The sequence below is a fragment of the Tateyamaria sp. genome (assembly GCF_039940735.1).
Lineage (GTDB): Bacteria > Pseudomonadota > Alphaproteobacteria > Rhodobacterales > Rhodobacteraceae > Tateyamaria.
In genome coordinates this window covers 1-115,343 of record NZ_JBDVGB010000016.1, presented here as the reverse complement: position 1 = coordinate 115,343, position 115,343 = coordinate 1, and the positions used below count along the sequence as shown (strand labels likewise).

Annotated in this window: 107 protein-coding genes and 5 tRNA genes (1 of these 112 running past the window's edge); 55 read left to right on the top strand and 57 right to left on the bottom strand. The window is 56.0% G+C overall.

Annotated features, from left to right (window positions below; translation table 11 throughout):
• Together ABJF76_RS03415 and ABJF76_RS03410 are read right to left on the bottom strand one after the other, a co-directional pair.
• Positions 1-1,054, bottom strand: the 5' end (the start) of a protein-coding gene (locus ABJF76_RS03415; RefSeq protein WP_413822507.1) for a cadherin-like domain-containing protein. The gene continues 6,281 nt to the left of window position 1, outside the view; the window shows 1,054 of its 7,335 coding nt (coding positions 1-1,054); it begins with the start codon at positions 1,052-1,054; the stop codon falls past the left edge of the window.
• Between the two features lie 942 nt (positions 1,055-1,996).
• Positions 1,997-2,082 (bottom strand) — tRNA-Leu (locus ABJF76_RS03410).
• 142 nt (positions 2,083-2,224) lie between these two features.
• Between ABJF76_RS03410 and ABJF76_RS03405 the strand changes: the two genes are divergently transcribed.
• Together ABJF76_RS03405 and ABJF76_RS03400 are read left to right on the top strand one after the other, a co-directional pair.
• Positions 2,225-2,842 carry an exopolysaccharide biosynthesis protein gene (locus ABJF76_RS03405; RefSeq protein ID WP_413820540.1) on the top strand — a complete coding sequence of 206 codons (618 nt, stop codon included), beginning with the start codon at positions 2,225-2,227 and terminating at the stop codon, positions 2,840-2,842.
• Positions 2,839-3,300, top strand: a complete 462-nt coding sequence (locus ABJF76_RS03400; RefSeq protein ID WP_413820541.1) for a disulfide bond formation protein B — start codon at positions 2,839-2,841, stop codon at positions 3,298-3,300. The genes ABJF76_RS03405 and ABJF76_RS03400 overlap by 4 nt, the downstream gene beginning before the upstream one ends.
• A gap of 13 nt (positions 3,301-3,313) precedes the next feature.
• Here ABJF76_RS03400 and ABJF76_RS03395 read toward each other — a convergent pair whose 3' ends face one another.
• Entirely contained in the window at positions 3,314-3,739 is a 426-nt protein-coding gene (locus ABJF76_RS03395) for an Lrp/AsnC family transcriptional regulator (RefSeq protein WP_413820542.1), read from the bottom strand.
• Between the two features lie 106 nt (positions 3,740-3,845).
• On the opposite strand from ABJF76_RS03395, the gene rocF reads away from it, so the two are divergent.
• Positions 3,846-4,769, top strand: coding sequence for an arginase (rocF, locus tag ABJF76_RS03390; protein ID WP_413820543.1), 924 nt, complete (start codon positions 3,846-3,848; stop codon positions 4,767-4,769).
• A 23-nt stretch (positions 4,770-4,792) separates the two neighbouring features.
• Complete coding sequence (locus ABJF76_RS03385) at positions 4,793-5,845, top strand: ornithine cyclodeaminase (RefSeq protein ID WP_413820544.1); 1,053 nt, start codon at positions 4,793-4,795, stop codon at positions 5,843-5,845.
• 115 nt (positions 5,846-5,960) lie between these two features.
• Here the strand turns inward: ABJF76_RS03385 and dksA are convergent, their stop codons facing one another.
• Positions 5,961-6,383: an RNA polymerase-binding protein DksA gene (gene dksA, locus ABJF76_RS03380; RefSeq protein WP_413820545.1), complete on the bottom strand. Its 423-nt coding sequence runs from the start codon at positions 6,381-6,383 to the stop codon at positions 5,961-5,963.
• 184 nt (positions 6,384-6,567) lie between these two features.
• Between dksA and ABJF76_RS03375 the strand changes: the two genes are divergently transcribed.
• The 7 genes from ABJF76_RS03375 (at position 6,568) to ABJF76_RS03345 (ending at position 12,775) form a co-directional block, all read left to right on the top strand.
• Entirely contained in the window at positions 6,568-7,407 is an 840-nt protein-coding gene (locus ABJF76_RS03375; protein ID WP_413820546.1) for an AAA family ATPase, read from the top strand.
• 234 nt (positions 7,408-7,641) lie between these two features.
• Complete coding sequence (locus ABJF76_RS03370; protein ID WP_413820547.1) at positions 7,642-8,100, top strand: N-acetyltransferase family protein; 459 nt, start codon at positions 7,642-7,644, stop codon at positions 8,098-8,100.
• 2 nt (positions 8,101-8,102) lie between these two features.
• A complete protein-coding gene (locus ABJF76_RS03365) occupies positions 8,103-9,461 on the top strand; it encodes a DUF2927 domain-containing protein (protein WP_413820548.1) in 1,359 nt (452 codons plus the stop codon).
• A 34-nt stretch (positions 9,462-9,495) separates the two neighbouring features.
• A complete protein-coding gene (locus tag ABJF76_RS03360; RefSeq protein WP_413820549.1) occupies positions 9,496-9,666 on the top strand; it encodes an apolipoprotein acyltransferase in 171 nt (56 codons plus the stop codon).
• 5 nt (positions 9,667-9,671) lie between these two features.
• Positions 9,672-10,859, top strand: coding sequence for a vWA domain-containing protein (locus ABJF76_RS03355; RefSeq protein WP_413820550.1), 1,188 nt, complete (start codon positions 9,672-9,674; stop codon positions 10,857-10,859).
• Between the two features lie 39 nt (positions 10,860-10,898).
• Entirely contained in the window at positions 10,899-12,062 is a 1,164-nt protein-coding gene (locus ABJF76_RS03350) for a cytochrome P450 (RefSeq protein ID WP_413820551.1), read from the top strand.
• Positions 12,063-12,085: 23 nt separating this feature from the next.
• On the top strand, positions 12,086-12,775 hold the full coding sequence (locus tag ABJF76_RS03345) for a M48 family metalloprotease (protein WP_413820552.1): 690 nt from the start codon (positions 12,086-12,088) through the stop codon (positions 12,773-12,775).
• Here ABJF76_RS03345 and ABJF76_RS03340 read toward each other — a convergent pair.
• The 4 genes from ABJF76_RS03340 to ABJF76_RS03325 form a co-directional block, all read right to left on the bottom strand.
• Complete coding sequence (locus ABJF76_RS03340; RefSeq protein ID WP_413820553.1) at positions 12,772-13,320, bottom strand: RSP_2648 family PIN domain-containing protein; 549 nt, start codon at positions 13,318-13,320, stop codon at positions 12,772-12,774. The two genes, ABJF76_RS03345 and ABJF76_RS03340, sit on opposite strands and share 4 nt — an antisense overlap.
• A gap of 30 nt (positions 13,321-13,350) precedes the next feature.
• Positions 13,351-14,565, bottom strand: coding sequence for an RSP_2647 family RNA methyltransferase (locus ABJF76_RS03335; RefSeq protein WP_413820554.1), 1,215 nt, complete (start codon positions 14,563-14,565; stop codon positions 13,351-13,353).
• Positions 14,566-14,651: 86 nt separating this feature from the next.
• Entirely contained in the window at positions 14,652-14,930 is a 279-nt protein-coding gene (locus tag ABJF76_RS03330) for a hypothetical protein (RefSeq protein ID WP_413820555.1), read from the bottom strand.
• Positions 14,927-17,686, bottom strand: coding sequence for a glutamine-synthetase adenylyltransferase (locus tag ABJF76_RS03325; RefSeq protein WP_413820556.1), 2,760 nt, complete (start codon positions 17,684-17,686; stop codon positions 14,927-14,929). Before ABJF76_RS03325 ends, ABJF76_RS03330 begins: the two co-directional genes overlap by 4 nt.
• A gap of 77 nt (positions 17,687-17,763) precedes the next feature.
• Between ABJF76_RS03325 and ABJF76_RS03320 the strand changes: the two genes are divergently transcribed.
• The 4 genes from ABJF76_RS03320 to ABJF76_RS03305 all read left to right on the top strand — a co-directional run bounded on the left by ABJF76_RS03320 (position 17,764) and on the right by ABJF76_RS03305 (position 20,158).
• Positions 17,764-18,231, top strand: a complete 468-nt coding sequence (locus ABJF76_RS03320) for a YbaK/EbsC family protein (protein ID WP_413820557.1) — start codon at positions 17,764-17,766, stop codon at positions 18,229-18,231.
• 132 nt (positions 18,232-18,363) lie between these two features.
• Entirely contained in the window at positions 18,364-18,771 is a 408-nt protein-coding gene (locus ABJF76_RS03315; protein WP_413820558.1) for a DUF2852 domain-containing protein, read from the top strand.
• A 54-nt stretch (positions 18,772-18,825) separates the two neighbouring features.
• Positions 18,826-19,260, top strand: coding sequence for an RDD family protein (locus ABJF76_RS03310; protein WP_413820559.1), 435 nt, complete (start codon positions 18,826-18,828; stop codon positions 19,258-19,260).
• 67 nt (positions 19,261-19,327) lie between these two features.
• Entirely contained in the window at positions 19,328-20,158 is an 831-nt protein-coding gene (locus ABJF76_RS03305) for an arginyltransferase (RefSeq protein ID WP_413820560.1), read from the top strand.
• A 130-nt stretch (positions 20,159-20,288) separates the two neighbouring features.
• On the opposite strand, the gene ABJF76_RS03300 is transcribed toward ABJF76_RS03305, so the two are convergent.
• From ABJF76_RS03300 to ABJF76_RS03290, 3 genes are all read right to left on the bottom strand, one after another.
• Positions 20,289-22,643: a TRAP transporter large permease gene (locus ABJF76_RS03300; protein ID WP_413820561.1), complete on the bottom strand. Its 2,355-nt coding sequence runs from the start codon at positions 22,641-22,643 to the stop codon at positions 20,289-20,291.
• A 74-nt stretch (positions 22,644-22,717) separates the two neighbouring features.
• Positions 22,718-23,674, bottom strand: coding sequence for a TRAP transporter small permease subunit (locus ABJF76_RS03295; protein ID WP_413820562.1), 957 nt, complete (start codon positions 23,672-23,674; stop codon positions 22,718-22,720).
• Between the two features lie 116 nt (positions 23,675-23,790).
• Complete coding sequence (locus ABJF76_RS03290; RefSeq protein WP_413820563.1) at positions 23,791-24,876, bottom strand: TRAP transporter substrate-binding protein; 1,086 nt, start codon at positions 24,874-24,876, stop codon at positions 23,791-23,793.
• A 251-nt stretch (positions 24,877-25,127) separates the two neighbouring features.
• Here ABJF76_RS03290 and ABJF76_RS03285 point away from each other — a divergent pair, with 251 nt between their 5' ends.
• The 5 genes from ABJF76_RS03285 (at position 25,128) to ilvN (ending at position 31,209) form a co-directional block, all read left to right on the top strand.
• Positions 25,128-26,558: a cache domain-containing protein gene (locus ABJF76_RS03285; protein ID WP_413820564.1), complete on the top strand. Its 1,431-nt coding sequence runs from the start codon at positions 25,128-25,130 to the stop codon at positions 26,556-26,558.
• Entirely contained in the window at positions 26,555-27,244 is a 690-nt protein-coding gene (locus ABJF76_RS03280; RefSeq protein WP_413820565.1) for a response regulator transcription factor, read from the top strand. The genes ABJF76_RS03285 and ABJF76_RS03280 overlap by 4 nt, the downstream gene beginning before the upstream one ends.
• Positions 27,245-27,292: 48 nt before the next feature.
• The gene (locus ABJF76_RS03275) at positions 27,293-28,039 is read left to right on the top strand and encodes a methyl-accepting chemotaxis protein (RefSeq protein WP_413820566.1); all 747 of its coding nucleotides are present in this window, start codon (positions 27,293-27,295) and stop codon (positions 28,037-28,039) included.
• 323 nt (positions 28,040-28,362) lie between these two features.
• Positions 28,363-30,114, top strand: a complete 1,752-nt coding sequence (locus ABJF76_RS03270; RefSeq protein WP_413820567.1) for an acetolactate synthase 3 large subunit — start codon at positions 28,363-28,365, stop codon at positions 30,112-30,114.
• 534 nt (positions 30,115-30,648) lie between these two features.
• The gene (ilvN, locus tag ABJF76_RS03265) at positions 30,649-31,209 is read left to right on the top strand and encodes an acetolactate synthase small subunit (RefSeq protein ID WP_413820568.1); all 561 of its coding nucleotides are present in this window, start codon (positions 30,649-30,651) and stop codon (positions 31,207-31,209) included.
• 40 nt (positions 31,210-31,249) lie between these two features.
• Here the strand turns inward: ilvN and ABJF76_RS03260 are convergent, their stop codons facing one another.
• Complete coding sequence (locus ABJF76_RS03260) at positions 31,250-32,047, bottom strand: helix-turn-helix domain-containing protein (protein WP_413820569.1); 798 nt, start codon at positions 32,045-32,047, stop codon at positions 31,250-31,252.
• 228 nt (positions 32,048-32,275) lie between these two features.
• Between ABJF76_RS03260 and ABJF76_RS03255 the strand changes: the two genes are divergently transcribed.
• From ABJF76_RS03255 to ABJF76_RS03245, 3 genes are all read left to right on the top strand, one after another.
• Positions 32,276-32,632, top strand: coding sequence for a hypothetical protein (locus ABJF76_RS03255; RefSeq protein ID WP_413820570.1), 357 nt, complete (start codon positions 32,276-32,278; stop codon positions 32,630-32,632).
• Between the two features lie 194 nt (positions 32,633-32,826).
• On the top strand, positions 32,827-33,981 hold the full coding sequence (locus ABJF76_RS03250; RefSeq protein WP_413820571.1) for an aromatic ring-hydroxylating oxygenase subunit alpha: 1,155 nt from the start codon (positions 32,827-32,829) through the stop codon (positions 33,979-33,981).
• Entirely contained in the window at positions 33,978-34,196 is a 219-nt protein-coding gene (locus ABJF76_RS03245; protein ID WP_413820572.1) for a hypothetical protein, read from the top strand. Before ABJF76_RS03250 ends, ABJF76_RS03245 begins: the two co-directional genes overlap by 4 nt.
• A gap of 2 nt (positions 34,197-34,198) precedes the next feature.
• On the opposite strand, the gene ABJF76_RS03240 is transcribed toward ABJF76_RS03245, so the two are convergent.
• From ABJF76_RS03240 to ABJF76_RS03220, 5 genes are all read right to left on the bottom strand, one after another.
• Positions 34,199-35,605 (bottom strand): amidase, encoded by a 1,407-nt coding sequence (locus tag ABJF76_RS03240; RefSeq protein WP_413820573.1) that lies wholly within the window; start codon positions 35,603-35,605, stop codon positions 34,199-34,201.
• A gap of 23 nt (positions 35,606-35,628) precedes the next feature.
• On the bottom strand, positions 35,629-36,753 hold the full coding sequence (gene prfB / locus ABJF76_RS03235) for a peptide chain release factor 2 (protein WP_413820574.1): 1,125 nt from the start codon (positions 36,751-36,753) through the stop codon (positions 35,629-35,631).
• Between the two features lie 140 nt (positions 36,754-36,893).
• Complete coding sequence (locus tag ABJF76_RS03230; RefSeq protein ID WP_413820575.1) at positions 36,894-39,404, bottom strand: penicillin-binding protein 1A; 2,511 nt, start codon at positions 39,402-39,404, stop codon at positions 36,894-36,896.
• Positions 39,405-39,514: 110 nt separating this feature from the next.
• The gene (locus ABJF76_RS03225) at positions 39,515-40,723 is read right to left on the bottom strand and encodes an N-acetylmuramoyl-L-alanine amidase (RefSeq protein WP_413820576.1); all 1,209 of its coding nucleotides are present in this window, start codon (positions 40,721-40,723) and stop codon (positions 39,515-39,517) included.
• A gap of 65 nt (positions 40,724-40,788) precedes the next feature.
• Positions 40,789-41,931 carry a pyridoxal phosphate-dependent aminotransferase gene (locus ABJF76_RS03220; RefSeq protein WP_413820577.1) on the bottom strand — a complete coding sequence of 381 codons (1,143 nt, stop codon included), beginning with the start codon at positions 41,929-41,931 and terminating at the stop codon, positions 40,789-40,791.
• 21 nt (positions 41,932-41,952) lie between these two features.
• Here ABJF76_RS03220 and ABJF76_RS03215 point away from each other — a divergent pair, with 21 nt between their 5' ends.
• Positions 41,953-43,293 carry a M48 family metalloprotease gene (locus ABJF76_RS03215; RefSeq protein ID WP_413820578.1) on the top strand — a complete coding sequence of 447 codons (1,341 nt, stop codon included), beginning with the start codon at positions 41,953-41,955 and terminating at the stop codon, positions 43,291-43,293.
• A gap of 4 nt (positions 43,294-43,297) precedes the next feature.
• Complete coding sequence (locus ABJF76_RS03210; RefSeq protein ID WP_413820579.1) at positions 43,298-44,044, top strand: DsbA family protein; 747 nt, start codon at positions 43,298-43,300, stop codon at positions 44,042-44,044.
• Positions 44,045-44,142: 98 nt separating this feature from the next.
• On the opposite strand, the gene ispG is transcribed toward ABJF76_RS03210, so the two are convergent.
• The 3 genes from ispG to hemA form a co-directional block, all read right to left on the bottom strand.
• Positions 44,143-45,276, bottom strand: a complete 1,134-nt coding sequence (ispG, locus tag ABJF76_RS03205; protein ID WP_413820580.1) for a flavodoxin-dependent (E)-4-hydroxy-3-methylbut-2-enyl-diphosphate synthase — start codon at positions 45,274-45,276, stop codon at positions 44,143-44,145.
• A gap of 87 nt (positions 45,277-45,363) precedes the next feature.
• Positions 45,364-46,563, bottom strand: coding sequence for a helix-turn-helix domain-containing protein (locus tag ABJF76_RS03200; RefSeq protein ID WP_413820581.1), 1,200 nt, complete (start codon positions 46,561-46,563; stop codon positions 45,364-45,366).
• A 113-nt stretch (positions 46,564-46,676) separates the two neighbouring features.
• A complete protein-coding gene (gene hemA / locus ABJF76_RS03195) occupies positions 46,677-47,900 on the bottom strand; it encodes a 5-aminolevulinate synthase (RefSeq protein WP_413820582.1) in 1,224 nt (407 codons plus the stop codon).
• A gap of 232 nt (positions 47,901-48,132) precedes the next feature.
• On the opposite strand from hemA, the gene ABJF76_RS03190 reads away from it, so the two are divergent.
• Both ABJF76_RS03190 and ABJF76_RS03185 read left to right on the top strand, forming a co-directional pair.
• Positions 48,133-49,503, top strand: a complete 1,371-nt coding sequence (locus tag ABJF76_RS03190; protein ID WP_413820583.1) for a M20/M25/M40 family metallo-hydrolase — start codon at positions 48,133-48,135, stop codon at positions 49,501-49,503.
• A 93-nt stretch (positions 49,504-49,596) separates the two neighbouring features.
• Complete coding sequence (locus tag ABJF76_RS03185) at positions 49,597-50,448, top strand: alpha/beta fold hydrolase (RefSeq protein WP_413820584.1); 852 nt, start codon at positions 49,597-49,599, stop codon at positions 50,446-50,448.
• A gap of 47 nt (positions 50,449-50,495) precedes the next feature.
• Here the strand turns inward: ABJF76_RS03185 and ABJF76_RS03180 are convergent, their stop codons facing one another.
• Entirely contained in the window at positions 50,496-51,368 is an 873-nt protein-coding gene (locus tag ABJF76_RS03180) for a hypothetical protein (RefSeq protein ID WP_413820585.1), read from the bottom strand.
• Positions 51,369-51,457: 89 nt separating this feature from the next.
• Here ABJF76_RS03180 and ABJF76_RS03175 point away from each other — a divergent pair, with 89 nt between their 5' ends.
• Complete coding sequence (locus ABJF76_RS03175; protein ID WP_413822506.1) at positions 51,458-52,210, top strand: hypothetical protein; 753 nt, start codon at positions 51,458-51,460, stop codon at positions 52,208-52,210.
• Between the two features lie 107 nt (positions 52,211-52,317).
• Here ABJF76_RS03175 and ABJF76_RS03170 read toward each other — a convergent pair.
• From ABJF76_RS03170 to ABJF76_RS03145, 6 genes are all read right to left on the bottom strand, one after another.
• A tRNA-Asp gene (locus tag ABJF76_RS03170) sits at positions 52,318-52,394 on the bottom strand.
• A 231-nt stretch (positions 52,395-52,625) separates the two neighbouring features.
• A complete protein-coding gene (locus ABJF76_RS03165; protein ID WP_413820587.1) occupies positions 52,626-53,018 on the bottom strand; it encodes a carboxymuconolactone decarboxylase family protein in 393 nt (130 codons plus the stop codon).
• 198 nt (positions 53,019-53,216) lie between these two features.
• Positions 53,217-53,293 (bottom strand) — tRNA-Asp (locus ABJF76_RS03160).
• Positions 53,294-53,536: 243 nt separating this feature from the next.
• Positions 53,537-54,475 (bottom strand): pirin family protein, encoded by a 939-nt coding sequence (locus ABJF76_RS03155; RefSeq protein ID WP_413820588.1) that lies wholly within the window; start codon positions 54,473-54,475, stop codon positions 53,537-53,539.
• A gap of 108 nt (positions 54,476-54,583) precedes the next feature.
• Complete coding sequence (locus ABJF76_RS03150; protein WP_413820589.1) at positions 54,584-55,459, bottom strand: GNAT family N-acetyltransferase; 876 nt, start codon at positions 55,457-55,459, stop codon at positions 54,584-54,586.
• Positions 55,460-55,575: 116 nt separating this feature from the next.
• Positions 55,576-56,160 (bottom strand): HNH endonuclease, encoded by a 585-nt coding sequence (locus ABJF76_RS03145; protein ID WP_413820753.1) that lies wholly within the window; start codon positions 56,158-56,160, stop codon positions 55,576-55,578.
• 313 nt (positions 56,161-56,473) lie between these two features.
• On the opposite strand from ABJF76_RS03145, the gene ABJF76_RS03140 reads away from it, so the two are divergent.
• Positions 56,474-57,169, top strand: coding sequence for a hypothetical protein (locus ABJF76_RS03140; RefSeq protein WP_413820590.1), 696 nt, complete (start codon positions 56,474-56,476; stop codon positions 57,167-57,169).
• 35 nt (positions 57,170-57,204) lie between these two features.
• Here the strand turns inward: ABJF76_RS03140 and ABJF76_RS03135 are convergent, their stop codons facing one another.
• From ABJF76_RS03135 to ABJF76_RS03120, 4 genes are all read right to left on the bottom strand, one after another.
• The gene (locus ABJF76_RS03135) at positions 57,205-57,810 is read right to left on the bottom strand and encodes a hypothetical protein (RefSeq protein ID WP_413820591.1); all 606 of its coding nucleotides are present in this window, start codon (positions 57,808-57,810) and stop codon (positions 57,205-57,207) included.
• 4 nt (positions 57,811-57,814) lie between these two features.
• A complete protein-coding gene (locus tag ABJF76_RS03130; protein ID WP_413820592.1) occupies positions 57,815-58,480 on the bottom strand; it encodes an alpha/beta hydrolase in 666 nt (221 codons plus the stop codon).
• 190 nt (positions 58,481-58,670) lie between these two features.
• A complete protein-coding gene (locus ABJF76_RS03125; RefSeq protein ID WP_413820754.1) occupies positions 58,671-59,300 on the bottom strand; it encodes a DNA-3-methyladenine glycosylase family protein in 630 nt (209 codons plus the stop codon).
• Positions 59,297-59,989, bottom strand: a complete 693-nt coding sequence (locus ABJF76_RS03120; protein WP_413820593.1) for a precorrin-6A/cobalt-precorrin-6A reductase — start codon at positions 59,987-59,989, stop codon at positions 59,297-59,299. The genes ABJF76_RS03125 and ABJF76_RS03120 overlap by 4 nt, the downstream gene beginning before the upstream one ends.
• Positions 59,990-60,089: 100 nt before the next feature.
• Here ABJF76_RS03120 and ABJF76_RS03115 point away from each other — a divergent pair, with 100 nt between their 5' ends.
• Positions 60,090-61,304 (top strand): MFS transporter, encoded by a 1,215-nt coding sequence (locus ABJF76_RS03115; protein ID WP_413820594.1) that lies wholly within the window; start codon positions 60,090-60,092, stop codon positions 61,302-61,304.
• Here the strand turns inward: ABJF76_RS03115 and ABJF76_RS03110 are convergent.
• The 3 genes from ABJF76_RS03110 to cysS form a co-directional block, all read right to left on the bottom strand.
• On the bottom strand, positions 61,301-62,068 hold the full coding sequence (locus ABJF76_RS03110; RefSeq protein WP_413820595.1) for a squalene/phytoene synthase family protein: 768 nt from the start codon (positions 62,066-62,068) through the stop codon (positions 61,301-61,303). The genes ABJF76_RS03115 and ABJF76_RS03110 overlap by 4 nt on opposite strands.
• A gap of 45 nt (positions 62,069-62,113) precedes the next feature.
• On the bottom strand, positions 62,114-63,730 hold the full coding sequence (gene cimA, locus ABJF76_RS03105; RefSeq protein ID WP_413820755.1) for a citramalate synthase: 1,617 nt from the start codon (positions 63,728-63,730) through the stop codon (positions 62,114-62,116).
• A 91-nt stretch (positions 63,731-63,821) separates the two neighbouring features.
• Positions 63,822-65,270: a cysteine--tRNA ligase gene (cysS, locus tag ABJF76_RS03100; RefSeq protein WP_413820596.1), complete on the bottom strand. Its 1,449-nt coding sequence runs from the start codon at positions 65,268-65,270 to the stop codon at positions 63,822-63,824.
• Positions 65,271-65,473: 203 nt separating this feature from the next.
• Here cysS and ABJF76_RS03095 point away from each other — a divergent pair, with 203 nt between their 5' ends.
• From ABJF76_RS03095 to ABJF76_RS03085, 3 genes are all read left to right on the top strand, one after another.
• Positions 65,474-65,830: an MmcQ/YjbR family DNA-binding protein gene (locus tag ABJF76_RS03095; protein WP_413820597.1), complete on the top strand. Its 357-nt coding sequence runs from the start codon at positions 65,474-65,476 to the stop codon at positions 65,828-65,830.
• Between the two features lie 123 nt (positions 65,831-65,953).
• On the top strand, positions 65,954-67,135 hold the full coding sequence (locus tag ABJF76_RS03090; protein ID WP_413820598.1) for a pyridoxal phosphate-dependent aminotransferase: 1,182 nt from the start codon (positions 65,954-65,956) through the stop codon (positions 67,133-67,135).
• Positions 67,136-67,429: 294 nt separating this feature from the next.
• Positions 67,430-68,980: a trimethylamine methyltransferase family protein gene (locus tag ABJF76_RS03085; RefSeq protein WP_413820599.1), complete on the top strand. Its 1,551-nt coding sequence runs from the start codon at positions 67,430-67,432 to the stop codon at positions 68,978-68,980.
• A gap of 123 nt (positions 68,981-69,103) precedes the next feature.
• Here ABJF76_RS03085 and ABJF76_RS03080 read toward each other — a convergent pair whose 3' ends face one another.
• Complete coding sequence (locus ABJF76_RS03080; RefSeq protein WP_413820600.1) at positions 69,104-69,343, bottom strand: hypothetical protein; 240 nt, start codon at positions 69,341-69,343, stop codon at positions 69,104-69,106.
• 227 nt (positions 69,344-69,570) lie between these two features.
• Between ABJF76_RS03080 and ABJF76_RS03075 the strand changes: the two genes are divergently transcribed.
• From ABJF76_RS03075 to ABJF76_RS03065, 3 genes are all read left to right on the top strand, one after another.
• Entirely contained in the window at positions 69,571-70,047 is a 477-nt protein-coding gene (locus tag ABJF76_RS03075) for an RNA polymerase sigma factor (RefSeq protein WP_413820601.1), read from the top strand.
• Positions 70,048-70,263: 216 nt separating this feature from the next.
• Complete coding sequence (locus ABJF76_RS03070) at positions 70,264-71,649, top strand: DUF3179 domain-containing (seleno)protein (protein ID WP_413820602.1); 1,386 nt, start codon at positions 70,264-70,266, stop codon at positions 71,647-71,649.
• Between the two features lie 338 nt (positions 71,650-71,987).
• The gene (locus tag ABJF76_RS03065) at positions 71,988-72,830 is read left to right on the top strand and encodes a hypothetical protein (RefSeq protein WP_413820603.1); all 843 of its coding nucleotides are present in this window, start codon (positions 71,988-71,990) and stop codon (positions 72,828-72,830) included.
• A gap of 605 nt (positions 72,831-73,435) precedes the next feature.
• Here the strand turns inward: ABJF76_RS03065 and ABJF76_RS03060 are convergent.
• Positions 73,436-77,104, bottom strand: coding sequence for a vitamin B12-dependent ribonucleotide reductase (locus tag ABJF76_RS03060; RefSeq protein ID WP_413820604.1), 3,669 nt, complete (start codon positions 77,102-77,104; stop codon positions 73,436-73,438).
• Between the two features lie 543 nt (positions 77,105-77,647).
• On the opposite strand from ABJF76_RS03060, the gene ABJF76_RS03055 reads away from it, so the two are divergent.
• Positions 77,648-78,109, top strand: a complete 462-nt coding sequence (locus ABJF76_RS03055; RefSeq protein WP_413820605.1) for a hypothetical protein — start codon at positions 77,648-77,650, stop codon at positions 78,107-78,109.
• Between the two features lie 277 nt (positions 78,110-78,386).
• On the opposite strand, the gene ABJF76_RS03050 is transcribed toward ABJF76_RS03055, so the two are convergent.
• From ABJF76_RS03050 to ABJF76_RS03035, 4 genes are all read right to left on the bottom strand, one after another.
• Positions 78,387-78,462: transfer RNA gene (locus ABJF76_RS03050), tRNA-Val, on the bottom strand.
• A 42-nt stretch (positions 78,463-78,504) separates the two neighbouring features.
• Positions 78,505-79,062 (bottom strand): histidine phosphatase family protein, encoded by a 558-nt coding sequence (locus ABJF76_RS03045; RefSeq protein WP_413820606.1) that lies wholly within the window; start codon positions 79,060-79,062, stop codon positions 78,505-78,507.
• Positions 79,063-79,238: 176 nt separating this feature from the next.
• Positions 79,239-79,313 (bottom strand) — tRNA-Val (locus ABJF76_RS03040).
• 57 nt (positions 79,314-79,370) lie between these two features.
• Positions 79,371-79,823 (bottom strand): HU family DNA-binding protein, encoded by a 453-nt coding sequence (locus ABJF76_RS03035; RefSeq protein ID WP_413820607.1) that lies wholly within the window; start codon positions 79,821-79,823, stop codon positions 79,371-79,373.
• Between the two features lie 205 nt (positions 79,824-80,028).
• Here ABJF76_RS03035 and ABJF76_RS03030 point away from each other — a divergent pair, with 205 nt between their 5' ends.
• The gene (locus ABJF76_RS03030) at positions 80,029-80,475 is read left to right on the top strand and encodes a tail fiber domain-containing protein (RefSeq protein ID WP_413820608.1); all 447 of its coding nucleotides are present in this window, start codon (positions 80,029-80,031) and stop codon (positions 80,473-80,475) included.
• Positions 80,476-80,551: 76 nt separating this feature from the next.
• Here the strand turns inward: ABJF76_RS03030 and lon are convergent, their stop codons facing one another.
• A complete protein-coding gene (lon, locus tag ABJF76_RS03025; protein ID WP_413820609.1) occupies positions 80,552-82,963 on the bottom strand; it encodes an endopeptidase La in 2,412 nt (803 codons plus the stop codon).
• Between the two features lie 473 nt (positions 82,964-83,436).
• Between lon and ABJF76_RS03020 the strand changes: the two genes are divergently transcribed.
• Together ABJF76_RS03020 and ABJF76_RS03015 are read left to right on the top strand one after the other, a co-directional pair.
• Positions 83,437-83,580 (top strand): hypothetical protein, encoded by a 144-nt coding sequence (locus ABJF76_RS03020; protein ID WP_413820610.1) that lies wholly within the window; start codon positions 83,437-83,439, stop codon positions 83,578-83,580.
• A gap of 48 nt (positions 83,581-83,628) precedes the next feature.
• A complete protein-coding gene (locus ABJF76_RS03015) occupies positions 83,629-85,818 on the top strand; it encodes a glycosyltransferase family 2 protein (protein ID WP_413820611.1) in 2,190 nt (729 codons plus the stop codon).
• A 210-nt stretch (positions 85,819-86,028) separates the two neighbouring features.
• Here ABJF76_RS03015 and tgt read toward each other — a convergent pair whose 3' ends face one another.
• On the bottom strand, positions 86,029-87,156 hold the full coding sequence (gene tgt / locus ABJF76_RS03010) for a tRNA guanosine(34) transglycosylase Tgt (protein ID WP_413820612.1): 1,128 nt from the start codon (positions 87,154-87,156) through the stop codon (positions 86,029-86,031).
• A gap of 114 nt (positions 87,157-87,270) precedes the next feature.
• Between tgt and ABJF76_RS03005 the strand changes: the two genes are divergently transcribed.
• Positions 87,271-88,122, top strand: coding sequence for an endonuclease/exonuclease/phosphatase family protein (locus ABJF76_RS03005; RefSeq protein WP_413820613.1), 852 nt, complete (start codon positions 87,271-87,273; stop codon positions 88,120-88,122).
• Between the two features lie 211 nt (positions 88,123-88,333).
• Here ABJF76_RS03005 and ABJF76_RS03000 read toward each other — a convergent pair whose 3' ends face one another.
• Entirely contained in the window at positions 88,334-89,005 is a 672-nt protein-coding gene (locus tag ABJF76_RS03000; RefSeq protein WP_413820614.1) for a hypothetical protein, read from the bottom strand.
• 126 nt (positions 89,006-89,131) lie between these two features.
• Between ABJF76_RS03000 and ABJF76_RS02995 the strand changes: the two genes are divergently transcribed.
• Positions 89,132-89,494 (top strand): SUF system Fe-S cluster assembly protein, encoded by a 363-nt coding sequence (locus tag ABJF76_RS02995; protein WP_413820756.1) that lies wholly within the window; start codon positions 89,132-89,134, stop codon positions 89,492-89,494.
• Between the two features lie 41 nt (positions 89,495-89,535).
• Here ABJF76_RS02995 and ABJF76_RS02990 read toward each other — a convergent pair whose 3' ends face one another.
• A complete protein-coding gene (locus tag ABJF76_RS02990) occupies positions 89,536-89,682 on the bottom strand; it encodes a hypothetical protein (protein ID WP_413820615.1) in 147 nt (48 codons plus the stop codon).
• Positions 89,683-89,730: 48 nt separating this feature from the next.
• On the opposite strand from ABJF76_RS02990, the gene ABJF76_RS02985 reads away from it, so the two are divergent.
• From ABJF76_RS02985 to ABJF76_RS02975, 3 genes are read left to right on the top strand one after another with little or no spacing between them, the layout of a single operon-like run.
• Positions 89,731-90,636 carry a LysR family transcriptional regulator gene (locus ABJF76_RS02985; RefSeq protein ID WP_413820616.1) on the top strand — a complete coding sequence of 302 codons (906 nt, stop codon included), beginning with the start codon at positions 89,731-89,733 and terminating at the stop codon, positions 90,634-90,636.
• 15 nt (positions 90,637-90,651) lie between these two features.
• Positions 90,652-91,032 carry a HesB/IscA family protein gene (locus tag ABJF76_RS02980; RefSeq protein ID WP_413820617.1) on the top strand — a complete coding sequence of 127 codons (381 nt, stop codon included), beginning with the start codon at positions 90,652-90,654 and terminating at the stop codon, positions 91,030-91,032.
• 1 nt (position 91,033) lies between these two features.
• Positions 91,034-91,357 carry a TfoX/Sxy family protein gene (locus ABJF76_RS02975; protein ID WP_413820618.1) on the top strand — a complete coding sequence of 108 codons (324 nt, stop codon included), beginning with the start codon at positions 91,034-91,036 and terminating at the stop codon, positions 91,355-91,357.
• 3 nt (positions 91,358-91,360) lie between these two features.
• Here the strand turns inward: ABJF76_RS02975 and ABJF76_RS02970 are convergent, their stop codons facing one another.
• Both ABJF76_RS02970 and ABJF76_RS02965 read right to left on the bottom strand, forming a co-directional pair.
• On the bottom strand, positions 91,361-91,993 hold the full coding sequence (locus ABJF76_RS02970) for an HD domain-containing protein (RefSeq protein ID WP_413820619.1): 633 nt from the start codon (positions 91,991-91,993) through the stop codon (positions 91,361-91,363).
• On the bottom strand, positions 91,990-92,892 hold the full coding sequence (locus tag ABJF76_RS02965) for an isopenicillin N synthase family dioxygenase (protein ID WP_413820620.1): 903 nt from the start codon (positions 92,890-92,892) through the stop codon (positions 91,990-91,992). The genes ABJF76_RS02970 and ABJF76_RS02965 overlap by 4 nt, the downstream gene beginning before the upstream one ends.
• A 91-nt stretch (positions 92,893-92,983) precedes the next feature.
• Here ABJF76_RS02965 and tpiA point away from each other — a divergent pair, with 91 nt between their 5' ends.
• Positions 92,984-93,730 (top strand): triose-phosphate isomerase, encoded by a 747-nt coding sequence (gene tpiA / locus ABJF76_RS02960; protein ID WP_413820621.1) that lies wholly within the window; start codon positions 92,984-92,986, stop codon positions 93,728-93,730.
• An 87-nt stretch (positions 93,731-93,817) separates the two neighbouring features.
• On the opposite strand, the gene ABJF76_RS02955 is transcribed toward tpiA, so the two are convergent.
• The 5 genes from ABJF76_RS02955 to ABJF76_RS02935 all read right to left on the bottom strand — a co-directional run bounded on the left by ABJF76_RS02955 (position 93,818) and on the right by ABJF76_RS02935 (position 100,163).
• Positions 93,818-95,194 (bottom strand): TRAP transporter large permease, encoded by a 1,377-nt coding sequence (locus ABJF76_RS02955; RefSeq protein ID WP_413820622.1) that lies wholly within the window; start codon positions 95,192-95,194, stop codon positions 93,818-93,820.
• A gap of 3 nt (positions 95,195-95,197) precedes the next feature.
• Positions 95,198-95,878 carry a TRAP transporter small permease gene (locus tag ABJF76_RS02950; protein WP_413820623.1) on the bottom strand — a complete coding sequence of 227 codons (681 nt, stop codon included), beginning with the start codon at positions 95,876-95,878 and terminating at the stop codon, positions 95,198-95,200.
• Between the two features lie 75 nt (positions 95,879-95,953).
• On the bottom strand, positions 95,954-96,955 hold the full coding sequence (locus tag ABJF76_RS02945; RefSeq protein WP_413820624.1) for a DctP family TRAP transporter solute-binding subunit: 1,002 nt from the start codon (positions 96,953-96,955) through the stop codon (positions 95,954-95,956).
• A gap of 248 nt (positions 96,956-97,203) precedes the next feature.
• Complete coding sequence (locus ABJF76_RS02940) at positions 97,204-98,433, bottom strand: sigma-54-dependent transcriptional regulator (RefSeq protein WP_413820625.1); 1,230 nt, start codon at positions 98,431-98,433, stop codon at positions 97,204-97,206.
• Complete coding sequence (locus ABJF76_RS02935; RefSeq protein WP_413820757.1) at positions 98,430-100,163, bottom strand: sensor histidine kinase; 1,734 nt, start codon at positions 100,161-100,163, stop codon at positions 98,430-98,432. Before ABJF76_RS02935 ends, ABJF76_RS02940 begins: the two co-directional genes overlap by 4 nt.
• 64 nt (positions 100,164-100,227) lie before the next feature.
• Between ABJF76_RS02935 and ABJF76_RS02930 the strand changes: the two genes are divergently transcribed.
• On the top strand, positions 100,228-101,400 hold the full coding sequence (locus tag ABJF76_RS02930; protein ID WP_413820626.1) for a cytochrome P450: 1,173 nt from the start codon (positions 100,228-100,230) through the stop codon (positions 101,398-101,400).
• A 79-nt stretch (positions 101,401-101,479) separates the two neighbouring features.
• Here ABJF76_RS02930 and ABJF76_RS02925 read toward each other — a convergent pair whose 3' ends face one another.
• Entirely contained in the window at positions 101,480-101,947 is a 468-nt protein-coding gene (locus ABJF76_RS02925; RefSeq protein WP_413820627.1) for an Lrp/AsnC family transcriptional regulator, read from the bottom strand.
• Positions 101,948-102,093: 146 nt separating this feature from the next.
• Between ABJF76_RS02925 and cysG the strand changes: the two genes are divergently transcribed.
• The 6 genes from cysG (at position 102,094) to ABJF76_RS02895 (ending at position 107,578) form a co-directional block, all read left to right on the top strand.
• Positions 102,094-103,500, top strand: coding sequence for a siroheme synthase CysG (gene cysG / locus ABJF76_RS02920; RefSeq protein ID WP_413820628.1), 1,407 nt, complete (start codon positions 102,094-102,096; stop codon positions 103,498-103,500).
• Entirely contained in the window at positions 103,501-103,800 is a 300-nt protein-coding gene (locus ABJF76_RS02915; protein WP_413820629.1) for a DUF2849 domain-containing protein, read from the top strand.
• The gene (locus tag ABJF76_RS02910; protein WP_413820630.1) at positions 103,800-105,464 is read left to right on the top strand and encodes a nitrite/sulfite reductase; all 1,665 of its coding nucleotides are present in this window, start codon (positions 103,800-103,802) and stop codon (positions 105,462-105,464) included. Before ABJF76_RS02915 ends, ABJF76_RS02910 begins: the two co-directional genes overlap by 1 nt.
• A gap of 27 nt (positions 105,465-105,491) precedes the next feature.
• The gene (locus tag ABJF76_RS02905; RefSeq protein ID WP_413820631.1) at positions 105,492-106,223 is read left to right on the top strand and encodes a phosphoadenylyl-sulfate reductase; all 732 of its coding nucleotides are present in this window, start codon (positions 105,492-105,494) and stop codon (positions 106,221-106,223) included.
• Positions 106,220-106,630, top strand: a complete 411-nt coding sequence (locus tag ABJF76_RS02900; RefSeq protein WP_413820632.1) for a DUF934 domain-containing protein — start codon at positions 106,220-106,222, stop codon at positions 106,628-106,630. Before ABJF76_RS02905 ends, ABJF76_RS02900 begins: the two co-directional genes overlap by 4 nt.
• Positions 106,631-106,726: 96 nt before the next feature.
• Complete coding sequence (locus tag ABJF76_RS02895) at positions 106,727-107,578, top strand: ferredoxin--NADP reductase (RefSeq protein WP_413820633.1); 852 nt, start codon at positions 106,727-106,729, stop codon at positions 107,576-107,578.
• Between the two features lie 129 nt (positions 107,579-107,707).
• Here the strand turns inward: ABJF76_RS02895 and ABJF76_RS02890 are convergent, their stop codons facing one another.
• Entirely contained in the window at positions 107,708-108,871 is a 1,164-nt protein-coding gene (locus ABJF76_RS02890; protein ID WP_413820634.1) for a hypothetical protein, read from the bottom strand.
• A 207-nt stretch (positions 108,872-109,078) separates the two neighbouring features.
• Between ABJF76_RS02890 and infC the strand changes: the two genes are divergently transcribed.
• On the top strand, positions 109,079-109,630 hold the full coding sequence (gene infC / locus ABJF76_RS02885) for a translation initiation factor IF-3 (protein WP_413820758.1): 552 nt from the start codon (positions 109,079-109,081) through the stop codon (positions 109,628-109,630).
• Between the two features lie 71 nt (positions 109,631-109,701).
• Positions 109,702-110,451, top strand: coding sequence for an SDR family NAD(P)-dependent oxidoreductase (locus tag ABJF76_RS02880; protein ID WP_413820635.1), 750 nt, complete (start codon positions 109,702-109,704; stop codon positions 110,449-110,451).
• Between the two features lie 289 nt (positions 110,452-110,740).
• Here the strand turns inward: ABJF76_RS02880 and ABJF76_RS02875 are convergent, their stop codons facing one another.
• From ABJF76_RS02875 to ABJF76_RS02860, 4 genes are all read right to left on the bottom strand, one after another.
• Positions 110,741-111,040 (bottom strand): hypothetical protein, encoded by a 300-nt coding sequence (locus tag ABJF76_RS02875; RefSeq protein WP_413820636.1) that lies wholly within the window; start codon positions 111,038-111,040, stop codon positions 110,741-110,743.
• A gap of 97 nt (positions 111,041-111,137) precedes the next feature.
• Positions 111,138-111,788 (bottom strand): hypothetical protein, encoded by a 651-nt coding sequence (locus ABJF76_RS02870; protein WP_413820637.1) that lies wholly within the window; start codon positions 111,786-111,788, stop codon positions 111,138-111,140.
• A 200-nt stretch (positions 111,789-111,988) separates the two neighbouring features.
• Positions 111,989-112,777, bottom strand: a complete 789-nt coding sequence (locus tag ABJF76_RS02865; RefSeq protein ID WP_413820638.1) for an FAD binding domain-containing protein — start codon at positions 112,775-112,777, stop codon at positions 111,989-111,991.
• Between the two features lie 144 nt (positions 112,778-112,921).
• On the bottom strand, positions 112,922-115,282 hold the full coding sequence (locus ABJF76_RS02860) for a xanthine dehydrogenase family protein molybdopterin-binding subunit (RefSeq protein WP_413820639.1): 2,361 nt from the start codon (positions 115,280-115,282) through the stop codon (positions 112,922-112,924).
• Positions 115,283-115,343 lie beyond the last annotated feature (61 nt).

Here is a 115,343-nt window from a genome sequence, read left to right as displayed (position 1 = left end):
CGTTGATGCGGAAAGATACGTCTTCCACTTCGTCCGAGAATTCGAATCTGTATTCAGTTGAGTTGTCCTCGCCCTGCAAACGGTTTCGGAGCGAGCTGTCGTCGTCAGCTACGCCGCCACCTGTATCGATGCCTGACACATTCACTTCGTTATCAGACAAAGTGGTGGTCGATGCGGCCGATTGGTTCACCAAAGTAAAGCTGACGTCCACCGATCCGGTGTCTAGCGTGAACGAACTTAGGTTGTCGCCGTCGTTAAAACCAGAATCTTCCCAGCTGAACACTTCGCGCGTGGTCGTGCCAGCATTAGGACCAGTATAATTGCTGTCGCCAAAGATCACGTCATCCCCAGCGCCACCTTCAACGCTGTCATCACCGGTGCCAGCAAAAACTTCGTCATTACCCGCGCCAGAGAGGATTGTATCATCGCCACCCAACGCGTCGACGATATCGTCATTAACACCTTCGCCAGGCAAAATCTGGTCGTTGGCGTCAATACGGTCGCCATCTGGATCGTCGACAAAACCTGCATCGATCACGTCGTCCGAGTTGTCGCCTTCGACCACGCCATCCAACTCAACGGCGGGTGTGAAAGACAGGTTATCGATAGCGCCGGAACCGCCAAGAAGGACCTCAAAGCTGCCAACGTTATCCACATCGAAATCAACGTTGCGTTGGCCGTTGTTACCAACACCATGTACGTCAACAGTTTTGATCAAATTGCCGTCTGTATCGTAGAACGTGACCCACGCGCTTTCCTCGATGTCGAGGAAGGTAAGGCTGTTCACTGTAGAGGCCGTATCGAACTCAAAGCGCAGGATGCCACCATTTGCTTCGTCGTCGGGGTCATTGCTGTCGCCGTCTTCGGAAATGATCAAAACATTGCCAAGATTGCTGGTCGCAAGATCGTTGTCACCGCCCGTTGGGTTGGCTGTGTCAAAAATCATGGCTTGGTTCGACCCGCCAATTGCGGAAATCGTAACGCCGTCAGCCGAAAATTCGCTGTCTACGACGGTGCCACGGGCGAGATCATTGAAGTCAATTAATTTTGTCATGGGTTTATGCTCCTAGGCTTTGTTGCGCGCGGCGCGCAACGCGGCCGGAAAAGGTAAATGATGTTGAAGAAATGCGGCGGCTAAGGCCTGCTCTAGGTCCGCTTTGAACGGACCTCATGTGGTGCATTTTTACGTGTGCGAACATTCGCATTTATGTCTCCAACTCTGACTACTCGTAACCCATACAACAAAGCGACGTTTTTCGGTTCTCGGCGACCGACACATCACATGCTCAAAGAAGGGAAGACGAATGTCACCATCGGGCAGAGTATCGGAACGATCCGAACTCTATCCAAAACGGTCGCATTGCATAGCAATACGGCGAACACACTTCTTCCGTACCTATCGGCACGTTTTGTGCGGTCGCCCCCGTGACCTAACAAACATCGCCCCCCAGTTGGGCAAGACTGTACATAAGGATAGGAATGGCGCAAAAAAAGCAAAAAATATCCAAAAAACTCCGTGATCGGGGCTTGAAATCGGAAAATTGGCATCAGAGAACTGAACAATGTGCAACCGTTAGTGGCATAAAGCCGCCGACTTAAAAGGCCTCGATCGGCAGAGCTTCGCAAATTTTACGTAAGTACAAGGACTTGGCGGACTTTCCAGCTTTCGCAGCATTCAACGCACGGTTTCTAATCAAGAAACATTAATCCGTGGGGGAATTATGCCTCGTCTTCCCCCTAATTGCCGTTTTTTTTACACGGCGCGTAAACAATAGGGCTGGTACGTTTGGATTAGGCATAAATTCGCGCATTACATGCCTCAATTATCGAATCGATTCGGCAGTCATTCGATTCGACTAACAATAGAAACGTCACGTCACCGGTCCTAGAGTTTCTAGTCGTCGCCTTGGATTTCGTCGGCGGAAGACCGCAAACCATACAGGGATGCGAACGTTCAAATTTTTGAACGCTGCTATCCGCTGCATGTGATTGAGGCTGGTACCCAAGGCCGGACTCGAACCGGCACGCCCGCAAAGGCGGGGGATTTTGAATCCCCTGCGTCTACCATTCCGCCACTTGGGCCTCGGCTTCCTCCTACACTGGGATTTTGGGATGGGCAAGCGGCTGTCGCACTCTGAATGAGAATTTTTCCATGTCTCTTTGGCGACGCACTGGAACGCCTTGTTGGGATTTGATACCCGTCACTTAGATTTCAGGAGAACTCATGCCTATGGCACCGCTTATGCAGGACGTCGCGATCTCGGATCGGCTTGCACAATTGGCGTCGGACGCTGATGGTGACGCCGTGACGTTGGCCTGGATTTTGACGCAACTGCACGAGCGCGCGTTTGGTCTATTCCTGCTCATTCTTGCGCTGCCCTGCTGTATTCCATTCCTTTATGGTCTGCCGCAGATCGTTGCGCTGCCTCTGATGTTTGTGTCGGCGCAGATCGCACTTGGGCGGCGTACCCCTTGGTTGCCGCGCAAACTCAAAACACGAACTGTTTCAGTTCAAGGTCTTACCAGCCTGTCGGACCGATCCCGCCCTTGGTTAAAGCGGATCGAAGCCGTCAGCCGCCCGCGGCTGTCAGCTTTGACGCATGCCCCTTTGGACAAGATTGTGGGCATTGCCTTAGTGATCTTCAGCGCTTCGATCTTGGTGCCATTGCCCGGCACAAACACAGTACCCGGTTTCGCCGTTGTCGTCATTGCCATGGGCCTTTTGCAGCGCGACGGTTTGTTGGTCCTGTTGGGCGCCATCTTGGGCACAGTATGGATTGGAACACTTATTTTTGCGGGCGCCACTTTGGTCAGCCTAATCAAGACTTGGATCGGCCTATGACACTGACACGCCAAAATCTCATTGCGATTGCCACATTGGGGTCCGCCCTGCTTTTGGGGGGGGCGTTTGTGTTTCAGACGTTGGGGTATGCGCCTTGCAAAATGTGCATCTGGCAACGCTATCCGCACGCCATTGCCATCGTGATTGGCGTCATCGCGTATGCTGTGCCACTACGCGCGCTGGCATTGCTGGGCGCAATGGCTGCGCTGGCGACGGCTGCAATCGGTGGTTTTCACGTGGGTGTGGAACAAGGCTGGTGGCAAGGGCCGACCAGTTGTTCGTCTGCGCCTGTCGACACGATGGACCCGAACGCATTGTTCGAACAGATCATGACGGCGCCACTGGTCCGTTGCAATGAAATCGCATGGCAATTGATGGGGCTTAGCATGGCGGGATGGAATATGGTAATTTCGCTGTGTCTGGCCGGGCTTTGGCTGGCCGCATTTCGCGCGCGTTAAAATTTTACGCGAGTCAAACTGACTTGCGCGCCGACAACAAAAGAGACGTCTCGCTGGATGTCACCCCATCCAAACGACGGATCGCGAACAGCACCTCGTCAAAGGTTTCCAACGTCTCGGTGCCGATTTCGGCAATCACATCCCAACGCCCGTTGGTCGAATGGAGCGCACGCACAGCACTCATTCCGTTCAATTGACGCAGGATCCGTTCGGTTCCGCGCCCTTCAATCGCGATCATCATCAGCCCACGCACCGGATCGCCCAACATATCTTCGCGCAACACAACGCTAAAGCCAACGATGTCGCCACGCTGTTGCAGCTTTTCCATGCGCGCACGCACCGTTGTGCGTGACAACCCAAGCAGCAGTGACAGATCAGACAGCGACGCACGCGCATTGTGCCGCAAAGCAGAGATCAAGCGACTATCCGTTTCGTCCATCTATAGCTCCATTTTGCGCACAATAAAATCATAATGGTCAATGTTGCCCCTATCATAATACACAAAATGCGCAACTATATGTGTAAAATCGCGGAAGGAGAAGAACATGACCCCCAAAACAATCCAATTGATCGGCGTTCCCATGGACAGTGGCAAACGCAGACAAGGGTGCTTGATGGGCCCCGACGCATACCGCACCGCTGGATTGGCTGATGCGTTACGCGATCTTGGACACCACGTCACCGACGCGGGCAATGTGCAACCCGAAGGTTATGACGCCACACCGCATCCTCATCTTTATGCACACGGCGAAACGATCGCTTGGACGCGCGCATTGACCAAAACTGCCGAAGCCGCCTGCGCCACCTCACTCCCGATATTCATGGGCGGCGATCACGCTTTGGCGCTTGGTACAGTGCATGGCGCTGCCGCGCACGCAAATGCTGTGGGGCGCCCATTGTTTGTGCTTTGGCTTGATGCACACACAGATTACCACACGCCGCAAACCACCGATTCCGGCAACCTGCATGGCACACCTATGGGTTTTCTTACGGGACGTGCTGGGTTTGATGGCTTTCCGAATGTTCCGCACCCAATCCCGCACGCACAGATCGCGATGTTCGGTCTGCGCTCTGTCGATGCACAAGAACGCGCAGCCCTGCAAAATACGGACGTCACATATATAGACATGCGCCATATCGACGAACATGGGATTGCCAAACCTCTGTCGGACTTTTTGGCGCGCGCTTCAAAGGCCAACGCGCTTTTACACGTGTCACTGGATGTGGATTTTCTTGATCCGTCCGTCGCCCCCGCTGTCGGCACCACCGTACCCGGCGGCGCCACAATCCGCGAAGGTCATCTGGTCATGGAAATGATCTGCGACAGCGGCCTTCTTAGCTCGCTTGATCTCGTCGAACTCAACCCCTTTCTGGATGAACGCGGACGCACAGCCCAAGCGATGGTTGATCTGACCGCCTCAGGTTTTGGGCGGCGGGTCTTTGACCGCCCTACCCGCGCCTATTCTTAACTCTCTGTTTTAAGGTTTCACCGATGTCTCACACCACACCATCAAACAAAGCGCTCGTGCCCTTCGTTTCTGTTGATCACATGATGCAACTCATCCACGCGGTCGGCGTGCCGGATATGTTGCGCGAATTGGCACACTATATAGAGGCCGATTTCAAACGCTGGGACGCATTCGACAAAACCCCGCGCGTCGCCAACCACTCCGAAACAGGGGTGATCGAACTTATGCCAACTTCTGACGGCGAAACCTATGGTTTTAAATATGTGAACGGGCATCCCAAAAACATGTCTGAAGGGTTACAAACCGTGACCGCTTTTGGGCTGCTAGCCGATGTGGGGACCGGATATCCGGTTCTGCTTAGCGAAATGACGTTGCTGACCGCGCTGCGCACTGCGGCGACCTCTGCACTGGTGGCGCGCAATCTGGCACCAAAAGGCGCGACAACGATGGCAATGATCGGAAATGGGGCACAATCCGAATTCCAAAGCCTCGCCATGATGGCAATTGCCGGCATCACCCACGTGCGTCTGTTTGATATTGATCCCGCGGCAACTGTCAAATGCGCCCAAAACCTTGCTAACACAGGGCTGGTCGTCACGTCATGTGACACCCCACAAGAGGCCATCGAAGGATCGCAGATCCTAACCACCTGCACCGCAGACAAGGCCTATGCCACGATTCTGACGGACAACATGGTTGGCGCTGGCGTGCACATCAATGCCATCGGGGGCGATTGCCCCGGCAAGACAGAAATCGCGCCCGCTATTTTGCAACGCGGCGACATCTTTGTGGAATACCCGCCCCAAACTCGGATCGAAGGCGACATCCAACAACTCGACCCCGACCACCCGGTCACCGAAATCTGGGAAGTCCTGGCAGGAAAAACACCGGGACGCACAAGCGACAAACAGATCACCATCTTTGACAGTGTCGGATTTGCGATCGAAGACTTTTCGGCCCTGCGGCTTGTACGCGACAAAATCGAAGGAACCGATTTCTTTCATCCGCTGGATCTGCTGGCAGACCCGGATGATCCGCGTGATCTGTTCGGAATGACGATGCGCGCAAAACCGTAAGGGTTGGTGGGTGGGCGTATTTGCCAAAGGCAAACAGACCAATCCACCAATAAAAAACGGCGCACGAAAAAGGTGCGCCGTTAATCTGTCGTGATTGACCTTGGCTTAGGTCAAATCAATCGTCGCGGTGCACTTTCTCGCGACGCTCATGTTTTTCTTGCGCCTCAAGGCTCATGGTCGCAATTGGACGCGCATCCAAACGCTTCAAAGAAATCGGTTCGCCTGTGACAGAGCAATAGCCAAACTCGCCTTCATCAATACGGCGCATCGCCGCGTCAATCTTGGACACAAGTTTGCGCTGACGGTCACGGGTGCGCAATTCCAACGCCCGGTCCGTCTCCTCAGAGGCGCGATCCGTCACATCAGGAATGTTACGCGTGCCGTCTTGCAGGCTTTCGATGGTGTCTTTGCTTCCAGCCAGCAGTTCAGAACGCCACGCCAGCAATTTGCGGCGGAAATACTCAACCTGCCGCTCGTTCATGAACGGTTCACTTTCAGCAGGACGATAATCGTCCGGCAGGAATGTTTCCTGTTTCATATGTTTCCCCTCAACTCGACTGACTTCGGCCATATTGCGGTCCCCTGAGGCTTCCGGTTACTGCCTCAGTCAGCTCCCTGCGCCAGCGTCTAACGAAGGCCGGACAGATTGTCACTACCCATTCCCGTCGCAAATTGGGTAAAAGCCTCGTGATGAACAAACTTGCGTAACAAGGTGAACTCACATGAAATTCCAAGGCACTGACGCTTATGTCGCCACCGACGATCTGACCATCGCGGTGAATGCTGCTGTCACGCTTGAACGCCCCTTGCTTGTCAAAGGAGAGCCAGGCACCGGCAAAACCGAGCTTGCCAAACAGGTGTCCCGCTCCCTTGGGATGCGCCTTATTGAATGGAATATCAAATCCACCACCCGCGCCCAGCAAGGCCTTTACGAATACGACGCCGTGTCGCGTTTGCGCGACAGCCAATTGGGCGAAGACCGCGTACATGACGTGTCCAACTACATCAAAAAGGGCAAACTGTGGGAAGCATTTGAAGCCGACGAAAAGGTTGTTTTGCTCATCGACGAGATCGACAAAGCCGACATTGAATTCCCAAATGACTTGCTGCAAGAGCTCGATAAGATGGAATTCTTTGTCTACGAAACCGGCGAAACGATCAAATCACGCCACCGCCCGGTGATCATCATCACCTCTAATAATGAAAAAGAACTGCCAGACGCGTTCCTACGCCGCTGTTTTTTCCACTACATCCAATTTCCAGACATGGAGACGATGAAACAAATCGTCGCCGTCCACCATCCCGACATTAAACAGGCCTTGTTGACCACAGCCCTGACCCAATTCTTTGAAATCCGCGACCAACAAGGGCTTAAAAAGAAACCCTCGACCTCCGAAGTGCTGGATTGGTTGAAATTGTTGTTGGCCGAAGATCTAAGCGCCGAAGACCTAAAGTCAGATGGCGCAAACAGCCTGCCCAAATTGCACGGGGCGCTTCTGAAGAATGAACAAGACGTGCATTTGTTCGAACGCCTTGCCTTTATGGCGCGCGGCAAACGTTAGACCCGTGCCCACATATTAAGCGTTTTCGCCGCGGTTGAACCAACTGCGGCGATACATCCGCTTCCTGCCATTATGACGCGGGTCATTTTAGTCACAGCCACCATTTGCCTACCCCAACCAAGGCAACCCAGAGATAAAAAGTCTTTCTTTTGCCTAGAATGCTTCGTAACTTAGCCGCGATGAGAGGTGAAAACACCCGCATCCAATATGCTAAAAGGCAGGCAGGCAGTATCAATGACCAGTTCAGACGCACTTTCAGTGCGCCCTCTATCTTTGATGGATCGCTCTCAGTGGGGCGATCTCTGGGCGGCGTACCTCGCGTTTTATCAAACATCGCGCCCAAAAACCATTTTTGACACGCTTTTCGAGCGTTTGATGGGGAACGACCCGCAGGACTTTAACTGTTTGGTCGCTGAGCGTGGCGGCAAACTGGTCGGTCTCACCCATTTTCTGTTCCACCGTCATGGCTGGCGCGTCGAAAACGTCTGCTATCTGCAAGACCTTTACGCCGACCCCTCTGTGCGCGGTCAGGGTGTTGGTCGTAAACTGATATCCGCCGTCTACGAAGCAGCTGACGCGGCAAAAGCGCCATCTGTCTATTGGATGACACAAGATTCCAATGCTGAGGCGCGCAAACTTTATGACCGTATCGGCACATTAACCCCCTTCATCAAATACGAGCGGGGGACATGAGTATGCGCCGCTTCGTTTTGCCCCTTGTGTTGTTACTGAATGCCTGTGTGCCTGTCACACCCGGTGACACGCCAACCCGTGCGCTGCCCAACAATACCGATTTGCCACCGATCAAGTCCTTTGGCGCGCCGCACCCCAGCGCGCCCTTCCGGTCCAACAACGATCTGGCCCTGGATTTCATTGAGCTTGGGTTCCAGTTAGAATCAGGACGCGAATTGCCCGTTTTGACACGTTTCGAAGGCCCGATCTCGGTCCGCGTCACCGGGGCTCCGCCCGCATCGCTTGGCACCGACCTGCGCCGTCTTATGCACCGACTGCGCAACGAGGCTGGGATCGACATTTACGAAGCCGCCCCCGGCAACGCGCCCAACATCACCATTCAGGCCGTAAGCCGCGCGCAGATCCGCAAGGCCCTGCCCCACGCCGCCTGTTTCGTTGTGCCCAACATCACAGATATTTCGGAATATAAACCAAATCGCCGCACTGTGCGCACCAGCTGGACGCACCTACGTACTCGTAAACAACTGGCGATCTTCCTGCCCAATGACGCAAGCCCTCAAGAGGTGCGCGATTGCCTGCACGAAGAGCTGGCCCAAGCTCTTGGCCCTCTTAATGACCTTTATCGCCTGCCCGATAGCGTCTTTAACGACGACAACGTGCACACGGTTTTGACCGGCTTTGATATGCTGATCCTCAAGGCCTATTATTCGCCTGAACTGCGATCAGGCATGACACGCGGTCAAGTGGCCGCCAAACTGCCCACGATCCTGTCCCGCATCAATCCACGCGGCGAACACCTTCAGGCACAATTCGCCACCCGCACGCCCCGCGCCTGGAGCGATGCTGTCCAAACGGCCCTTGGCCCTGGCGCAAAACCGGCCGCACGCCGTGCCGCCGCCGCCAAAGCGCTCGATATCTCGCGCGCCATGGGCTGGAAAGATCACCGCCGCGCTTTTGCGCATTATGCCAATGGCCGCCTGCTTTTGGCCTCTGATCCACAAGCCGCACAAAGCCATTTCCGTGCAGCGGACCAATATTACGCCGCCACACGCGGTGCCAGCCTGCACCGCGCCTACGTCGCCACCCAACTGGCCGCCTATGCAATCACGCGTGGCGATGGTGACAAAGCCATGGTCCTTCTCGCCCCTCATATCGATCAGGCCGCGCGCAACGAAAATGCCGCGCTGTTATCGACCCTGCTTTTGCTGCGCGCCGAAGCGCTTGATCTGCAAGGTCGCTCGGCCGAAGCACGCACCGTTAGACTGGACAGTTTAGGTTGGGCACGCTACGGATTTGGTCCGGACTGGGCGGTACGGGCCAAGCTGCGCGAAATCTCTTCGCTGAACCCTTTGAAAGGGTGAACTTCCCGCCCCAAGTGATTGAGAGGCAAGGGAAATGATCGTCATCGTAGCTGCCATTATTGGCGCATTTGTCGGTGGGTTCACCGCACGCAAGCGGAACGGGAACAAGCTGGACATCGCCCAATATGCCGCGGGCTACGGGTTGGCCTTTATCATCGTGGGCATGATCGCGACTGTGATAATTGACCGCGCCCTAAGCGTTTAAACCGCATGTTCCTGCCCTTCTTTGAGCATCTGCGCAAAAGCGGCGTCCCCGTGTCTTTGCGCGAATTTCTTGCCTTTCTTGAGGGCATGCAAGCAGGACTGGCCACCTATGATGTCGAGGCGTTCTATTACCTTGCCCGCACGTCCATGGTCAAAGACGAACGCAACATCGACAAGTTTGACCGCGCTTTTGCCGCTGCCTTTGACGGGCTAGAACAGATCAGCATCGAACAGGTGTTAGAGGCCGTCGATGTTCCGCAAGAGTGGCTGGAAAAGCTGGCCGAAAAGCACCTAAGCGAAGAGGAACGCGCCGAGATCGAAGCTTTGGGCGGTTTTGATAAGCTGATGGAAACACTCAAGAAACGGCTTGAGGAACAAAAAGGCCGTCATCAGGGTGGCAGCAAGTGGGTTGGCACGGCCGGCACCTCGCCTTTTGGCGCTTATGGTTACAATCCCGAAGGCGTGCGTATCGGCCAAGATGGGTCACGCCATCAACGTGCTGCAAAGGTCTGGGACCGTCGTGAATTCAAGAACTTAGACGACACCGTGGAACTGGGCACCCGCAACATCAAAGTCGCCCTTAAACGCCTACGCCGTTGGGCGCGTGATGGGGCGACGGACGAATTGGACCTGAACGGCACAATCCGCGCCACGGCCGAACATGGCTATCTGGATGTAAAGACCCGACCAGAACGAAGAAACGCAGTTAAAGTGTTGTTATTTCTGGATATTGGCGGATCAATGGACCCTCACATCAAGATCGTTGAGGAATTGTTTTCCGCCGCCAAGTCTGAATTCAAACATTTCGAACACTTCTATTTCCACAATTGCCTGTACGAAGGCGTGTGGCGTGACAACCGTCGCCGCTGGGATGCACAGACGTTGACACATGACATTCTGCGCACCTATGGCCCTGATTACAAATGCATTTTCGTCGGGGATGCCAGCATGTCACCCTACGAAATCGCCTATCCCGGTGGCGCCAACGAACATTGGAACGCCGAAGCGGGCCAAGTGTGGCTGCAACGCGCCCGCGATCAGTGGCAATCCAACTTATGGATCAACCCGTTGCCAGAAAAATACTGGGGCTACACCCATTCCATCGGCATGATCCAAGAGATTTTTGGGGCCGCGGCCATGGTGCCAATGACACTTGAAGGCCTCAGCCGCGGTATAAAGGCGTTGACGCGTTAAATCTGTTCACCAACAATCGTTTCCCATAACGTGCCCTGCATGTCAGATGCCCCGATCGTTCACATTGACCCAGCCGCCTTTCACGCCGACCCCTATCCGGTTCTGGCGCTCATGCGCGATGACACGCCGGTCTGTTATGTGCCCGAGCTGGGCGCGACGTTGTTTACCCGTCGTGATGACGTGTTCGTGCAAGAAAAGCGGGTCGATGTGTTTTCAAGCCATCAACCGGCTGGGTTACTGACCCGCATCATGGGTCCGAACATGATGCGTAAAGACGGTGACGCGCACATGTTCGAACGGCGCGCTCTGTTTCCCGCCCTGTCACCGCGCACGGTGCGCGATGTGTTGGCTCCACAATTCTGCGCCCTTGTACAGGGCCACATTGACCGGCTGAAACCACTTGGTAGGTGCGATCTGGTGACCGATTACGCCATGCCCGTCGCCGCGGATGCGCTGCGTACCATGACCGGGCTTACCAACATGGAAGCGGCGGATATGGACGCGGCCAGACAAGCAATGCTTGATGCCGCCGCCAATTATCGCGGCGATGCAGAGGTGGATGCAAAAGGTCTTGATTATGCTGCGCGTGTGCTGGAATTGATCAAAGACCGCCTACCGGAATTACGCCGTTCTCCCGATCTGTCAATCATCTCGGTTTTGGATCAGGCGGGGCTCGATGTGAACGCCATTGCGGGCAATGTGCGTGTGATCATCGGCGGCGGCCAGAACGAACCGCGCGATGCAATTGCAGGCACGATTTGGGCGTTGCTGAGCCATCCTGAACAGCACGCCTTGATCACGGATGGTACCGCCAGCTACGACGACGCCTTTGGGGAATATGTGCGGTTTGTCGCCCCAATAGGCATGTCCCCACGCCGTGTGGCACGCGATGACACCGCGTGCGGCGTTGCGTTTGAAAAGGACGAGTTGATCTTTTTCATGTTCGGCTCTGCGTGCCGAGACGCCGCCCATTTCACGAACCCCGATCGCTTTGACATCACCCGCAATACCGGTCCCGCCATCCCCTTTGGCGCGGGTCCGCATTTCTGCGCAGGGGCTGCGGCGTCAAAGACCCTGATAGCAGGCCATGCGGTGCCCATGCTTTTGGACCAACTGCCCGACCTTACGCTTGACGCGGACGTGCCATTTGCAGGTTGGGCGTTTCGCGGGCCAGTTTCCTGCCCTGTGCGCTGGAAAAGTTAACCAAACTGCCCCATATCTAGTGGATGTTCAAAATCGCTCCCATCTTGCTGGCCGTCCTTTATGGCCTTGTCATGTACCGCTTTTCAGTATGGCGCACCGGGCGCGACCTGGATGAGCAATCCACCGAATTGGCAGATCCGATGTTGCGCCAGATGTGCGACCAACTGGCCGCCGCATTGGAAGTCGATCGCATCAAGGTGCACATCTATGAAATTGAGCCGGTGAATGGTCTTGCCGCCCCCGACGGACGCATTTTTATAACGCGTGGGTTTTACGACAAGTTTCGCAAGGGCGACGTGTCGGCATCGGAAATGGCAAGCGTGATTGCACACGAATTGGGCCACGTCGCGTTGGGCCATTCGCGCCGCCGCATGATCGACTTTTCCGGGCAGAACGCGATGCGCGCCGCTTTGGGGATGGTGCTGTCGCGCTTTATTCCCGGTCTTGGGGTTTGGATCGCCAATGCGTTGACCAGCCTGCTGGCCGCGCGTCTGTCGCGTCAGGACGAATACGAGGCCGACGCCTATGCGGCCGCATTGCTGACCAAGGCCGGCATCGGGATTGCCCCTCAGATCACCCTATTTGAAAAGCTCGAAGGTTTGACCAAATCGCGCGGCGGCGCAGCGCCTGCGTGGTTGATGAGCCACCCCAAAACGGCTGAGCGGATCAAGGCCTTGCAGGTGCTGCAGGCCAAGTGGGCCGTTGCGCCCTAGATCAGTTTTTCAACGGCCTTACCAAAGCGCGGCAGCCGCGCCTTTTTCATTAACTTGCGCAGCGTCCAATCTTCGCCCGACAATCTGCGTGCCTCGGCCAAGACCGCCAAGGCCACAGGTGCGACCAAATCGGGCGAGGCCTCAGTACAGCCTTGTAGGTAACTGTCGGGGTCGACGCGGTGCAGGCCTTCTTCGGTCAGGATGTTGCGAGGGAAATCCTTGGCGTTCACGGTCATAACAGCATCGCAAGACCCCGCGATGGCTGCCGCCAAAACGTGCAGGTCGTTGGGGTCCGGCAACCACAAGCGGTTTTCAAGTTCGGGCGGGTGGCGCAGCGACGCATTTGGCCACGCGACTTGCAACATTGCCACTTCGCTGCGGGCCTGTGCTTCGCCCTCGGGGCCCAGCTTGATCGCTGCGCGCGCCCATTCCTCAAGAATGCGCGGGCTCCAATACGGTGTGAACAAGCCCGTGCGTGCCACGCCCAGCACGACTTCGCGCATGACCGTGGGGTAAAGAACACAGGCGTCGATCAGGATTTTCATATCAAAATGCCTTTAGAAACCCGTCGCACCTTACAATCGGAAAAACAGCGCCTTCAGGTATCCGCTTTCGGCCAGTTGTGGCATCAACGGATGGTCCGCGCCTGCATAGCCAGTGCGGATCAACGCAGGTGACCGCCCTGCCCGCCCAATGCCGCGCACACAAGAGCTGCGGAATTTTTCAAGGTCAGCGGCATGGCTACAACTGCACAGCGCAAGGATACCGTTTGGGGCAACAAGGCTGGCGGACAACCGCGCAATGCGTTCATAGGCGCGCAGGCCCGCATCCAGCGCCGGTTTTGCAGGTGCAAAGGCGGGCGGGTCGCAGATCACTAGATCAAACTTTGCGCCTTCTTCGCTGAGGGATGTCAGCACTTCGAATGCGTCGCCTTGGCGCGCCTCAAATCGATCTGATGCGCCCATGGCAGCAGCGCCTCGGGTGGCCAGATCTAAAGCCGGGGCAGAGCCATCAACGCACAGCGTAGACGCAGCACCGCCCGCCAAAGCCGCCAGCCCAAAGCCGCCCACGTGGGAAAACATGTCCAGCACGCGTGCGTCTTTTGCCAGACTAGCGGCAAAGGCATGATTGGGGCGTTGGTCATAAAACAGGCCCGTCTTTTGGCCCCCAGTGACGTCCGCCATGTAGGTCGCACCGTTCATTGGCACAGGGATGGGGCCGTCGGGTGCTGTGCCGTGCAGCACGGCGCTGACATCGTCCAGCCCTTCAAGGCTGCGCGTGCGCCCGGCGGCGTTTTTGAACACTGTGGTCGCGCCCGTGACATCCATCGCAGCCTGCGCCAGCATGTCGATGCGCGCGTCGGCCCATGCGGCGTTGGGTTGGATCACCAGCACATCACCAAAGCGGTCGATGACGACGCCGGGCAGACCGTCGGCCTCGGCGTGGATCAGGCGATAGAATGGTGCATCAAACAGACGGTTGCGCAGATCAAGGGCACGGGTCAGCCGCGTGGCGAACCATTCAGTGTCGATCACAGCCTTTACGTTCCGATCGATCATGCGCGCGATGATCTTGCTTTCGGGGTTCACGGCCACAAGACCTAGCGGGCTGCGCCGGTCGTCTTCCAGCACGGCAATGGTGCCGGGTTTCATGGCGCGCGTGCGCCGGTCGGTTACGATTTCGTTGGCATAGGCCCATGGAAAGCCATGGCGAATGCGGCGCGGGTCCATCTTTGGACGCATGCGGACAACGGGGTAATCATATTCGGGTGGGGAAAGGGGCTCTGTCATAGCGCCCTCCTCTAGTGTGTTATGTGGCGTTGGGAAAGGTCCGAATGCAGGCGCATTTTATGCGCCTTACAAAACGCATAGCGCGCTTAGCTGGGTCGGGCACGACTGCGCCACCCACCGCGACGTCGTGGGGTCGCGATACTTTGGCGCCCTTCGTGCAGCACTTCGGTCATAGGATGATCCGGATTGTCGCCGCTGTAGCGTGTCAACAGCTGATCAATCGTTGGCACAGGACGCATCGCATCCGGCAGGCTAAGCGCCCAATCCAGAAAGATTGTGCGGCATTCGGATTTAGTGATGCCATCGATGCGATAGGCCTCGTAGATCAGGCCTTTGGGGTCGATTGTATCGCCTTTTGCAATCATGTTGCTTTCCTTGCTGCACCGACGGCCTTGTCGATCACGGCGCAGGCCGCTGCATGTGTCCGGGCCAACTTTGCCTCGGCCGCGGCCACATCGTTTTCTTGGGTTGCGCGCAATAGGACAGCAATGCCGCTTGATCCGACTGTGTCCGGCCCCACTGCATTCGTGCTGAGCAATCTTGCTGCCATTTGCACCGCCCATAACATCCCATAGGCGTCATTCAACACTTGCGCGCCTGCGTCGTCTAGCACGCCAACAGCGACGCACGCCGCCAACCCGCCCGCCACGCTTTGTTTGTGTTCCGGCGTCAGCACAGTGCCGGTTTGTGACAGCAATTCGATGTCTTGCATGCGGCCGGGGCCGATCTTGGCATCCCAAATACCGGTCGGAGGTTTCGCAGCAGCAATACGCGCGCGCATGGTAGCCAATTCCGACAGCACGTCGCTTTTCACACGGGGGCAGGCCAGTACTTTGGCGCGAAAATCGGTGATGTGTTGGCTGAGGTCAGACGGCCCCGCAACGCAGACCGCGCGCACAACGGCCAGATGTTCCCACAGCCATGCCTCGTTCATTTGATAGCTTTGATAGGCCAGCCAACTGGTCGCCACAGGCCCCTGATTGCCCGAAGGACGCAGACGCATGTCGACTTCGTACAGTCGCCCTTGCGCCGTTTGCGCGGTGATTGCAGTGATCAAAGCCTGCGTGAGACGGGTGTAGTACGGACGTACAGACAGAGGTTTTTCACCGGTCGAGGTTTCGGCCCCATCCGGGTCATAGATCACAATGATATCAAGATCAGATTGCGGTGTCAGCAACCCTGCCCCAAGGCTGCCCATCGCCAAGATCGTCGCACCGCGCCCGGGTGGCGGCCCAAAGCGGCGGCCAAATTCATGTTGGACCTCGGGCCACAAGGCCACAAGGGCCGCGCGGGCCAAATCGCTGTACTGCTGCCCGGCCTCGGCTGCATCTGTGAGGTTGCGCAGGTGGTGCACGCCAATGCGAAAGTGCCATTCCTTTTTCCACAGGCGGATCGCATCCAAACGCGCTTCGTAGTCAAGTTCGGCTGCCATCCGCGCCGTTGCCTCTTGGGCCAACGCGTCCTGTCCGGGCCAAGGCGCAAAGAAACTGCCCCCGATCACAGCATCCAACACACTGGCATTGCGCGACAAATAATGCGCCAGCGCCGGTGACGTGGCCACAATGTCGACAAGCAAATCGACCAATTGCGGGTTCGCCTCGAACAATGAAAACAGCTGCACCCCGGCAGGCAAACCGGCCAAAAAACCATCAAATGCCGATATCGCCTCTTGAGGTTTGCTTGCAGCCCCAAGGCGGGCCAGCAAAACCGGTTCGATCCTATCAAAGACTGCCGCCCCGCGTTCCGAACGCAGTGCGGGATAACCGCGCCAGCGTGCTTGGGTGGCCTCGTCGATCTCAAAGCTCGGGATGTCGGGTGCGACCGTTGAAGGCGCAAAGAACCCTTCGGTTTCGGTGTGGACTGCGGACAGGCGTGCCGTCAATTCGGACTCAAGGTCTGTGCGGTCACAGTCCATCATTGCAGCCAATCGATCAAACTCATCCTCGGACACCGGCAGCGCGTGGGTTTGCGCATCGCGCACCATTTGGACGCGATGTTCGACCGTGCGGTGAAAGCGGTAGTGATCAGACAGATCAGCCGCGACATCCGGCTTGACCCAGCCCTTGTCGGCCAGTTGCGCAAGCCCCTGCACCGTGCCGCGCACACGCAGGTCTGTATCGCGCCCGCCGGAAATCAATTGCCGCGTTTGGGTAAAGAATTCGATTTCGCGGATCCCACCGCGCCCCAGTTTCATGTTGTGTCCCGGCAAGGTTATCGGCCCGCCCGTCCCTTTGTGGGCGCGGATCGCAAGGCGCATGTCATGGGCATCTTGCACAGCGGCAAAGTCCAGATGACGACGCCACACAAACGGGCGCATGTCGTCCAAGAACGCAGTGCCAGCGGCGATGTCTCCGGCACAGACGCGCGCCTTGATATAAGCGGCCCGTTCCCACGTGCGCCCAACACTTTCGTAATACCGCTCAGCCGCGCCGGTCGACACGACCACAGGCGTCACAGCCGGATCCGGGCGCAGGCGCAAATCCGTGCGAAACACGTATCCATCACCGGTGTGATCATTCAGGGCCGCCGACATGTCCTGCACAGCACGCACACAGGCCTTGCGGATCAGCGCATGATCTTCTGGCGCATGGCGGGTTTCGTCAAAAAGGCAGATCAGATCGACATCGCTGGAATAATTCAGCTCAAACGCGCCCATCTTGCCCATGGCAAGCACAAACAACCCCACATCCGGCCCCGGCAGTTTGCCGCGCTTGACCTGCTGCGCAATGGCGGCCTTGAGTGCCGTATCACAGGCCATGTCCGCAAGTCGCGTCAACGCACCTGTTACCTGTTCCAGTGACCACGCACCGCCGAGATCAGCCAAGCCAGACAAAAGCGCGACGCGCCGTTTGGCCTGTCGCAACGCGGGCCGTAGTGCAGCAAGGTCACCGACAGGCGGTGCCAATGCATCCTTCATTGCGGCGTCGGCATCTTGCAACGCGTCGGGCAGCCATGCCGCTTCTTGCGCAATCAACTTAGTCAGATACGGGCTGCACGCGGCCGCCCCATGCACCAAATCGCGCGCTGTGCCTGTCAAAGACGGCATCAATGCCAAAGCCTCTGCCCCTCGTTCTGGGCGAAAGGGTCGCGGTGTTCGGATGATATGATCAGATATGCGCATGGGCGCACCATTCAATCGACGCGCGGCGGCGTCAATGCCTCTTGCACCTGTTCGGGCGACACGGCACGTTCAGGACCATGAGTAAAAGTTTAAAACGCGTGCGCGCGGTACTGGATGCCGCCGCCATCGACACTGAAGTGATAGAAACGCCGTTGGCACGCACTGCGGCCGACGCAGCGCAGGCCATCGGTTGCGAGATCGATCAGATCGCGAAATCCATCATCTTTTTGGGCCAAGACAGCGGGCGCGCTGTTTTGTTCATCACGGCAGGCGGCAACCGCGTCGACCCAGACAAGGCCGCCGCTGTTGCGGGCGAACCATTGGGCAAAGCAGATGCAGCCCTGATCCGCGCACAGACCGGATTTGCCATTGGGGGCGTATCGCCTGTGGGCCATGTGTCGCCCATCCGGGCATTTTTCGACCTGCGTCTGTCAGAATTTGATTTAATTTGGGCAGCAGCTGGCACACCGCACCACGTTTTCCGTGCAAATCCCGCTGATATTTTGAAAATCTCCGACGCGCAACAGACTGATTTTACGTCGTAATCTGGATATATGTAAAATACCTTCACATAAAGGCTTGCACAAAAGCGTGATCATACCAATCTATGTAATGTGAAAGGCATTCACATAAACGATCACCCAAGGGCCACGCCCACATCCGCGAAAGGTTTGAAAATGACATCCATGTCCACAAATGTCCCGTCCACGCAAAATGCCGGAGGCTGGTTCACACGCGCCGAACGCTGGCTTGACGACAAGGGCAAGGGTGCCTGGATCGCGGCCATGGTGCTTGGGTTCATCTTTTTCTGGCCCGTTGGCCTCGCCCTTCTGTTCTACATGATCTGGAGCAAACGCATGTTTTCGAAATCCTGCAACACCACCCGCATGAGCGCCACAATGAACACTATGCGATCGACCGGCAACGCAGCCTTTGACGCATACAAATCCGACACTCTGCGCCGCCTCGAAGAAGAACAACACAACTTTGAAGCCTTCCTTGAACGGCTGCGTGAGGCAAAAGACAAATCCGAATTTGACGAGTTCATGGACGAACGCGCCAAAGCCGCCCAATCCGAAGACTAAATTTAAGCCCCCTGCCATTTGGTGGGGGGCAAGCCCCCCGAAACGGAGCCACACATGCGCCTCGCAGATCCTATCACCCAACCGCAATTCTACCGCGACGTGACGACCAAGCGATTGATCGCATGGGTGATTGATACGATCATAATTGCGCTGATCAGCTTGATTATCGTGCCATTTACAGCGTTTATTGCCCTATTTTTTATCCTCGGGCTTATGGCGGTTGTTGGCTTTATTTACCGCGTGATCACGCTGGCCACCGGATCTGGCACATGGGGCATGCGGCTGATGGCTATCGAAATTCGCGACCACTCAGGTGCACGTCTGGATACCAGCCAAGCCTTTCTGCACACGCTTGGTTACACGATCAGCTGGGCGATAACCCCGCTGCAATTGATCTCAATCGTGCTGATGGCGACATCAAACAAGGGCCAAGGTCTAACAGACAATTTCATCGGCACAGCAGCGATGAACCGGAAAGCACGCGCCTGAACCGCGTTCCGCTCTTGCCTCGCAGTACATCCTTGATATCATCTCGCGCAATTCATTCAGGAATCTCATGCGCCATACGCTTCCCATTGCTCCGCAGTTTTATGTAACTGCGCCTCAACCCTGTCCCTATTTGGATGGACGGATGGAACGTAAACTGTTCACCGCATTGCAAGGCGACAACGCAGAAAAATTGAACAACAGCCTGTCGCAGCAAGGATTCCGGCGTTCGCAAAACGTGCTGTATCGCCCGTCCTGTGCCGACTGCTCCGCCTGCCTGTCAGCGCGGATCGATGTGTCGGCCTTTTCACCGCGCAAAAGCCAAAGGCGCACGAACAAACGCAACACCGATCTAGTTCGGCGCGCAACGTCACCTTGGGCAAGCGAAGAACAATACGAACTGTTCCGAACATATCTCGACAGCCGTCACGCCGATGGCGGCATGGCCGATATGGATGTGTTTGAATTCGCCGCCATGATCGAAGAAACCCCGATCCGCAGCCGCGTCATCGAGTACACCAAAGAAGACAGCCGCACCTTGATCGGAGTATCCCTCACAGATGTACTGAGCGACGGGCTCAGCATGGTCTACAGCTTTTATGCCCCTGATATGCCGCAACGCTCGCTCGGGACGTATATGATCCTCGATCACATCCGCATCGCGCAGGAAGCAAACTTGCCTTATGTCTACTTGGGGTACTGGGTGCCCGGCAGCCAAAAGATGGGCTACAAATCCAAATTCGCCGGGCTCGAAGTCTACATGGGTGGAAAGTGGCAAAAAATGTCCGACCCGCAAAACTTCGAACCAAATACCCATCCCTTGTCCACAGACCCGATCGCCGAACAAGTGGCTAATATCTCGCTGCCCGACACGCGGTCCACACGCTACCCCCCCCCCTGATTTCTTTGGGTCCAAAACACCTCGGGGTTTGGGGCAGAGCCCCAACGGCGCGCCAGCGCCCTCTATCAATATAACGAAATAAGGGCGGCCCAACGGGCCGCCCTTTCCGTTGGATCACATGTCCAAAGTATCAGTTCGGGATCAAATCCGGGATCAACGTCACAATCCCCGGCACAAACCAGAACAAGGCCAGTGCCGCTACTTGGATCAACACAAACGGGATGATGCCGCGATAGATGTGGCCCGTCGTGACTTCCTTGGGTGCAACTCCGCGCAAGTAAAATAGCGCAAAGCCAAAGGGTGGCGTCAGGAACGACGTTTGCAAGTTTACCGCGATCATAATCGTCACCCACTTAGGATCAAACGTACCGCCATAAATGACAGGGCCAACAATCGGGATAACGATGTAAATGATCTCAAGGAAATCAAGCACAAAGCCTAAGATGAACAGCACCAACATCACGATCAAGAATACAGTCAGTTCGTTGTCAAACGATCTCAGGAACTGCTGAATATAGTGCTCGCCCCCAAAGGAGATGACCACAAGGTTCAACAATTGCGACCCGATCAGAATGGTGAACACCATCGATGTCACCTTGGCCGTTTCCCGCACCACAGGCGTCAACACACCCGACGTGTAAAGGATGTAGCAGCTGAACAGCAGACCAAACAACGCATACAGATATGCCGCATAGGCCACAAAGAACGCGATCCAGCTTTGGGCCGTCACGGTGTCTTGGTTGATACGCAGATCAAAGTTCACCCCGATCAAGATCGAAATCAAAATCGCCAGCGTTGACCAAATGATCACCTTCGGGCTGCGGTCCATGTCATTCAGCTTGCGATAGGCCGCCAACATGATGGCCCCACCTGCACCCAATGCAGCTGCCGGTGTGGGGTTGGTAATCCCACCCAAGATCGAGCCCAGAACCGCAACGATCAACACCAGCGGAGGAAAGACCACGCGGATCAGCTCGTTTTTCGAACATCGCTTCGTGGCCTCAATCACGCCGTACATGATCAGCGCAAACGGCAGCGCCATCACAACCACATAATAGCCCGATGAATTCAACGGCCCAATCAGCGCAATGTCGACCAACAAGGCCAGCACCACACCAATACCACCAATCAACAATGGCTTTGGATCGCTGCTTGGCGAAATGCCACGCGCTGTTGTCAGGATCAGACCCAGAACGATCAGAAGGATCGCTGTACCGGTACCAATCGGCGCGGCATTGTCCAACAAATCATCCAAAGCCGTTGCCAATTCTTCTTCGCTCAGGCGTTCGGATTGTTGCTGACCACCAGCGGCGGCGATTTCTTCTTGCTGCGTGATCGCAAGATCCCATGCCTCTTGTCCGTGCAAGTCGATCATCGAGATTTTGCATTCTTCGCTCACGTTCGTGCGCAGGCTGGCCGCAGCACCGATGTCAGAGAACGACGAGATAGTCGTCGACTGGGTGCCCACCACGTTTAGCGTTCCCAAAAGGATCGTGCCCACAACCATCAGCGCAGGCGCGCCAAGGAACCATGTGAACGCTTCTGATCGTGTAACCGGTTCGGCATTGGTGCTGCCCATTTCGACCGCAGGGGCCTTTTCAGGGTTCAACAGCGCGTAACCAAAGGCGTAAAGCGCATAAAGCAGTGCCAACATGATCCCCGGCAGCAAAGCCGCCTGAAACAGCGTGCCCACAGACACAACCGCAGGCTGGCCCAAATACGTCAAAGCATCGGTACAACCGGCTGCAACCGCGCGCTTTTCTTGTGCCGAAGAATACAAATCCCCCGCCAACGTGCCCAGCAAAACGATCACAATAGAGGGCGGAATGATCTGCCCCAACGTGCCCGAGGCCGCAATCACACCCGTCGAAAGTTCTGGCGAATAGCCGTTGCGCAACATCGTTGGCAGCGCCAGCAAACCCATGGTCACAACCGTCGCGCCCACAATCCCAGTCGAGGCCGCAAGGAAGGCACCAACCACAACAATCGACACAGCCAAACCACCCGGCAGCGGGCCAAAGACGCGCGCCATCGTGGTCAAAAGGTCATTCGCAATCTTGGAGCGTTCCAGCGTGATGCCCATCAAGACAAACATCAAAACCGCCAACAGTGTCTCGATCGACTGCCCCGCCAACACGCGTTCGTTCATCCGGTTCACAACAAAGGATACGTTGCGATCCAAGGCGACTTCCCAGCCCGATGGAAACACAGGTTCAGAAATCCGCGGTAAGTCCGGATAATTGAATATGGATATTTCCTCGGGTTTGATCCCGGAGTTCACCAAATCCCGAAAGGCTTGGCTGCTTTCGTCCAAAGCCGCGTGGATCAACAGACCCGCACTGTCGAGTGCCGCGATGATCCCAAAGGAAATTATCCCAGCCCCACCAATGGCAAACGCCACCGGAAAGCCGGAAAGGATGCCGCCAAACAGGCAGACAAAGACGATGATCAGGCCAACTTCTACGCCATCAAGTCCAAAAAACATTGCTTACTGTCCTTGTGTATTCGTGCAGGCGCGTGTGGCCCGGATGCAATTCAGGCAAAGATTGAAACGGGTCATTAGTGTGTGCCCTCGTATGCTTCTTCGCCGTCACCAAGGGAATCGCGGTCAATATACTTCCCGACACTTTCTTCGCCTTCGCGCCACTCAAGGAACGAGCGCATGAAGAACGCGATGCCTTGCAGGAATACCATGCCCGCAAACGTCACCAGAAGGATCTTGAACAGGAAATAACCGTTAAAGCCGTTGGGGCTAAAGCCGATGGTTTCCACACTCCAGCGCACAGCGCGCGAGGTGCGCATCAACCGCTCCAGATCATAGCTGGCCGCAGGGTTCGGCGTGATCAGGTGGCGCCACAGGAAGTACCAGCCATAAAGCCAAATCAGCGTCGCCGTCGGAAGCATAAAGAACAGCGACCCAAACATATCAATGACCCGCTTGGCGCGGTGGCTAACGGCCGCATAGATCAAGTCAACGCGCACATGGCCGCCCTGCACAAAGGTGTAGGTGACGCACAGGCACACGACCATGGCGTTATAAAGCTTCAGTTCTTCGGCAAACCAAGAGATGTCAAATTGCAGCGGAATCCCAAAACCGAACGAGATATCAGGGCGGGTAAAAATTCGCTGCATGAATACGATGATGATCTGCTGCAGAACCATCAAAAGGCCCGCCCAAGCGGCCAAGCGGCCAACCCCGTTGGCAATGCCTTCAAGCACGCGCACACAGCCCCACATGAAGGCGTTGCGCCAGATGCCAACGCCGATCACCGTCACGACAACGGCCAGCACAGCAAAGAAAAATTCAGTTGAGCCACCATAGTAGACGAACCGCATCAGCGATTCCTTGTCTTCGGTGGTGTTGGCCCATGACAACCAGTCAAGCCAAGACGCGGGATGCGTGATCGCATACAAGATATTGTAAAAGCCCAACACAAGGCTTTGCACAAACCAGATCACGCCGTCAGCCAAAGCCGCTAAAGAGCCACCTGTTTCGGCGACGTTATCGTTTTCCATTGCTGTATTCCCCCGACAGTCCAAGCACGTGGTCGCGCCGACTGTTCCCCCGTCATCTTAAATGTCCCAAGGGCCCACACTGTGAGGGCCCTTGAAAATGTCGTAAATAGGTTGGCTTAGCCGCCCAGAACGCGCACGCGCTGTTCAACATAGAAACCATCGGACTTGTTGATCCAGCTGGCGGATGTTGCCAGGCTTTCTTCGAACGAGGCACGTGTACGTGCGAACAGTTCGTCGCCCATGTTCTCGTCCATGACCTCAGCAGAGGCGGCACCAAATGCATCCCAAACATCGTCGCTGAACTGCAGGGTTTTAACGCCTTGCTGTTGCAGACGTGCAAGTGCTGCACCGTTGTTGGCCAGTGTTTCGGACAGCTGGAAGTATGTTGTCGCGCGCGACGCACCTTGCAAGATGGCTTGGTGCTGTGGCGTGAGGTCGTTCCAGACGTCAAGGTTGACGTTGGCAACCAAAGCCGAACCCGGCTCGTGGAAACCAGCAGTGTAGTACACTTTGGCAACTTCTTGGAATCCGGCGCGTTCGTCGGCCATTGGGCCAACCCACTCCAGACCGTCCAGCGCGCCCGAAGACAGCGCTTGGTACAGTTCGCCACCTGGGATGTTCTGAACAGATGCGCCCAGTTTACCCAGTACTTTGCCGCCCAGACCTGGCATACGGAATTTCAGACCGTTGAAGTCGTCAGCCGATGCGATTTCGTTGCGGAACCAACCACCGGACTGCGAACCGGAGTTACCCGCCAACAGGCCTTTGAGGTTGAAGATGCTGCCCAGCTCGTCGTGCAGCTCTTGGCCGCCGCCGTGCTCGTACCAGTTGGTCACTTCTTGGGCTGTGCCGCCGAAAGGAACCGCTGTGTAGTAAGCAAACGCAGGGTGCTGACCGATGAAATAGTAGTCAGCCGAGTGGTACATGTCTGCTTGGCCCGAGGACACAGCATCAAACACTTCGAACGCGCCAACCAGCTCACCGGGGGCTTTTTTGTCGATGGTCAGCTGACCGTCGGACATTGCGTCAACGAATTGCTCAAGATAGCTGGCCGCGTCATCCAGAACCGCAAAACCGCGGGGCCAGGATGTAACCATTGTCAAAGTGCGCTTGCCCTGTGCGTAAGCAGGTGCTGCGAGTGTGGTTGCCGCTGCTGCGGAACCGCCAAGTGCAGATGTCTTCAGAAATGAACGACGATCCATAGAGATACTCCTCCCAATTATAGTTGAACGACCCCAGCGCGTTTACGTCGGGGCGTTTCGAGTGAAGCCACCGTAGCGATGAGAGGCCAGATGGGAATACCTAGTACTGCGTAGAAAACCCCCAAAAGTGCGATTTGGTCAGGTTTTAATACCAATTTCACCAATTCTTTACCGTGCCTTTTGCGGCGTGGGGTGCGTCATTCGCTGCTGTGCCCTTTGATTCGCATCAATTTCCGCGTATCGAATCATCTGTGCTACTAAACTTGCCTGTCCTGCGCCTAAGCTATGCGCAAAAGCTATCACTTGTGGCCGCGATCCCGCTTATTCTGGCAGTCGGGGCCATTGCGGTTCTTGTGACCATACAATCGCGTGCTTTGGCAGAACGCGAAATCCAAACGCTTGAAACCCAGTTGATCGAAGCCAAAAAACGCGAGCTACGTAACTATGTCACCCAAGCGCGCAACGGGTTTTACTTTATCTACGGCAACGCATCGCCAAGCGACCAACTGGCCAAAGATCAGGTCGCGCAAATTCTTGCCGCGATGATCTATGGTGATGAAGGGTTCTTTTTCGTCTATGACTATGACGGCACTGCCTTGGTCAATCCGCGCCAAACAGAGATGATCAACAACAATCACTTGGACTTGACCGACAGCCGCGGCACCGCAGTTGTCGTTGATTTGATTGACATTGCCCGCCAAGGCGACGGCTATCTGACCCATCTATGGCCCAAACCATCAAACGGCCAAGAGGCCGAGATGATCACCTATGTCACCTCGTTTCCGTCATGGCGGTGGGCTGTCGGAACGGGTGTGTTCATCGATGATGTGCTAACGTCGGTGGCGGCGGCCCGCGCCGATGTTGAGGCCCGCATTCAGCGTACCTTTTACTATATTTCCGCCATTACCTTAACGGCTCTGTTGATGGTCTTTGGTTCTGGCATGGCGTTGAATTTGCGCGAACGCAGGTTAGCCGACGCCAAATTGAAAAAGCTGACACAGCGTGTGTTTGACGCCCAAGAAGAAGAACGCGGTCGTGTGGCACGCGAATTGCATGACGGGATCAGTCAAATGCTTGTGGGCGTACGCTATGCTCTCGATTCGGCGCGCCGCAAAGTCGACAAAGGCAGTGGGGATGCAAAAACACCTTTGCGCCAAGGCATCGACAATCTGGGCACCGCCATTTCAGAAGTCCGCCGTATCAGCCGCGATCTGCGCCCCGGCGCCCTTGATGATCTTGGTCTTGGTCCGGCGCTTAAGGCCTTGGTCGAGGATTTTGCACAGCGCACCGGCGTTGAGGTCGTTTTTAACACTGTCGTGTTCCGCAACCGCTTGGATCAAAACGCCAAGATCGCGCTTTATCGTATCGCCCAAGAGGCCCTGACAAATATCGAACGTCACGCGAAGGCGACACGCGTGACAATGGATTTGCGCGGGCACAAACGTGGTGCCACCCTGCGCATCAGTGACGATGGCATCGGCATGAACTACACAAGCCGCCAACGTGCCAACGGCATCGGTCTGCGCAATATGCAAGAACGTGTGGACCAACTGGATGGGCAATTGCGCATCCTCTCAAGCGGCAGCGGCGCAATCGGCACTGTGATCGAGGCCTCCGTTCCGCTAACACACCTGCTGCCACCTGATCCGTCTGTCCCTCAAAAGGAACCTGCAAGCGCATGACGTCTTCTGCCACTCTTCCGGCTTCGGCCCCCTCCTCCGCACCAGCTCCATTAATCCGCGTGTTGATCGTAGACGACCACCCGATGGTTGCCCAAGGCATCCAATCAGTCTTGGAAGATCACGACGGGATCGAAGTTGTCGGCACTCTTGGCAATGGTCGCGCAGTGATTGAACAGCTTGGCACATTGAATCCAGATGTGATTTTGATGGACCTCAATATGCCAGGTATGAGCGGTTTAACCGCCACCGAACTGGTCATAGAACAACGCCCCGGCACCCGTGTCCTAATTCTGTCGATGCATGACAGTCCCGAATATATCTCGTCTGCACTGAGCCACGGCGCCATGGGCTATGTTCTAAAGGACGTGCCCACGGAAAAAATCGCAGACGCAATCGAAGCCGTGATGCGCGGCGAGCAATATCTGTGCACCGGCGCAAGCTGCGCGATTGCCCCGCGCAATGCAGATGTGCCGGGCGCACTTACGGGACGTGAACAAACCATCTTGCTGAAACTGGCCCAAGGTCTGTCGAATAAAGAGGTCGCTCAGGCCCTCGATATTTCAGTGCGCACGGTGGAAACTCATCGCAAAAACATCAAGCGCAAGCTTGGAATATCCTCGACTGCGGGGCTGACACGATACGCCTTGGAACATGGCATGTTACAAGGCACCGGAATTGCACTTTGAGCGCGCTGGCTAACGCTTTGTTCACCAAAGTCCCGGTAGGGTCGGTTTATGAACGCTGTCACACATATCGACCCGCCTGAAACTCTTTCTGTTTCGACACTGATTACCCAGCGTCGTGCCGCCATCGACCTGATCACAACCACGCGTGCAAAAATGATCCGTGCGTCGCTTTTTGCCAATTACCTGTTTCGTCAGCATCCTTTTCAGCCCGAAAGTCAGGCGGTTCGCCAATCTTGGCTCACAGCGTTACAAGTACAATTGGATGACTTGGAGCAAGTCTGTGAGTTGATGGAAGGTGATAACTCTCGCAATTCTGTGCATATTGATATCGCCACATGGATCGCCGGCCACGCGGCGATGAACCACCAGACCGTTCAAACGCTGGCGACAATGCGCACGATGACACAGGCACTGGTCGACGCCGCCCATAGAAATGATTCAAACGCCTTAGAAAGGGCAATCGTCGCGCACCACAATTTTGGTCGCGTCCACCTTTTTGAAGCAGTCACCACATTCATCGACGTTTTGTGGTCCGACCTTGACGAAAATCGCAACAAAGAAGTCGAACGGGCAAACGCCACGGCATCCGCAATCGACAAAACACTGCGGCGGTTGGAACATATCGGCAAACACGTCCGCCTCGTTTCGCTCAACGCTTCGGTTGAGGCTGCGCGCGTCGGGGATGCAGGTCGCGGTCTTGGCGTGATCGCTGTGGAATTCAAGACATTGGCTGAAGAAATCCAGCGCCTTGCCGTCACAGCCCGGGCGGATATTACGTCGATGGAACGCCAATAAGAAATGGCTGCTCCGGCTCAGGGCGAAGATCATCCAAAATTTTGCGATCCTTGCCTCAATCTGAATTTTTGCGCAAGAAAATGTCGCATTTTTCGACCCAAGGGACATTAATTTATGATATTTGCCTGTTGACGCCCTTTTTTCCGGCGCATAATGTCCCCGAACACAATGAAAGGGCCGCTTGGTCAATGACACCTCTAGTCGTCATCATCGGATACATGCGCATGGGCCGGTAACGGATCTCCAGATCGAACCCCATGCGCCTCCGAAACTCGGGGGCCTTTTTTTTGTTTAATTGAAACCGCAACTCGGAGCACGCGGATATGACACGTCAAATGACCGGAGCGAAAATGGTCGTTCAAGCCCTTATTGATCAGGGTGTGGACACAGTATTCGGATACCCCGGAGGGGCTGTGCTGCCGATTTACGATGAGGTCTTTCAGCAGAACTCTATCAAACACATCCTTGTGCGCCACGAACAAGGGGCGGTGCATGCCGCCGAAGGTTACGCACGCGCGACCGGAAAACCGGGTGTTTGCCTTGTGACCTCTGGGCCCGGCGCGACAAATGCGGTGACTGGGCTGACAGATGCGTTAATGGATTCCATTCCGCTGATCGTTCTGACAGGTCAGGTGCCGACCTTCATGATCGGCTCTGACGCCTTTCAAGAGGCAGACACCGTGGGCATCACCCGCCCCTGCACCAAACATAACTGGTTGGTAAAAGAGACGGACAAGTTAGCGGGCGTTATTCACGAAGCCTTTCACGTTGCAACCGCCGGTCGGCCCGGCCCCGTACTGGTCGACATTCCCAAGGATGTGCAGTTCGCGACGGGCACCTATGAGCCGAAAAAACCATCAACGTCTCGGTATCAGCCCGAAACCAAAGGCGACATGGAAGCAATCACGGAATTGGTTGCCGCACTTGAAACCGCAAAACGCCCGATTTTCTATACGGGTGGTGGCGTTGTCAATTCCGGTCCTGCGGCCAGCCAATTGTTGCGCGAATTGGTCGAGGCCACGGGCTTTCCTATCACGTCGACCCTGATGGGATTGGGCTGTTACCCTGCGGCTGGCGACAAATGGTTGGGCATGTTGGGCATGCACGGTCTTTACGAAGCAAACATGGCGATGCACGGCTGCGATCTGATGATTAACATCGGTGCGCGTTTCGATGACCGTATCACGGGACGTCTGGACGCGTTCAGCCCCAACTCGATCAAAGCCCATATCGACATCGATCCGTCTTCGATCAACAAAGTCATCAAGACTGACATTCCGATCGTGGGCGACGTCGGCCACGTGCTGGAAGACTTGTTAAAAGTCTGGAAATCACGCGGGTGCAAAACCAATGCCGAAGGCGTCGCCACGTGGTGGAAACAGATCAAGGAATGGCAAAGCGTTGACTGCCTGAAATTCGAACAAAAAGGCAAAATCATCAAGCCTCAGCACGCATTGCGTCGCCTTGAGGCCCTGACCAAAGACCACGACCGCTATATTTGCACCGAAGTTGGCCAGCACCAAATGTGGGCCGCTCAATATTTGGATTTTCAGGATCCAAACCGTTGGATGACGTCGGGTGGGTTGGGCACGATGGGCTATGGATTTCCGTCGTCGATCGGCGTGCAAATGGGCCACCCGGAGGCACTGGTGATCAACGTTGCGGGTGAAGCCAGCTGGTTGATGAACATGCAAGAATTGGGCACGGCGATGCAGTTCAATCTGCCCGTCAAACAGTTCATCCTGAACAACGAACGCCTCGGCATGGTGCGTCAGTGGCAAGAACTGCTGCACGGCGAACGCTATTCTCAAAGCTGGTCCGAAGCGCTGCCCGATTTCGTCAAACTGGCCGAAGCCTTTGGTGCCAAGGGTATTATCTGTTCCGACCCCGGCGATTTGGATGACGCCATCATGGAAATGATCAATCACGACGGCCCTGTGCTGTTTGATTGTCTGGTGGAAAAGCACGAAAACTGCTTTCCGATGATCCCGTCGGGCAAAGCGCACAACGAGATGTTGATGGGTGACGCCGACACGCAAGGCGCGATTGACGCCAAGGGGAGTGTTTTGGTGTGACCTTCTTTAAACTCGTTGCCGCAACTGCACTGTGTGCGCTAGTTGGCTGCGGGTCAGGTTCGGAGTTGAGTAGCCTTAGAACGGACCCCGCCGCAGAAGAAACGCTTGCAGCTTCACGTACAATTTTCGCAAATCGAACTTTTGTGACTCACAGCCTTCATGGGACTCAAATTGAGTTCCACGATAGCGCTGGTAAAAGTTTTCTTTGGTATCCCGGAAATTCCCGTGCAGTTCCAGCACTTTGGCAGGTCCGACCCTACGCGGGATCAGGGTACGAAATCTGTTGGCAATATCCATCTAATTCCAGAAACGGGCTTACGGGGGCAAAAGGTGGAAGATGGGAATGCACTCCTTCGTTCGCATTTACATCAAAGTTGAAAGAAGTCGCTGAGGGAGACCCATTTGGCCTGGCGTCAGGACAAGTGCCTTACCGTCTTCCCAAAGGAAAATTCACCACTCAACAGTTGCTTAAGCAAGCGGGTAAACCTGCCGCCTCGGCTCAAGTCATCTATTCAAAGTGAAAAGGCGAACACAATGTCAGCTCTAAAACTCAAAAAAGGCTCAAGCAGCCATTCCGCCTATAACCTGCGACCCACATTCAGTGATGTTGTGGAAAAACACACACTTGCGGTGCTGGTCGAAAATGAACCGGGCGTGTTGGCGCGCGTCATCGGGTTGTTCGCGGGGCGCGGTTATAACATCGAAAGCCTAACCGTGGCCGAGGTCGACCACGAAGGTCACACCAGCCGTATCACCATCGTCACCACCGGTACGCCACAAGTGATTGAACAAATCAAAGCGCAATTGGGTCGCATTGTGTCCGTCCACGACGTGCATGATTTGACCGTCGAAGGCCCGTCGGTCGAACGCGAATTGGCTATGTTCAAAGTGGCTGGCAAGGGCGACAAGCGGGTCGAAGCCCTGCGATTGGCCGACATTTTCCGCGCCAATGTGGTCGACAGCACGCTTGAAACCTTCATCTTTGAGATCACCGGCGCGCCGGAAAAGATCGACGCCTTTGCTGACCTCATGCGTCCGCTTGGCCTAATCGAAGTGGCCAGAACAGGCGTCGCCGCCCTACCCCGCGGTGATTGAATGGCGTTAAAGCCAAGTACCTAAAATCAAGCTAACGCGCCTAGCGAAATGGCGCGTCAGCCTGCAATAGTCGCTGATGAAAAGGCAATAGATCATCTAAGTTGCAATAGCCCGCGCTTTTGCTTGCGGCCTTAGCGCTTGAAAATCCGTTACCTAGATGTTCGTACACCATGCGCACAACCCGTTCCGTTCCGGGTTCTTCACGCACGGTGCGCGCCACATATCCGACCCAATAGTTGTTTTCAAAAGACGACACCCGACTAAGATAGTTAAACGACGCCGTCATGCCGCCTTTGCGCGATATCATCGCGGCGACCCCCTCTTCTTGACGTAGCACCAGACCACGGAATTCTCGCGTGTGCCGCGTCATCGGTAAACCTTGGGCTTGCATGGCAGCCCGGGCTTCAAAGCCCCGAATGAACGTGGAATCACCGTCGCGGAACACCCGTACTACACCGCTGACAAATTGATTCTGCCTTAAAAAGCTGCGGCGTGAAAAACGATAAAAACCAGATGGAAACAGCGTCTCGTCCACGCTTCTTGCGCTTGTCCCCAAAAAGTCACCCAAGAAATGCCCGGTCAACGGGTCCCGAATGTTAGAGATGCGGTCAACTGGTTCGAGCAACACGCGCGCATCGACCCGGAAGAAGTGGCACATGCGCGCAAGAACATCCGGGCGCGGGAAACTCTCTCCAGACAAGTATCGATTAAACTGCGTCCGGTTAATCCCAAGTTGGCGCGAAAGCTCTGAGATCGACGGAAAGTTGCGTGCGAGAATGCGCAAATTCGCCCCAAACATGTTGCGCAATTCCGCCGGCGATCTGCGCGTTTCCGTCATAGTGTCCTCTTTGCACCGGTCTAAACGCCATTTTTAGGAAACCCTAAAGGTGACCCCGGTATATAAAACTTTGCGCCATCTGACGCCAAACAGCGCCACCCCTGTCACGCTTTCGACACTACACCTACCTGTATCGACACAAAAATCAAGCACGCGTCTCAGACTTGAGGATATGGTGACCGACAAAAATGTGTTTTCATAAGGACTTACCAACCTTGGATAGAAAAAATGAACGGTGTCATATTGTGGAGCGACGCGGCTGAACAAAAAGCCGTCATCTGGTGCGAAGATCACGGAGATCTCGCATTTCTGTCACGAAACGAGAACGCGGTTTTGCCCGATACATATTTTTCTGTCGGTGATGTCGTCGAATTTGACCTGCAAATTGAACGTAACCTTCGACTGGCCTGCAACGCAGTTCTGATTAAGCAGGACGCAGGTAAATCTTTATACGACGGGTTAAATTCGATCACGGTTCACGCCTGCGATGTGGCAAACGGCACAGCGACGGTCATTCCTTTTCCTGTTGATCACCCCAAGCGCCCAGTTGTGGGAACCTTGCGACACCAACAACGTCACGGTTAAGAACCGCATCAGGCAACGACCTTAGTAGCTATCTCTGCCCTTCCAGATCATGCCCAAAGACCATGCGCGCATGCTATTTTGAAGTTGCGTGAAACGCTTAGGATGTCGGGGACAGCAAAGTCTGGTCGAAAACGCGCAAGATGCGCCCCCACCTTTCGGTAATCTGTTTGAAAAGCACCCGGAGGGCCCTTTTCATGCATCACACCGATTTAAGCGCCGTACGCCAGCCAATCAATACAGCCCGCGGCCTGCCAAATGGGCACTACATTGACCCTAAAGTGTTCGAAGAAGAACGCGCTGCTTTGCTGATGTCGGGATGGCCTGGTCTTGCCACCACGGCCGATGTGCCTGAACCGGGCGACGCCGTACCACTGACATTTCTAGGCATGCCCTTGTTGCTGGTTCGCGATAACACGGGCACTGTGCGCGTGTTTCACAATATCTGCCGCCATCGCGGGATGATCCTTGTTGATGCCCCGCGCAAAATAGAGGGCGCAATCCGCTGCCCGTACCACAGTTGGTGTTATTCCACCCAAGGCAGATTGGTTTCCACCCCCCATGTGGGCGGACCGGGCCAAAACACCGCAGAGGGCATCGACCGCAACGTTCTTGGCCTAATCGAAGTGCGCAGCCACATTTGGTTCAACACGGTCTGGATCAACCTGTCCGGCGACGCGCCCGCCTTTGAGGTCGTCAACGCAGAGCTGCTGACCCGTTGGGCGGAATTTGACAAACCCTTCTATCACGGCGGGGCTGACAGTGCATTTACACTTGAGGTCAATTGCAACTGGAAATTGGCAATCGAAAACTACTGCGAAAGCTATCACCTGCCTTGGGTGCATCCCGGCCTGAACAGTTATTCCCGCCTCGAAGACCATTACCACATCGAAGAATCTGGGCGCTTTTCGGGGCAAGGCACGTTGGTCTATCGCCAATTGACGGGCAAAGATGGCCTGACCTTTCCGGATTTCGAAGGTTTAAGCGCCAAATGGGACAAAGCTGCAGAATATGTTTCGGCTTTTCCGAACGTGTTGTTAGGAGTTCATCGCGATCATGCCTTTGCGATCATTCTGACCCCGGTGACCACCGAAAAAACTGTCGAACATGTACACCTGTTTTATGCGCAACCTGACACTGATGCGGACTTGCGCGCCCAAAACACCGCCCTGTGGAAATCGGTGTTTGAGGAAGACATCTTTGTTGTTGAGGGCATGCAGCGCGGTCGCCACGCACCGATGTTCGATGGCGGGCGTTTTTCGCCTGCCATGGATGGGCCGACGCACCTGTTTCACGATTGGGTCGCTGAACGCGTCGCCGCACACCGCGCGCATGCACAAGCGGCGGAATGACAGATTTGGACGCCCGCCTGCTTGCGGCCCACGACAGCGGCGACATGGCGACACTTGTGGATCTGTATCGAACCGCTGCGCAGTGCGCTGACAGCGAAGATGCGCGCGCCTTTTATCTGACCCACGCCCATGTCTTCGCTTTGGAACTGGGGCATGCCGACACAGGCGCATTGCGTGCAGCTCTGATCAAAATGGGGCGTGAAGCCCCGCTGTGATGCTACAATTTTGGTGGGCGACGTCCCGGCCAGTCGGTCGCTTGATGCCATGCTTCAGCCAGTCGCAGCAGTTTGGCATCACTGCCCCGCGGCCCGATCAGTTGCAGCCCCATCGGCAATCCATGCGTCCCGTCAAATCCAACCGGAACATTCACCACTGGTAAACCGATCAGACTGGCGGCGATCACCACCTCCATCCAACGGTGATAGGTGTCCATCCCTTGGCCATTGATGTCGCGCGGCCAATCCATTGTCACATCAAAGGGCCACATCTGCGCACTAGGCAACACCAAAACGTCATATGATTTAAATAGCTGCGCAGCCTTTTTAAACCAGTTCGATCGGATTACACTTGCGCGGTGCACCTCGATTGCTGACATGGCAAGGCCGCGCTCGACCTCCCAAATGGCCGTGTCCTTAAGGTGGTCACGTTTAGCCGGATCAGCATGCAAGGGTGCAAGACCACCCGCGATCGCCCAACTGCGCAACGTGGTCCACGCCGCCCAAAGCGCGTCGCGATCAAAGGGCGCCGCGACGTCTTCGACGTTCACACCCATATCCACCATTTGCCCCAATGCGACGCGGCAAATATCGATCACGCCCGGCTCCATGGCAAAGGCCCCGTCCCAATCGCCCAACCACCCAAGGCGCATCCCGGCGGCACCGCCTTCGATTTGTGGCAGGCTTGGCGCATGGATGACGCCATGAGGTTGGCGTGGGTCCGGTCCGGCCATCGTGTCCAGCAAGGCGGCCAGATCACGCGGGGTACGTGCCATCGGGCCATTCGTTGCCAGTTGATGCAGGAAATTGTCGCCCTCTGGTTCGGAAGGCACCAAACCCCACGTCGGGCGCATCCCATAAACGTTGTTCCAGCCTGCTGGATTGCGCAAAGACCCCATCATATCCGAGCCGTCGGCGACGCTTAACATACCACAGGCCAACGCAACCCCGGCCCCGCCCGATGAACCGCCCGCGCTGCGGCGCACATCATAAGGATTGCGCGTCGCGCCAAATACCGGATTGATACTGTGTGACCCAAGTCCAAATTCTGGCGTGTTCGTCTTGCCAATGATAATGGCACCCGCCGCGCGCAGGCGTGCAATTGCAATGTCATCCTTTGACGCGATAGTGCCCGCGAACAAAGGCGATCCCATAGAAGTCGGCAACCCTGCCGCGTTGGCCAAGTCCTTGACCGCCATCGGAATGCCATGCAACCAGCCCATGCGCGGTTCGCAATCCGCCGCAGCGGCGTCGGCCATCAACACATCTGGTGCGCGCATTGACACAATCGCATTGACCGACCCGTTCACGGCATTGATCCGTTCCAACGTCGCAGCCATCACGTCTTGTGCAGTGATCTCGCCCGCGTCCATCCGGGCGCGTAGGGCCAGTGCTCCTGCTTCGATCATGTGGCCCCCTTTGCGCGTTGTGGTTAGTCGCCCTGCGCCTCGGCGCGGCTTTTTCCCGATACGGCCAGCGCCAAAGTCGCCGCCATAAACCCATCTAGGTCACCGTCCAATACGCCCTTGGTGTCTGACGTTTCGTGGTTGGTCCGCAGGTCTTTGACCATCTGATAGGGCTGCAAAACATAAGACCGGATCTGGTTGCCCCAGCCCGCATCCCCTTTGTTTTCATGCATTTCGTTGACCAAAGCGTTCCGCTTGTCCAACTCCAGTTGGTACAGACGCGATTTCAAAGCCTTCATAGCGATATCGCGGTTTTGGTGCTGAGATTTTTCCGAAGACGTCACCACGATACCCGTCGGGGCGTGGGTAATCCGCACAGCCGAATCCGTCGTGTTCACGTGCTGACCGCCCGCACCTGATGAACGGTAGGTATCGATGCGAATATCTGCCGGATTCACTTCGATTTCGATGTTGTCGTCCACCACCGGATAAACACCGACAGAGGTAAACGAAGTATGGCGTTTGGCCGCAGAATCAAACGGGCTGATGCGCACAAGGCGGTGCACACCGCTTTCGGACTTTAGCCATCCATAGGCGTTCAAACCACTGATCTTGTAGGTCGCGGACTTAATGCCCGCCTCTTCGCCCGCACTTTCGGACTGCAATTCGACTTTGTAGCCCTTTTTCTCGGCCCAGCGGACATACATCCGCGCCAGCATCGACGCCCAATCGCAGGATTCCGTACCACCAGCGCCCGAGTTGATCTCAAGGAAGGTGTCGTTGCCGTCGGCCTCGCCGTCCAGCAATGCCTCTAGTTCTTTTTGGGCGGCCAAAACGGCCAAAGCCTTCAAAGCGGTTTCAGCTTCCAAGACAACTTCGGCGTCGTCTTCCATTTCGCCAAGTTCGATCAGTTCGATATTGTCAGCCATGTCCTGTGAAATACGCGCATGCACGCCCATCGCATCCACCAACATCTGCCGATCCCGCATCAACTTTTGCGCAGCTTCAGGATTGTCCCACAGGTTTGGGTCCTCAACACGGGCATTGAATTCCTCAAGCCGATGTTGGGCCGTTTCGATATCCAAACGCTGTGCCAACAGCTCAACCGACTTTTCGATTTCGGCCACGAGGTTCTGAATTTCAGCGCGCATGTTTTAACTATCCTCTTCAATGCCTTGAGATAACCCAAGCCACAACGCGCCACAAGCATCCTTCATTGTTCTTAAAATACTCAAGTGGAAAGCGTGGATGGATAGAGACCAGCCCACACAAGCCGCGAAATCACAGCGTGTTAGTAAAGCCCACCAGAGCTAAGCCCGCCAAACGTTGCCTTGCGCCCCACAACGGCCTTTTTGCCCGTTGATGTGGTCACCTGACGGCCACCGCCGCCGACTTCTTCGACCAGCGGCAAATCAGACCCCACGGCAAAACCGCCGTCAAAGACCACGTTAAAGGTTGGCAATTCGCAATCGCGGAAATATTCGGCCACAACGTTCTTGCCCGAAGCCCCCTCGCCCAAGCGAGAGCCTGAAAAGCGGTCGATGTTGACGAAACAGCCGCCTTCCGGCACTTCGAATTTACCGCCACCATATTTCTGGACCGCTTCTTTCATGAAGTCCTGAAAGACCGGGCCACACATACCGCCACCGGATGCGCCTTTGCCAAGGCTGCGCGGTTGGTCAAAGCCAATATAGCACCCGGCAACGATGTTGCTGGAAAATCCAACAAACCAAACATCCTTGGCGTCGTTTGTCGTGCCTGTCTTTCCTGCGATTGGCACAGGCAGATTGATCGCGCGCGCCGCTGTGCCACGATCAACAACACCCTGCATCATGGACGTCAACTGATAGGCTGTGATCGGGTCCATGACCTGTTCACGGTTGGAATTAACACGCGGCGAAAAGCCGGGGTCAAGGCTGGCAAGCTGCGCGCAATCCACGCAAGACCGTTCATCGTGGCGATACACAGTGCGCCCGAAACGGTCTTGTACACGGTCCACCAAGGTTGGTTGCACCCGCTCGCCACCGTTGGCGAACATCGCATAGGCCGACACCATCTGGTACAGCGTCGATTCCTCGGCCCCCAGCGAGTTGGCCAAAACAAGCCGCATATCGTCATAGACCCCGAACCGTTCGGCATAGTCCGCGACCACGCCCATGCCGACTTCTTGTGCCAAACGGATCGTCATCAAGTTACGCGAATATTCGATACCTGTGCGCAGCGGTGTCGGTCCATAGAACTTGTTAGACGAGTTGCGCGGCCGCCAAAGCCCCTGCGGCGTGTCGATTTCAATCGGTGCGTCCACCACAATAGTCGCGGGCGTATAGCCGCTGTCCAAAGCAGCCGCATAGACAAACGGCTTAAAGCTGGATCCGGGTTGGCGTTTGGCTTGGGTGGCGCGGTTAAAGACCGAGTTCTGATAGCTGAAGCCACCCTGCATCGCGATCACGCGGCCTGTATCAACGTCCATCGCGACAAATCCGCCTTGGGCGGCAGGCACTTGGCGCAAAGACCAGCGCAGAAACGACCCGTCGTTGTCTGCCGTCATGGCACGCACGTGCACCACGTCGCCCACTTCGAAGTTTTCGAAAAAGTCGCCACGCACCCATTTGATATCTTCGCGCGGAACCACTGGCGCCGGGTCACCTTCGGCCCAGCCCTCTATGCCAAGGCGCAATTGCTGATCCGCCACATCCAGCACCACGGCTGGGCGCCACACGCCGTTTAGATCAATGTCACGCGCGACAGGCAGATCCGACAACGCCTCGGCCCAGTTTTCCAACTGCTCAGCATCGATCTTTTTGCGCGTTCCCCGCCAAATGCCCGAATTGCGGTCGTAATTTTCCAACCCACGCCGCAGCGCTTTGGCCGCGATGGGCTGCATTTCGGCGTCGATGGTGGCGCGCACAGTATAGCCGCCGGTAAAGAACTCGCCTTCACCAAAGTCTTCGCTCAGCTGGCGGCGGATTTCATCGGTGAAATAATCGCGCGGCGGCAATTCGGATTTAAAGCTATCGAAATCCCCGTTCTGGACAGACTTCAGCGGCTCTGCGACCTCGGTTTCATAGGTCGCATCGTCAATATAGCCGTTTTCCATCATCTCTTTGAGGACGAAGTTACGACGCGACAACAGGCGTTCCTTGCGGCGCACCGGGTGGAAATCCGACGGCGCTTTGGGCAAGGACGCAAGGAAGGCCGCCTCGTGGGGGGCCAATTCCGTCAGGGTTTTGTTGAAGTAGGTTTGGCTTGCTGCGGCCACACCATACGAGTTTTGACCTAAGAAAATCTCGTTTAGATACAGCTCAAGAATCTTTTCCTTGGTCAATGCACCCTCAACACGGGCCGCAAGAATGATCTCTTTGATCTTGCGTTCTGCTTGGCGATCGCCCGACAGCAAAAAGTTCTTCATCACCTGCTGTGTGATCGTCGAAGCACCCCGCACATCGCGCCCGCGCGTGCGTACTGCATCATAGGCCGCAGCACCGATACCGCGCAGATCATAACCTTCGTGGGTATAGAAATTCTTGTCTTCGGCGCTGATAAACGCCTGTTTCACCATGTCCGGGATCGTTTCAGCCGGCGCAAACAGACGGCGTTCCTGAGCAAATTCATCGATGATCTGCCCTTCGCCGGAATAGATTCGGCTGATGGTGGCAGGCTGGTATTGCGACAGGCTTTCGTGGCTGGGCAAATCGCGCCCATATATCCAAAAAATCGCACCCACAGACAGCGCAACCATGCCGAAACCCATAGTTGCTGTGGTGAAAATCCCGCCGAAGAAGGACAAAATAAACCTAAACATGACCGCCCGCACCTGATTGAGAAAGGTTGCTTTGTGCGGTCTGTATACGACAGCCGTCAGTTAGCGTCAAAAGGCAACTGGGGCGATATCTCGCCGATGTGATCGCACCCTTATTGGCGCACCAAAGGCTGTACTGCGAGGTCTGCGTCACGCCACGCCAAGATGCCGTCCGCCAGCGCCTGTACCATTGCGGCGCGCCAAACAGGGTCGCGCAGATTCGCCAAATCACGCGCGTCTGACAGGAACCCGACCTCGACCAGAACCGATGGAATATCCGCGCTTTTTAACACCGAAAAAGACGCCTCGCGCCGCGGTCGTTTATTCAACGGGCTGCCTGACGCGCCGACAGTTGCGATGAGCGCCGAGGATAGCATATGCGTGCGCGGCATCGTTTCGACGCGGGCCAAATCCATCAGGACCGATGCCACCTGATCGTCTGTGCCACTTAAATCCACGCCCGCAATGATATCCGAGCGGTCGTGCTGTTCAGCCAACTGCGCTGACGCCGCATCCGATGCCTCATCCGACAGCGTATAAAACGTCGCCCCCCGCGCCTGCCCAGACCGAAGCGCATCCGCATGCAACGACACAAACGCATCCGCACCCGCCTGATGCGCCAAAGCAACTCGGCCCGTCAGGGACACAAACACATCCGTGTCGCGCGTCATGACCACTTCAACCCCGCCTGCCCGGCGTAATACATCGCGCAGGGCCAGACCAATGCCCAACATCAGTTCTTTTTCGGTTGTGCTATCGCGCACGGCACCAGGGTCAACGCCGCCATGGCCGGGATCCAATACCACCACAAACGTGTCGTCTTGGGGCACAACAGGCGCGGCTGCGGCCTGCGCGCTCCATGTGGGATCCACAGGTGCACCGGCGCGTGTGGCAAAATCCTGCGGTTCGGCATCCTCAAGGGTAATTTTCAGCGTGGCGCGGCCCGAAGCAGTGTCAACAGGCATGCCAATTTCGACCGGCAGCATTGGCTTGGCAAGATCAGCCACCAGCCGCGACCAGCCCGGTTTGAACGTGCCAAAGCGCACGGATGACAAGGATTCAGCATCGCCCATCAACGCCTGCGACGTCACGCCCGCAAAATCGACTTCGCGGAAATCGACGACAAGGCGCGCCGGTTCGTCCAGCACGAATACCCGGAACGGAACGCCTTGGCTTAGGGACAAAGTCAGCGTGGTGCTGCCAAACCAACCCTCTTCGATGCTGCTTGCGCCCATATCGACGCGCGCCAACCCAGACAAGTCTTGAGCGGCCGCCGACAGTGCCGTGGCCCACATCACTATGCTGATTAAAACTGCCCGCATCGCGTTATACCCGCCTATTTTTGCGACACTCTAGGGCAAGTCGGCGCGCGCGGGAATCCCTTGTGTCATCTATTGGCCATGAAATCTGCCAAGCGACGCAATCCTTCGGCAATGTCGGCAGTGCTGCGCGCATAAGAAAAGCGCAATGTTTGATGACCGCGCACCGGGTCGAAATCCAAGCCCGGTGTCACGGCAACGCCCGCTTTGTCCAAGATTTCGGCGGCAAAGGCGCGGCTGTCAGTCGTAAGATCTGACACATCCGCATAGACATAAAACGCCCCATCAGGCGGGGCGATGCGGGTAAAGCCTGCTTTGGGCAGCCCATCCAGCATCAGCGCGCGATTGGCGCGATAGACATCCATGTTGCCCTGCAATTCTTCGTGTGCATCCATGGCGGCCAGTGCTGCGACTTGGCTGGCATGGGGCGGGCAGATGAACATGTTTTGCGCGATGCGTTCGACGATGCGCACATGGTCTTCGGGCACGACCATCCAACCGATACGCCACCCGGTCATGGAAAAGTACTTGGAAAACGAGTTGATCACATAGACATCGTCGCTGACTTCCAGCGCGCTGACCGCTTTGGCCTCGTATTCGATGCCGTGATAAATTTCGTCACTGATGAAACTGGCACCCGCCCCTTGAGCGGCATCAATCAGCGCAGACATAGCGGGGCGATCTAGCATCGTACCACTGGGATTGGCGGGTGACGCAACAAGCAATCCGGCCAGATCAAGACCAGCAAGGTCTGCCGGAACGGGTTGCAAACGATTTGCATCCGATGTCGGTAGATCGACAGGCACAAACCCCAACCCCTTTAGAATTTGGCGATAGCTGGGATAGCCCGGCGCGCCGATACCGACCCTGTCGCCGCTGTCAAAAAGCGCATTAAAGGCAAGGATAAACCCACCCGACGCGCCTGAGGTGACGACCACACGTTCGGGGTTCAAATCGATCCCGTACCATTCACCGTAAAGCTGCGCGATGCGCGCGCGCAAAGCTGGCAACCCAAGAGCCACCGTGTACCCCAACGGCCCCTGCGCCATTGCACTGTTCAATGCGCGGATTGCTGCTTGTGGCGCACCAGTACCCGGTTGGCCCACTTCCATGTGGATAATATGACGTCCCGCGGCCTCGGCGGCGCGCGCGGCCTCCATGACATCCATCACAATGAAAGGATCAACGTCACTTCTTCTTGAGGTTCGCATAAGCACTCCTATGATCGGCACATGACCTTTCATCCGCTGACGCGCTTGGCGTCAATACTCATCCTGACCTTTACGTTGGCGCTGCCGGCACGCGCAGTGCAATTGCTGCGCGATGCGGACATGGAATATGCGTTGGCCCAAATTGCGGCCCCAGTGCTGAAGGCCGCCGGGCTAAGTGCGACGCGGACCAAAATTCTGGTGGTGAATGACGGGACATTGAATGCCTTTGTGGTCAGCAATGACGCCATCTATATCAATTCCGGCCTCATCGGGCGCATGAACAATGCAGCGATGTTACAGGCTGTGATCGCGCACGAAGCCGCCCATATCGCCAACGGGCACATCACAAGACGTATGACCAACCTTGGCAACGCGCGCACTGCCGCGGGCCTTGGGCTTGCGCTGGCCGTTGTCGCGGCAGCAGCTGGCGGCGGCGAAGCTGCAGGTGCCATTGCCATTGGTACACAAAGCTCTGCCATTCGATCTTTCCTAAGCCACACCCGCGCCGAAGAAAGTTCGGCCGATCAATCCGGCGCGCGCTTTATGCGCAGCGCAGGCATTCCGCTTTCGGGCATGATCGAAGTTATGCAACTGTTTCGGGGCCAAGAAGTATTATCCGCCGCGCGCCAAGACCCCTATGTGCGGTCGCACCCGCTGAGCCGGGACCGCTTGCGTGCAATCCAAGCCTATGCCGCCAGCGCACAAGCCGGGACTGTGGCGAATTCGGCGACTTGGGATTATTGGTTTGCGCGTGCCAAAGGGAAATTGACCGCCTATCAACGCCGCCCCAGTTGGACGCTGAACCGTTTGGGTGACAGCGGCTATAAAGACGTCGCATTGATGCGCGAGGCCATGGCCCGCCATCGCAATTCGCAGACCAAACGGGCGCTGTCGGCCATCGACAAAGCCATAGCGGTGCAGCCTAATGATCCATTCTATCGCGATCTCAAGGGCCAAATCCTGATGGAGACACGCCAGTTTGCCGCCGCTGCCAACTCCAGCGCAAGGGCAGTTAAACTGCGCCCCAATGACGGTTTGTTGCAAGCGGGATACGGGCGTGCATTACTGGCCAGCGGCAATGTGCGCGCGGCCCTGCCCGCGCTGGAACGTGCACGGTCTATTGATTTTCGCGATGGCTCAATGCTGCGCGATTTGTCGGTCGCTTATGCGCGCACCGGAAATAACGGAATGGCGTCCCTTATTACGGCGGAACGCTACGCATTGAGTGGCCGCATGAAAGATGCCGGCATTCACGCCAAACGCGCCACAGGACTTTTAGGTGAGGGCACTGGCCCTTGGCAAAGGGCGCATGATGTGCTCCTTGCAACTGAACGCGCTGAAAAAACAAAAAAACGGAGATAATCCCATGATACGACGCTTTGCCACCACGTCCGTTTTAGCACTTGGTCTTGCACTGCCTGCCCATGCGCTTGATCTGACGCAAATGACCCCAGAAGAGCGCGACATCTTCCGCGAGGAAGTCCGCGCCTTTCTGCTAGAAGATCCGCAGGTGATCATGGACGCCGTCGCAGTGTTGGAACAACGTCAGCAACAAGCGCAATTGCAAGCGGACCTAAGCCTTGTTTCGGACAATGCGGGCGACATCTTTGATGACGGTTACAGCTTTGTTGGTGGCAATCCAGACGGCGATATCACGTTGGTCGAGTTTCTTGATTACCGCTGTGGTTTTTGCAAACGCGCCCACAACGAAGTGGCCAAGCTGCTGGAAACAGATGGCAATATTCGCCTAGTGGTCAAAGAATTCCCAATTCTAGGGGAGCAATCCATGCTGGCTTCTCGCTACGCTGTGGCGACCAAACAGATAGCAGGTGGTGACGCTTACAAGGCGTTGAATGATGCGTTGATGGCATCAAATGGTGAAGTGAACCTGCGCACACTGAATCGCATGGCCTCGACCTTTGGATTGGACAGTGACGCGATCCAGGCCCGCATGGGCAGTACCGAAGTGACCGAAGAAATCCAACGCACCCACGCATTGGCGCAGCGATTGCAGATCACGGGTACGCCGACGTTTGTGTTGCAAGATGAATTGCTGCGCGGCTATCTGCCCTACGACCAGATGCAGGCCTTGGTTGACGAAAAGCGCGGCTAAGGGTTGGGTATTTCGCGGCGATTTGCATCGCCGCGACGGACTGGGGGCCAGCCCCCAGACCCCCGGAGTTTATCTTGCAAGATGAAGATAGATTGACGTTATTCGGCTGCTTGCACGTCTTTTGCCGCAGCGGCGTCTAACTCAGCGGCCTTCTTTTCCACCTGTTCGACGATGTGATCGACCATGCTGGCGTTGTCCTGCTTGTGGCTTTGTTTGCCTGCCAGATAGACCATACCGTGCCCGGCACCGCCGCCGGTAAAGCCCACGTCGGTCATCAGTGCTTCTCCGGGACCGTTGACGACGCATCCAATGATGCTCAGGCTCATGGGCGTTTTGATGTGTTCAAGGCGCTGTTCCAAAGCCTCGACCGTTTTAATCACATCAAAGCCTTGCCGCGCGCAAGATGGGCAGGAAATGATGTTCACACCACGGTGGCGCAAACCAAGAGATTTAAGGATTTCGAAGCCCATTTTGACCTCTTCCACCGGATCGGCGGACAGCGAGACGCGGATCGTGTCGCCAATCCCCATCCAAAGCAGATTACCCATGCCGATGGCCGATTTAACCGTGCCTGAAATAAGCCCGCCCGCCTCGGTTATGCCAAGGTGAATGGGGGCGTCGGTGGCATCTGCCAGCTTTTGATATGCGGCGGCGGCCATGAAAACGTCAGAGGCTTTGCAGCTGATTTTGAATTCGTGAAAATCGTTATCTTGCAGGATCTTGATGTGATCGAGGCCAGATTCCACCATCGCATCTGGCGTCGGTTCGGCGTATTTTTCCAACAGGTGCTTTTCAAGGCTACCTGCGTTCACGCCAATGCGGATGGAGCAGTTGTTGTCGCGCGCGGCCTTGATGACTTCCTTCACGCGTTTTTCGTCGCCGATGTTGCCTGGATTAATGCGCAGACAAGCTGCACCCGCCTCTGCCGCTTCGATACCGCGTTTGTAGTGGAAATGGATATCAGCCACCAAAGGCACCGGGCTTTCGCGCACGATCTCTTTCATGGCGCGCGAGGAGTCCTCGTCGGGGACCGAGACGCGCACAATATCTGCCCCTGCATCAGCGGCAGCTTGAATTTGCGCAATGGTCGCTTTGGCATCTGTGGTCAGGGTGTTGGTCATCGTTTGCACCGAAATAGGTGCGTCGCCCCCAACCGGAACAGAGCCGACCATGATCTGACGGCTTTTGCGGCGATAGATATTGCGCCATGGGCGGATGTGATTAAGCGACATATCAGCGTCCTTTGAGACGGAAACAACACGTTTACAGATAGGTCGATGCGTGGCAGGTCGCAATGCCCTTGCCGCAGATGCAGTGGCTTATTCAGCAGGTTCCGTCGGCGTCGCAGCCTTGGCTTCTGCATAACGGGTCAGACCCTCGTCGGTTTCGACGTCTACGGGCAGATAGGTCTCTTGGAGACCCGCGATTTCAAGCGGCAAATTTGACGTGACAGTGCCATTGGCACCAACAGGGCCATAGAACTTGTCGTTCATCGCGAAATAGATCGCGCCACTTTCGCCAGTGCGCAATGTGGGCGCTTCTTCGGTCAAAGGCGCTTCCCATGAATCGCCAGCCTGCATCGTGGCTTCGTAGATGACTGTGCCATCAGCAGACCGCACACGCACCCAAGATGGGCGAACAGCAACCATGGTCAACGCAGGCGCTGCGGCCTCAACAACTTGAGGCACAGTAGGTCCAAACACATCATTTGTATCCGGCAAACCCGCCACGCGTTGTTCGACGATCTCGGGGCTCGCGAAAGCGCCAAATTCATGCGGATTGAGTGTTGCGATCGGCGCATCACGGGCCACAAGCACAGGAACATCCAAAGCTTGTGGGCGATAAAGACGATCCAACGCATCTGCGCGCGGGGTCTGAATTTCAGGGCCGAATACAGTATCAGCCGCCGCCGCACCGCTGAGCGGATCAAGATCGGACAAAACAATCGGCGTTTGATCGACAGGCGCGACCTGCACACGCTGCACTTCTTGAAGGATCGAATATCCCCCAAAGCCAAGACCGCCAATCAACGCCAACAAAACCAGCATGGATCCCACGGCACGCGGTTCGATCCGGGCCCAAACGGCTTCGCCGGCAGGCACAAACGGCGTCGCCGATGCCGAGAATATATCATTAGTTGTGCTGCGATTCAGCCGCTCTTCCCGATTGGATTTTTTGACCACGGATGCTTCTGCAGACATGCCATGTGCCACCGAAAACCCGCTTTCAGCACAGAACATCGCGAATGTCGTATCCGGGTTCATGTTCAAATAGCGCGCATAGGACCGCACATAGCCAGCGATAAAGCCGGGCGTGTCGAACGCATCCGGGTCGCATGATTCAATTGCGGCGATATAGCTGGCTTTGATCCGCAGTTCGCGCTGCACATCCAGCAAGGATTTGCCAAGCGTCGCACGCTCGCCTCGCAGGATATCACCTAGGCGCAGGTCGAAATCGTCAAAACCCTTAGGTTCTGCGTCTTCTGAATTATCAGTGATGACGGATTTACGTCCGATCATTCCCCTGCCCCATAGATTTAGTGTGTTAGCGATTCAATCCCACTCGATTCGCTTCACTGCTGTTGTTCATCAGACGGTAGCATATGGCAACGGTAATTGCGAATTTTAGTAAATTATCCAGCGTCTTCGGCGCGATTCAGCGCACAATGAGCCCATAATTCATCCATTGCACACACCAACGCATCAGTCTCGCGCGGGCCGTGCACAGGCGACGGCGTGAATCGCAGGCGTTCAGTTCCCCGCGGCACCGTCGGAAAGTTGATCGGCTGCACATAGATTCCATGTTTCTCAAGCAGCATGTCGCTCAGGATTTTGGTGTGTACAGGATTGCCCACAATAACCGGCACGATGTGGCTGCCATGATCGATGATCGGCAGGCCCATCCCCTTAAGGCGCAACTTAAGAGCCGCAGCTTGCGCCTGATGATCCGCACGCAGGTTTTCAGCGGTTTTCAAGAACGCAACCGATGCAGCAGCCCCCGCGGCAATCGTAGGCGGTAGTGATGTGGTAAAGATGAATCCCGGCGCGTAAGACCTTATGGCATCACACATTTTCGTTGACGCCGCGATATAGCCACCCATCACCCCATAGGCTTTGGCCAAAGTGCCATTGATGATATCGATCCGGTCCATCAGCCCATCGCGTTCGGCAACACCGCCGCCACGCGGCCCATACATGCCAACCGCATGCACCTCGTCAATATAGGTGAGCGCCCCGAATTCATCCGCCACATCGCATAGGTCCGCGATAGGGCCGAAATCACCATCCATCGAATAAATCGACTCAAAGGCAATCAACTTGGGCACATCAGGGTCGTCTGCCGCGATCAGTTCGCGCAGGTGTTCGACGTCATTATGGCGAAAAATCCGTTTGGCACCGCCATTGCGGCGCACCCCTTCGATCATCGAGGCGTGATTGAACTCATCCGAGTAAATAATAAGACCAGGAAACAGCTTAGGTAGCGTACTTAAAGTCGCATCATTGGCGATGTAAGCACTGGTAAACAGCAAGGCCGCTTCTTTGGCGTGCAAATCCGCCAGCTCAGCCTCAAGCCGTTTGTGATAAACTGTTGTACCTGAAATATTGCGCGTTCCGCCCGAGCCCGCGCCGGTCGCGTCGATGGCTTCATGCATCGCACGCAGCACAACCGGGTTTTGCCCCATCCCAAGATAGTCATTGCCACACCAAACGGTGATCTCAGAGGTCTCTCCGTCCGGGCGCGTCCACGTTGCGTGCGGGAACTGGCCCTTCTTACGCTCGATGTCGATAAATGTCCGATACCGGCCTTCGTCGTGAAGGCGTTGCAGGGCATCATCCAATTTGGCTGTGTAATCCACACAAACACTCCATCTTGGTCCTTGGTCACGACACATCACGCGCGACCCGCTTTAGAATAGGTATAGACTGTAAACCGGTCCTTCAATGCCAATCAAATGCGCGTCATGTCGCAGGTTAAATTCGCTTGACCCCCAAATCGGACCTAAATGCCCCGTTTAGATTGCAATCGGGTGCTGGACATGCCCCCGCATGGGGGTAGTCTGGCGCCAAATTGCCCATACAGGAGCCACCATGACCCTCGACGCCGTCCTTGCCCGCATCGATTCCGACCTGCCCGACGCCACCGAACGGTTGCTAGACCTGTTGCGCATTCCGTCAATTTCAACGGATCCCGCTTTTAAAGGCGATTGCGAAACAGCCGCTGATTGGTTGGTAAGCCAGCTGAAAACACTTGGTATCGAGGCCGAAAAACGGCCCACACCAGGGCATCCAATGGTGATCGGTCACGTCAAAGGCGATGGCCCACACCTGCTGTTTTACGGCCATTACGACGTGCAACCTGTTGACCCGCTAGAGCTGTGGGATCGTGACCCGTTTGATCCACAAATCGAGGAAACGGCCAAGGGCAAAGTCATCCGGGGGCGCGGGTCCTCCGATGACAAAGGTCAGCTGATGACCTTCGTCGAAGCATGCCGCGCATGGAAAGCGGAACATGGCACGCTGCCCTGTGCCATCACCTTTTTCTTCGAGGGTGAAGAAGAATCCGGCTCGCCTTCGCTTGTGCCCTTTATGAAGGACAACGCAGACGAGTTGAAAAGCGACCTCGCCCTCATCTGCGACACCGGCATGTTCGAATCGCGCGTGCCGTCCATCGTGACCATGTTGCGTGGGTTGCTGGGCGAAGAAATCACCATCACCGCCGCCTCCAAAGACCTGCATTCCGGCATGTTTGGCGGTGTCGCAATGAACCCGATCCGAGTGCTGTCACGCATCCTTGCCGATCTGCACGACGACCAAGGGCACATCACCGTCCCCAATTTTTACGACGGCGTCCCCGAACTGTCCGATGAAATTCGTCAGCAATGGCAAGGCCTTGCCTTTGACCACGCGCAATTCTTGGGCGATGTCGGCTTGTCGGTTCCAGCAGGCGAGGTCGATCGCACCCCAATCGAGATGATCTGGTCGCGCCCAACCGCCGAAATCAACGGCATCTGGGGGGGCTACACCGGTGCAGGTTTCAAAACTGTGCTGCCAAGCGAAGCACATGCCAAAGTCTCCTTCCGCCTTGTGGGCGATCAAGATCCCCATGTGATCCGCGAAAACTTCCGCAAGATGGTGCAAGACGCACTGCCCGCCGACTGCGAAGTTACCTTTAAATCCCATGGTGCCGGCGGGGCTTCGGTCACCGAAACCACAGACCCCGCATTTGAAGCAGCGCGCCACGCACTCAGTGATGAATGGAACATTCCCGCAGCCTACGTGGGCTGTGGTGGCTCGATCCCAATCGCAGGCCACTTCCAAGACATCCTCGGCACCACCCCTATGCTTGTCGGCTTTGGCAAGGACGACGATCAAATCCATTCACCGAACGAAAAATACGATCTCGAAAGCTTCCACAAAGGCATCCGCAGCTGGGCCCGCATCTTGCACGCCCTAACCTAATACCAGCACCCTTGCTCTTTGGGTCTGAAATACCTCGGGGGCATGGGGGCTGGCCCCCATTCCCGCACTCTCTTTTCACGCCACGAGCAAAACATGCCACAATTCACCACCCGTGACATCACAATCGCCTACGATATTGCCGGGCAAGGCCCCCCGGTTTTACTGCTGCATGGCTTTCCGCAAACACGCGCTATGTGGCACGCCATCGCACCGAAACTGGCACAGGACTTCACCGTGGTCACGGCAGACCTGCGCGGATATGGCGACAGCACAAAACCCGCAACGATGCAGGACATGAGCTTTCGCCCCATGGCCGAAGACCAAGTCGCATTGATGGCACATTTAGGGTTCGAAACCTTTCACCTGATCGGCCATGACCGAGGCGCACGCACTGCACACCGCCTAACATTGGATCACCCTGACCGCGTGCTGTCGCTCAGCCTGCTCGATATTGTCCCCACGCATCTGCTGCTCAGCGATCTCACACAAGACGTCGCGCGGGCCTATTATCATTGGTTCTTTTTGGCCCAAACGTCTCCATTCCCCGAAACCCTGATCGGACACGACCCAGATGCCTACTTTGAGGGCTGCCTTGCTGGCTGGGGCGGCGGGATGGATGGTTTCGATGCCGATGCAATAACAGCCTATCGCGCCGCATGGCGAAACCCCGATTGCATACGATCTATGTGTAACGACTACCGAGCGGCGATTGATGTGGATTTTGCATTGGACGCAGCCGACTTAAAGCGGCGTATAGATACACCAACCCTTGTTGCCTATGGGGCTGACGGGATCATGGGGCGGGCCTATGATGTCCCAGCAACATGGCAAGACAGGCTTTCAAACATGCGCAGCACCGCCTTGCCTGGCGGTCATTTTTTCCCAGATACACACCCGATCGAGACAGAAAAGGCCCTGCGCGATTTCCTAAAGGGCGTGGCGTAGCAGAGCTACGCCTTACCGTAAGGCGTAGCACTGCTACACCCACCACATCAGATCACACCAACAAATCGTTCTGGCAGCACATATTGCGTGCCATAGTCAGGACGATCGAACTGGTAATATCCAGTGTCCCCACGCGGCTTGAACGATCTTTGCATTTTGCGTCGCAACGGGCGCATGTCAAACTCATCCATCATCTCAAGGCGTGCAAACGCCTCAAACACATCGCGATCCTCTCCGCGCGCCTCAGCAAACCAATGGCGTCCAATCGACGCCTCTTTCACACCGGCCTTCACCTCTGTCGTGACTTGGTTGCGATGATCCATCACGCCCACATAGGCCCCAAAGTCACAAAATTTGAGGTGTAAAAGATACAGATCGTCAGGCGTAAAAAGTTTGTCACTTTGCGTAAAATGCCCACCGCGTGCGATTTTAACGGGGGCAGAGACAATACACGGCTTAGAATAATGCGGTGCCGGGCGCACATGGCGGCGCGGCCCGATGATCTGATCATCAATCACCGCCTCTTCAACATCGATACGGTGAATAACCTCTAGGCCCAAAGGCGTCAGCACACGCCCCTCAGGCGCATCTTCCAGCAAATCCCGAAGCGACCCACCAGAATCAGGGTCCCGCACCACCAATTCATCCACGTCACCTACAACGATGTGCTTATAATACTTGCGCAATCCACCAACCAGATTGTTCAACAACCCCCAGCGCTTAACGTCAAAATTCTTGTGCGGATCACCAGGAATACCAATGACGTTACAACCCGTCGCCATCTCAGCCACGACCGTCCCGCGACCATGGTTCACGATATAGCAATTCTCACGGCCAAACATCTCACCGTAGTGGCGCAGCCACGCCTTGAGAAAAAACGCGTCATCGCGCACCATGGTAACGGCGGCCACTGTTTGCATCTGGTAAGGTCCTGCTCACTGGTTATTTTTGCACACCCTAGTGCAAGGACCTCAACAAGAGAATCGTTAATTTGCCACAAAGGCCACCCATGTCCCTGCCCCAAGCCTTTTCCAACACCGGCCTGCACATCCAGCACAACACAGATACGCCCATCACACGCTACCAAGTCATGGGTGAACGGTCGTCCGGCACCAACTTTGTCAAACGATTGATCGGGCGCAACAGCCCTTTAAAACCGACCGAGGCTTTGGGTTGGAAACACAGCGCGCCACATATGCTGGCGATCCCGCACGACATGGCTGTGATCTGCGCCGTGCGCCGCGCAGATACATGGGCGCAGTCGATGTTTCAGAAACCGTGGCACACAACACCCGCGATGCAAGCCCTGACCTTCAGCGACTTCATCCGCGCCGAATGGGACACAATCATCGATCGCCCCCGCTATTTCGAAGGCTTGGTGATGGATGGCAGCCAAGGCTCGCCCCTGCAAGCAGACCGGGACCCGATGACAGGCGCACGCTATGAAAACCTCTTTGCTCTGCGCCGCGCCAAACTAAACGCACATCTCAGCATGTTAGGGCGCAATTGCACCTGCATCGTGGTACGCACGGAAGACGCCCAATCAGCCCCCGAAGCAACGCTCGACGCCATCCTCGCCGGCCTTGGGCACCCGGCACGCAGCATGCCTTTTCGCCCCGTGGTGAAACGTTTGGGCTCCAAATTCAAATCCGCAGTGCCAAACCGCCCCGAAGCCCCGGCAGACTGGTCGCAAGAAGACCACGCATTCCTGCGCGCCCAAACTTACAAAGCACAAGAAGACAACCTAGGCTACAGCTACTAATTCCAACTTCATCTTGCCAAATAAACTCAGGGGAGCGCGAGGGGCTGGCCCCTCGCAGCGCAACATCGCAACTATTTCAAACTGCGAAAAACACAAAAAAGGGAAAGTGGCGCGGTTGACGGGGCTCGAACCCGCGACCCCCGGCGTGACAGGCCGGTACTCTAACCAGCTGAGCTACAACCGCGCATGTGGGGCGGGATAAGGCGGCAAGCCGCGCGGGTCAAGCCGCCTTTTGGATGTTTCTTGCCCTTTACTGCCAAGACTGTGTTTTCATCGACCGCGCGAATGCAAAAACGACACAAAAACTGATCTGCGCACGCAACCCATTCTGCGCAACTGCCGCCCTATCAGCGCATTTAGATATCCACCTGACACAGCTCAAAAACCTGCGACGCCCCAGCGCTACCACAGTGGATCAAGTTGATATCGCGGCGTCTTCCTCTTCAAACACTTCTAACGCTGCGTTCAGCCCGTTGATGGCCGCAGGAAAACCACCATAAAGCGACATCTGCCAAATCACTTCGGCGATTTCTTTTTGCGACAGCCCCGCCTTCAAACCGCCCGCAATATTCACCTTAAGCTGTGGTCTGGTTTGCCCACCCAAAGCCGTGAGCGCCGCGATTGTCGCGAGATACCTGTCTCGCAACGGCAACGCAGGCCTTGCGTATTGACGACCATAGGCGAAATCGACGACCCCCTCAGCCATACCGGGCAGCAAGTGCCCGTAGCGCGCGTCCAACGCGTCTTCCATGCCGGGGTTCAAGGATTCTGATAAATCTTTGCCAATTTCAGTGGTGGTTTTTGTCATCATGCGACCTCAAGATATTGATAAAATTGGTTTAGCGGCGGTTCATAAACACCGCCGCAGAGTGCTCGTTAAAAAGGGCGCGTGCACGACGGCCACGCCCAGTTGTGACCGAAGTACAATTTCACATGTGGTGCAAATTTCAACTCTGGCCCAATGAAAAACGCCGCCCCCAGACGGGAGCGGCGCTTTTTGCAGCAGTGGCGCGGTTGACGGGGCTCGAACCCGCGACCCCCGGCGTGACAGGCCGGTACTCTAACCATCTGAGCTACAACCGCCCGCTGCGTTTTGCGGTCATATGTTTTGCGCAAAGCCCCGTCAAGACGGGTTTTTCCGGAATTGGACGCTTTTATCGCTTGAACGCCAAACAGACGATAAAAAACGCCAAAGAAACCCATGCCACCCGGCCCAAAAGGGTCAATTCACTTGCCTCAGCCAGCACATTCCCCGCCTTTCAGAAGGGCCGCGCGTGTTTCGCATCTAAAAAGTGCGCGTTCGACGAATCTTGCAGCCTGAAAACATCAGCGATCTGGCAGCGGAATGAATTCGTCCTCATCCCCCGGTGGCAGCTTGAACCGCCCATGCGCCCAATCCCCTGCCCGCCACGCTTCTTTGGCCGCATCAATGCGTTCGCGTGACGATGCCACAAAGTTCCACCAGATGTGGCGCGACCCTTCCAATGTGGCCCCGCCCAACATCATCAACCGCGCGCCTGCCTCGCCTGCCTTTAAAGACAGCGCATCGCCGGGCCGGAACACCATCATTTGGCCCGCATCATAAGTATCGCCCGCAACAACAACCGACCCCGTGACCACAAAGACCCCGCGATCTTCGTGATTGTCAGGCAGGGGAATCGACGCCCCCGCCTCAAGCACGGCATCCGCATAGAACATCTCGGAATGAGTCTGCACAGGCGCGTTTGCACCCCACGCGTCCCCAAGGATCAGACGCACCTCTTTTCCTTCGCCCTCAAGGAACGGCAGGTCGGCATTGGCCGCGTGCTGAAATTCAGCCGGGTCGTCCTCTGCGTCTTTGGGCAATGCCACCCAAGTTTGGATGCCAAAAAGGTCGTGTGGTCGCGTGCGCATATCCCCATCCGTGCGCTCGGAATGCGTAATGCCGTGCCCGGCCACCATCCAATTCACTGCCCCCGGTTCAATCCATTGATCTGTCCCTAAAGAATCGCGGTGATGTATCTTGCCTTTGTAAAGATACGTGACTGTTGCCAGCCCAATATGGGGATGCGGGCGCACATCGATCCCCTGCCCGGTCACAAATTCTGCAGGCCCCATCTGATCAAAAAAGATGAATGGTCCCACCATTTGTCGTTTGGGTGCGGGCAAGGCACGGCGAACTTCAAACCCGCCCAGATCACGGGCGCGCGGGACGATCACAGTTTCGATGGCATCGACAGCGTCGCCCTTGGGGACATCAGGATCAAGCGCCGGGTTCCAGCTCATTTTTGTGCTCCTTGATTGGAACTATAACGTAGCTGACATGTGCAAGCAGACAATAGGCAGGCAAAGCGCGCCAATACATCGCACCAGATTCATCGGTTTTCACGACTGTCACAGCCGTTTTTCGAAAAAGAGGTCTGGATATGGATCGTCATGGAACCTGTCGATTTCGACCCATCCCATATCTCGATACAGCCCGACCGCTTCGAACAATGCGCTGTTGGTATCCAATCGAAGCGTTTCAATGCCCAAGGCCCTCGCCCTGTCTTCGGCTGTGGTCATCAAACGGCGCGCCAATCCCAAGCCCCGCGCCGCCGGGGCGATCCACATCCTTTTAATCTCTGCCACGGTGCCGCCGTTTCCTTTGACCCCCACACATCCCAAAGGCATATCGCCCAGCCTTGCGACGACAAAAGTACCAAGCGGCGGTCGCAGTTGCGACACATCCGAAGCGCCTGACTTTTTAAGGTCAAACTCTAGGTTCAATCGTTTACTCAAGTCTGCCGCATAGGCATTCATGCAATAGATCGCGATGTCGGATGTATAGTCCGCGTCTTCAAAGACGATGTCGTTGCGCGCCAGGGTGACGGTGACAACATCCATGGCCTCAAGCAGGCGTTGAGAATTGTTATGCCGGGCCAATATCGCATGGGCCCGTTCATTTGACAGGCTTTCATAAGTATCAAATTCATCTTTGCCCGCGGCAGTTAGCCGTGTGATACGGCTGCGTCGGTCTTTGGGGTTTGGGACGGTTTTGATCAGATCTTCCGCCTCAAGACCGCGCAACAGTCGGCTTAAAAGTCCTGTGTCCAGCTTCAAAAAGGCACGCAACTCCGAGACATTTTCATATCCAAGGCCGATTGCGTTCAGAACACGGGCCGATCCCAGTGGTCTGCCGCGATCCATAAACGAGTCTTCCAGCGCTCCGACTTCAACAGCGACGGAACGGCCAAAATTTCTAACGCGGGAAATGTTTGCTTGATTCATTTAGCTGACTTTAGTCAGGTAAGTGAATTTCTCAAGGGAAATCTGAACACGGCTGGTCCGCGTTAGGCCCGGTTGGTCAAAAACCCGTTTCTAAACATGTGCTGCATAACGGGTGCCTAGGCCTCTAGTTCGGCATCCCAATACAAAAAGTCCATCCAGCTTTCGTGCAAGTGGTTGGGTGGAAATTTACGGCCCGTATTGCGCAATTCCTCGGCCCCCGGTTGGCGGGGCGGCTTGCGCAGGCCCATCCCCGTGAGATGCAGCGCCTTTGACCCTTTGCGCAAGTTGCAAGGGCTACAGGCCGCCACCACGTTTTGCCAACTTGTCACCCCACCGCTGGCACGCGGCACCACGTGATCAAAGGTCAAATCCCCCTTGGCCCCACAATACTGACAGCGAAATTCGTCCCTTAAAAATAAATTAAAGCGCGTGAAGGCCACGCGCTTTTGAGGTTTGACATAATCTTTGAGGACGACGACCGACGGTATCTTGATCTGTGTGCTTGGGCTGCGGACCACCGTGTCGTATTCGGCGACGATGTCCACCCGATCCAGCCAAGCCGCCTTGACCGCCTCTTGCCAAGGCCACAGCGACAAAGGGTAATAACTGAGCGGCCGATAGTCCGCATTCAGCACCAAAGCGGGGTGATGTTTCAGCGCAGTCGGGCTGCGCACAAAATCCGTTCTAAACTCGCCTTCTATCACGAATGTGCTCCGTGGTTACGCGCGCAGGCTTTGGGCACCCAAACGAGGGCCCGGCCCAGCAATATGTTTGACTATATCTTGTGGAAATCGTTCTGCAAGACCCCAATATTTCATGATGTGGGACCGCCTTATCAAAGCGCCTAACATATCAAAACAGCTTTTGGTGCTGCACGATTTTGGGGCGTTTTGCACAACTTTGCCGCCCATTGCCGCGTCAAACGCCAAAGGTAAGGAATACACCACTCGACGTTGGCAGGCGACTTGGCGCAATGTTAGCCCATATTTCAAATTGCACAGAGGACGGCCTTCCATGGCCATTTACCCCCTCGCCCGTTTTCGCATTTTCACGGAGCCCGTTATGCCCGCCGCCTTTACCCCTGCTCCTGCACCGCACCGTCGTTCTGCTTTGTTCCAGACATTGGTGGGCGAACGAAAGACACAAAACGGGACCGATCAGGGCCAGCAGCCCAGCACAGATGGCTTTACATTTGTGGATCGCGATTGGGTGACTTTGTGGTATGATCGGGATCATGCCGTGCGATCAGATTGCAGCGGTATGACAGCCTATCGCGCCATCACCACCACGGGTGATTTGCTATGGTACGTCGCACCCGAAGGCAAAGCCCCTGTTTATCACGCACAATGCGCCGACCCGTTTCAGGCTATCGAACACGCCACTGTCGCATTGGGTGCCCAAGGTGATTTGAACCTGCGTTGGGCGTTTATCGAGCGATTGGCCAGCGACTTGCGCAGCGGCGCGCGCACCTTGGACATAACGCTTAGCGATGTGCAATGCAGCCCCGCGGCCCCTGCTGGCATTCGTATGTTTATGGCGTGTCTTGCAAGGCTGGGCGCACACCATATTTCCGCACGCTATGTTGCAATGTTGATGAAAGTCAGTCCCGGCTTGGGCTTTGTTCTGCACACCGCATGGATGCGGTCGCAAACCAATGCAGCATCAAAGAACACCCCCATCGCACCCGCCGATTTTGAAGCCATCTGCTAAGCGCGAAACGCGCCAACAAAGACGTCACCGCCCCGTCAGTTTGCAGCAGGCAGATCCGCCACACTGCGCCATTTCTTAGACCGGCATTGCATCCAATATGATCCCGGCCCATCTGATGCTTTTTTAAAGGCGTCGCCATTCTGCGCAAACCGGGCCAATTCATACACGGTTAACGCAAAACAAAAGTCCCCCAGATCCGCGACACCTTCATCCGTTGTCAAAATCAACAACACACGCCGTTTTGTGCCGTCATCCGAGGTCAGCATGGTATCAAACCACGTGATGCTGTTTGTCGCTGTTTTGTCCGCCGTCTTTTCGTGGATCAACGCCGTCAGGTCATGCCCATCTATCGCGCGAAACGTATCCCAACTGTCACGCACCATCACATAGGTATCAAGGTCGATCAGCGTGCGCGGCGCCGCATCCACGGCCAAAGCGCCTGTGCCTTCATCGATGGCGACCAAATCGGCATCAAAACCCGCAGGCGCTTGCCCATCCAAATGGATCACCAAAGGGCGTTCAAGCGTGTCCTCTAAGGCGTCAAGAACAGAAGCCGTCGGACGCGCGTTGTGCCAATCGAGAACGAAACTCGCCCCCAACAACCCCAACACCACAAAGCCGATGATCGCAATAAATCGCACGTTATCAGAATCCTGCTTTGTCCCGCATAAAGGCCAGTGCCACGCTTAGACCATCTTGCGCGATGCCGTGCGCGGTGCCTTCCATGATGTGGGCAAAGACGTCTTTCCACCCTGCCCCTTGCAAGGCTTCGGCAGCCTGAGGCAGCGATTCCGGTGGCACCACATCATCGATGTCGCCGTGGATCAACAAAACAGGCGGGCGACTGACGACTTCGTCCGCCAGCACTTCGGGGTTCAACAACCGCCCCGAAAACGCGACGATGCCTGCCACTTCGTCTTCGCGGCGCGGGGCCACATGCAGTGCCATCATGGTGCCTTGGGAAAAGCCGAAAAGCACAACTTGTTCGGGCAGCACGTCTTCGTCCACCATCAGCGCATCAAGATAGGCATTCAAATCTGCGCTGGCCGCGATCAATCCGCGCTCGGCCTCTTCCTCGGATGATCCATCAATCCACGGGATCGGAAACCACTGATACCCGCCCGCATAGCCCGGAATGGCTTCGGGTGCATTGGGGGCCACAAACAGCGTGTCTGGCAAATGTTCAGCAAGCGGGTCGGCCAAGCCCATCAGATCAGCCGCATTCGCGCCGTACCCATGCAGAAACACCACAATCGATCGCACATCACCAGAGAGCGGCGCGCGGCGCTCAGATTTCAAAACACGTGTCATAGGGTCCCTTTTCGCAGAAGGCAGTTAGGTGGGGGGCGCTTTGGGATTGTGTCCCTGACCGCCCTGCATTTTAAGTTATGTATGATGTTTGGCGGATGTCCGTCACGGAGTGCAATTCAAAAATACAAAAGTCATCGTTCTGTGTGTCGTTCGTTTCAAATGTCAAAACAAAAGAGCCTTTAGATATGCGTCAACTCACCCCGTCGCGCCCCTTTGCCACTCGGTAATACGTAAAGAACAGGCGCGCGGCAACTGCCCGCCATGGGCTCCAGTCTTGCGCCATCTGACGCAGCTGTTTTTCCTTGGGTCGTTCGGGCAAATCAAAGATCAATTTGGCCGCTTCTTGCAGGGCCAAATCGCCGGGCGCAAAGACATCTGCCCGCCCAAGCGCAAACATCGCATAGATTTCCGCCGTCCAAACCCCGATACCTTTGACGGCCGTCAGGGTTGCAATGACCTCGGCATCTGGAGCGCTGCGCAATGCGTCATAATCGATGCCAGCCTCGGCCAGCGCCAGCGCATAGGTGATCTTTTGACGGCTAAGGCCGGCGGCGCGCAAACCGTCTTCTCCGGCTGCGACCACGGCGTCAGGCTGGGTCATTCCGCCCGCTTCCAGCCGCGCCCAAATGGCCGAGGCGGAGGCCACACTGACTTGTTGACCCATAATGGCGTTCAAAACTGCTGCAAACCCATCCGGACGGCGGCGCAACGGCAACGGGCCTGCGATATCAAGTGCACGGGCCAAGGCTGGATCGTGGGCCGCAAGCCACGCAGCGCCTTTGGCAACGTCGGCGTCTGTTTCAATGATACGTCCTGTCACAACGCGTCCACCCAATCTGCCACATCCTTTGCACTGCGCAGGCGCGCGCCCTCAGGGCGTACTGGTGGGCGCAGCAACACCGCAGGCAGGCCAAGCGCGCGCGCGGCGGCCAGTTTTGGAAAGCTGCCCTCGCCACCGATATTGCGGGCCAAAACCACATCGATGCGCAATTTTTGCAACAAGGCGATTTCGTCACTTACAGCAAAAGGTGCAACGCCAAAAACAAAAGTGCAGTTGTCATATCCTGTGGCATCCGAATGTTGCGACAACTGGCGCAGGAAAACAGGGCCATCATGGCGGTGCAGCGCGCTTAGGCTGTCGCGTCCCGTCGCCGCAAAAACCCGCGCCCCCGAAGGCAGCGCCGAAACGGCCTGTTCCAGCGTGTCCGCTTCGGTCCAATGATCGCCCTTTTGCGCGGCCCACACATCACGCGGCACACAGGCATAGCTGGCGTCTGGCGCGCGCAACAAAGCAGCCTGTCGCGTCTGTTCATCAAAGCTATGCGTCACATCCAAAATGCCTTGCACGTCGCGCGGAACCTGCGTCACTTCGGTCATGTCCAGCCGGGTCTGTGCGCTACCACGAGCACGGATCGCAACGCAATCCGCATCGGCTTGCGTAAGCCATACGGCGGCGTCCTGCGCTTCGCGCGCACCTGCCAAAAGGGCAATGAGGGGGCGTTTGATCATCCCCTTACCCTACCTTGACGCGCGCTTTGCGCAACCGCTTGTGCATCGACGCGACAATCCAACGCTTGCCGACCTCAACCTTCAGGCGTAACCAGTTCTCATGAGCAATACTGATGACAGCCGCGCCAAGCGCAATGTGATGGTTCTGGTCTTGGCGCAGGCCATTCTGGGCAGCCAAATGCCAATGATGTTTGTAATCGGAGGGCTGGCCGGGCAATCGCTTGCCTCAAACATTTGTTTCGCCACATTGCCGATTTCGCTGATCGTTCTGGGGTCTATGACGTCAGCCACACCGATTTCGGCGCTGATGCAACGCTATGGGCGTCGCGCGGGCTTCTTTGTGGGCACGATGGGCGGTGCTGCTGGGGGTGCTGTTGGGGCTTACGGTCTTTATGTGGCGTCCTTTCCCATCTTTCTTGTGGGCAGCTTTTTGACCGGTATCTATATGTCCGCGCAGGGTTTTTATCGTTTTGCGGCGGCAGATACGGCGTCTGATGCCTTTCGCCCCAAGGCGATTTCATATGTGATGGCGGGCGGATTGATGTCTGCGATCATCGGGCCGCAATTGGTGAAATGGACGGCCGATGCTTATGTGATCCCGTTCCTTGGCACCTATATCGCCGTCATAATTTTGAATGTTGTCGGCTCGCTTTTGTTTTTGTTCATCAACATTCCCAAACCACCTATTCCGGCGGCTGACGCACCCAAAGGACGCACCCGTTGGGAGCTGTTGAAAACCCCGCGCATCGCCGTAGCGGTGATCTGCGCCATGGTCAGCTATGCGTTGATGAACCTTGTGATGACATCGACACCGCTGGCGGTCGTGGGCTGTGGGTTTGACAAAAATATCGCGGCGGATGTGGTGACAGGCCACGTGCTGGCCATGTTTGCGCCGTCGTTCTTCACCGGCCATCTGATTGCGCGCTTTGGCGTTGAAAAGATCATGGGGCTGGGCATCGCAATTTTGGGCCTTGCAGGCATTGTGGCCCTGTCCGGCGTGGCATTGCCGAACTTCTTTATCGCGCTGATCTTGTTGGGCTTGGGGTGGAATTTTGGTTTTATCGGCGCCACATCGATGCTCGCTGGCGCACATGCGCCACATGAGCGGGGCCGGATGCAGGGCTTGAACGACTTGCTGGTATTTGGTGGCGTAACCATGGCCTCGCTCGCGTCTGGTGGATTAATGAACTGCTCGGGCGGTTCTCCGGTCGAAGGTTGGGCGGCAGTAAACTATGCGATGATCCCGTTCTTGGCCTTGGCGGGCGGGTCACTGATCTGGCTGGTCACGCGCCCAAAGGACGCAAGCCCCGCCTAAAGCGCCAAGCGCCCCGTCAACGCGGTGCGCGCAAGGCGAAAAGGCGTGAGACCTTGATCAAGGCGCGCCTCTGCCACGGCTCCGGGATCGCGGATCACCTGCGCCAACGTTTTGCCCGCACCGATGGCTGGCCAAAGTGCGGGTTGTGCTGCTTTGGCGACTTTGGGCCGCGTCAAGCGATCTAACGCGCGCTGAGCAAGTGCTGTCACGCCCGCATCGGTGCCATCAAGCAGCGGAATGCGCCCCTCTTCGGCCAAGGTCGGCACGGCACGCAAGAACGCAGCGGTGCCAGCGACAAAAGCCAAATCGCGCACGCTGCTTTCTGCCTGCGCATCAGCGCCCAGCATTTCGCAAGCTGTCCACATCAAATGCCCCGCGGTTTGATCGATATAGGCATCAAAATGGGCCTGATCCTCAAAGGCATCGCGATAAATATCCCATCGCCGCGCCGCGATATACTCATCAAGGCGCTGCGCTTGTGTTGGAGTTAAAACCATTGCCAAAGGTGTCGACACCTCGTGTTTGCGCACGTCATTGGCTGTTGCGATTTCTTCCAGCACATCGCGCCACCATTGCAAGCGCATCTCGGCAATCAGTGCTTCCTTGGTGACCCAAGGCGCGCGCGAGGCTTCGATGTTCATCGCATAAAGCGGAAACAACTTGGCCCGAGCAGCCACTGGCGCCGCCATCACGGTGCGAAACCGATCCGCATCGCCTTTTTCCACAATTTGCGCGCAGGGAATGACAGTTTCAGGCAGGCTCATCTTAGGGTCACGCTCCGCAAAAGTCGTGAAGTTGCATGTGGCACATCATGCCACACCGTCTTGTGCCAATTTCCAACGGATCGCATCCAAAAGCGCCTCAAAGCTGGCGTCAACGATGTTGGCGGACACGCCTACCGTGGACCACCGCCGCCCCTGCTTGTCTTCGCTGTCAATAATGACGCGGGTCACGGCCTCGGTCCCACCTTGGGTGATACGGACTTTGAAATCGACCAAACGGATGTCTTCGACATATTCCTGATAGCGTCCCAAATCCTTGGACAGCGCTTTGAAAAGCGCGTTGACGGGGCCGCGATCCGTACCCTGTTCATCCATGGATTCACTCACAGACAGCATCTTTTTCCCATCGATTTTGACAACGACGACTGCCTCGGAAAGTGATACGATCTTGTCTTTCTTGTTCTTGCGCCGCTCGACGCTGACGCGATAGCGCTTGACCTCAAAGTAGTCGGGCAACAGGCCCAATTCGCTGCGCGCCAACAATTCAAACGAGGCCTGCGCCACGTCATAGCTGTATCCATCGGCTTCGCGCAGCTTGATCCGGTCAAGAATACGCGCAAGTGCCGGGTCTTTTGGCGCGACCTCAAGCCCCATTTCAGTCAAGCGTCTGCGCAAATTGGATTGGCCCGCCTGATTAGACATAGGAATGATGCGCGCGTTACCCACTGTGGCCGGTTCGATATGTTCGTAGGTCGTCGGATCCTTAAGGATCGCCGAGGCATGCAAACCCGCCTTATGCGCAAAGGCCGAGGCCCCGACAAAGGCCGCCTGTTTGTGCGGCACCCTGTTTAGAATGTCATCGAGCATCCGCGAGGTGCGCGTCAGGCCCCCAAGTGCATCAAGTGTCACACCAGTTTCAAACTGGCTGGCATAGGGTTCCTTTAGCAGCAGGATCGGGATCAAGGCGGTCAAGTTTGCATTGCCGCAGCGTTCGCCCAAACCGTTCAGCGTGCCTTGGATCTGGCGCGCACCTGCATCGATGGCGGCCAGTGATCCGGCAACAGCTTGTTCTGTGTCGTTGTGCGTATGAATGCCAAGGTGATCACCCGGAATGCCACTGTCGGTGACCGCTTTTGTGATGCGGAAAATGTCGCTGGGCAGCGTGCCGCCATTGGTGTCGCACAGGGCAATCCAACGCGCACCGGCGTCAAAGGCGGCATGGACCGCCTTTAGCGCATAGTCGGGGTTGGATTTGTAGCCATCAAAGAAGTGTTCCGCATCAAAGATCGCCTCGCGCCCTTGGGCTTTGATGTGGGCAAAGCTGGCTTTGATATTAGCGGTATTTTCGTCCAGCGTGATGCCCAGCGCGGTTTTGACGTGAAATTCGTGGGTTTTGCCAACAAGGCAAACGGCTGACGTGTTGGCGTTCAGGACGGCGGCCAAAACATCATCGTTTTCGGCACTGATGCCTGTGCGTTTGGTCATGCCAAAGGCGGTGATTGTGGCCCGCGTCTTTGGGGCGTTTTCAAAGAATGCACTGTCTGTGGGGTTTGCGCCGGGCCAGCCACCTTCGATGTAGTCGATGCCTAGCGTGTCGAGTGCTTGCGCGATCTGTTGCTTGTCTGTGGTCGAAAATTGCACACCTTGGGTTTGCTGCCCGTCGCGCAATGTGGTGTCGAAAAGGTAAAGCCGTTCGCGGGTCATGTATTTCCTCTCCCAGAAGTGGCGCACCATGGGTGCGCCTTACGTGACGGGTGTAAGGCGCACCCATGGTGCGCCATGCCAACAGAAGTCATCATTGCACCCCCTCCAGCTTTGAAGGATCAAAGTTTGGGCCAGGCACCCATGTTGCCGTGCCACCAATATCTGTGACTTGAACGCCAATCGCATTCAACACATCGCGCAGCCGATCCGCTTCGCCCCAATTCTGGGCCGCCCGCGCGGCCGCGCGTTCCGCGAGCAGTTGATCAATCGCATCTGTAACGCCATCGGCCATGTCGTCGGTCTGCGACGCCGCCAGATCAAGGACATTCCAATCCGTCACCAACCCAAGCGTTTCCAGCGCATGTGCCATCGGTGCCAGCGCTTCGGCAGTGCGTGCTTTGGCGAGCACATGCAATCGCGCCAGTGCGCCCGGTGTGTTCAGATCATTGCCAAGCGCGCCCATAAATTCGGTGTCAGCGTGCCAACGATCAATCTCGCGTAGGTTTTCGACCAATTTCGCCGAATACCCGTGCTTTTGCAGAATGTTCAGCCAACCCGTCAGCGTCTTTTCGGCCTCGACCCGCTTCTTTTCGGTCCAGTCCATCGGCTTGCGGTAATGCGTGCTGAGCATGACAAACCGAACGACTTCACCCGGCACGCCCTTTTCAAGCAAATCCCGAACGGTAAAGAAGTTGCCCAAGGACTTGGACATCTTCTTGCCCTCAACCTGCAACATCTCGTTATGCAGCCACACATTTGCAAACCCGTGTCCGGCACAACGCGACTGGGCGATCTCGTTTTCGTGGTGGGGAAAGGTCAAATCATTGCCGCCGCCGTGAATGTCGAACTCAGCACCGAGCAACTCATAGGCCATGGCCGAGCATTCGATATGCCAACCCGGACGCCCTCTGCCCCATGGGCTGTCCCACCCCGGCAATTCATCTGAGGACGGTTTCCACAGCACAAAGTCCATCGGGTCTTCTTTATAAGGGGCGACTTCGACCCGCGCCCCTGCGATCATATCATCCACAGATCGCCCCGACAGCGCGCCGTATTCTTCATACTGACGCACACGGAACAGCACATGACCGTCGTTTTCGTAAGCAAAGCCGTCGGCCATAAGCTGAGCAATCATTGCAACCATCTGATCGACGTATTCTGTCGCGCGTGGCTCATGATCGGGACGCAACGCACCCAGCGCATCCATATCCGCGTGATACCAGCCGATTGTCTCGTCTGAGCGTTCGCGCACCAATTCTTCGATTGTGCCCGCCGCCCCGGCTTCCTTGCGCGCCAACGCCGTCGCGTTGATCTTGTCGTCCACGTCCGTGAAATTGCGCACATAGGTCACGTGCTGCGCCCCATAGGTGTGGCGCAACAAACGATTCAGCACATCAAACACCAACACAGGGCGCGCATTGCCCAAGTGCGCACGGTCATACACCGTGGGTCCGCACAGATACATCCGCACATTGTCAGGATCGATAGGCGCAAAGGGTTCTTTGCGACGCGTGGCGGTGTTGTAAAACGTGATGGTCATAGGGCAAGTCTCGCGCGCAAGGGTTGGCGCGGGCCTATCAATTCTGAGATGTCATGGAAACAAAGAACCGGCCCGCGAGATAAGTCTCAGCAGGGAATGCAGGAAATAATGCAAATGGTCATGTTCATAAGCGCATCGGTAGCCGAAGCGACGCCACAGGGTCAAGCCTTGTTTGCACCCGCGACCCTGTGCAAGATGCTCCTATGACACGAGAAGACATTGATACCATCTGTGCCGCCTTACCCGGAGCCCATTTTGCCAGCCATCACGATGGCGGGCTTGATGCGTGGAAAGTGGGTGACAAGATGTTTGCCTGTATAGGCCTGTCGGGTGATGGCGTTTCCGTCAAATGCGCCGATGTGCAAAGCGCTGAATTTCTGATCGAGATTGGGGCGGCCATCAAGGCCCCCTATTTTCATCGCTCTTGGGTACGGGTGATGTTTGCAAACAAAAACGCGGACGAGGTCAGCGAGCGCATCCATGCGTCCTATGGGCTGATCCGATCAAGCCTGACCAAGAAAGCGCAGGCTGCCCTTGGGCCTTGGTTGCAAAAGCAGTAAATTCGCGCAGCTTTCCTGTCTTGGGCCTAAAAACGCCGACAAAGACAATGTCTTGCTAGGCGCATCAGTTGACATCCCTGCATCGCTCTGCCCCCTTGCGCAAAAGCGATCAAGGAATGCGGCATGGCTCTTTCAAAACGGATTACGACACTGACGGGTGGTGGTTCAGACGGATGGGATCTATTTCTGAAGGCGCGGCGCATGATTGCAGATGGTACGCCCGTGACCGAACTGACTATCGGCGAACATGATATCCGCACCGCGTCCCCCATCCTGCAAGCCATGCACAAAAGCGCGATGGGCGGGCATACAGGCTATGCGATGGTGCCGGGCACTGACACCCTGCGTGATCTGGTGGCCAAACGCACGCAAGACCGCACCGGTGTACCAACGACCCGCGACAACGTGTTGATCACACCCGGTGGGCAATCGGCGCTGTTCGCCGCCCACGCCGCGGCGTGCGACCCCGGTGACACGGCACTGTACATTGATCCCTATTATGCGACCTATCCCGGCACAATCCGCGGGGTCTCGGCCATTCCGCGCAGCATTGCGACACGGGCCGAGGATGCCTTTCAACCCCGCGCCTCTGACATCGAAGCGGCGGCAAAAGGTGCGGCGTCTTTGTTGATCAATTCACCCAACAACCCCACAGGCACCGTGTACAACCATGCCACGCTAAGCAGCATCGCAGAGGTGTGTCAGCGTCACGACATGTGGCTGATCTCGGACGAAGTCTACGACAGTCAGGTTTGGGAGGGCGAACACCTTAGCCCACGTGCCTTGCCGGGCATGGTGGATCGCACGCTTGTGGTCGGGTCTATGTCCAAAAGCCACGCAATGACCGGATCACGTTGTGGTTGGTTGATCGGCCCAAGCGAGGCCATTTCAAACCTGATCACATTCGCGACGCACACGACCTATGGGGTGCCGGGCTTTGTGCAAGACGCCAGTGTTTTTGCGCTGTCTCAGGGTGACAGTTTCGAGGTCGAGATCGGCGCACCCTTTCAGCGCCGTCGCGCGATTGCGCAAGATGTATTGGAACAACAAAATACCGTCGGACTGATCCCCGCGCAGGGTGCGATGTACCTGATGCTTGATATTCGCGCGACAGGTATGACCGGAGACGCCTTTGCAGACGCGTTGCTTGAGCGCGAACATATTGCCGTGATGCCCGGTGAGAGCTTTGGTTCATCTGCGGCAGGTCACTTACGGGTGGCCATGACAATTGAAGACAGCGCATTCAAAAGCGCGCTTGAAACGCTGTGCGCCTTTGCGCGAACTTGCGCGGCATCTGCAACGTAAGGCGCATCAAGATGCGCCTTACCCGGTTTGCGCCAACGCCCTTGAGTTAAGGCCCTATCGCCCCGCGCAGCAGGTCGCAAACAGAACAGACAGACATCATTTTGCACAGCACCATCGCCGTAATTGGTCGTTTTTCGCACAAGCAGGGAGGCTTAGCGTGCAGGAATGCCGAAGCAAGATTAATCTGGTGATCCGCACCATCGGGGCGGAACGGGGACGGGCCGCACGGGGAAGGCCGGGATTGGCGCAAGACGACGCCATCCTTTGACCAATCCCTTATCCGGATAGACCCCCATGAACGATCTGACCCTCAAAGCCCGCTCCGGTGGCCGCGCGGCGCGCCGTGCTGCCCGTGCTGCCCCCCTTGCTGACCACCTGCGCCCCATTCGCGCCGGAATGGAAGGCGGAACATATAATCCACTTACAACAATCCAAGTTGAGCAAATCCACACCGCCGCCCTTGATGCATTGGAAAACATCGGCCTTGCCGACGCGCCCCAAAGTGGCATCGATTATTTGGTCAATGCCGGCGCTATTTTAGGCGATGATGGCCGCATCCGCTTCCCGCGCGCATTGGTCGAAGACACGATTGCGCGCGCCAACCGCTCTATCGTTCTGCACGGGCGCGACCCGGCGCACGACCTTGAGCTATCAGGATCACGCGTGCATTACGGCACCGCAGGTGCTGCCGTTCATTTGGTCGAGCCGGATGGGCGCAACTACCGCGAAAGCACTGTCCAAGATTTGCACGACGCCGCGCGCATTGCGGACCAGTTGAACAACATCCACTTTCTGCAGCGTCCGATGATCTGTCGTGACATCCCCAACACAATCGAAATGGAATACAATTCGGTCTTTGCCTGTGTTTCTGGCACCTCCAAACACGTCGGAACCAGCTACAGCGAACCAAACTGCGTCGGTCCCGCGATCGAGATGTTGCACATGATCGCTGGTGGCGAAGACAAGTGGCGCGAACGCCCGTTTGTGTCCAATTCCAACTGCTTTGTCGTCCCACCGATGAAATTCGCCACCGAAAGCTGCGAGGTCATGGAGCTGTGCATCAAAGCGGGCATGCCCGTGCTGCTGTTATCCGCTGGAATGGCGGGGGCAACGGCGCCATCCACCATTGCAGGGGCCATTGTGCAGGCGACGGCAGAATGTTTGGCGGGCCTCGTCTATGTCAACGCAGTCAAACCCGGCGCGCCTGCGATCTTTGGCACTTGGCCCTTTGGGCTTGATCTGCGCACGGGTGCGATGTCGATCGGATCAGGCGAACAGGCGTTGCTGACTGCAGGTTGCGGCCAAATGCACCGTTTTTATGACTTGCCCGGTGGTGCTGCAGGTGGTGCATCCGACAGCAAACTGCCCGACATGCAAGCCGGATGGGAACAGATGTGTTCGAACCTGACGGCCGGTTTGTCGGGGGTGAACATGGTTTACGAGGCGGCGGGCATGCACGCCTCACTGCTTGGGTTCTGCCTTGAATCCCTGATTATGGGCGATGACATCATTGGGCAGGCCATGCGCTGTGTGCGTGGGATTGAGGTCTCGGATGAAACGATGGCGCTCGATCAAATCGCAGATGTCTGCATGAACGGCCCCGGTCATTACCTTGGGACCGATCAGACCCTGTCGCGCATGCAAAGTGACTATGTTTATCCAAGTTTCGGCAGCCGAACCTCGCCCAAGGAATGGGTCGAACTGGGCAAGCCTGACCTGTTGGCGCAAGCGACCGCGCGCAAGGATGAAATCCTTGCAGGCAAGCCACAAGCCGCGCTGGACCCAGCGCTTGACGCTGCCATTCGTGCGCAGTTTGAAATCCACCTGCCCGCGTGGAACTCCTAACTCAAACCACACAATGAGGCCCGGCCCCTGGGGGGAGACCGGGCCTCACGTTCCCTTTTTCTTACGGCGCGAAGGTCATGGAACCCAGCACCTGCAAAAAATCGGGCAACTGCACATTGCCGCTTAGGTTGGCAGCAACCCCGCTTCCTGCGCGGCCGCGACTTCATTGCCATCAAGCGCGCCGTCAGCATTCAAATCCATGGCCGCGAACATGTCGGACGTGACTTCAGGGAATGTTGCCTGCACTTCATCAATCGTCAAAACGCCATCGCCATTAGCGTCCATCTCGGTCGCGCTTTGGGCCATGGCCAGTGCAGGAAACGTTAAGGCCGCCAGAACTGTCAGCGTTGCATATTTGGTCATTGGGTAACTCCCGTTACAGTTTGCGTCATGAGGGGTCCGTGAGTGGCGCCCTCACCAAGTAAGAGCGTGATCTGCCCCCCTGCATCCCAGCCGTTGATCTGGCACGCGATGCTCTGCCGATGCGGGCGTGACGGATGGGCGGGGCCTCGCCCAAAAAGGGGCGTGTACGCGCGTCGGCCAAAAACCCCGGGCTATCTATGCCGTGCACATGGGCGCACCTTGTTCCCATGACCCATTCTAAAAACCTCCCGCCCCGCAATTTAGTCCCGTTGATTCCGGTCCTTAACCGACGTGCCCGCCGCCTTGCCCGGTCCCCCAGCGAGGCCGAGGACCTTGTGCAAGATACGTTGCTGTCCCTTTGTCAGCGGCTGGAAGACGGTGACCCCATCGAAGACCTGCCGTCTTATGCGATGCGCACCTTATCAAACCGCGCCCGGCGCACCTGGCGGCAAGCCGCGACGGAAGAGTTAGAAGACGATCACGCCCTGACCCAGCCCGAAGCGTTGATCCGTCTGGATTGTGCGGACACTTTGGCCGCCATTGCCGCCCTGCCCACGCCGCAGCGCCAACTGATGAACTTGGTTGTCGCAGGCGAGACATCCCCGCGGGCCTTAGCAGACGCGACAGGATTGCCATTGGGAACGGTCATGTCGCGGCTGGCGCGCGCGCGTGCAAAACTACGACTGCGGCTGGGGGATACGTAAGCCCCCGATGCCTTCCAAAAAATGGCCCGCCTTCGCAGCCATACGGCGTGCCACGGTGTGCAACATAACCTGAATTAAACGTGATTAGCCGTCGATGCGCGTCCGGTGCACATTTGCTCAACCTCGTTTTTGGCGACCTAGGCGGGGCGGTTGTGTTTGAACGCGAAGGATCGGGCGGACACGGGTATTGAAAAAATAAACGACAAAGGACCCTTTATGGTGTTTGCTCAGAAACCTTTTTCCCGCGGTTTGTTGGCGGGGCTGTGTGTGGCCCTCAGCATGACCGTCTCAGGATCGCTGCACGCGCAGGATGCAGCCCCCTTGCCCGATTACGTGATCGAAGAATTCGGCGCACCGCCCGAAATTCCCACAGGCCCGCTGTCGAATGCCATGCAATTTGCCTTGCGCGTGGCCTTTGTGGATTCGGTATCTTTGGGAACGTGGGACGAAAATCAAAACCTCGCTTTGGCAGAAATTTCGAAATCCAAAGACCCGCGCATCGCGTGGCTGATCAGCGACATGCTGCGCTTTGCGTCATCCCAACAACTGAACGAACGCCTGACCAACACGGCATCTGACTTGCTGGGTAAAGGGTTTCGTTTTGAAAACAGTTGGGGTGTTGTCACGGATCACTTGATGGCATGGGACATCCCTGCCCCGCCAGACTACCTAAGCTATAAGCGCGAAATTTACACCAACATCGTCCCCGGTTGGGATCAGATTTTTGTCGAAGGTGACCTTGATTGGCGGGTCGTATCTTGGGGTGGTGTTTTGATCGACGAACGCCCCCACGACAAGACAGATGATGCCTGCAATTGCATCCCCGCCGCCGACAATCCTGAAGTCACGTCCGCCCAAGACGCCACATGGTTGGATGACGACGACATTGTCTTTGGCGTCGAAGTGAACGGCGAATACCGTGCCTACCCTCGCCAAATCATGGAAGTGCGTGAGATGGTCAACGACACCCTTGGTGGGCGCGATCTGGGCATTCCCTATTGCACGCTGTGCGGTGCGGCGCAGGCCTATTTCACGGATGACGTGCCAGAGGGCGTTGACCGCCCCATCCTGCGCACCTCGGGTCTGCTGAGCCGGTCCAACAAAGTAATGTATGACCTGAATACCTATTCCGTCTTTGATACGTTTTTAGGGCACGCCGTTACTGGCCCCTTGGCCGAAAAAGGCGTGCAATTGAAACAGGCCACGGTCATCACGACCGACTGGGGCACTTGGAAAAAAGAGCATCCCGAAACAACTGTGTTGCTGGAACGTTACGCACTTGGCCGGGATCCCGATTTCCGCAATGGACGTGATGCCAATGGTCCGATTTTCCCGGTCGGAGACGTAGACCCGCGCCTGTCCGTGCATGAAGACATCATCGGCGTTGTAACAGCATCTGGCAAACCCGTTGCTTTCCAACGCTCTACGGCAGTTGCCGCACTGATCCGCGGCGATTCCATCGAGGTCGAAAACGTTCGCTTGGAACTTGATGCAGGCGGTGTTCGCGCGGTGGATGTCGATGGGTCCGATCTAGGCAGCCATCAGTCGTTTTGGTTTGCTTGGTCGCAATTCCACCCTGACACAGAGCTGTGGCAGGGATAGAAAACTATGCTGACGAAGGGTTTGGCGAATGTGCGCCCTTCGTCAGCAATAGCTTACCGCATCGACTTAAAGTGAGAGACCCGACCTTCGTACGCTAAGTAGCGAAGGTCGGCGTTGAGCCCGCTTTGACCAATGCTGCGCCGTGCGTGAGCGGCAGATATGCGCAAAGATCGGACTTTGCGAAGTGTAGGGAAACTGCCCAAATCCGCAGCCCGTTGGGACTGTATTCACCACGCTAACAAGCTTCAGGCGGTGACAATGTCCAAACGCCCCGCTACCGTGGCAACAGAAATTACTTGAGGGGCTTTGAAAAAGAGATGTCTTATAAGGCAACTGTGTTGTCCGTGATGATTGCTTCGCCGGGTGATGTGACCGAAGAGCGGAACCTAATTCGGGATATTATTCACGAATGGAACGACATTAATTCTAAGGCCACCGAATGCGTTCTTTTGCCTGTAGGCTGGGAAACACACTCCGCACCTGATTTGGGTGGACGCGCCCAAGAGATAATCAACAAGAGCGTTGAGCACTGCGACTTACTGGTGGGTGTATTCTGGACTCGACTGGGAACGCCGACTGGCGACTTTGAGAGCGGCACGGTTGAAGAGATCAAGCGGCACATCAGCGAGGGGAAGCCTGCAATGGTCTATTTCTCCACGGCTCCGGTTGCCCCGCAAAGCCTTGATGCGAAGCAATATGCTGCTCTCGGGGAGTTTAAAAAGTGGTGCTTTGATCAGGGCCTTGTCGAAAGCTACGATAACATCTCAGATTTTTCCGAGAAGTTTAGGCGACATATTCAGATGAAAGTTCGGGACAATCCCGAGCTTGCAAAAAGCACTTCGCAGGAATCGGTAGACTTTCTTGAGGTTTATCGTTCTGCGCGAGACGGTGCTGTAAATGAGCGGCTTTCTGAGGAAGCGAAGAGGCTGCTTGGTGAGGCAGCACAAGACAAAAACGGCACCGTCATGCATATGCGTTACATGAGTGGCCAAGCTATCCAGACCAACGGAATCAACTTTGCGGATTCCAAAGATCGGAGGTCTATCGCCCGTTGGGAAGCCGCACTTGAGCAGCTTCAGACCGAAGAGTTGATCGTTGCGCGGGGATACAAGGGAGAAATATTTGAGATGACAGATAAGGGCTATGAGGTAGCCGACAAGTTGTCTCAGGCTGCCAACTAATCGAAACGGCTACGCCTTCACTAGACTTGCAGCAAGGGCGACTGACGGAAGGTCTGCTCCGGGATGTTAGCGGTCATTGGTCCATGATAGGTGGACGGCAGCTTCGTCCGCACAGCAGACCTGTAAGAAAACTCCGGTTACAGTCCGGTTTGGATCGGTGCAGCGTAAAGGATGAGCCATACCTGTTTCAGGCCGCCCTTAGATAGGATCCAGAATATCCGCAGCATTGAGACAATTTTTTAGGACGTTCCACGTACGAACAAAAAAGGGGGAGCGCGAACGCTCCCCTTTAGTTTCGCCGTTCCGCGGGTGTTTGCGCAGCAAACGCACGCTCCCCTGACAGAATGCTTGCCAAAGCATGCAGACAGCCATCAACGGGCACTGAAATAAAAAACGGAGAGCCTAAGCCCTCCGTTGAGTTTCGCCGTTCAGGCTCAATATGTTAACCGCCCGGTATTTTTTTGCCTGCGGCCTGAACGTCGTCAGGAGCGAACGCATCCGCTCCGGAAAAGGTGGGGGGACGTAACGTACCGCCCCACCCGTCTCGTCGGGGGTCAGTTCGAAAACCGGCCCCCTCGCGCCCCTTTGCAGGGATGCGTAACTTGTTAGCTACACCCGGACGTCCCGCCGCAGGTGTTGCACTTCATGCATGTGCCGTTGCGCACCAGCGTGTAGTTGCCACACTCGCCGCATGCTTCGCCTTCATAGCCCTGCATTTTGGCCTTGGCGCGCGCATCCATCGTCACAGCACCCGAGGAAGCAGCCGTGGTTGATGTGCTGACGGCAGCGCCCCCGTTTACAGCCACTTCGGGCACCAAAGTTTGCAACGCAACCGCCGGATCGGCCAAGGCCACTTCACCAGACATACCGCCCTGCAAGACCACCAGATCTTGTGGCATACGCTTGCGCAGATAACCCGACGAGCTGATTTGCTTCAGCACTTCCAGTGACTTAGAGGCCGCGCTTTCGCTCAATTCCGACACGTTGGCGACACCTTCTTCGACGCCTTGGCCGATGCTGTCGAATGTCTCGCCTTCGGGTTTGACGTGGGCCAGATCGGTGCGATCCAGATAGCTGACAGCCAGTTCGCGGAACACATAGTCAAGGATCGACGTTGCGTTCTTGATGCTGTCGTTGCCTTGCACCATGCCTGCGGGTTCGAATTTGGTGAACGTAAAGGCGTCAACGAATTCCTCAAGCGGCACACCGTATTGCAGGCCCACCGACACAGCGATCGCAAAGTTGTTCATCATGGCGCGGAAACCCGCACCTTCTTTGTGCATGTCGATGAAGATTTCGCCCAAGTTGCCGTCTTGGTATTCACCCGTGCGCAGGTACACTTTGTGCCCGCCCACGATCGCCTTTTGGGTGTAGCCCTTGCGACGCTGAGGCATCTTTTCGCGGTGTGATTTGACGATCTCTTTGACGATGATCTTTTCGACGATCTTTTCGGCCAAAACGACGGCCTTTTCCTGCTGAGACCCTGATTCCAGTGTCTCTTGGGCGTCTTCGTCATCTTCGACCAAGGATGCAGCCAACGGCTGCGACAGTTTCGATCCGTCACGGTACAGCGCGTTGGCTTTAACACCCAGCGACCAGCTGAGTTCATAGGCTTTTTGGCAATCCTCGATCGTGGCGTCGTTTTGCATGTTGATCGTTTTAGAAATCGCCCCCGAGATGAACGACTGTGCCGCGGCCATCATGTAGATGTGGCTGTCGACGCTTAGGTAACGCTTGCCTTTTTTGCCGCACGCATTGGCGCAATCAAAGATGTGGTAGTGCTCTTCTTTGAGGTGTGGTGCGCCTTCCAGTGTCATCGTACCACAAACGTGGTCATTGGCAGCGTCCACATCGGCCTTCGAAAAGCCCAATGATTTCAACAAGTCAAAGCTAGGATCGTTCAGCTTTTCTTGTGGGATGCCCAAGACGCCTGTGCAGAATTCTTCGCCCAGCGTCCATTGGTTGAACACAAAGCGGATATCAAAGGCACTGCCCAAGGCTGCGTCAACTTTGGCCAATTCGTTGGGGCCAAAACCGTGACCCGCAAGGGATGTGTGGTTGATCGCAGGCGAGTTGCCAATCGATCCGTGACCCACAGCGTAAGATACGATTTCTTCGATCTGCGCCGAGCCATAGCCAAGGTTTTCAAGCGCCGCAGGCACCGAACGGTTGATGATCTTAAAGTAACCGCCACCCGCAAGTTTCTTGAACTTCACCAACGCAAAGTCAGGTTCGATGCCTGTGGTGTCGCAATCCATAACCAGACCGATGGTGCCCGTTGGGGCAATCACAGATGTCTGTGCGTTGCGGTAACCATGCGCTTCGCCCAGTTTCAGGGCCTCGTCCCACGTGGACATGGCCAGATCAACCAGTCGCGCATCAGGGCAGTTGGCGTGATCAAGTGCGACAGGTTTCACCGCCAGTTTTTCATAGCCTTCAGTTGCCCCAGAGGCCGCCGTGCGGTGATTGCGCATAACACGCAGCATGTGATCGGCGTTTTTCTTGTAGCCGGGGAATGGCCCCAACTCGCCCGCCATCTCGGCAGAGGTCGCATAAGCAACGCCCGTCATGATCGCAGTCAAAGCACCACACAGTGCGCGCCCCTCGTCACTGTCATAGCCGTGGCCCATGTTCATCAGCAGACCGCCGATGTTCGCATAGCCCAGACCCAGCGTGCGGAAGTCATAAGACCGCTGCGCGATTTCTTTGGATGGGAACTGCGCCATCATAACGCTGATTTCCAACGTGACGGTCCATAGACGCGAGGCGTGCATGTAGTCTTCGACTTGGAACTGGCCGTCTTTTAGGAAGGTCAGCAAGTTCATTGATGCAAGGTTACAGGCCGTATCATCAAGGAACATGTATTCGGAACATGGGTTTGACCCACGGATCGCGCCATCTTCGGGGCATGTGTGCCAATCGTTGACGGTGTCGTGGTATTGGATGCCCGGATCGGCACAAGCCCACGCGGCGTGGCCAACCTGCGCCCACAAATCGCGCGCTTTAACGGTCTTTTCGACTTTGCCTGTCACGCGGCTGATCAATTCCCAATCAGCGTCTTTTTTGACAGCTGTTAGGAAAGCGTTGGTGACGCGGATCGAGTTGTTGGAGTTCTGGCCAGAAACAGAGCTATAGGCTTCGGAATCCCAATCTGTGTCGTAAGTGGGAAATTCGATGGAAGTGTGACCTTGACGGGCATAATCCAGCACGCGTTTCACGTATGTTTCTGGGATGGCGACGCGTTTGGCCGCTTTGACAGCGTCTTTGAGGGCGTCGTTCTTTTTGGGATCATAGGCGTCTTCAACCGCGCCGTCCCATGCTTTGATCGCAGCGAAAAGGCCGTTCAGCTTTTCTTCGTGCATTTTGGAGCCTGCGACAATGGATGCCACTTTTTGCTCTTCGATGACCTTCCAGTTGATGAAGTCTTCGATATCGGGGTGATCCGCATCGACGATGACCATCTTGGCCGCGCGGCGCGTGGTGCCGCCGGATTTGATCGCGCCGGCAGCGCGGTCACCGATTTTCAAAAAGCCCATAAGGCCCGAAGACTTGCCACCACCGGACAGGCTTTCGCCCTGCCCTCGCAATGACGAAAAGTTCGTGCCAGTACCAGAACCGTATTTGAACAGACGCGCTTCGCGCACCCACAGATCCATGATGCCACCATCATTTACCAGATCGTCAGAAACGGACTGGATAAAGCAGGCATGCGGTTGCGGGTGTTCGTAGGAAGATTTGGATTTGGTTAGTTTGCCAGTTTTATAATCGACATAGTGGTGGCCTTGGGCCGGACCGTCGATGCCGTAAGCCCAGTGCAGGCCAGTGTTAAACCACTGAGGGCTGTTCGGGGCAGCGCGTTGCGTCGCCAGCATGTGGCGCATTTCGTCATAGTAAGCCTTGGCGTCTTCTTCTGTGGTGAAGTAGCCGCCTTTCCAGCCCCAGTACGCCCACGCGCCCGCCAAACGATCAAAGACTTGCTTAGAGGACGTCTCGCCGCCCATTTCCGCGCCCTTGGCCGCTTCTGAGCGCCACAAGAATTCAGGCACGCCTGCTTCTTTTACTTTTTGCAACTTCGAAGGTACGCCCGCTTTGCGGAAATACTTTTGAGCGATGACATCGCTGGCCACCTGGCTCCATTTGGCAGGGACTTCAACGTCGTCAAGACGGAACACAATAGTGCCATCAGGATTTCGAATTTCGGAAACCGTGGTCACGAAATTCAGGTCCGCATATGCGTCCTGGCCGGCCTTGGTGAACTGTCTTTCAATTTTCATAGCGCTGCCTCGTTAAATCAGCATTCGGTTTATCAGGCTGACCCGACGTTGCGGGGGCCCAAGCGGTGTGCCTGCACAAGAGAAAACCCAGACCTATAAACGCCGCCGTAGCCACGCAGATATTGTCGAAACCCGAATGAAACCCGGTATAATCTGGTATATTTTGTCCCCTGTGCATAATCGCCCTTTGAGTAGCGTTAACCACTACATGTTGTGGCGAGCGACCTTGCCTGCACAAACTGACGTATCTGACCCACTCCCGTCAACGGAATTTTATCGTTTTTTTAGCAACTTTTGCCTTGACCCAGGACATCAATTTTGGGTGATCGGCGTTTAGGTGATTCAATCGGTTAACGGGCGCACCACCCCCAAAAAACCATCCCAAGGGCACATCGCAATTTTGTTATAAATCGGGCTGACTTAGGCATTATAACAGATGCTTCACGTTAAGTTATCCACAGGGTACGCCCGCGAAAGTAGAAAGCTTTTGCTGCGATGCCAAAAGTGTGGTCCATTGTTCAAAACACCTACAAGAGGCAGTACATGCGACCTATTTTCATCGCTCTTCTGACGGGCCTTGGTGCATGCGCACCACAATATGTAGAGACCGTTGCAACCACTGAACAAGATCTGCCCGTGCGCCGCGCCGTGTTTGAACAGGCACCTGCCCCATTGGATGCGGCGTTTAGATCATCTTGCGACTCACCGGGGGACGTCTTGCGTCAAGTTTCCCGTTCAGTTGTACAATGCCGGATTTTGCCTCCGCCTGATTTGGCGGCGTTCTTATTGCTGCAATATGATGGGGCGCTAGAGGCCCCAACTTTGGTGGTTCAAAAAGAAACACGCCAAAGCACGGCCGACTATGTTGTTGAACTGTCCTATTTTGCCGAAGTGGTCCAAAAATCAGGCAATCCACGCCGCATCTATTTTGTGCAGAGGAATTTGGACAGTTTGATGGACGATCTGCTAACCGCCACCGGCGGCACTGCACGCAACGCAAACTAAACCGTCCCAAACGGGTTAGAGCAAATGGATGCGACCCATGATCGCCTCCTGTTCAGATGTCTTGCTTTGCCTGCAATGCCTCTGGGCATAAGCAACCAAAGCCTTAGCACGGTCCGCAGCCTTTACTATGGCCCTTTGGTTCGGTTGATTTCTTAGTATGACGTGATCGAATGGTTGGTCGCGAACGAATCGAACTCACGACGCAAAGTAACCGCGAAAGCGCGCATAAGTCCCGACGACTTCCACCATCGTCTTAACAGTAACTAATAGGAGAAAATGGTGGGTCGTGAGAGGCTCGAACTCCCGACATCTTCGGTGTAAACGAAGCGCTCTACCAACTGAGCTAACGACCCGGTGACAGCGATTTAGGCCAAGCTTGGCGCGGTTGCAAGCCCTCAGATGAGCATTTCCTGCACACCACCCGATAAACTGTACACGCACCCCTGCCCGCCATGCACAGATGGGTTGGCCAAAGCGTCTGGACCTATCACAATATTACGGATGGCGCGGCTGGTAATCCCGTGGGTAATCAGCACCGCAGGCCCTTTGAGTTCAGCCAAAAAAGCCGCCGCACGGCGTGATACGGCGTCCAGACCTTCGCCGTTTGGGGCCATCTCGTATTGCGCCATGTAAGGGTCCGGCCCCCCCGGCATCGGCAGTTCAGAACGCAAGCGCCCGGCCCAATCCCCGACGCCAATCTCACGCAGACGAATATCGGTGTGAATCGACTCGGCCATCGGACAGGCAATGCCAGCAGTTTGCACCGCACGCCCCGAAGGGCTGCACCAAAAGGCGAACCCGTTCAGGTCAAGAGTTTGCAAAATCTCACCCTGCCGCGCGGCGTCGGCTTTGCCTTTGGGGGTTAACGGCGAATTCAGCCACCCCTGCATGCGTTCTTGCGCGTTCCATTCGGTCTGGCCGTGGCGCAGAATATATAAGTCGGGATAGGTCATAAACATGCGTCCTAAATGACATGCCAAAGTGTGGTGCATTTCGCGGGTTTCAACTGTGAAAACAACTACTTAACAAGCGACTTGCACAGCTGTTCCAAAGTAGCGTCATGAATAACCGACGTTGACTAGCGTTCATCTCAGCGCCGCACATCGTTACATACGACTCTGGGGCTGCTTGGTGGGTGATAAGGGATTTGAACCCCTGACATCTTCGATGTGAACGAAGCGCTCTACCACTGAGCTAATCACCCAACGCCCGCGCGTCTTAGCGGTGCGCCTAAGCGCTGACAAGTGGGCCGGTGTTTAAATTATTCATCCACCGCCGTTGGGGCATCACTGTCACCGCCAACGTCTTTGGGATCCGGGTTTGCCACTTCTGAGGGCAGATCTTGGGGTTGACGAATGCGCGCGTGCAGCAGCTTGCCAGACGCCTTGTCTTTCACACGCGTGACCTTGATCTTGCCCATCGGCTGAAGGTTCAATTCGCGCGCGTCCTGCAAGGCAGACCCAAGTAAAGCCAAGGTGGCCTCGACGATGGGTTTGACGTCTTTTTTCTTCAAACCCGTCTTGGCAACAACCGCGTCTACAAGTTCAGGTTTGCGCATCATTGGGCCCAAGACAACAGGCTTGGCCGTCTCAACAACCTTGGCCGGCGCAGGGGTGGCTGCTGCGGCGACAGAGTCTGCCGCGCTTGACGTGGTGCTAGCCTTTGCAGTCGAAGATGTGGCTGCCTTTGTGGTTTTGGTCGTTTTAACTGCCATTTTTTGCCTCGTTACTTTGATTAAGTGCCATGCTTATCCAGCTTTGGCTTAAAAAGCCACATTCTTGCACATGCGGATATGTATTTGGCCCCGCTGGTTGCTGCCCAAGCCCGCAAATTCATCTTTGTGGTCCTGCAAAGTGAGTTGACGCACGCGCAAAGCACACGCTAGCGTATTTCGCATTTGAACCTTAGGAAGAACTATCATGAAATATTTGACCGCTTCGGTACTTTGTTTGTCTTTAATATCCGCCACGGCACATGCCGGCGGCCCCTCGGATCCGCAGATAGAACCCCCAATTATTGTTGACGACGCAACATCCAGTTCATCGGGTGGCGTTGCGGTTCCACTGCTTCTGCTTGCCGTTGTTTTGATCGCAGCCACTGCTGGTTCCAGTGGGGGCGCCGCGGCCGGTGCTGGCAATGCAGCATTCAGTGACGCCAATCTTAAAACAGACATCCAAAAAATCGGGACCACCGCGCATGGTCTGCCACTATACAATTTCCGTTACATCGGTGGCGATCAGTTGTTTGAGGGCGTTATGGCCCAAGACGTGTTGAAGGTTGTGCCGGAGGCCGTTGTGCAGTCTGCCTATGGATTTTACGCAGTTGACTATGGCATGCTTGGCATCGAAATGCGCGCCGTCAACTAAGCGCAACACCGAAACAAACGCAAAACGCCCCGAAGCTTCCTTCGGGGCGTTTTTATTTCTAACCACAAGAACCGGGTTAGTGCGCAGTCGCGCCTGCCCCATTCGCCGCAGCACTTGCTGCCGCTGCCGCTGCGGCTGCTTCTTCTGCAGCCTCATCCCATTCAATGGCTTCAGGCTGAGACACCAAGACACGCGACAGTACATCCCGCACGTGGGTCACGGGGATGATCTCAAGCCCCTCTTTCACGTTATCTGGAATATCAGCCAGATCTTTTTCGTTTTCTTCGGGGATAAAGACCGTTTTGATCCCACCGCGCAGGGCCGCCAGCAATTTTTCCTTCAAACCACCAATCGGCATAGCATTGCCACGCAACGACACCTCGCCCGTCATCGCAATATCACGGCGCACCGGGATGCCCGTCAGGACCGACACAATGGACGTAACCATCGCCAGACCCGCACTTGGCCCATCTTTGGGTGTCGCCCCATCTGGTACGTGAACGTGGATATCAAGCTTGTCAAACATCGGCGGCTTCACCCCGATTTCAGGGCTGATCGAGCGCACATAGCTTGACGCCGCGTCGATGGATTCCTTCATCACATCGCCCAGTTTGCCCGTCGTCTTCATCCGCCCCTTGCCAGGCAGTTTCAACGCCTCGATATGCAGCAAGTCGCCACCCACCGATGTCCAGGCCAAACCAGTCACAACACCAACTTGGTCGTCCTGTTCCGCAAGCCCGTAACGGTGCTTGCGTACTCCAAGGAATTCCGAGATATTTTCAGAAGTTACAGTAACTTCTTCAACCTCTTTTTTAACAATCTTGGTTAGTGATTTACGTGCCACTTTGGCAATCTCTCGTTCAAGATTACGTACCCCAGCCTCGCGCGTGTAATAGCGAATGATGTCGCTTAGCGCATCATCTTCCAGCTTGAATTCCGTTTTCTTGAGGCCGTGGTTTTTGATCTGCTTTTCGATCAAGTGCTGCTTCGCGATCTCGCTTTTTTCATCCTCGGTGTAACCCGCCAACGGGATGATCTCCATCCGGTCTAGCAACGGACCCGGCATGTTGTACGAGTTCGATGTGGTCAAGAACATCACGTTGGACAGGTCGTATTCGACCTCCAGATAGTGATCGACAAATGTCGAGTTCTGTTCAGGATCCAACACCTCAAGCATTGCACTGGCTGGGTCGCCTCGGAAATCCTGCCCCATCTTATCGATTTCATCGAGCAAGATCAGCGGGTTGGTGGTTTTCGCCTTTTTCAGCGCCTGAATGATTTTACCGGGCATGGACCCGATGTACGTGCGACGGTGCCCACGGATTTCGCTTTCGTCGCGCACACCACCAAGGCTGATGCGAATAAACTCGCGTCCCGTCGCCTTAGCCACAGATTTCCCAAGCGAGGTTTTACCAACACCGGGAGGGCCGACCAAGCACATGATCGGGCCTTTCATCTTTTTGCTGCGTTGCTGTACCGCCAGGTATTCGACGATACGTTCTTTAACCTTTTCAAGGCCATAGTGGTCGTTGTCGAGAACCTGTTCAGCGCGACCAAGGTCCTTTTTAACGCGGGATTTCACGCCCCACGGAATCGACAACATCCAATCCAGATAGTTACGCACCACCGTGGCTTCGGCGCTCATCGGCGACATGTTTTTCAGCTTCTTCAGCTCGGCATCCGCCTTTTCACGTGCCTCTTTACTAAGCTTGGCTTCTTCAATTTTACCTTCAAGTTCAACGACTTCGTTCTTGCCGTCTTCGCCGTCGCCCAGCTCACTTTGGATCGCTTTCATCTGTTCATTCAGATAATATTCGCGCTGTGTCTTCTCCATCTGAGACTTCACGCGGGTCTTGATTTTTTTCTCGACCTGAAGAACCGACAATTCGCCCTGCATCAGCCCATAGACCTTCTCAAGACGTTCGCTAATCGACAGTGTTTCAAGCAGATCCTGCTTTTGCTCAACTTCGATGCCCAAGTGACCCGCCACAAGATCCGCCAGCTTGGCAGGTTCGGACGCCTCGCCCACCGCGGCAAGCGCCTCTTCGGGGATGTTTTTCTTGACCTTCGAATACCGTTCGAACTCTTCCGACACAGAACGCAGCAACGCTTCGGTGGTGGCCATATCGCCCGGCATCTCTGTCAGGTATTCTGCGCGCGCTTCAAAAAAACTATCGTTTTCAAGGTATTCGGTGATCCGCACGCGCGCCTGACCTTCGACCAGCACTTTGACGGTGCCATCGGGCAGCTTCAGCAATTGCAGCACATTGGCCAGCACGCCGGCTTTGTAGATGCCCGTTGCTTCTGGGTCGTCAATGGATGGGTCAATCTGGCTCGACAGCAAGATTTGCTTGTCGTCAGCCATCACCTCTTCCAAGGCGCGCACGGATTTGTCGCGCCCTACAAACAGCGGCACGATCATGTGGGGAAAGACCACGATATCGCGCAACGGTAACACTGGATAAGAGGCGTTCAATGGCTCTTGCATGCGTATATTCCTTATTTTGGCAGACGACGTAGCCCCGACTTGGCGGCAGCGTGCGTGCGTCTCCTTTTTTTGGTATCGTTGACTGCTTCTAAGTGTGCCTACGGCGCACCCTTTTCAAGGACCATTGTGACCTGCGCACGTCGCAGGTGCAATGGGATCGCACAAACTGTTTAGGTTTTAGCCGGACAATTTTTGTCACATATTTTCGGCCGTCAGACCCGAGGTCCCCCGCAGTATTTGGACAATTACCGCATCAAGGTGTTCATCCATCGCGCGCGCCTTTGTTGGTCGCGCAGTCCGGTCAGCTAAGAAGGCATTGTTTCCAAATTGGAAAAAGATTGGCAGTCATTAACTGCACACTTTTCAAGCTCTCCGGTTTCATACCCAAGAAATAGCATTCAGCCGGATAGAAATTCCTTTAAACTTCGATCAATTTCGCGCTATACACAGTGATCGCTCACTGGGGGTTCGTTGTGGGAATTGCCGCTTTATTGCTATTATTGGCCGGTTTGGCCGCCGCTGTGTTGGTCGAATCTTCGGATGATGACGACACAAACGAAGACGATATGAACCAAGATGACATGGACACCGGCGAAGACATGGACCCGGTCAGCTGACTTGCAGACATCAGATCGCACGATTGACGTCACGCGCGGATTCTCGACATGCTCAGTCTAATTGTCACTTTTTACGATGAAACAGCATTTCTGCGCACCGCCCTGCGATCCGTGTGCAACCAAGGCATTGATGATCTTGAATTGATCGTCATCAACGACAACCCCGAAACCTTTGACACATCCGCACTTGCCCAACTTACCGCTGGCTTTGATGTGCGCGTCATTCACCACACTGAAAACCGCGGGCTTTCGGCAGCACGCAACACCGGTATCGTGGCGGCAAATGGCACGCACATCGGCTTTCTAGACGCCGACGATTACTACACACATCAAGGTCTTGCGACGCAATATGCCTATGCTCGCGAAACAGCGGCCGACATCACCCATGCGGGCTGCTATCTGGGTGCAGAAAGCTCGGTTCATTCGTCCGTTTTACAACGTGATACGCGACTGCACATGACGCAACGCGTGGTCAAAGGACGCATGGCGGCACAAGAATCACAGTTCATCGTCTCGAGTTGGTCCAGCATATATCGTGCTGACTTCCTTGAAAAAAATCAAGTTTGGTTCGATCCAGAACAACACAAATTCGAAGACCGCCTGTTCGTGCTCAACGCTGTCACGGCCGCACGCAGCGTCGCGTTTCTGGGGCGTGCTGTTCGGGTTTGGCGCAGGCGGGCCAACTCGATCTCGTCGGCCGCCACGACACCGGAAACCCACTTATTGCAAGTGCAATTGCTTGAAAAATGTATGGCCCATATCCGAAAGGCCAGCGCCACGCACAACCTTGCGCCTCGGTACGAAAAACGCGAACTGTTCAATTCCGTTTCGCGGCTGATCTGGGACATGGACATTCTGCCCCCCCTTGTTGCCAAGGACCCGGCCTATGCCGAAATGGGCATGCGGATTTCGCGATTGTTGGGCGATGACAGTTTTGGGCAAGATATCTTTAGCGACTCGATGGTCGCTGCCACCTCTCGTGTCGGCATGAAGACCAAACGCGGCCTCATCTCTCGGACTGATTTCTTTGCGTTGCACCGTGCATGGCGGTTGGGTGAATTTGAACAGGCGCAGACCATCATGCATGCCTGCGCCCCCCCGGCTGCGACACCAGCCAAAGCGCACAGTTATCCGCAAAAACGGCTGATCCTGCATATCGGGTTACACAAGACAGGCACCACATTCGTGCAACACCACCTGTTGCATCACCAAGAAGCGTTACGGCGCAGCGGCGTTCTGCTGCCTCAGACCGGTTTTGACACCGAAATCACCGGGCGCCCGGGCGCGCTGTCAGGCCATCAAGGGTTGGTCCGCGCCTTACGTTCAAACGATGATGACGCACTTTGGGACGCTCTGCATAAAGAAATCAAAACGTCCCCGGCCCGGACCGTCTTGATCACGGCCGAAAACCTAGGCTTCCCGACCGCTCCGGACCGCGACGCGCTTATCGCGCGGCTGTTTGCACGGCTTGGGTCTTTTGCCCAAATCGATGTGATTGCGATGGCACGCAGCCCCGACACCTACGCCGAGGCATTTTATTCAGAATGGGTCACATCCGCCCACCCCGGCGGCGCACGCAGCATTCAAGAAACACTTGTCGATCATGGCGATGCGCTGACGAACCTCGCAGCCCTTTTCGCCCCATTCGAGGCCGCCACAGGTCGCGCTGTCGGGTTGGACAACTTTGACGCCGCCAAGGTCGGCACCGGCCTTTGGCCTGCCTTTTGCACATTGGCAGGACTGCCAACCAATTTGCCCGACATCCCCTGCCCGCGTTACGACACACCAGACAGGGAAAGCGTTCTGCTGATGCAGGCGGTCAATAGCTTGGTGGCCAATCAATCGCGTCGACAAGCACTGATGCAGGCATATTTCGCCGACACAAGCCGCAAAAAAATCTCGCGCCAAAGTTTGCTGTCACCAGCACAGCAAAATGACTTGTTGGACCGGTTCGCGACCACAAGTGCAGCCTTTTGTGCCGCGCGCGGTTATGCGCCCGACCTCGACAAACGGCGCGCCGAGATCGATGCAACCCCATGGGCGGCACCTGACGCGATCCCGCTGGATCACCTCGCCGCACTTTGGGATGTGGGCGCGCAGATCGCCGGGGACAACCCAACACCCCAAGTGCGCACGACACCCAAACCAACCCAACAAAACAAGAAACGATACAGCGTGACCATCAGGCCGCGCCCATGGGTCGTCAATTTAATCGACCGTTTGCTGTGTAAAACCTAACCGCTGGGGATGGTGGGCGGGGCGTCGTGGCACGTAGTGACACGCGCGCCGCGCAACATCACACCAGCACAAAAACCGCCAGCAAAGACGCCGCGAACCAAATCGTCGAAAACACTGCAAACTGCATACTCTATCCCCCAAGGACATATGAACACCCGCGATCTACGCCTAAAGGTGTAAATATACGATGGAGGTATTCCTGACCTTTTCTCACAAAGGGTCGATGTCACGCTGCGCGCGCGCCGCATGAAAATCTGCCTGCCATGCCTCAAAAGTGCCCGCAGCAATTGCCTCGCGCATTCCGGACATAAGTTGCTGATAATAATGCAGGTTATGCCATGTCAGCAGCATAGACGAAATCATTTCCTGCGCACGAAACACGTGATGCAAATAGGCACGCGAATAGCCACGGCAGGCCGGGCACGTGCAATCTTCGTCCAGAGGGCGTGGATCGTTCTGATGGCGTGCATTCTTAATGTTCAGCACACCATGGCGGGTAAATACCTGCCCCGTCCGCCCAGATCGCGACGGCAACACGCAATCCATCATGTCAATGCCACGCGCCACAGCGCCTACAATGTCATCCGGCTTGCCCACGCCCATCAAATAGCGTGGTTTGTCCGCAGGCAACTGCTCGGGCGCATAGTCAAGACAGCCAAACATGGCTTCTTGCCCCTCGCCAACGGCCAAACCGCCAACGGCATAGCCTTCAAAACCAATCTCGCGCAGCGCCTCAGCACTTTGACCGCGCAAGTCTTCCTCAAGCCCGCCTTGCTGAATACCAAACAGCGCGTAACCGGGGCGATCCCCGAACGCCGCGCGTGACCGGGCCGCCCATCGCATCGACAGTTCCATGCTGCGCCCAATCCGGTCGCGATCCGCAGGCAATGCGGGGCATTCGTCAAAACACATCACAATGTCAGACCCAAGCAGTTCTTGAATCTCCATCGATCTTTCCGGAGTTAGGGTATGCTTGGACCCGTCGATGTGGGATTTAAAGGTCACGCCTTCTTCGGTCAGCTTGCGCAAATCGGATAAAGACATCACCTGAAACCCACCAGAATCCGTCAAAATCGGGCGATCCCAATTCATGAACTTGTGCAGACCGCCAAGGGCCGCAATCCGCTCCGCCGTGGGGCGCAGCATCAAATGATACGTGTTGCCAAGCAAAATATCCGCGCCCGTTTCGCGCACGGAACCCGGCAGCATTGCTTTTACAGTGGCTGCAGTGCCCACAGGCATGAACGCAGGCGTGCGGATTTCACCACGCGGCGTATGAATGGTGCCCGCGCGCGCGCGCCCGTCAGTGGCGGCAAGATCAAAGGAAAATTTGTTCATGTCTGCCCATGTGCCGCAGGTTGATCAAAATGCCAAGCCCTGACACGCCCTCTTGACCCCAACGCGCCGCCCCCCGTAAGCCTGACGCGTTAACCAATTGTAAAGAGTCCCCTCGTGCGCATTCTCCTTGTCTTCATTGCAATCCTCGCAACTTTTGGCGTGCTTTACGGTTTTGCAGGCGTTCTGCACCGATCTGCCGACACCGTTGGCATGCTACGTCCGGTATTTGCTGTTCTGATCCTGTTTGGGGCACTTGCGACACGCCGCATTGGCTTACGGCTTTACTTGGGCGTCTTTGGCCTGCTGGCCCTTATTTCAGTGCTGCTTTTCTTGTTGCCGCAGGCCGCCGGATCAGACCTGCGGCTGTATTCAAAAAATTTGACGGCGGGCAACGATCAGATCTCCGCCCTTCAAAGCGATATCGAAGCCGCGAACGTCGATGTGGTTTTGTTGCAAGAACTGTCTGGCAGCACCACAGAGCTGAGCACAGCACTAAGCGCCACCTTCCCCCACCAACACGTTTGCAAATTTTCTGAATGGTCGGCGATGGCCGTCTTCTCGCGCCATCCCTTTGCCCAAGACGGCGTCTGTTCAAGCGAACGCGCCCTTGCAGCGGTTCAAATCACCAAGGACAGCCAGCCTGTTTGGGTTGTCTCAGCCCATATCCCCTGGCCTTATCCGTACGAAAACGAAACTGCCGAAATCGCTACCGAAGATCTGCTGCGCACCCTTGATGGCCCCATCGTGGTCGCTGGCGACTTCAACACATTCCCATGGTCAGGGCGTTTTGAGCGCATCCGCTTTATCACCAAAACCAAGATCGCAGGCCCGACGCGTCCCACGTTGACGTTTAAACATGTGCCACTGCCGCTGGATCACGTTCTTGCACCAAACGGTGGGTCTGTCGAACTGCGCCCCTTGCTTGGGTCTGATCATCACGGATTGGTGGCAGACGTTAGCTTTTAAGTCACGGGGATGCACTTTGCGAACCCCGCAGGTGGGGTTCAACCCCACCTTACATGACGTCTTAGTCTACCTTGTCCGATCGATTTCATCATCTACTCGTTCTGGCTTTTATTTTTGCGTCATTTTTCACAAAACCCAACACCGAAACAATGCTGCAACCGAACGCCCTACACTGTGATAAGCGGTTTGCAAAATGACAAACCGACCGGCTTCACTTCAGACTTCGGCTTATAACACCAGCCTTGGTCATCACCTTTCTGTAAGCTGCCTCCCGCTTTTTCAGATCAGAGATTACGGTACTCGTCGTCCTGTTCATATCGTTTTTGTAGGATGATAATTTCATAAATGCGTGCCCGCTGGTGGCATTGGTTATTGTATCCAAGTCCCCTTTTTTGCTTTTACCGGCGTTTGACGCATCAAACAGTTTCTTTTCAAGAGCCGGGATTTCCTTCAAGGTTTTTTCAGCGTCCAACCGAACCGTTTTCAGCGTTTGGACGGCTGCGCTTGCTCCATTTCGGAACCCTTCTAGGGCCTCTTTGTACGTCTTGATCTTTTTGTTTTTTCCCCACGCTTTAGCATCCTTATCCGGCAAAATAGGATTTCGTTGTATGTGTTTTGTTAGTTCTGCGATCACCCGTTTTTGATCGGAGACTTTCTTTATTAAGTCATCAACCTGTGCTTCGATTTTCTTGCCTTTCTGCATTGCTTCCACGGCTTTCGTCAGCACATCAATATGCGTGTTATAATATGCCGATGCTTTTCCAAGCGGAATGCTCAACAGCTTCATGCCGGCCTTCTGTGCTAAAAAAATAATCATATCCGATTTTGTTACAGCCACTTTATTCTCTCCCACATCAATGGCAGCAAGTGTTGAACCGACCATAAAATATAGCAAGGCGCTGCGTGTACGCTTTCCAAAATGCAAAAAACCGGCATGTGGGTCGACGTGCCTCTTTACCCTTTGCACCCCAAACCCTATATAAACGCTCAGGAACAGTTTGAGGCCGCCATGACCCAATCCAACGAACAACTGGAAGGCACTCCGCTGATTGCGCCCTCCTCGACAGATCACCCGCTGCACGAAGCCGTCGTTGAGGCGTGTCGTTCGGTTTATGATCCAGAAATTCCAGTGAATATCTATGAGTTAGGCCTGATCTACACCATTGATATCAACGCTGAAAACGAAGTCAAAATTCTGATGTCATTGACGGCCCCCGGCTGCCCCGTGGCTGGTGAAATGCCGGGCTGGATTGCTGATGCGATTGAGCCTCTTCCCGGTGTCAAACACGTGGACGTAGAACTGATTTGGGAACCGCCTTGGGGCATGGAAATGATGTCTGACGAAGCACGCCTCGAACTGGGCTTTATGTAGGGCGCAACTGACACGCCGCCGGACGTGTCACATCGATGCGCTCACAAGCGGCGCAGCACCCACATCAAAATGCGCCGCCGCCGCTTGCGCCGTTTACATATTTGATCTCGCTCTTTCATTTCTGCAAACAATGATTGTTCTCGCTGGTAAAAACTATCAAAATTCCCAAGAAAATACTCATATTTCATCGATGCTTCTCCTGCTAAGACACACAGGATGGCCGATCCGGCCACGCATTGTCAGACACTAAAAACGCGGCTACCCTTGCAAATATGCAAATTACTGACTGGACAGATTTTGGCCTGTTTGCCGCTGTCGCCCGCGCAGGTGCGTTGGCTGGGGCTGCGCGCGAATCTGGTCTTAGCCAAGCGACTCTGTCGCGGCGCATGACCGCATTGGAACACCGCACAGGGCGGCGTTTGTTCATGCACGGCACGCAGGGCTACACCCCGACTGCCGAAGGGCGCGCCCTGCTGGAACGCGCCAAAAAAATGGAAGCCGCCGCCCGCGATATCGCCCATTGGTCCGCTGCTCAGTCCGGCCCACCCCGCGTGCGTATTTCCGCAGGCACATGGACGTCCGATCTGTTGGCCCGCACCCTACCCGATTACTGGAAACCAGATGCGCCGTGGACGCCCGAATTTGTGACCAGCAACCGCGATTTGGATATTGAACGACGCGAAGTCGACATCGGCGTACGCAACCGCCGCCCCACCCATCCATGGCTGGCCGGGCGGCGCACGGGTAACGTCGAACAAGCCGCCTATGCCACCTCGGAATCCGTCGCGGGTTGGATTGGTCCCGGCGACGACAATGCAACCTTGCCGTCCGAAGTGTGGACCATCACCCATCACGGCGCACGATTGACCGCTATTTCAGAAGACCCTGCGATCCGCATGGCGCTTGCGCGCGGCGGTGTGGGCCGTGTTGTCTTGCCCACTTTTGCAGGCGACAGTGTTCCCGAACTTGTCCGCGTGTCAGATGTGATAAAGACCCTGACATCTGAACAATGGTTGGTATGCCACCAAGACACGCGTCACGATCCCGCCATCCGGGCCGCTTTGGATGCACTGGCCCAAGGCCTGCGGCATACCCACCCCTTGCACGAAACCGATCAAGGCCCTACCTTAAGAGCACCCTAGCAACAGGCAGTTCTCATGTTCTCGATTCCGGGCAAACAAGCCGTCAGCATCACTGATCGCGCCGCCGCGCAAATTTCTAAGTTGATGGATGACAAGGGCCATTCCGGCTTGCGTATCGGCCTCAAAAAAGGGGGCTGCGCTGGCATGGAATACACCATGGAATATGTCGACGAATCCGACCCCAACGACGAGGTCGTCGAACAAGACGGCGCGCGCGTGCTGATCGCCCCAATGGCGCAAATGTTCCTGTTCGGAACCGAGATCGATTATGAAACTTCGTTGCTGGAGTCCGGGTTCAAGTTCAACAACCCCAATGTGACCGATGCCTGCGGATGTGGCGAATCCATCAACTTCAAAGACGTCTCAGAATTGACCGCGGAACGCGCGTCGTCCTGATATGGCGCTTTCTGCCGAAGAGATCGCGCACGCATTCGACCTCTTCGCCCCTCTTGGCCCTCTCAGCACCCGCAAGATGTTTGGCGGCCTGTCGATCTATTGCGACGGAATCATCTTTGCCATCGTCATGTCTGATGGACGAGTACTGCTGAAAGGTGCCGGGGGGATGCAACCCCATTTCGAGGACATGGGACTTGAGCGTTGGGCCTATAACCGCAAGAACGGCAGTGCGACCAATATGCCCTATTGGCACCTGCCTGACACCGCATTGGATGACGCCGAAGAAGCAAGCGCACTCGCCCAGCAGGCTTTGGCACATCTATAGCGCTTAAACTGCCGCTTCATCCGCCAGTTGCGCCACAAATGCACGCATGACATCCACCCGTTGCGCAGCCATCTTTTGCGCAGGCGCGGTGTTCAATGTCTTTGCAATCCCAAACAGTTTTACCTCAAAGTGATCCAACGCATACGAACGGTCATCCAAGTCGCGCGTCGCCGCCAGAGGGTCATGGCCGTGCACCAGCCCTGCCCCCATCTGCCCCGCCACATTGAAACAACGCGCAATACCGATTGCACCCAAAGCTTCTAATCGATCTGCATCCTGTAAGACCTGAGCCTCTAGCGTCTCGCAAGGCGCATTGGCGGAATAGCTGTGGCCACGAATGGCATGCGCCACGGCCTGTGCCCCCGGCAGGTCACGTTTTGCCATCCATGACACCGCATGTTGCGCCGACAAGTTTGCGGCACTTTTTCGGCGCGGATCGTCCTTGGGCACATTCACGATGTCATGCAGATAGGCGGCAATCAATAACACCTGACGATCGACCGTGGCATCAAGCGCATCCGCAATCCGCGTGCAGTTGGTCCATACCCGCCGCAGGTGCCAAATATCGTGGGCACCATCGGTCTGGCTTTCCCAAACACGCGCCACTTCTGCTTCAAGTTCAGCATGCAGCGTCATGTTTTTGATTGCAAATGCACGTATGTTTCATTGTACCGCGCGCTGAGATGATCGCCGGCCAAAATCGCAGGCTGCCCCGCTGGCGCAACATTGGTGTCATAGGACGGATTGAAAAACAGCGGCACCGAAATACGTTCAGCATCACCGCCGACAACACGATGCGGCGTGGCTTTGACTTGGCCCTCGGTCCAGAATTCCAGCATCTCACCAAAGTTGATCACAAATTCACCCGGAGGCGCCGAAACAGGGATCCAGCCGCCGCCCCGCTTGCGCACCTCAAGACCGGGCGATCCATCTGTGGCCAACAACGTCAAACAGCCGTAATCCGTATGGGTCGCAATGCCAAAATCGCGCGCACCGGCCCATGCAGGACGGCTGGGGTAAAAATTACCCCGCAACAAGGCCATTGGGGTTTGAAACGCCGCATCAAAGTACCCCGGATCCGCACCCAAACACCGCGCAATGGCGCGCAATAACGCAAGCGACACATCACACGCCGCCGTGTAATATCCTGAAATCGTGGCACGAAACGCAACATCCTGCGGCCACTGGTTCGGCGCATAAACTGTTTTGTCGCTTAAAGGATGGTGCGATGGCAGCTCAAAACCCACATCAAAAAACTGTTTGAAATCAGGGTTGGCATCAAGATCCACTTGTTCGGATCCCGCAGCCCCCCAACCTCGGTTCGCGCCCGTGCGTGCCATGTCCAAAGCAGCCTTGTCGGCATCCGTTCCTTTAAAGAACTTGCGATAGGTTTCAAGGACATCGCGCACATGTTGCGCATCCAGCGCTGTATTGAAAACGGTGGCAAAACCCACCCCTGTGGCCGCCTCACGCAACGCCTCAAGACTGGCAGCCTCGCCCCTTGCAAGCTGTGCTGCATCAATTCGCGGGATCATGTCCGCCTCCCAATTGGTTCGTCAAGCAGACCTAGCCTAGCAAGAACGGCGATGCTAGGACGTTGGTAGAGATAGACAAAGGGACAGCAAAATGCGCAAGAAATTGGCCGCAGGCAATTGGAAGATGAACGGTAGCGCAGCGCTCTTGGATGAGCTTGCAAACCTCGCGACGCAGCAAGACGCAGACGCCCCACAGGTCATCATTTGCCCGCCCAGCCCGCTGCTGATCCCCGCTGTCGCTGCAACCCAAACAAGTGCCGTGCAGATCGGCGGACAAGACTGCCACAGCGCCCAAACAGGCGCGCACACCGGCGATGTCTCAGCGCAGATGGTAAAAGACACAGGCGCAAGTGCCGTCATTGTCGGACACTCAGAACGCCGTGCGGATCACGCCGAAACAAACGCCGACATCCGCGCCAAGGTCCAAGCGGCATGGGCCGCAAACCTCTTGCCCATCCTGTGCATCGGCGAAAGCGAGGCCGAACGCATCGGCCCCAACACCCTTGCCATCATCGCAGCACAACTCGACGCTTCCATGCCGGACGGCGCAACCGGTGACACATTGGTTATCGCTTATGAACCGATCTGGGCCATTGGCACAGGCCGGGTGCCGACAATGGATCAGATCATTGAAACCCACGATATGATCCGCGCAGAGCTCACAAAACGCTTTGGCGCAGAAGGCGACAAATTCCGCATCCTCTATGGCGGATCAGTTAAACCCAACAACGCCGCCGAAATCTTTACGGCCAAAAATGTTGACGGCGCATTGGTCGGTGGTGCTTCACTCAAAGCCGCTGACTTCCAACCGATCATCGACGCGCTACAAGCCTCCTGATCCAAGCTTCATCTTGCCAAATAAACTCCGGGGGGAGTCCGTAGGACGGGGGGCTGGCCCCCCATCCGCACCCTCAGGCCATGCCCATCACTTAACGATGATTTCCGGCCCCATCATCAAAGTCGGCAACCACGTTGAAATGATCGGCACATAAGTCACCAAAATCAGGAAAACGAACAACACAGCTGTGAACGGCAATGCCGCGCGCACCACCGACATCATCGGCATGTTCGCCACCCCCGAGGTCACAAACAGGTTAAGCCCCACAGGCGGCGTGATCATCCCGATTTCCATGTTCACCACCATGATGATGCCCAGATGGATCGGATCAATTCCCAACTCAATTGCGATGGGAAAGACCAAAGGTGCTACAATAACCAGCAACCCCGAAGGCTCCATAAACTGACCACCGATCAACAAGATCACGTTGACGATGATCAAAAAGCCAATCGGTCCAAACCCCGCATCCGTCATGACACCAACAATTTTCTGAGGGATCTGTTCGTCAGTCAAAACATGTTTCAAAATCAACGCATTGGCGATGATAAACATCAACGTGACTGTCAACTTGCCCGCATCAAACAGCGCATTCTTGGTGTCGCGGTGCACAAAGGCTGTGATCAGTGCCCATGGTTTGTCGAATATCGAATGGTTCGCCTGCCCCTCCGGCGTCGCCAACGGGCCCATATCTCGATAGAAAAACACCGATATCAAAAACGCATAGACCGCCGCCACCGCCGCCGCCTCGGTTGGGGTAAAGATACCGCCATAAATGCCACCCAGAATGATCACGATTAAAAACAAACCGCCTGACGCGGCAAGACCTGATCTCCAAACCTCGCCCCAGCCCAGCCATTCGCCTTTCGGCAAATTGCGCACACGCGCAATGACATAGATGGTGATCATCAACATCGTCCCGGCCAGCAGTCCGGGTATGACGCCTGCCAAGAACATCCGCCCCACCGACACATCCGTCGCCGACGCATAGACAACCATCACAATCGAAGGTGGGATCAAAATGCCAAGCGTACCCGCATTGGCAATGACGCCCGCGGCAAAGTCCTTGGTATAGCCCACCTGCCGCATACCGGCGATCACGATGGACCCAATGGCCACAACAGTCGCCGGGCTACTGCCAGAAAGGGCCGCAAACATCATACAGGCCACAACGCCCGCAATGGCCAACCCACCGGGAAAGTGCCCAACAATGGCAATTGAAAACCGAATAATCCGCTTGGCCACTCCGCCCGTCGACATGAATGTCGAGGCAAGAATAAAGAACGGGATGGCCAACAGCGTATAATGCCCCGCCATCGCCTGAAACAGCGTCTGCGCAATGGATGCCATCGACGTATCGCTCAGGACCAACAGGAACAAGATCGACGACATGCCAAGGCTGACCGCAATCGGCACGCCGATCAGCATCATCCCCACAACAAGGGCGAAAAGAATTGCAACTTCCATGGCTTACGCGCCCTCATTCATGTGTTTAACGGCTTCGACCTCTTCCTCCGCCTCGTGGCTGACGATCAGGCTGGTCGCCTCTCCGGTTGCGATGCGCACGGTGGCTTGGATCATGCGGAACAGCAGTAAAGCCATGCCAAACGGAAGGGCCGCATAGGGAATGAACCGGGGCAGTTTTTCATAGGTTTCACCCTCATTCATGATGGGTTCGATGAAACGCAAAGCCTCAAGCATCGGCACTTCAAGCACCTCATACCACGCCTGATCACGCGTGGGTGTAAAGCCCGTCGGGAACCAACGCCCCGATGTCACATCAAAGCCCGCGAATGGCGCCCAATAATCCCACGCGCCTTTCATCAGCAATATGGCATAGAAAATGCAAATACCCCCCGCAATCAGCGCCAAGACTTTGCGCACAGGCGGCGAAAACAGATTGATCACCGCATCCACACCCAAGTGCGCCGTGACTTTTACGGCATAGGATGCGCCAAACAGCACAAGCCAAGCGAACAGAAAGCTGACAGCCTCCAGTCCCCACGTCAGGCCCGTCTGGAACCCATATCGCAGCACCACGTTAACAAATGTCAGGATGGTCATCGCCGCAAGGATCAAGGCAATCGCGCTTTCCTCGATCTCGTTCACAACACGACCAAGGACTGTTTTGGGCTGATAGCTAGATGACATGGGGCTCCCCTCCCGATGTGGCACGCATACCCAGCCCCCAAAAGGGACTGGGCATTTTTTCGGGTAAAGTTTGGCTTAGAAGCCTGCGTTGATGGATTGGGCCGCGTCGATGTTGTCTTGACCGACATCGCCCACGAACTCTGTCCAAACAGGTTTCATCGCATCGACCCACGCCTGACGGGTGTCTGCATCCAGTTCGCGCACAACACCGCCCGCATCGATGATCGACTGACGCGCAGCCGCATTCACGCCCGTGGATTCAGCGTTCCGGGTGGTTGTGACTTCTTCCATGATTGTGCCCAACTGATCGCGCACATCACCATCAAGGCTGTCCCACCAATCCACAGACACAACGACCATATAGTCGATGATACCGTGATTGGTTTCGGTCACGCCGTCCTGCACTTCAAAGAACTTCTGCCCCCAAACGTTGGACCATGTGTTTTCTTGTCCGTCGACAACGCCAGTTTGCAGTGCACCGTACACTTCGGAGAACGCCATAGGCTGAGGCGACACACCAATGGCTTCCATCTGCGCCTTGATCACGTCAGATGGCTGCACGCGGAACTTCAAGCCAGACGCATCGGTGGGCAAGTTCAACGGCTTGTTGGCCGACATTTGCTTCATGCCATTGTGCCAGAACTCAAGGCCCAGCAGACCGCGGCGCGTCATCGATGCCTTCATCGCTTCGCCAGTTTCGGACTTTTGGAACGCATCAACCGCATCGATGTTCTTGAACATAAAGGGCAGATCGAAAATGCGGAACACTTTGGTGAATTGCTCGAACTTGGACAAAGACGGCGCAGCCATCTGCACGTCACCTTGCAACAATGCCTCAAGTACTTGGTCATCGTTATAAAGCGTGGATTGCGGGAAAACTTCGACGCAAGCCTTGCCGTTCATTTCGTCGTTCACACGCTGTTGAAACAACGATGCAGCAACACCTTTGGGGTGCTTGTCGGTGTTGGTCACGTGGCTGAACTTGATTACGATTTCGCCTGCGTCACAAGCGGCAGCAACAGCGCCAGCACTTACGGTCAGGGCCAATGCCGTGGCGGCAGCGGTCATGAGTTTCATTAATGTCTCCTCCCAGAGAATTGTTTTAAATTGGCACAGCCCAAAAAAGAGAGCCCGCGCAGACCCACACTGTTCACCGAACCACGACGTCGCAACAGCTTGATTTTACAGCGATCGGCAAAACCCAAACATTTCGCTACTTTTCAGCAACTTACGCTTCATTGCTCCCACAATACTCAAATTCCACAGCCCCAAAAGTGCGGAAAACCGCACAAGCAGCACACCACCTGTGCAATAAACCGCACAGGTTAACGCCGGTAATCCTCGGCCCGAATCTGATAGCGCGCCAATTTGTCGTAAAACGTCTTGCGCGGCAGCTTCAGCGCGCGCGCTGCAGCGCTGGCCTGCCCATTTTGGCGTTCAAGTGCAGCGATCAACAATGATCGTTCCACCCGCGCCATCTGTTCGGCCAGCCCAAGGTCCGAAGGTGCCACGCCATCTTCAGGCATCTCTAAAACAAACCGCATGGCCGCGCTCATCAATGCGCGCGCGTTGCCGGGCCAGTCCCGTGCCATCAGGTCTGCAACGTGGTCGGCTCTGATCTCGGGCAGCTCAAGCCCGGCCTGTTCAGCAGCCTGCGCGGCATAGTGGCGAAACATCACTGGTATATCTTCGGGACGCTCGCTTAGTGATGGAACACGGACCGGCATCACCTCAAGACGGTAATAGAGATCACCGTTCAGCACCCCTTTTTCGACTGCAAGCCCAAGGTCGCGCGTGCTGCCGGCAAGCAGACGCGCGCTTGCTCCGTCTTCCAACGCTTCCAGCATCGTCAATTGACTGGCGGCCGACAGCTGAGACACCTCATCCAAAAACAGGCTGCCCCCTGCCGCGGTGTCCAAAGCCTCGACCAAGGCGGCAGGCGTCAGATCCGCCGCGGCGCGTTTGACAAACGGCGCTTTGGAACGGCGCGAGCTAAGGTGCACAACCTCGGCCACCTTGGAAATCCCAGTGCCCGGTGCGCCTGTGATCAACACTTCGGTGTCCAAAGGTGCAACCCGGCGCACGCGATCACGCAACCGTTCGGCGTTTTCAGAACTGCCAAAAATGATCCGCGCCGCTGGGTCGCCCGTTTTAACCAGATCATGCATGCGCCGGTTTTCCAGCACCAAGGTGCGGGTCTTTAGCGCCCGCTCAAGAACGGCCAGTAAGTCACGCGGCGCGCATGGTTTTTCCAAAAACCCAAAGGCCCCCTCGCGCATCGCTTGCACGGCCATTGGGATGTCACCTTCGCCCGTCAAAAGAACAACGGGCAAGTCTTCGTCCACATGTCGCGCATGAGCCAACAGGTGGAAACCATCGCGCCCGGGCATGCGAATATCCGACAGAATTACGCCGTCAAAATCCGCTTTGATGTGGTCTTTGGCCACCACAAACGACCCGGCCGTGATGGGGTGCAAATCGGCCAATTCAAGCGTTTGCGCCAGCGCGTCGCGCACTGCTGCGTCGTCATCGACCACCAATACGTGTTTGCTCATGCTGCGGCCTCGTCTGCCCAACCGTTCAGTTCCACCACGAATTCCGCCCCTTCCGGCCCGTTGTGACCGCTGATTTTGCCGCCAAAGCTTTGGATGATGCTGTAGGAAATTGACAGGCCCAAGCCCATGCCTTCGGAAGCGCCGACTTCTTTGGTGGAATAGAACGGGTCAAACATCTGCGCAGGCATCGCAATGCCGGGGCCAGTGTCGGCCACCGTGACCGTTTCGCCCGCAATGTCGATCCGCAGAACACGCGTATCTTGCCCCGCCATGGCATCAACAGCGTTCGAGATCAGGTTGACAAAGACCTGCCCCAACCGCACTTCGCCCCCCGACACCCAGACGGGTGCATCGGGCGGAGTGAAGTCCAATGTAATTCCCCCATGGCGCAGATGCGGCAAGGTCAATTCCACAGCACTGTTCAGGACCTCAATCAGATCAACGCGCACGGCAGGTTCGCTTTCTTGCCGGGAAAAGGCGCGCAGGTTTTTGATGATCCGCCCCATGCGCCGCGCCATGTCCGAGATACGGCTTAAGTTATCGCTGGCCCGCGCAGGCGTGTCGCGTTCGAGAAAAGCCACCGCGTTTTCGGCGAACGTCTGGATCGCCATAAGGGGTTGGTTTAATTCATGGCTCAGGCCCGCACTCATTTGCCCAAGTGCACTTAACTTACCTGCGCGCATCAAGTCTTCTTGGGCGCGTTTTAGGGCTGTTTGGGCCTCTTCGCGTTCGATTGCTTCGCGGCGCAATTGGGTGTTTGTGTCCAAAAGCGCGGCGGTGCGTTCGGCCACCCGCGCTTCGAGTTGGGCATTGGCCTGAGCCAATGTGCGTCGACGCTCAGTTGCCAAAAACAGCATCGCCCCAAAGGCAAGGCAAAGTGCCGCCAAAGCAGCCGCTTGCAAGGTCGCAAGGCGGCGCGCTGGAGCCACATCCACAAGCGCCTCTCCCTTCATGCCGATCACCGGCAAAAGTCGTACCAGATGCAGTGCCTTTTGTGGTAAATACGGCCCCCACCCCATCTGCCACACCTCGTGGCGCCCGACACGGTAACTGTCAAAAGGCAACGCAGGCCCGTCCGCAGGTTTTAACCCCGGCGCGTCTTCGGGGCGCGTCCAGAACACGGTTTCTGAGCGGTTGGTGATAAACACCTGTTCGCCTGCGTTGGTAAAAAATACCGCAGGGTTCGAGCCCACCCAATCCAGTTCAATCGTCGCAAGGTCCGCTGTGACAACCACCGCACCTTTGACTTGGGATTGCCCGTCAAACACAGGTGCTGCATAGGCAAAAACCCGCCCCCCATCCGTGGTCGTCCCGTTGCCCCACCCAAGCGCCCCTTGGGCGGCGCGGCGCACCAAAGGGGCCATATCAAATTCTGCCAACTCGGGGTGTGCACGCGCCAAAACAAAGCCGGTGGCGTCCGTCAGGCGAATGTCTTCGGCGGCCGTTTTGTCTGCGATTTCAAGTAACAGCGCCTCGGCTGTGGCAACGTTTTGGCCGGTCAAAACAGCGCCGACCTGCGGGTGGTCCGCCACCAGAACCGCCAATTCGCGGTATCGTTGCAATTGTCCGGTCAATCGATCACTGGCCAAAGCCAAATCAGAGCGCCCCTGCCGTGCAAGTTGATCAAGCGCCTGCACATAGCCATAGCGCCACACGCCCGTCGTCGCGGCCGCGACAAGAGCAATAAAGCCCAGCACCACAAAAACGCGTCTCAGATAGCCATCCACCATGCGCCACGTTATCCCGGACAATGCCCCCTTGCCAAGCGCGCGCAGGGCTGAAACATCTTGATCCATGCTGATCCAATCCCCCCACGATCCCGGCTTTGTGCAAAACCCTTATGCGGTTTACGACCGCGCGCGCGTCGATGGGCCTGTTCTGTTTTGGAAAGACTATGGCATGTTGGCTGCGTTCGACCATGCCACCGTCCATGCCCTATTGCGTGACAAACGATTGGGCCGGGCCGTACCGGATACACGGCGCAAACCAGTGCCGGATCACCTGAAAGCCTTTCACGCGGTCGAGAGGCATTCGCTGCTAGAGCTAGAACCGCCCGAACACACCCGCTTGCGCCGCTTGGTGCTGCATGCGTTTACGTCGCGCCGGATTGCCGGGCTTGCGCGCGATATTCACGCCATCTGCGCCGAACTGCTGGCCGCGTTACCAGCGGGTGATTTCGACCTGATCCCGACCTTTTGCGCGCAGGTGCCCGTGCGGGTCATCGCGCGCCTTTTGGGTGTGCCTGAAACCATGGGCGCCGACCTTTTGCGTTGGTCGTCGGCAATGGTGGCCATGTATCAAGCCGGACGCTCCCGCGCGATTGAGGACGCAGCCAACACTGCCGCGGTTGAATTCACCGACTTTCTAAGCAGCTACATTGAAACCCGCCGCAATGATCCGCGTGATGATCTGATCACCGAACTGATCGCGGCTGAGGCTGAGGGGCAGACCCTTGCGTTGGATGAAATGATCGGCACCTGTGTTTTGCTGCTAAATGCGGGCCACGAGGCAACGGTGCACAGTCTGGGCAATGCGGTAAAATGTTTACTTGAAACCGGGACTGCGCAGGCGTTGGGGCCGGATACAATTGACGGAACTGTTGAGGAATTGCTGCGCTTCACCCCGCCGCTGCACATGTTCACGCGCTACGCCTATGAAGAGGTTCAGATTGGGGGCCATGTCCTGCGCCCCGGCGAAGAAATCGCCTTGATGCTGGGGGCTGCGGGGCGTGATTCGGCTGTGTTCGCTGATCCGCATCGATTTGATCCCAAACGCAAAAAGCCTGCCCATCTGGCCTTTGGTGGGGGATTACACTTTTGTGTTGGTGCGCCACTTGCGCGGTTGGAAATGCAGATTGCCTTGCCTGCATTGTTTGTCCACGCGCCACAGTTGCGCATCGGCCAAGCGCCGCGGTTTGCGGACAGCTATCATTTTCATAAATTAGACCAATTGAAGGTCGTGATCTAAAGGCGCTGCGCACGACATGTTTTAGGGGCTCTGCCCCGCCCTGCGGGCTCCCCGAGGTATTTTTGACCCAAAGATGGGTTTACGAGTCGAGTGGGAGCATGGTGGTTGATTTAATTTCTTCCATCGAAAGCAGGGCCGTGACGTTGTGAACACGGACTTCGGAGATTAGTGCTTGATAAAAGACGTCATAGGCGCGGGCGTTTTTTACGCGGACTTTCAGGATATAATCGATGTCGCCTGCAAGGCGGTGCGCCTCTTGCACTTCGGCGCGATCGCGTAATGCTTGCAGGAACTTAGCTTGCCATTCTGCACCGTGTTCTGATGTGCGGATTAGGACAAAAAAGCAGGCTTCGAACCCCAGTGCTTCGGCATCTAGAAACACCGTTTGTTGGCCAATAACGCCGCCTTCGCGTAGCTTGCGGATCCGATTCCAAACGGGTGTCTTGGACGAGCCCACCGCGCGCGCAATATCGTCCAAAGACTGACTGGCATCGCGCTGCATCTCGGCCAGAATTTTGCGATCTACCTCGTCAATGCGAACATCCATTCCATACTCCTGTCGTTTTGTGGACGGGCGTTCTAACGCCACGCCAAATTGGAACAATCATCCTTATCTATGCGCAGACATAGCAACAAACCAGAACAATGTTCTATATTAACGGCTAGTGCTAGTGACCCGAAGGGACTTTTGCGATGAACCACTTTCCAATCTTCCTGAACACCTCTGGGCGGCGCATTGTTTTATCTGGTGGCGGAGATGCCGCATTGGCCAAGTTGCGCCTGCTAATGAAAACTCAGGCCCATATCACGGTTTTTGCCGTTGACGCCGATGCGCAGATTTCTGCATGGGCTGACGCGGGCAAGTTGAAATTAATCGCCCGCGCGATGGAACCGGGTGACGCTATGTGCGCCGCTTTGTTTTACGGTGCCGATGAGGATGCGGTTGAAGACAAACGGACGGCTGCGATTGCACATGCGGATGGGGCTTTGGTCAACATCGTGGACAATCTGGCCGACAGTCAGTTCATCACACCTGCCATCGTGGACCGGGACCCTGTCACCATCGCCATCGGCACCGAAGGTGCGGCCCCTGTACTGGCGCGCGCCATCAAGGCTGACCTCGAAGCAAAACTGCCGACCTCGCTTGGCACCCTTGCTGCAATTGGCAAAGTATTTCGCAAGGCGGCTGATGCCCTGCCCTTTGGCCGTGCGCGTCGTGATTTCTGGCGTGATTACTATTTCAACGCAGGCCCCAAGGCGATTGCTGGCAGCGTTGAGGCCGTTCAACCGGCCCTCGATACGCTACTGGCCGATCATCTGATGAAGACGGCGCGCAAGGGCCATATCGCCTTTGTTGGCGCAGGCCCCGGTGATCCTGAGTTGTTGACCCTCAAGGCCCGCAAAGCGCTGGATGAGGCCGATGTGGTGATTTACGATCGCCTGATCAGCCCTGAAATCCTTGAACTGGCCCGTCGCGAGGCAAACATGATCGATGTGGGCAAAGAGGCCTTTGGCCCATCAACTCCGCAAGAAACGATCAACGCATTGATCGTTGAACATGGGTTGAAGGGTGCGCAGGTTGTGCGCCTGAAATCTGGCGATGCGACAATCTTTGGCCGCTTGGACGAAGAAATTGATGCCGCCACGGATGCCGGTCTTGAATGGCACATCGTGCCGGGTATCACCTCTGCTTCGGCTGCGGTGGCATCCATCGGTCAATCATTGACCAAGCGCGGACGTAACACTTCGGTGCGCTTCCTGACCGGACACGATATGCAAGGCTTTGCCGATCATGACTGGAAAGCCCTGGCAGAGGCAGGCCAAGTCGCCGCCGTCTATATGGGCAAGAAGTCTGCGCGCTTTGTCCAAGGCCGTTTGCTGATGCATGGCATTGATCCGGCCACGCCCGTCACTGTGATCGAAAACGCCAGCCGTGCCGATCAACGTGTTCTGTCCACCACTGTGGCTGAAATGGAACCGACGATTTCGAACGCAAATCTTGCTGGTCCCGCCCTTACATTCATCGGCCTTGCCCCGCGCAGTGCCGTTGCCGCCCTTCCCGAAATCCCCATGCCCGATCTGGCACAGGAGGCCCGTTAAATGCCCAAAGCATTCACCCCCAAAGTCATCACCGCCAATCACCTGCTTGCAGGTGACGTGATTTATAAAACTGCAACTGGTTGGAGCCGCGATCTGGCCGATGCCGAAGTCCTGACCGAAGAGGCTGATGCCGACCTGCGTCTCATCGAAGCCAGCCAACAGGTTGACGAAATCGTTGGTGCCTATCTCGCTGATGTTGCTATTGAAAACGGCACACCGACGCCAACCCATTTCCGCGAAGACTTTCGCGCGACCGGCCCTTCCAACTATGCCCATGGCAAGCAAGCGGAGCTTAACTAATGTACAGCTATTCCGAATTTGACACCGCCTTTCTGGCCCAACGCAACGCCCAATTCCGCGCCCAAGTCGAGCGCCGCATTGACGGGTCGTTGACCGAGGACGAATTCAAGCCCCTGCGCCTGATGAACGGTCTGTATCTGCAATTGCACGCTTACATGCTGCGCGTCGCGATCCCCTATGGGTCGTTGAATTCCGCCAAAATGCGCAAACTGGCCGAGTTGGCCGAACGTTGGGACAAGGGTTATGGCCACTTCACCACGCGTCAGAATATTCAGTACAACTGGCCTGCATTGAAGGACGTTCCTGACATGCTGGATGCGTTGGCCGAGGTCGGCATGCACGCCATCCAAACAAGCGGGAACACCATCCGCAACGTGACGGCAGACCACTTTGCTGGCGCTGCTGCGGACGAAATCGCTGATCCGCGCCCGGTGGCCGAATTGCTACGTCAGTGGTCCACCGACCACCCTGAATTCCAGTTCATGCCGCGCAAGTTCAAGATCGCGATCACTGGCTCACCCAACGACCGGGCCGTGACCAAAGCGCACGACATCGGTCTGCGCATGTTGGAACGTGACGGCGCGCGCGGTTTCGAAGTGATCGTTGGGGGTGGCCTTGGCCGCACACCAATGATTGGTAAAGTTATCAACGAGTTCCTGCCCGAAGCTGACCTTTTGCCCTACCTTGAGGCCATCGTGTCTGTCTGGAACCAAATCGGGCGTCGTGACAACAAATACAAAGCACGCATCAAGATCACCGTGCACGAACACGGCATCGACGAAATCCGCCGTTTAGTCGAAGACCGCTTTGTACAAACCCGCCAAACCTTCACTGGCGTCGATCAACAGATGCTGCGCGAAATCGAAGGGCATTTTGCCCCGCCAACCTTTGTCACCAAATCCGAGGCTGGGTTCAAAGACGCCTATCACAACGACCCCGTGTTTCGCAGCTGGGCCGATACAAACCTGACCGCGCACCGCGCTGAGGGTTATAAAATTGTGTCCATCTCGCTGAAGAAACATGGCGAAACGCCGGGCGATGCCTCTGCCGACCAAATGCGCCTGATGGCGGATTTGGCCGAACAATTCGGCCACGACGAATTGCGCATCAGCCACGAGCAGAACGTGATCTTACCGCATGTGCATGTCTCGGATCTGCCGACCCTGCACGCCGCCTTGAAAGAAGCTCGCCTTGCAACCGCCAATATCGGCCTGATCAGCGACATCATCGCCTGCCCCGGCATGGACTATTGCGCGCTGGCCACGGCACGTTCGATCCCAATCGCGCAAGAAATCGCCACCCGCTTTGACGACATCAAACGCGAACACGATATTGGGCAACTCAAGATCAAAATCTCGGGCTGCATCAACGCCTGCGGTCACCACCATGTGGGCCATATTGGCATCCTTGGACTGGATCGCGCCGGCGTCGAAAGCTATCAGATCACATTGGGTGGCGATCACACCGAAAGCGCCGCTGTCGGCGATCGCGTTGGGCCGGGTTTCTCGGCGGATGATATCGTGCCAGCCATTGATCGCATCGTTGATACCTATCTGGACCTGCGCCAAGACGCAGACGAACAGTTCATCGACACCTACAAGCGCACCGGCCTCGCGCCATTCAAAACCGCGCTCTATCCCGAAGCTAAGGTCGCAGCAGAGTAAGCCCGCATGCTTCATTGTTCCCCAAATATGCAAAACACAGCGCTGGCCCCAAGGGAAACCTTGGTGTCAGCACTGAACGCGCGACTGACGCACCATGGTGCAACCGACGTGTTGCGCGCCGCATTTGATGCCGTGCCTGACCTTGCGCTGGTGTCCAGCTTCGGGGCGGAATCTGTGGTTTTGCTGCACTTAGCCGCGATGGTAAAACGCGACGTGCCGGTGATTTTCATCGACACTGAAATGCTGTTTGCCGAAACGCTTGTCTATCAACAAGAACTGGCCGAACGCCTGCGCCTTAGCAACGTTCGCGTCATCCGTGCCGACGACATCGCAACCGAAGACGCAGATAAAACTCTGCATCAACGCGACACCGATGCGTGCTGTGCTTTGCGCAAAACGCGCCCCCTGCAAACGGCGCTTGCACCCTTTCAGGGCTGGATCACCGGGCGCAAACGCTATCAATCCGGCACCCGCGCCGCGCTAGAGTTTTTTGAAGTCGAGACAGGCACAAACCGCATCAAGGTCAATCCACTGGCCCGTTGGGCCCCCCAAGATGTAGCCGAATACATGGACGAGAACCGCCTGCCCCGGCATCCGCTGGTGGCCAAAGGCTATCCCAGCATCGGTTGCGCGCCTTGTACGTCTCCGGTTGCAGCGGGCGAAGACCCACGCGCCGGGCGCTGGCGCGACTCAAACAAGGACGAATGTGGCATCCACTTCGTCGATGGCAAGATGGTCCGCAAAGGAGCACCACAATGACAATTATCGTGACAGATCAGGGCTTTGGCCCAGACACTTGGGAACATGGCTATACAACTCTGGGCGAAGCGGCCAATGATGCCGTCGCTTTAGATGTCGCCTCGGATGCAGATCCGGACACCATTCCGCTGAGCGCTGAAATCATCCGCGTGGATTTCCCCAGCTTCGCCGACGGGCGCGGTTTCACAATTGCACGCATGTTGCGGTTGCGTGGGTATCAGGGACGACTGCGGGCACGCGGTCACGTGATTTCGGACCAATACGCAATGGCGCGTCGGTCCGGTTTTGACGAGGTCGAAATCAGCCAATCCCTTGCAGCGCGTCAGCCCGAAGATCAGTGGCAGTTCCGCGCTGACTGGCAAGACCACGACTACCACGCGCGCGTGCGCGGTGCGTCCAACCACTAGTAACACCTTTGGGCGCGGCATTTCGCCCGGCACCCCAATCGACAAAACCTCTTCCTAATCGGAGCAGCGTTGGTGTAAGCTAACGCTTGTATACAAATGAACGAGCATAGCCCCGTGACCCAATCCAATGCCGTCAAGGCCACTCCTACTCTGCCCGACGCCCAAGTGGTGACCCAAGTCACGCACTGGACAGATCGGTTATTTTCCTTCCGCGTGTCGCGCCCTGCGTCGTTGCGCTTTCGCTCAGGCGAATTTGTAATGATCGGCCTGATGGGCGACCCGCACCCCGAAACGGGCAAGGTCAAACCGCTGCTGCGGGCCTATTCCATCGCGTCGCCCTCTTGGGACGAAGAGTTGGAGTTTTATTCTATCAAGGTCCAAGACGGTCCCCTGACATCGCGGTTACAACACATCAAAGCAGGTGACGAAATCATCCTGCGCCCCAAACCTGTGGGCACGCTGGTGCACGACGCGCTGCTGCCCGGCAAACGGTTGTGGTTCTTTGCAACAGGCACAGGCTTTGCGCCTTTTGCCTCGCTGCTGCGCGAACCGCAAACATACGAAGACTACGACGAAATCGTCATCACACACACGTGCCGTGAAGCGGGCGAACTGGCCTACGGTGCAAAGTTGATCGAAGATCTGAAGAACGACGAACTGCTGAACGAACTGATCGGCGAAGGGTTTTGGAAGAAGATTAAGTACTATCCCACCACGACCCGCGAAGAGAGCCCGAAGATGGGCCGGATCACTGACCTTATGAAATCGGGCGAAGCCTTTACAGATCTGGGCGTAGAGCCTCTGAATGCTGCGACAGATCGTGCAATGATCTGTGGCAACCTTGCATTCAATATCGAGCTTAAAGAAATGTTCGAAGGTTATGGCCTAGAAGAAGGCGCAAATTCAAAGCCTGCACATTACGTCGTCGAAAAAGCGTTTCTGGATTGACCACGTTGGTGGGTTAAAACCCACCTTACGACACCATCGGTAAGGTGGATTTTAATCCACCATCGCATAAATAAAGGCCGCGCCCCAATGTGGGACGCGGCCTTTTACATTCTCATTCAGGTGTTTGAATTAGAAACCCAGCGCGCTTTTCACAGCGTCCAATGCCGTGGTCAGCAATTCGGGGTTGTCCTGTGCTTGCTGCAAACCGGTTTTCAGCGCAGTTTTCTGAAACGTTCCAAGCTCAGACCCATCGATCATGTCTGAAACTTTGCTCAGATCAAAACCGTCAACACTCAAAAGATCAGTGATGCTGCCAGCATCAGCAGCTTCTGCGACGCCCTCAACTGCTGCGTCAGTTGCGGCCTCAGTGGCTGCATCCGTTGTGGCTTCTACCGCATCTGTTGCCGTGTCTGTCACTGCGTCAGTTGTTGCTTCAACGGCGTCTGCTGCAGTGTCTGTCACCGCGTCAGTCGTTGCTTCAACAGCGTCCGCGGCAGTGTCTGTCACAGCTTCAGTCGTTGCCTCAACAGCGTCTGCTGCAGTGTCTGTCGCAGCTTCAGTGGTTGCTTCAACAGCGTCTGCTGCAGTGTCGGTTACCGCTTCAGTGGTTGCGTCAACGGCGTCAGTCGCAGCATCCGTTGTCGCATCTACAGCGTCTGTTGCCGTGTCGGTCACGGCTTCAGTCGTTGCCTCAACAGCGTCTGTGGCTGTTTCTGTCGCTGCATCTACAGCTTCGGCACCAGCATCTGTTGCAGCGTCTACTGTATCAGTGGCTGTGTCTGTTACCGCCTCGACTGCATCGCTTGCTGTTTCCGTAGCACCTTCAACAACATCGCTCGCGGCGTCGGTTGTAGCATCGACCGCGTCTGAAGCTGTGTCGGTTACTGCATCAACCGCGTCGCCAGCCGCATCAGCTGCATCCGCCGCGACATCGCCAGTGGCTTCCACAACCGACTCTGCTGTATCAGTCGCGGCGTCTACCGCGTCACCTGCAACTTCGCCCGCAGCTTCAGCCGTGTCCGCAACTGCATCTGCGGCCCCTTCGGCTGCATCAGTCACAGCGTCAACAGCGCCTTCAGCTGCATCCGTCGCTGCATCCACAGCACCTTCGGCCGCATCAGTCGTCGCTTCAACCGCATCGCCGACAGCTTCACTGGCACTTTCCAACGCTTCGGGTGCGTTGACTGCATCTGCGGCCTCATTCAAAGCTTCTTGCGGTGATTTCCCAGAATAGAGCAAATACGCCCCACCCGCGATCACAGCAGCCACGACAATCCAAATCAGGTTTTTCATACTTTATGTCCTTACTTAACCAACCACTGAAAAACGCGTCAGGTGCGTTGTTCATTCTGAGACGTCAATTGCGCGTATGAGGGAAAAGGTTCAAGGGGGAATTTCTCACTCATAGGCGCAGTATGGCCTATTTCGTGGGTTGAAGAAACCGAAGTGGCGGGCTACGTTTTGTTCGCGAAATTCATCAACAATCCAAGGACAACCACCATCGCTCGCAGACCACACAATGCGCCGCCGCAACGCGACACCGGCCCGCGCGTCAACGACAAGATCCGTGGCGCAGAAATCCGCCTCATTGGCGCCGACGGCGAAAACGCCGGTGTTGTCAGCCCCGAACGTGCCATGGAAATGGCCGCAGACGCTGGGCTGGACCTGGTTGAAATCTCTCCGAATGCATCGCCGCCGGTGTGTAAGATCATGGATTTCGGCAAGTTCAAATACGAGACCCAAAAGCGCGAAGCCGAGGCTCGTAAAAAGCAAAAGATCATTGAAATCAAAGAGGTCAAGTTCCGTCCGAACACTGACACCAATGATTACGACGTCAAAATGCGCAACGTGTATAAGTTTTTGGAAAACGGCGACAAGGTCAAGATCACCCTGCGTTTCCGTGGTCGCGAAATGGCGCACCAAAACTTGGGCCGCGAATTGCTGGAGCGGGTTGCCGAAGACACCAAAGAACAAGGCCGGGTCGAGAACTTCCCAAAAATGGAAGGCCGTCAAATGGTCATGCTGATCGGTCCTCTTCCTGCCAAGGGCTAAGATCGAATCCTTGTTATTGAGGGGCCGCATTTCGCGGCCCTTTTCATTTTTGATCCACGAGGGACCCCAATATGGCACAGTTCGCACACTACCCAAGTCTGAAAGACACGTCCGTTTTGGTCACGGGCGGTGCGTCCGGCATTGGCCGCCTAACGGTGCAAGCCTTTGCGGACCAAGGTGCGCGCGTTGCCTTTTTGGACCGCGATGCACCAAGTGCTGCCGACGTCACCAAAGCCACAGGCGCGCCCCACGCCCTTTGCGATTTACGCGACATCAGGGCCACTCAGTCCGCCATCGCCACATTGGCCGAACAGGTCGGTCCCTTTACCGTGCTTGCCAACAACGCGGCGCGCGATGATCGCCACGATTGGCGCGATGTGACGCCCGAGTATTGGGACGAGCGCATGAACACAAATCTGCGCCACATGTTCTTTGTGATGCAGGCCGTGGCTCCTGGCATGATCGAGGCCGGGGGCGGGTCCATCATCAACCTCGGGTCCAACAGCTGGTGGGAAGCAGGCGGCGGATTTCCTGCCTACGCCACCGCCAAGGCCGCCGTACATGGCCTCACACGCACCATGGCGCGTGATCTGGGTGATCACCGTATCCGGGTGAACACAGTTGTACCCGGCTGGATCATGACCGAGCGGCAAAAAGAGCTGTGGGCCACCCCCGAAGCACTTGAGGCACACCGCGCCCGCCAATGCCTGCCCGATTTGATCGATCCGATCTATGTGGCGCGCATGGTGCTTTGGCTGGCCTCGGATGATGCAGCGATGTGCACCGCCAGCAACTTTATGGTCGAAGCGGGTTCGATTTAAGGCAAAGTAACGTAGACCTTAATGCAGGCGACAATGCCCACGCGCGACTGGTTACGGCCACAAACGACGCCTCTTGATCGTACAACGGTCTTTCGACGCGCGGCACCTGAAATCACATACTGCGGACTCTCTTGTCTTTTAGCTCCGAGGTCCGCTGTGCGGGACGAAGCTGCCGATCGCATTTATTGTTTTAAAGTCGGCTTTTGCAAACATTGCCGCCAACAAATTCTATTGAGGGTCAAGCACCAACCTTGTCTTGCAACTAGGTTTGTACCTTAATCGTACCCTATTAAAACTGGTCCGCCCTTCCGACGCACCAATCTTTATTTTCAACCCTAAGCGTCGCTTCTCCTAACGTCATCTGAAAGAAGTCACCATCGACACCTAAAGAAAGCTCGTTGTCTTTAAAGATTGCTTCGTCAAAGGCCCAGACTTCTGAGTCCTTGTTAGGTTCTGTATATACAACGATCCACGTAAATAGGTTGTTATTGATGAGTCCGGCACACCAATCACTGCCACCCAGTGCGGGCGGCTCAAAATCAAGACAGCTCCCATCAATGCTTAGCTCCATACCGATTTCCAGTTCCACCGAAGTCGGCTCGTTCTGGCAATTGAAGTCAAAAACGAAGTGTCTCTGATCTATTGAAATCACCTTGCCCAAATATGTATCAGTTCCGAACCTCAAACTATCCGCTGAAGCATGAGTTGCGGTCAGCAGTAGAAGGCAAAGCGGCACGAGCTGACGAATCTCTGAGGACGTATGAATTTGGTATTTTGATAGTAAAAACATCGACATCTACTCCTGGGACATCAAATTTAGGTGAGAAAAAAGCTACAATACGGTCATCAGTTCTACTCAAAACAAGTATCTTGTTACCCGCAAAAACCTCGGAATTCAAGAAATCAACGGCGCTTTCACCTTCCGTTGCTAAACAAACCAACTGCCTAAGAGCCGATGTGTCCGCATTCAAGTCACGATTGTAGAGCACCTGTGCCAACTGAGTAACTCTGACTTCTGAAAGGAAAAGAAAGATTCCGGCGAACGGAATGACGAGAGCAGTCACCGGTATACGTCGGCTCCACAATTTGATTGCATAGGGTGCGCCGACGGCCATGCTGGCAACAGCAACAGCTAGCAGCGTTCCCAGAAGCTGGAAATCGTAACGGATTAAGTCGACTCCCCTTACCAAAAAGTGCCTGGCATCTGAATTTAAATCGGCGAAAGAAAGTCCAAATTGGCCATAATAGTCCGTAAGGAACGAGTAGCCGATGAAAGTTAGCAGTGCCACAATCGAAACCAAGAAATTCATAAGCGATACTAGTGAAGCTGATTGCATTTTCTTCCAACCTCTCAATTGTTAATGGCCGTAAGTGCATTCACCATAACTTGAAAACGTCCAAGTTCATCTCCAAATTTGAAAGGAGCGGTCGTTCATGCGGAATGCAGCCTACAAATTGCGCATTAACTGTCACCGCTGTTGGAAACAAAAAGGGGCCGCCCAAAGGCAGCCCCGCAATCAAATCTCGATGTCAGATATCACGCCGCAGCTGTGACCGCCCGCTTGGTCATGACAGCACACAAATGCGCGCGATAAGCGCCCGTGCCATGCAGGTCAGAAATCATATCATCCCCGCTCAAAGACAGCCCATCAAGCGCGTCGGCTGAGAAGTTGGCCGACAATGCCGCTTCGGCCTCGGCCCAACGGAACACACCGTCATTGGACGCGCCCGTAATGGCCACACGCACCCCGTCGGCGTATTTGGCGACAAACACACCTACCAAAGCAAAACGCGATGCAGGTTGCACAAACTTCTGATAGTTCGCCGCCTCAGGCACAGGAAAGCGGACCTCGGTGATGATTTCACCTTCGTTCAAAGCTGTCTCGAACATGCCCTGAAAATAGTCGTCCGCTGCGATCTCGCGCGTGTTGGTGACGATAGTCGCCCCCGATGCCAAAGCCGCTGCGGGATAACAGGCAGACGGGTCATTGTTGGCCAACGACCCACCAATGGTGCCACGGTTGCGCACAGCAGGATCGCCAATATGGGACGCCGTCGCGGCAAGCGCAGAGTATGCCCCCGCCTTGCCCGCGACTGTGGCATGGTTGGTCGCCCCACCAATACACAGCGCACCATCACTGCCCGTGCTCAACCCTTGCAACTCGGAAATCCCGTTAAGGCTCACCAATGTCGTCGGGCTGGCAAGACGTTGCTTAAGCGTAGGGATCAACGTCTGTCCCCCGCCCAGCGCCTGCGCGTCTTCAGCACCCAACGCCTTGACGGCATCGGCAACAGAAGCAGGTTGTTCAAAATCAAAATTGTACATCTTTTCAGACCTTTCTTTCGGCAATCTGATCCATCTTCATCTTGCCAAATAAACTCCGGGGGTGTCGCGCCATAGGCGCGCCAACTTCATTCAACATCACGCCTTTGGCGTGGGGGGCAGCGCCCCAGTCCCACGTTTTCATCCCTACTGCATTGCTGCCCAAACACGATCCGGACTCAGCGGCATATCCACATGGGTCACATCAGACCCACCCGAACGCAACGCATCCACAACCGCATTGACCACCGCAGGAGGAGACCCAATCGCCCCCGCCTCACCGCAGCCCTTCACGCCCAATGGGTTGTGCGTGCACGGCGTCTGACAAGAATGATCCACATTGAACATCGGCAAATCATCTGCACGCGGCATCGCATAATCCATATAGGACGCGCTAAGCAGCTGACCGTTTTCGTCATAGGCACAGTTTTCCAGCAACGCCTGACCGATCCCTTGGGCCAAGCCACCATGGACCTGCCCGGTTACGATCATCGGGTTGATAATGTTGCCAAAGTCATCGGCCGCCATAAAGCGATCAATCGTGACTTTACCAGTGTCCGGATCAACCTCAACCTCGCAGGCGTAAGCGCCTGACGGATAGGTAAAGTTGGAAGGATCATAAAACGCAGTCTCCTCCAAGCCCGGCTCGATGTCCTCAAGCGGATAGTTGTGCGGCACATAGGCCGCCAAGGTTACATCACCCCAAGCCACAGATTTGTCCGTGCCCGCCACAGAAAACGCGCCGTCTTTCAACTCGATATCCGTTTCAGACGCTTCCAACAGGTGGCTGGCAATCTTCTTAGCCTTTGCAATGATCTTTTCCGTTGCACGCACCATGGCCGATCCGCCCACCGCGATGGAACGAGATCCATAAGTCCCCATGCCCATCGGCACACGGTTGGTGTCCCCATGCACGATCTCAATCATGCTTTCATCAATACCGATCATCTCAGCCACAACTTGGGCAAAAGACGTCTCGTGACCCTGCCCGTGGCTGTGTGAACCCGTCATAACGACAAGCCCGCCCGTGGCATTCACCCGCACAGTGGCTGATTCATACAGACCCGCACGCGCACCAAGCTGGCCAACAAGGTTGGACGGCGCAATGCCGCACGCCTCGATATAACAGTTGACCCCAAGCCCACGCAGCTTGCCGTTTTTCTTGCTTTCGGCACGACGCGCTTCAAAACCGGCAAAGTCGCCCATTTCTTCAAGCTTATCCATAGTGGCAACATAATCACCCGTGTCATATTCAACCGCCACAGGCGTTGCATAGGGGAACTGAGTGATAAAGTTCTGACGACGCAGCGCAATCGGATCAACACCCAACTCGCGGGCCGCTTTGTCTACGACACGTTCCAACTGGTATGTGGCCTCTGGGCGCCCAGCGCCACGATAGGCATCAACCGGCACAGTGTTGGTAAACACAGCCTTCACATTCACATAGATCAGCGGCGTCTTGTAGTTGCCCGCCATCAATGTGCCATGCAGCCACGTGGGCACACTTGGCGCGAATGTGCTAAGGTAGGCACCCATATTCGCATAGGTGTCCGTGCGCAGCGCGGTAAAGTTGTTGTCCGCATCCAACGCCAATTGGATCTTGCTGACGTGGTCACGGCCATGGGCGTCCGACATGAACGCCTCTGTACGCGACGAGGTCCACTTGACCGCGCGATTACATGCCTTAGCCGCAAAAGTGACAAAGGCCTCTTCCTGATAGTGGAAGATCTTAGTGCCAAAACCGCCACCAACGTCTGGCGCCACAACGCGCAACTTGTGCTCTGGAATGCCAAGCACGAACGCCCCCATCAACAAGCGAATGACGTGCGGGTTTTGCGAGGTGGTATAAAGCGTGTGATCATCCGTCCCACGTGAATAATCCCCAACAGCCACGCGCGGCTCCATCGGGTTGGCCACAAGGCGGTTGTTGACCAACTCAAGGGTGGTGACGTGCGCAGCATCCTCAAAGGCCTTGTCAGTGGCGGCTTTGTTTTCCTCAACAAACCCCCAATCATAACAAAGGTTGGACGTCAGATCGTCATGCACCTTGGGCGCACCATCTTTGACGGCCTCTTTCATATCGATAACGGCTGGCAATTCGGCAATGTCGACGACAATCGCCTCAGCCGCATCACGCGCTTGTTCTAATGTTTCGGCAACAACGGCAGCGATCGGTTCACCCACATGGCGCACTTTGCCGTGGGCCAATACAGGGTGGCGGGGTTCTTGCATGGCTTCCCCGTGCTTGTCCGTCACTTGCCATCCACATGGGATCGACCCAACGGCCTCAAAATCGGCACCTGTGAAAATCTGTACCACACCGGGCATTCCAGTCGCGGCGGCAGTGTCCACCGAAGTTAGAGTCCCGTGTGCAATGTCCGAGCGCAGAAAAAATACGTGCGCCTGTCCATTTACATTGATGTCATCTGTATAATTCCCGACCCCTGTCAGAAACCGTACGTCCTCGCGCCGCTTCGAGCTGGCGCCAATACCTGCGTCCTTTGGCATGTCATTCCTCCCTGAATGTCACACGGGCCCAAGCCCGTTAATCTTTCGTCCCCTGCTTCAT

Coding starts and splice junctions, on each gene's coding strand:
- ABJF76_RS02870 (WP_413820637.1), bottom strand. CDS start 111,788: ATGCAATCAGCTTCACTAGTATCGCTTATGAATTTCTTGGTTTCGATT.
- ABJF76_RS03320 (WP_413820557.1), top strand. CDS start 17,764: ATGAGTAAAAGTTTAAAACGCGTGCGCGCGGTACTGGATGCCGCCGCC.
- ABJF76_RS03155 (WP_413820588.1), bottom strand. CDS start 54,475: ATGAGCTGGAACCCGGCGCTTGATCCTGATGTCCCCAAGGGCGACGCT.
- ABJF76_RS03245 (WP_413820572.1), top strand. CDS start 33,978: ATGACAGATTTGGACGCCCGCCTGCTTGCGGCCCACGACAGCGGCGAC.
- lon (WP_413820609.1), bottom strand. CDS start 82,963: ATGCAAGAGCCATTGAACGCCTCTTATCCAGTGTTACCGTTGCGCGAT.
- ABJF76_RS03365 (WP_413820548.1), top strand. CDS start 8,103: ATGCGCCGCTTCGTTTTGCCCCTTGTGTTGTTACTGAATGCCTGTGTG.
- ABJF76_RS02880 (WP_413820635.1), top strand. CDS start 109,702: ATGGCACAGTTCGCACACTACCCAAGTCTGAAAGACACGTCCGTTTTG.
- ABJF76_RS03175 (WP_413822506.1), top strand. CDS start 51,458: ATGTCCCTGCCCCAAGCCTTTTCCAACACCGGCCTGCACATCCAGCAC.
- ABJF76_RS03255 (WP_413820570.1), top strand. CDS start 32,276: ATGAACGGTGTCATATTGTGGAGCGACGCGGCTGAACAAAAAGCCGTC.
- ABJF76_RS03180 (WP_413820585.1), bottom strand. CDS start 51,368: ATGCAAACAGTGGCCGCCGTTACCATGGTGCGCGATGACGCGTTTTTT.
- ABJF76_RS03200 (WP_413820581.1), bottom strand. CDS start 46,563: ATGATCGGACGTAAATCCGTCATCACTGATAATTCAGAAGACGCAGAA.
- dksA (WP_413820545.1), bottom strand. CDS start 6,383: ATGAAACAGGAAACATTCCTGCCGGACGATTATCGTCCTGCTGAAAGT.
- ABJF76_RS03045 (WP_413820606.1), bottom strand. CDS start 79,062: ATGACCTATCCCGACTTATATATTCTGCGCCACGGCCAGACCGAATGG.
- ABJF76_RS02925 (WP_413820627.1), bottom strand. CDS start 101,947: ATGGATGTTCGCATTGACGAGGTAGATCGCAAAATTCTGGCCGAGATG.
- ABJF76_RS02865 (WP_413820638.1), bottom strand. CDS start 112,777: ATGTACAATTTTGATTTTGAACAACCTGCTTCTGTTGCCGATGCCGTC.
- ABJF76_RS03110 (WP_413820595.1), bottom strand. CDS start 62,068: ATGAGCCTGCCTGAAACTGTCATTCCCTGCGCGCAAATTGTGGAAAAA.
- ABJF76_RS03335 (WP_413820554.1), bottom strand. CDS start 14,565: ATGACAGAGCCCCTTTCCCCACCCGAATATGATTACCCCGTTGTCCGC.
- ABJF76_RS03085 (WP_413820599.1), top strand. CDS start 67,430: ATGAACGATCTGACCCTCAAAGCCCGCTCCGGTGGCCGCGCGGCGCGC.
- ABJF76_RS03240 (WP_413820573.1), bottom strand. CDS start 35,605: ATGATCGAAGCAGGAGCACTGGCCCTACGCGCCCGGATGGACGCGGGC.
- ABJF76_RS03330 (WP_413820555.1), bottom strand. CDS start 14,930: ATGATTGCAAAAGGCGATACAATCGACCCCAAAGGCCTGATCTACGAG.
- ABJF76_RS03060 (WP_413820604.1), bottom strand. CDS start 77,104: ATGAAAATTGAAAGACAGTTCACCAAGGCCGGCCAGGACGCATATGCG.
- ABJF76_RS03115 (WP_413820594.1), top strand. CDS start 60,090: ATGAGCAATACTGATGACAGCCGCGCCAAGCGCAATGTGATGGTTCTG.
- ABJF76_RS03395 (WP_413820542.1), bottom strand. CDS start 3,739: ATGGACGAAACGGATAGTCGCTTGATCTCTGCTTTGCGGCACAATGCG.
- ABJF76_RS02930 (WP_413820626.1), top strand. CDS start 100,228: ATGCTGATCCAATCCCCCCACGATCCCGGCTTTGTGCAAAACCCTTAT.
- ABJF76_RS03215 (WP_413820578.1), top strand. CDS start 41,953: ATGACCTTTCATCCGCTGACGCGCTTGGCGTCAATACTCATCCTGACC.
- ABJF76_RS03295 (WP_413820562.1), bottom strand. CDS start 23,674: ATGGAAAACGATAACGTCGCCGAAACAGGTGGCTCTTTAGCGGCTTTG.
- ispG (WP_413820580.1), bottom strand. CDS start 45,276: ATGTCGCTTAATCACATCCGCCCATGGCGCAATATCTATCGCCGCAAA.
- ABJF76_RS03370 (WP_413820547.1), top strand. CDS start 7,642: ATGACCAGTTCAGACGCACTTTCAGTGCGCCCTCTATCTTTGATGGAT.
- ABJF76_RS03340 (WP_413820553.1), bottom strand. CDS start 13,320: ATGAAAATCCTGATCGACGCCTGTGTTCTTTACCCCACGGTCATGCGC.
- ABJF76_RS02915 (WP_413820629.1), top strand. CDS start 103,501: ATGCCCAAAGCATTCACCCCCAAAGTCATCACCGCCAATCACCTGCTT.
- ABJF76_RS02970 (WP_413820619.1), bottom strand. CDS start 91,993: ATGACGCTGCATGCTGAACTTGAAGCAGAAGTGGCGCGTGTTTGGGAA.
- ABJF76_RS02950 (WP_413820623.1), bottom strand. CDS start 95,878: ATGTCATCTAGCTATCAGCCCAAAACAGTCCTTGGTCGTGTTGTGAAC.
- ABJF76_RS02975 (WP_413820618.1), top strand. CDS start 91,034: ATGGCGCTTTCTGCCGAAGAGATCGCGCACGCATTCGACCTCTTCGCC.
- ABJF76_RS03385 (WP_413820544.1), top strand. CDS start 4,793: ATGTCTCACACCACACCATCAAACAAAGCGCTCGTGCCCTTCGTTTCT.
- ABJF76_RS03090 (WP_413820598.1), top strand. CDS start 65,954: ATGGCTCTTTCAAAACGGATTACGACACTGACGGGTGGTGGTTCAGAC.
- ABJF76_RS03000 (WP_413820614.1), bottom strand. CDS start 89,005: ATGGTCGGTTCAACACTTGCTGCCATTGATGTGGGAGAGAATAAAGTG.
- ABJF76_RS03185 (WP_413820584.1), top strand. CDS start 49,597: ATGCCACAATTCACCACCCGTGACATCACAATCGCCTACGATATTGCC.
- ABJF76_RS03210 (WP_413820579.1), top strand. CDS start 43,298: ATGATACGACGCTTTGCCACCACGTCCGTTTTAGCACTTGGTCTTGCA.
- ABJF76_RS02955 (WP_413820622.1), bottom strand. CDS start 95,194: ATGGAAGTTGCAATTCTTTTCGCCCTTGTTGTGGGGATGATGCTGATC.
- ilvN (WP_413820568.1), top strand. CDS start 30,649: ATGTCAGCTCTAAAACTCAAAAAAGGCTCAAGCAGCCATTCCGCCTAT.
- ABJF76_RS03300 (WP_413820561.1), bottom strand. CDS start 22,643: ATGTTTTTTGGACTTGATGGCGTAGAAGTTGGCCTGATCATCGTCTTT.
- ABJF76_RS03080 (WP_413820600.1), bottom strand. CDS start 69,343: ATGACCAAATATGCAACGCTGACAGTTCTGGCGGCCTTAACGTTTCCT.
- ABJF76_RS02945 (WP_413820624.1), bottom strand. CDS start 96,955: ATGAAACTCATGACCGCTGCCGCCACGGCATTGGCCCTGACCGTAAGT.
- ABJF76_RS03035 (WP_413820607.1), bottom strand. CDS start 79,823: ATGGCAGTTAAAACGACCAAAACCACAAAGGCAGCCACATCTTCGACT.
- ABJF76_RS03350 (WP_413820551.1), top strand. CDS start 10,899: ATGTCAGATGCCCCGATCGTTCACATTGACCCAGCCGCCTTTCACGCC.
- ABJF76_RS03225 (WP_413820576.1), bottom strand. CDS start 40,723: ATGCGGGCAGTTTTAATCAGCATAGTGATGTGGGCCACGGCACTGTCG.
- ABJF76_RS03220 (WP_413820577.1), bottom strand. CDS start 41,931: ATGCGAACCTCAAGAAGAAGTGACGTTGATCCTTTCATTGTGATGGAT.
- ABJF76_RS03030 (WP_413820608.1), top strand. CDS start 80,029: ATGAAATATTTGACCGCTTCGGTACTTTGTTTGTCTTTAATATCCGCC.
- ABJF76_RS02935 (WP_413820757.1), bottom strand. CDS start 100,163: ATGGTGGATGGCTATCTGAGACGCGTTTTTGTGGTGCTGGGCTTTATT.
- ABJF76_RS03070 (WP_413820602.1), top strand. CDS start 70,264: ATGGTGTTTGCTCAGAAACCTTTTTCCCGCGGTTTGTTGGCGGGGCTG.
- ABJF76_RS03130 (WP_413820592.1), bottom strand. CDS start 58,480: ATGACACGTGTTTTGAAATCTGAGCGCCGCGCGCCGCTCTCTGGTGAT.
- ABJF76_RS03355 (WP_413820550.1), top strand. CDS start 9,672: ATGTTCCTGCCCTTCTTTGAGCATCTGCGCAAAAGCGGCGTCCCCGTG.
- ABJF76_RS03120 (WP_413820593.1), bottom strand. CDS start 59,989: ATGATCAAACGCCCCCTCATTGCCCTTTTGGCAGGTGCGCGCGAAGCG.
- ABJF76_RS02980 (WP_413820617.1), top strand. CDS start 90,652: ATGTTCTCGATTCCGGGCAAACAAGCCGTCAGCATCACTGATCGCGCC.
- ABJF76_RS03360 (WP_413820549.1), top strand. CDS start 9,496: ATGATCGTCATCGTAGCTGCCATTATTGGCGCATTTGTCGGTGGGTTC.
- ABJF76_RS03140 (WP_413820590.1), top strand. CDS start 56,474: ATGGCCATTTACCCCCTCGCCCGTTTTCGCATTTTCACGGAGCCCGTT.
- ABJF76_RS03315 (WP_413820558.1), top strand. CDS start 18,364: ATGACATCCATGTCCACAAATGTCCCGTCCACGCAAAATGCCGGAGGC.
- ABJF76_RS03400 (WP_413820541.1), top strand. CDS start 2,839: ATGACACTGACACGCCAAAATCTCATTGCGATTGCCACATTGGGGTCC.
- ABJF76_RS03095 (WP_413820597.1), top strand. CDS start 65,474: ATGACACGAGAAGACATTGATACCATCTGTGCCGCCTTACCCGGAGCC.
- ABJF76_RS03310 (WP_413820559.1), top strand. CDS start 18,826: ATGCGCCTCGCAGATCCTATCACCCAACCGCAATTCTACCGCGACGTG.
- tpiA (WP_413820621.1), top strand. CDS start 92,984: ATGCGCAAGAAATTGGCCGCAGGCAATTGGAAGATGAACGGTAGCGCA.
- ABJF76_RS03280 (WP_413820565.1), top strand. CDS start 26,555: ATGACGTCTTCTGCCACTCTTCCGGCTTCGGCCCCCTCCTCCGCACCA.
- ABJF76_RS03405 (WP_413820540.1), top strand. CDS start 2,225: ATGCCTATGGCACCGCTTATGCAGGACGTCGCGATCTCGGATCGGCTT.
- ABJF76_RS02995 (WP_413820756.1), top strand. CDS start 89,132: ATGACCCAATCCAACGAACAACTGGAAGGCACTCCGCTGATTGCGCCC.
- cysG (WP_413820628.1), top strand. CDS start 102,094: ATGAACCACTTTCCAATCTTCCTGAACACCTCTGGGCGGCGCATTGTT.
- ABJF76_RS03290 (WP_413820563.1), bottom strand. CDS start 24,876: ATGGATCGTCGTTCATTTCTGAAGACATCTGCACTTGGCGGTTCCGCA.
- ABJF76_RS02890 (WP_413820634.1), bottom strand. CDS start 108,871: ATGAAAAACCTGATTTGGATTGTCGTGGCTGCTGTGATCGCGGGTGGG.
- ABJF76_RS03275 (WP_413820566.1), top strand. CDS start 27,293: ATGAACGCTGTCACACATATCGACCCGCCTGAAACTCTTTCTGTTTCG.
- ABJF76_RS02990 (WP_413820615.1), bottom strand. CDS start 89,682: ATGAAATATGAGTATTTTCTTGGGAATTTTGATAGTTTTTACCAGCGA.
- ABJF76_RS02910 (WP_413820630.1), top strand. CDS start 103,800: ATGTACAGCTATTCCGAATTTGACACCGCCTTTCTGGCCCAACGCAAC.
- tgt (WP_413820612.1), bottom strand. CDS start 87,156: ATGAACAAATTTTCCTTTGATCTTGCCGCCACTGACGGGCGCGCGCGC.
- ABJF76_RS03250 (WP_413820571.1), top strand. CDS start 32,827: ATGCATCACACCGATTTAAGCGCCGTACGCCAGCCAATCAATACAGCC.
- ABJF76_RS03190 (WP_413820583.1), top strand. CDS start 48,133: ATGACCCTCGACGCCGTCCTTGCCCGCATCGATTCCGACCTGCCCGAC.
- cysS (WP_413820596.1), bottom strand. CDS start 65,270: ATGACCATCACGTTTTACAACACCGCCACGCGTCGCAAAGAACCCTTT.
- ABJF76_RS03270 (WP_413820567.1), top strand. CDS start 28,363: ATGACACGTCAAATGACCGGAGCGAAAATGGTCGTTCAAGCCCTTATT.
- ABJF76_RS03055 (WP_413820605.1), top strand. CDS start 77,648: ATGCGACCTATTTTCATCGCTCTTCTGACGGGCCTTGGTGCATGCGCA.
- ABJF76_RS03345 (WP_413820552.1), top strand. CDS start 12,086: ATGTTCAAAATCGCTCCCATCTTGCTGGCCGTCCTTTATGGCCTTGTC.
- ABJF76_RS03305 (WP_413820560.1), top strand. CDS start 19,328: ATGCGCCATACGCTTCCCATTGCTCCGCAGTTTTATGTAACTGCGCCT.
- ABJF76_RS03075 (WP_413820601.1), top strand. CDS start 69,571: ATGACCCATTCTAAAAACCTCCCGCCCCGCAATTTAGTCCCGTTGATT.
- ABJF76_RS03230 (WP_413820575.1), bottom strand. CDS start 39,404: ATGTTTAGGTTTATTTTGTCCTTCTTCGGCGGGATTTTCACCACAGCA.
- ABJF76_RS02895 (WP_413820633.1), top strand. CDS start 106,727: ATGAACGAGCATAGCCCCGTGACCCAATCCAATGCCGTCAAGGCCACT.
- rocF (WP_413820543.1), top strand. CDS start 3,846: ATGACCCCCAAAACAATCCAATTGATCGGCGTTCCCATGGACAGTGGC.
- ABJF76_RS03015 (WP_413820611.1), top strand. CDS start 83,629: ATGCTCAGTCTAATTGTCACTTTTTACGATGAAACAGCATTTCTGCGC.
- ABJF76_RS03325 (WP_413820556.1), bottom strand. CDS start 17,686: ATGCGCATATCTGATCATATCATCCGAACACCGCGACCCTTTCGCCCA.
- ABJF76_RS03165 (WP_413820587.1), bottom strand. CDS start 53,018: ATGACAAAAACCACCACTGAAATTGGCAAAGATTTATCAGAATCCTTG.
- ABJF76_RS03150 (WP_413820589.1), bottom strand. CDS start 55,459: ATGAATCAAGCAAACATTTCCCGCGTTAGAAATTTTGGCCGTTCCGTC.
- ABJF76_RS02860 (WP_413820639.1), bottom strand. CDS start 115,282: ATGCCAAAGGACGCAGGTATTGGCGCCAGCTCGAAGCGGCGCGAGGAC.
- cimA (WP_413820755.1), bottom strand. CDS start 63,730: ATGACCCGCGAACGGCTTTACCTTTTCGACACCACATTGCGCGACGGG.
- ABJF76_RS02900 (WP_413820632.1), top strand. CDS start 106,220: ATGACAATTATCGTGACAGATCAGGGCTTTGGCCCAGACACTTGGGAA.
- ABJF76_RS03375 (WP_413820546.1), top strand. CDS start 6,568: ATGAAATTCCAAGGCACTGACGCTTATGTCGCCACCGACGATCTGACC.
- prfB (WP_413820574.1), bottom strand. CDS start 36,753: ATGCGCGCTGAAATTCAGAACCTCGTGGCCGAAATCGAAAAGTCGGTT.
- ABJF76_RS03260 (WP_413820569.1), bottom strand. CDS start 32,047: ATGACGGAAACGCGCAGATCGCCGGCGGAATTGCGCAACATGTTTGGG.
- ABJF76_RS02965 (WP_413820620.1), bottom strand. CDS start 92,892: ATGATCCCGCGAATTGATGCAGCACAGCTTGCAAGGGGCGAGGCTGCC.
- ABJF76_RS02940 (WP_413820625.1), bottom strand. CDS start 98,433: ATGAGCAAACACGTATTGGTGGTCGATGACGACGCAGCAGTGCGCGAC.
- ABJF76_RS02905 (WP_413820631.1), top strand. CDS start 105,492: ATGCAAAACACAGCGCTGGCCCCAAGGGAAACCTTGGTGTCAGCACTG.